At 62.9% G+C, this 115343-nt stretch carries 92 protein-coding genes, 6 tRNA genes and 6 rRNA genes (2 of these 104 running past the window's edge); 54 read left to right on the forward strand and 50 right to left on the reverse strand.

What is annotated here, in order from left to right:
* Both ACZ2GY_RS02000 and ACZ2GY_RS02005 read left to right on the forward strand, forming a co-directional pair.
* Window positions 1-81, forward strand: the 3' end of a protein-coding gene (locus ACZ2GY_RS02000) for a cytochrome P450 (RefSeq protein WP_471672835.1). The gene continues 1257 nt to the left of window position 1, outside the view; the window shows 81 of its 1338 coding nt (coding positions 1258-1338); its start codon lies off the left edge, out of view; it ends in the stop codon at window positions 79-81.
* 114 nt (window positions 82-195) lie between these two features.
* Entirely contained in the window at window positions 196-1119 is a 924-nt protein-coding gene (locus ACZ2GY_RS02005; RefSeq protein ID WP_471672836.1) for an NADP-dependent oxidoreductase, read from the forward strand.
* Here ACZ2GY_RS02005 and ACZ2GY_RS02010 read toward each other — a convergent pair.
* From ACZ2GY_RS02010 to ACZ2GY_RS02060, 11 genes are all read right to left on the reverse strand, one after another.
* Window positions 1116-2468, reverse strand: a complete 1353-nt coding sequence (locus tag ACZ2GY_RS02010) for a hypothetical protein (RefSeq protein ID WP_471672837.1) — start codon at window positions 2466-2468, stop codon at window positions 1116-1118. The two genes, ACZ2GY_RS02005 and ACZ2GY_RS02010, sit on opposite strands and share 4 nt — an antisense overlap.
* Entirely contained in the window at window positions 2359-3066 is a 708-nt protein-coding gene (locus ACZ2GY_RS02015) for a DedA family protein (protein WP_277359695.1), read from the reverse strand. The genes ACZ2GY_RS02010 and ACZ2GY_RS02015 overlap by 110 nt, the downstream gene beginning before the upstream one ends.
* 61 nt (window positions 3067-3127) lie before the next feature.
* On the reverse strand, window positions 3128-4036 hold the full coding sequence (locus ACZ2GY_RS02020) for an RluA family pseudouridine synthase (protein WP_346028054.1): 909 nt from the start codon (window positions 4034-4036) through the stop codon (window positions 3128-3130).
* A gap of 39 nt (window positions 4037-4075) precedes the next feature.
* Window positions 4076-5998, reverse strand: coding sequence for a DUF6541 family protein (locus ACZ2GY_RS02025; protein ID WP_471672838.1), 1923 nt, complete (start codon window positions 5996-5998; stop codon window positions 4076-4078).
* A 76-nt stretch (window positions 5999-6074) separates the two neighbouring features.
* Window positions 6075-6869 (reverse strand): Fpg/Nei family DNA glycosylase, encoded by a 795-nt coding sequence (locus tag ACZ2GY_RS02030; RefSeq protein WP_346027977.1) that lies wholly within the window; start codon window positions 6867-6869, stop codon window positions 6075-6077.
* Window positions 6862-11580 (reverse strand): ATP-dependent helicase, encoded by a 4719-nt coding sequence (locus tag ACZ2GY_RS02035; RefSeq protein ID WP_471672839.1) that lies wholly within the window; start codon window positions 11578-11580, stop codon window positions 6862-6864. Before ACZ2GY_RS02035 ends, ACZ2GY_RS02030 begins: the two co-directional genes overlap by 8 nt.
* A 72-nt stretch (window positions 11581-11652) precedes the next feature.
* Window positions 11653-12336: a DUF4232 domain-containing protein gene (locus ACZ2GY_RS02040; protein ID WP_471672840.1), complete on the reverse strand. Its 684-nt coding sequence runs from the start codon at window positions 12334-12336 to the stop codon at window positions 11653-11655.
* Between the two features lie 82 nt (window positions 12337-12418).
* Window positions 12419-13141, reverse strand: a complete 723-nt coding sequence (locus ACZ2GY_RS02045) for a YcnI family copper-binding membrane protein (protein ID WP_471672841.1) — start codon at window positions 13139-13141, stop codon at window positions 12419-12421.
* 76 nt (window positions 13142-13217) lie between these two features.
* Window positions 13218-13817 carry a hypothetical protein gene (locus ACZ2GY_RS02050; protein ID WP_471672842.1) on the reverse strand — a complete coding sequence of 200 codons (600 nt, stop codon included), beginning with the start codon at window positions 13815-13817 and terminating at the stop codon, window positions 13218-13220.
* A 117-nt stretch (window positions 13818-13934) separates the two neighbouring features.
* The gene (locus ACZ2GY_RS02055; protein WP_471672843.1) at window positions 13935-14402 is read right to left on the reverse strand and encodes a 23S rRNA (pseudouridine(1915)-N(3))-methyltransferase RlmH; all 468 of its coding nucleotides are present in this window, start codon (window positions 14400-14402) and stop codon (window positions 13935-13937) included.
* Between the two features lie 91 nt (window positions 14403-14493).
* On the reverse strand, window positions 14494-14901 hold the full coding sequence (locus ACZ2GY_RS02060; protein WP_471672844.1) for an ester cyclase: 408 nt from the start codon (window positions 14899-14901) through the stop codon (window positions 14494-14496).
* 138 nt (window positions 14902-15039) lie between these two features.
* Between ACZ2GY_RS02060 and ACZ2GY_RS02065 the strand changes: the two genes are divergently transcribed.
* Window positions 15040-15375, forward strand: a complete 336-nt coding sequence (locus tag ACZ2GY_RS02065; RefSeq protein WP_471672845.1) for a GNAT family N-acetyltransferase — start codon at window positions 15040-15042, stop codon at window positions 15373-15375.
* Between the two features lie 80 nt (window positions 15376-15455).
* On the opposite strand, the gene ACZ2GY_RS02070 is transcribed toward ACZ2GY_RS02065, so the two are convergent.
* The 3 genes from ACZ2GY_RS02070 to tadA all read right to left on the reverse strand — a co-directional run bounded on the left by ACZ2GY_RS02070 (window position 15456) and on the right by tadA (window position 16618).
* Window positions 15456-15545: transfer RNA gene (locus ACZ2GY_RS02070), tRNA-Ser, on the reverse strand.
* Window positions 15546-15595: 50 nt separating this feature from the next.
* Window positions 15596-16078, reverse strand: a complete 483-nt coding sequence (locus ACZ2GY_RS02075; protein WP_471672846.1) for a pyridoxamine 5'-phosphate oxidase family protein — start codon at window positions 16076-16078, stop codon at window positions 15596-15598.
* A 60-nt stretch (window positions 16079-16138) separates the two neighbouring features.
* The gene (gene tadA / locus ACZ2GY_RS02080; RefSeq protein ID WP_471672847.1) at window positions 16139-16618 is read right to left on the reverse strand and encodes a tRNA adenosine(34) deaminase TadA; all 480 of its coding nucleotides are present in this window, start codon (window positions 16616-16618) and stop codon (window positions 16139-16141) included.
* Between the two features lie 22 nt (window positions 16619-16640).
* Between tadA and upp the strand changes: the two genes are divergently transcribed.
* The 3 genes from upp (at window position 16641) to ACZ2GY_RS02095 (ending at window position 19124) form a co-directional block, all read left to right on the forward strand.
* A complete protein-coding gene (upp, locus tag ACZ2GY_RS02085) occupies window positions 16641-17276 on the forward strand; it encodes a uracil phosphoribosyltransferase (RefSeq protein WP_056546288.1) in 636 nt (211 codons plus the stop codon).
* 452 nt (window positions 17277-17728) lie between these two features.
* Window positions 17729-18571 (forward strand): winged helix-turn-helix domain-containing protein, encoded by an 843-nt coding sequence (locus ACZ2GY_RS02090; RefSeq protein ID WP_277358051.1) that lies wholly within the window; start codon window positions 17729-17731, stop codon window positions 18569-18571.
* 28 nt (window positions 18572-18599) lie between these two features.
* On the forward strand, window positions 18600-19124 hold the full coding sequence (locus tag ACZ2GY_RS02095; protein WP_471672848.1) for a SixA phosphatase family protein: 525 nt from the start codon (window positions 18600-18602) through the stop codon (window positions 19122-19124).
* On the opposite strand, the gene ACZ2GY_RS02100 is transcribed toward ACZ2GY_RS02095, so the two are convergent.
* Together ACZ2GY_RS02100 and ACZ2GY_RS02105 are read right to left on the reverse strand one after the other, a co-directional pair.
* Window positions 19121-20533, reverse strand: coding sequence for a dihydrolipoyl dehydrogenase family protein (locus ACZ2GY_RS02100; protein ID WP_471672849.1), 1413 nt, complete (start codon window positions 20531-20533; stop codon window positions 19121-19123). The two genes, ACZ2GY_RS02095 and ACZ2GY_RS02100, sit on opposite strands and share 4 nt — an antisense overlap.
* Before the next feature lie 98 nt (window positions 20534-20631).
* Window positions 20632-20707 (reverse strand) — tRNA-Arg (locus ACZ2GY_RS02105).
* Window positions 20708-20999: 292 nt separating this feature from the next.
* On the opposite strand from ACZ2GY_RS02105, the gene ACZ2GY_RS02110 reads away from it, so the two are divergent.
* Window positions 21000-22859, forward strand: coding sequence for a phosphoenolpyruvate carboxykinase (GTP) (locus ACZ2GY_RS02110; protein ID WP_471672850.1), 1860 nt, complete (start codon window positions 21000-21002; stop codon window positions 22857-22859).
* Window positions 22860-22948: 89 nt separating this feature from the next.
* Here ACZ2GY_RS02110 and ACZ2GY_RS02115 read toward each other — a convergent pair whose 3' ends face one another.
* Window positions 22949-24355 carry a phosphomannomutase/phosphoglucomutase gene (locus tag ACZ2GY_RS02115; protein ID WP_277358042.1) on the reverse strand — a complete coding sequence of 469 codons (1407 nt, stop codon included), beginning with the start codon at window positions 24353-24355 and terminating at the stop codon, window positions 22949-22951.
* 123 nt (window positions 24356-24478) lie between these two features.
* Here ACZ2GY_RS02115 and ACZ2GY_RS02120 point away from each other — a divergent pair, with 123 nt between their 5' ends.
* Window positions 24479-26593 carry a RecQ family ATP-dependent DNA helicase gene (locus ACZ2GY_RS02120; protein ID WP_471672851.1) on the forward strand — a complete coding sequence of 705 codons (2115 nt, stop codon included), beginning with the start codon at window positions 24479-24481 and terminating at the stop codon, window positions 26591-26593.
* Between the two features lie 70 nt (window positions 26594-26663).
* Here the strand turns inward: ACZ2GY_RS02120 and ACZ2GY_RS02125 are convergent.
* Both ACZ2GY_RS02125 and ACZ2GY_RS02130 read right to left on the reverse strand, forming a co-directional pair.
* Window positions 26664-26751: transfer RNA gene (locus tag ACZ2GY_RS02125), tRNA-Ser, on the reverse strand.
* 65 nt (window positions 26752-26816) lie between these two features.
* Complete coding sequence (locus ACZ2GY_RS02130) at window positions 26817-28907, reverse strand: prolyl oligopeptidase family serine peptidase (protein WP_471672852.1); 2091 nt, start codon at window positions 28905-28907, stop codon at window positions 26817-26819.
* Window positions 28908-28998: 91 nt separating this feature from the next.
* On the opposite strand from ACZ2GY_RS02130, the gene ACZ2GY_RS02135 reads away from it, so the two are divergent.
* Complete coding sequence (locus ACZ2GY_RS02135; RefSeq protein WP_471672853.1) at window positions 28999-31356, forward strand: ATP-binding cassette domain-containing protein; 2358 nt, start codon at window positions 28999-29001, stop codon at window positions 31354-31356.
* Between the two features lie 60 nt (window positions 31357-31416).
* Window positions 31417-33333 carry an FAD/NAD(P)-binding protein gene (locus tag ACZ2GY_RS02140; RefSeq protein ID WP_471672854.1) on the forward strand — a complete coding sequence of 639 codons (1917 nt, stop codon included), beginning with the start codon at window positions 31417-31419 and terminating at the stop codon, window positions 33331-33333.
* Window positions 33334-33454: 121 nt separating this feature from the next.
* Here the strand turns inward: ACZ2GY_RS02140 and ACZ2GY_RS02145 are convergent, their stop codons facing one another.
* The 3 genes from ACZ2GY_RS02145 to ACZ2GY_RS02155 form a co-directional block, all read right to left on the reverse strand.
* Window positions 33455-37930: an ExeM/NucH family extracellular endonuclease gene (locus ACZ2GY_RS02145; RefSeq protein WP_471672855.1), complete on the reverse strand. Its 4476-nt coding sequence runs from the start codon at window positions 37928-37930 to the stop codon at window positions 33455-33457.
* A gap of 318 nt (window positions 37931-38248) precedes the next feature.
* Window positions 38249-38767 carry a septum formation family protein gene (locus ACZ2GY_RS02150; RefSeq protein ID WP_471672856.1) on the reverse strand — a complete coding sequence of 173 codons (519 nt, stop codon included), beginning with the start codon at window positions 38765-38767 and terminating at the stop codon, window positions 38249-38251.
* Window positions 38768-38904: 137 nt separating this feature from the next.
* Window positions 38905-38992: transfer RNA gene (locus tag ACZ2GY_RS02155), tRNA-Ser, on the reverse strand.
* A gap of 77 nt (window positions 38993-39069) precedes the next feature.
* On the opposite strand from ACZ2GY_RS02155, the gene ACZ2GY_RS02160 reads away from it, so the two are divergent.
* From ACZ2GY_RS02160 to ACZ2GY_RS02205, 10 genes are all read left to right on the forward strand, one after another.
* The gene (locus tag ACZ2GY_RS02160) at window positions 39070-40041 is read left to right on the forward strand and encodes an NAD(P)H-quinone oxidoreductase (protein WP_471672857.1); all 972 of its coding nucleotides are present in this window, start codon (window positions 39070-39072) and stop codon (window positions 40039-40041) included.
* Window positions 40042-40162: 121 nt separating this feature from the next.
* Window positions 40163-40402, forward strand: coding sequence for a hypothetical protein (locus ACZ2GY_RS02165; protein WP_056546324.1), 240 nt, complete (start codon window positions 40163-40165; stop codon window positions 40400-40402).
* A gap of 105 nt (window positions 40403-40507) precedes the next feature.
* On the forward strand, window positions 40508-40762 hold the full coding sequence (locus ACZ2GY_RS02170; RefSeq protein WP_277358034.1) for a hypothetical protein: 255 nt from the start codon (window positions 40508-40510) through the stop codon (window positions 40760-40762).
* A 38-nt stretch (window positions 40763-40800) separates the two neighbouring features.
* The gene (locus ACZ2GY_RS02175; RefSeq protein ID WP_277358033.1) at window positions 40801-41439 is read left to right on the forward strand and encodes a bacterial proteasome activator family protein; all 639 of its coding nucleotides are present in this window, start codon (window positions 40801-40803) and stop codon (window positions 41437-41439) included.
* Between the two features lie 6 nt (window positions 41440-41445).
* Window positions 41446-41904, forward strand: a complete 459-nt coding sequence (locus tag ACZ2GY_RS02180) for a hypothetical protein (RefSeq protein WP_056546330.1) — start codon at window positions 41446-41448, stop codon at window positions 41902-41904.
* Between the two features lie 87 nt (window positions 41905-41991).
* Window positions 41992-42831 carry an aldo/keto reductase gene (locus ACZ2GY_RS02185; protein ID WP_471672858.1) on the forward strand — a complete coding sequence of 280 codons (840 nt, stop codon included), beginning with the start codon at window positions 41992-41994 and terminating at the stop codon, window positions 42829-42831.
* Window positions 42832-42961: 130 nt separating this feature from the next.
* Complete coding sequence (locus ACZ2GY_RS02190) at window positions 42962-44008, forward strand: lactonase family protein (protein ID WP_471672859.1); 1047 nt, start codon at window positions 42962-42964, stop codon at window positions 44006-44008.
* Between the two features lie 69 nt (window positions 44009-44077).
* Window positions 44078-44656, forward strand: a complete 579-nt coding sequence (locus ACZ2GY_RS02195) for a sugar O-acetyltransferase (protein WP_471672860.1) — start codon at window positions 44078-44080, stop codon at window positions 44654-44656.
* 4 nt (window positions 44657-44660) lie between these two features.
* Window positions 44661-45215 (forward strand): TetR/AcrR family transcriptional regulator, encoded by a 555-nt coding sequence (locus ACZ2GY_RS02200; protein WP_471672861.1) that lies wholly within the window; start codon window positions 44661-44663, stop codon window positions 45213-45215.
* A 40-nt stretch (window positions 45216-45255) separates the two neighbouring features.
* The gene (locus ACZ2GY_RS02205; protein ID WP_471672862.1) at window positions 45256-46485 is read left to right on the forward strand and encodes an MFS transporter; all 1230 of its coding nucleotides are present in this window, start codon (window positions 45256-45258) and stop codon (window positions 46483-46485) included.
* 58 nt (window positions 46486-46543) lie between these two features.
* Here ACZ2GY_RS02205 and ACZ2GY_RS02210 read toward each other — a convergent pair.
* From ACZ2GY_RS02210 to tmk, 4 genes are all read right to left on the reverse strand, one after another.
* Window positions 46544-46616: transfer RNA gene (locus tag ACZ2GY_RS02210), tRNA-Thr, on the reverse strand.
* Between the two features lie 80 nt (window positions 46617-46696).
* Complete coding sequence (locus ACZ2GY_RS02215) at window positions 46697-48244, reverse strand: alpha/beta hydrolase (RefSeq protein ID WP_471672863.1); 1548 nt, start codon at window positions 48242-48244, stop codon at window positions 46697-46699.
* Window positions 48241-49404, reverse strand: a complete 1164-nt coding sequence (locus ACZ2GY_RS02220) for a DNA polymerase III subunit delta' (RefSeq protein ID WP_056546350.1) — start codon at window positions 49402-49404, stop codon at window positions 48241-48243. Before ACZ2GY_RS02220 ends, ACZ2GY_RS02215 begins: the two co-directional genes overlap by 4 nt.
* On the reverse strand, window positions 49401-50015 hold the full coding sequence (tmk, locus tag ACZ2GY_RS02225) for a dTMP kinase (protein WP_471673527.1): 615 nt from the start codon (window positions 50013-50015) through the stop codon (window positions 49401-49403). The genes ACZ2GY_RS02220 and tmk overlap by 4 nt, the downstream gene beginning before the upstream one ends.
* 219 nt (window positions 50016-50234) lie before the next feature.
* Between tmk and ACZ2GY_RS02230 the strand changes: the two genes are divergently transcribed.
* A complete protein-coding gene (locus ACZ2GY_RS02230; protein ID WP_277358022.1) occupies window positions 50235-51380 on the forward strand; it encodes a trans-sulfuration enzyme family protein in 1146 nt (381 codons plus the stop codon).
* Between the two features lie 9 nt (window positions 51381-51389).
* Entirely contained in the window at window positions 51390-51710 is a 321-nt protein-coding gene (locus ACZ2GY_RS02235; RefSeq protein WP_056546359.1) for a DUF2516 family protein, read from the forward strand.
* Between the two features lie 14 nt (window positions 51711-51724).
* Here the strand turns inward: ACZ2GY_RS02235 and ACZ2GY_RS02240 are convergent, their stop codons facing one another.
* Window positions 51725-52447, reverse strand: coding sequence for a class I SAM-dependent methyltransferase (locus tag ACZ2GY_RS02240; protein ID WP_471673528.1), 723 nt, complete (start codon window positions 52445-52447; stop codon window positions 51725-51727).
* 155 nt (window positions 52448-52602) lie between these two features.
* Between ACZ2GY_RS02240 and ACZ2GY_RS02245 the strand changes: the two genes are divergently transcribed.
* Entirely contained in the window at window positions 52603-53358 is a 756-nt protein-coding gene (locus tag ACZ2GY_RS02245; protein ID WP_471672864.1) for a phosphoglyceromutase, read from the forward strand.
* Window positions 53359-53438: 80 nt separating this feature from the next.
* Here ACZ2GY_RS02245 and phoU read toward each other — a convergent pair whose 3' ends face one another.
* Window positions 53439-54098 (reverse strand): phosphate signaling complex protein PhoU, encoded by a 660-nt coding sequence (phoU, locus tag ACZ2GY_RS02250; protein WP_277358019.1) that lies wholly within the window; start codon window positions 54096-54098, stop codon window positions 53439-53441.
* A gap of 173 nt (window positions 54099-54271) precedes the next feature.
* Here phoU and ACZ2GY_RS02255 point away from each other — a divergent pair, with 173 nt between their 5' ends.
* Both ACZ2GY_RS02255 and ACZ2GY_RS02260 read left to right on the forward strand, forming a co-directional pair.
* The gene (locus ACZ2GY_RS02255; protein ID WP_277358018.1) at window positions 54272-55516 is read left to right on the forward strand and encodes a sensor histidine kinase; all 1245 of its coding nucleotides are present in this window, start codon (window positions 54272-54274) and stop codon (window positions 55514-55516) included.
* Complete coding sequence (locus ACZ2GY_RS02260) at window positions 55513-56193, forward strand: response regulator transcription factor (protein ID WP_056546368.1); 681 nt, start codon at window positions 55513-55515, stop codon at window positions 56191-56193. Before ACZ2GY_RS02255 ends, ACZ2GY_RS02260 begins: the two co-directional genes overlap by 4 nt.
* Here ACZ2GY_RS02260 and ACZ2GY_RS02265 read toward each other — a convergent pair.
* Window positions 56190-56720: a hypothetical protein gene (locus ACZ2GY_RS02265; protein WP_056546369.1), complete on the reverse strand. Its 531-nt coding sequence runs from the start codon at window positions 56718-56720 to the stop codon at window positions 56190-56192. The two genes, ACZ2GY_RS02260 and ACZ2GY_RS02265, sit on opposite strands and share 4 nt — an antisense overlap.
* 76 nt (window positions 56721-56796) lie before the next feature.
* Here ACZ2GY_RS02265 and ACZ2GY_RS02270 point away from each other — a divergent pair, with 76 nt between their 5' ends.
* From ACZ2GY_RS02270 to glgX, 7 genes are all read left to right on the forward strand, one after another.
* The gene (locus ACZ2GY_RS02270; protein WP_471672865.1) at window positions 56797-56955 is read left to right on the forward strand and encodes a hypothetical protein; all 159 of its coding nucleotides are present in this window, start codon (window positions 56797-56799) and stop codon (window positions 56953-56955) included.
* Between the two features lie 32 nt (window positions 56956-56987).
* Window positions 56988-57470, forward strand: coding sequence for a CarD family transcriptional regulator (locus ACZ2GY_RS02275; protein WP_167990786.1), 483 nt, complete (start codon window positions 56988-56990; stop codon window positions 57468-57470).
* A gap of 437 nt (window positions 57471-57907) precedes the next feature.
* Entirely contained in the window at window positions 57908-58552 is a 645-nt protein-coding gene (ispD, locus tag ACZ2GY_RS02280) for a 2-C-methyl-D-erythritol 4-phosphate cytidylyltransferase (protein ID WP_471673529.1), read from the forward strand.
* Window positions 58549-59037, forward strand: a complete 489-nt coding sequence (gene ispF, locus ACZ2GY_RS02285) for a 2-C-methyl-D-erythritol 2,4-cyclodiphosphate synthase (RefSeq protein ID WP_471672866.1) — start codon at window positions 58549-58551, stop codon at window positions 59035-59037. The genes ispD and ispF overlap by 4 nt, the downstream gene beginning before the upstream one ends.
* Window positions 59038-59089: 52 nt before the next feature.
* A complete protein-coding gene (gene cysS / locus ACZ2GY_RS02290) occupies window positions 59090-60553 on the forward strand; it encodes a cysteine--tRNA ligase (protein ID WP_471672867.1) in 1464 nt (487 codons plus the stop codon).
* Between the two features lie 87 nt (window positions 60554-60640).
* Complete coding sequence (gene rlmB, locus ACZ2GY_RS02295) at window positions 60641-61633, forward strand: 23S rRNA (guanosine(2251)-2'-O)-methyltransferase RlmB (protein ID WP_471672868.1); 993 nt, start codon at window positions 60641-60643, stop codon at window positions 61631-61633.
* A 16-nt stretch (window positions 61634-61649) separates the two neighbouring features.
* The gene (glgX, locus tag ACZ2GY_RS02300; RefSeq protein ID WP_277358014.1) at window positions 61650-63728 is read left to right on the forward strand and encodes a glycogen debranching protein GlgX; all 2079 of its coding nucleotides are present in this window, start codon (window positions 61650-61652) and stop codon (window positions 63726-63728) included.
* Here the strand turns inward: glgX and glgP are convergent.
* Window positions 63725-66337, reverse strand: coding sequence for an alpha-glucan family phosphorylase (gene glgP, locus ACZ2GY_RS02305; RefSeq protein WP_471672869.1), 2613 nt, complete (start codon window positions 66335-66337; stop codon window positions 63725-63727). The two genes, glgX and glgP, sit on opposite strands and share 4 nt — an antisense overlap.
* 189 nt (window positions 66338-66526) lie before the next feature.
* Between glgP and ACZ2GY_RS02310 the strand changes: the two genes are divergently transcribed.
* From ACZ2GY_RS02310 to glgB, 3 genes are read left to right on the forward strand one after another with little or no spacing between them, the layout of a single operon-like run.
* Complete coding sequence (locus ACZ2GY_RS02310; protein WP_471672870.1) at window positions 66527-68542, forward strand: alpha-1,4-glucan--maltose-1-phosphate maltosyltransferase; 2016 nt, start codon at window positions 66527-66529, stop codon at window positions 68540-68542.
* Window positions 68542-70308: a maltose alpha-D-glucosyltransferase gene (gene treS, locus ACZ2GY_RS02315; protein WP_346028011.1), complete on the forward strand. Its 1767-nt coding sequence runs from the start codon at window positions 68542-68544 to the stop codon at window positions 70306-70308. Before ACZ2GY_RS02310 ends, treS begins: the two co-directional genes overlap by 1 nt.
* Window positions 70308-73973 (forward strand): 1,4-alpha-glucan branching protein GlgB, encoded by a 3666-nt coding sequence (glgB, locus tag ACZ2GY_RS02320; RefSeq protein ID WP_471672871.1) that lies wholly within the window; start codon window positions 70308-70310, stop codon window positions 73971-73973. Before treS ends, glgB begins: the two co-directional genes overlap by 1 nt.
* Before the next feature lie 112 nt (window positions 73974-74085).
* On the opposite strand, the gene ACZ2GY_RS02325 is transcribed toward glgB, so the two are convergent.
* The gene (locus tag ACZ2GY_RS02325; RefSeq protein ID WP_471672872.1) at window positions 74086-74349 is read right to left on the reverse strand and encodes a hypothetical protein; all 264 of its coding nucleotides are present in this window, start codon (window positions 74347-74349) and stop codon (window positions 74086-74088) included.
* Between the two features lie 43 nt (window positions 74350-74392).
* Here ACZ2GY_RS02325 and ACZ2GY_RS02330 point away from each other — a divergent pair.
* From ACZ2GY_RS02330 to ACZ2GY_RS02375, 10 genes are all read left to right on the forward strand, one after another.
* A 16S ribosomal RNA gene (locus tag ACZ2GY_RS02330) occupies window positions 74393-75915 on the forward strand.
* Window positions 75916-76459: 544 nt separating this feature from the next.
* Window positions 76460-79611: ribosomal RNA gene (locus ACZ2GY_RS02335) — 23S ribosomal RNA — on the forward strand.
* Between the two features lie 172 nt (window positions 79612-79783).
* Window positions 79784-79900, forward strand: a 5S ribosomal RNA gene (gene rrf / locus ACZ2GY_RS02340).
* A gap of 157 nt (window positions 79901-80057) precedes the next feature.
* Entirely contained in the window at window positions 80058-80246 is a 189-nt protein-coding gene (locus tag ACZ2GY_RS02345; RefSeq protein WP_471672873.1) for a hypothetical protein, read from the forward strand.
* Window positions 80247-81093: 847 nt separating this feature from the next.
* Window positions 81094-82616: ribosomal RNA gene (locus ACZ2GY_RS02350) — 16S ribosomal RNA — on the forward strand.
* Between the two features lie 544 nt (window positions 82617-83160).
* Window positions 83161-86312: ribosomal RNA gene (locus tag ACZ2GY_RS02355) — 23S ribosomal RNA — on the forward strand.
* 172 nt (window positions 86313-86484) lie between these two features.
* A 5S ribosomal RNA gene (gene rrf, locus ACZ2GY_RS02360) occupies window positions 86485-86601 on the forward strand.
* The 16S, 23S and 5S rRNA genes sit together here, the layout of an rRNA operon.
* An 83-nt stretch (window positions 86602-86684) precedes the next feature.
* The gene (locus tag ACZ2GY_RS02365) at window positions 86685-87167 is read left to right on the forward strand and encodes an SRPBCC family protein (protein WP_277359104.1); all 483 of its coding nucleotides are present in this window, start codon (window positions 86685-86687) and stop codon (window positions 87165-87167) included.
* A gap of 20 nt (window positions 87168-87187) precedes the next feature.
* Window positions 87188-88564: an FAD-binding oxidoreductase gene (locus ACZ2GY_RS02370; RefSeq protein ID WP_471672874.1), complete on the forward strand. Its 1377-nt coding sequence runs from the start codon at window positions 87188-87190 to the stop codon at window positions 88562-88564.
* 124 nt (window positions 88565-88688) lie between these two features.
* Window positions 88689-89255: a hypothetical protein gene (locus ACZ2GY_RS02375; RefSeq protein WP_277359105.1), complete on the forward strand. Its 567-nt coding sequence runs from the start codon at window positions 88689-88691 to the stop codon at window positions 89253-89255.
* A 103-nt stretch (window positions 89256-89358) separates the two neighbouring features.
* Here ACZ2GY_RS02375 and ACZ2GY_RS02380 read toward each other — a convergent pair whose 3' ends face one another.
* From ACZ2GY_RS02380 to otsA, 4 genes are all read right to left on the reverse strand, one after another.
* A complete protein-coding gene (locus ACZ2GY_RS02380; RefSeq protein ID WP_277359106.1) occupies window positions 89359-90717 on the reverse strand; it encodes a DUF4032 domain-containing protein in 1359 nt (452 codons plus the stop codon).
* Window positions 90718-90843: 126 nt separating this feature from the next.
* Window positions 90844-91932 carry an ABC transporter ATP-binding protein gene (locus tag ACZ2GY_RS02385; RefSeq protein WP_277359107.1) on the reverse strand — a complete coding sequence of 363 codons (1089 nt, stop codon included), beginning with the start codon at window positions 91930-91932 and terminating at the stop codon, window positions 90844-90846.
* Between the two features lie 137 nt (window positions 91933-92069).
* Window positions 92070-92855 (reverse strand): trehalose-phosphatase, encoded by a 786-nt coding sequence (gene otsB, locus ACZ2GY_RS02390; protein ID WP_471672875.1) that lies wholly within the window; start codon window positions 92853-92855, stop codon window positions 92070-92072.
* On the reverse strand, window positions 92848-94293 hold the full coding sequence (gene otsA / locus ACZ2GY_RS02395; RefSeq protein ID WP_471672876.1) for an alpha,alpha-trehalose-phosphate synthase (UDP-forming): 1446 nt from the start codon (window positions 94291-94293) through the stop codon (window positions 92848-92850). Before otsA ends, otsB begins: the two co-directional genes overlap by 8 nt.
* Before the next feature lie 121 nt (window positions 94294-94414).
* Between otsA and ACZ2GY_RS02400 the strand changes: the two genes are divergently transcribed.
* Both ACZ2GY_RS02400 and ACZ2GY_RS02405 read left to right on the forward strand, forming a co-directional pair.
* Window positions 94415-95275: a DsbA family protein gene (locus tag ACZ2GY_RS02400; RefSeq protein ID WP_471672877.1), complete on the forward strand. Its 861-nt coding sequence runs from the start codon at window positions 94415-94417 to the stop codon at window positions 95273-95275.
* Window positions 95276-95384: 109 nt separating this feature from the next.
* Window positions 95385-95461, forward strand: a tRNA-Thr gene (locus tag ACZ2GY_RS02405).
* Between the two features lie 43 nt (window positions 95462-95504).
* On the opposite strand, the gene ACZ2GY_RS02410 is transcribed toward ACZ2GY_RS02405, so the two are convergent.
* A complete protein-coding gene (locus ACZ2GY_RS02410; protein ID WP_346028729.1) occupies window positions 95505-96446 on the reverse strand; it encodes an HNH endonuclease in 942 nt (313 codons plus the stop codon).
* Window positions 96447-96619: 173 nt separating this feature from the next.
* Here ACZ2GY_RS02410 and ACZ2GY_RS02415 point away from each other — a divergent pair, with 173 nt between their 5' ends.
* Entirely contained in the window at window positions 96620-96775 is a 156-nt protein-coding gene (locus ACZ2GY_RS02415; RefSeq protein ID WP_471672878.1) for a hypothetical protein, read from the forward strand.
* Between the two features lie 63 nt (window positions 96776-96838).
* On the opposite strand, the gene ACZ2GY_RS02420 is transcribed toward ACZ2GY_RS02415, so the two are convergent.
* The 8 genes from ACZ2GY_RS02420 to ACZ2GY_RS02455 all read right to left on the reverse strand — a co-directional run bounded on the left by ACZ2GY_RS02420 (window position 96839) and on the right by ACZ2GY_RS02455 (window position 101836).
* Window positions 96839-97465 (reverse strand): uracil-DNA glycosylase family protein, encoded by a 627-nt coding sequence (locus ACZ2GY_RS02420; protein ID WP_471672879.1) that lies wholly within the window; start codon window positions 97463-97465, stop codon window positions 96839-96841.
* Between the two features lie 93 nt (window positions 97466-97558).
* A complete protein-coding gene (locus ACZ2GY_RS02425) occupies window positions 97559-97870 on the reverse strand; it encodes a hypothetical protein (protein ID WP_277359112.1) in 312 nt (103 codons plus the stop codon).
* A 59-nt stretch (window positions 97871-97929) separates the two neighbouring features.
* Window positions 97930-98532 (reverse strand): hypothetical protein, encoded by a 603-nt coding sequence (locus ACZ2GY_RS02430; protein WP_346028727.1) that lies wholly within the window; start codon window positions 98530-98532, stop codon window positions 97930-97932.
* 5 nt (window positions 98533-98537) lie between these two features.
* Entirely contained in the window at window positions 98538-98984 is a 447-nt protein-coding gene (locus ACZ2GY_RS02435) for a hypothetical protein (RefSeq protein ID WP_056549972.1), read from the reverse strand.
* 76 nt (window positions 98985-99060) lie between these two features.
* On the reverse strand, window positions 99061-99402 hold the full coding sequence (locus ACZ2GY_RS02440; RefSeq protein ID WP_471672880.1) for a hypothetical protein: 342 nt from the start codon (window positions 99400-99402) through the stop codon (window positions 99061-99063).
* A 41-nt stretch (window positions 99403-99443) separates the two neighbouring features.
* A complete protein-coding gene (locus ACZ2GY_RS02445; protein WP_277359114.1) occupies window positions 99444-99863 on the reverse strand; it encodes a hypothetical protein in 420 nt (139 codons plus the stop codon).
* A gap of 123 nt (window positions 99864-99986) precedes the next feature.
* Window positions 99987-100835 carry an NAD-dependent epimerase/dehydratase family protein gene (locus ACZ2GY_RS02450; protein ID WP_471672881.1) on the reverse strand — a complete coding sequence of 283 codons (849 nt, stop codon included), beginning with the start codon at window positions 100833-100835 and terminating at the stop codon, window positions 99987-99989.
* Window positions 100832-101836 (reverse strand): aldo/keto reductase family protein, encoded by a 1005-nt coding sequence (locus ACZ2GY_RS02455; RefSeq protein WP_346028724.1) that lies wholly within the window; start codon window positions 101834-101836, stop codon window positions 100832-100834. Before ACZ2GY_RS02455 ends, ACZ2GY_RS02450 begins: the two co-directional genes overlap by 4 nt.
* Before the next feature lie 121 nt (window positions 101837-101957).
* Between ACZ2GY_RS02455 and ACZ2GY_RS02460 the strand changes: the two genes are divergently transcribed.
* Window positions 101958-103031 (forward strand): lipid II:glycine glycyltransferase FemX, encoded by a 1074-nt coding sequence (locus tag ACZ2GY_RS02460; RefSeq protein WP_471672882.1) that lies wholly within the window; start codon window positions 101958-101960, stop codon window positions 103029-103031.
* A gap of 28 nt (window positions 103032-103059) precedes the next feature.
* Window positions 103060-104685 carry a threonine/serine exporter family protein gene (locus ACZ2GY_RS02465; protein WP_471672883.1) on the forward strand — a complete coding sequence of 542 codons (1626 nt, stop codon included), beginning with the start codon at window positions 103060-103062 and terminating at the stop codon, window positions 104683-104685.
* A gap of 10 nt (window positions 104686-104695) precedes the next feature.
* On the opposite strand, the gene ACZ2GY_RS02470 is transcribed toward ACZ2GY_RS02465, so the two are convergent.
* Window positions 104696-105436, reverse strand: a complete 741-nt coding sequence (locus ACZ2GY_RS02470; RefSeq protein ID WP_346028721.1) for a uracil-DNA glycosylase — start codon at window positions 105434-105436, stop codon at window positions 104696-104698.
* A 125-nt stretch (window positions 105437-105561) separates the two neighbouring features.
* Here ACZ2GY_RS02470 and ACZ2GY_RS02475 point away from each other — a divergent pair, with 125 nt between their 5' ends.
* The 4 genes from ACZ2GY_RS02475 to groL all read left to right on the forward strand — a co-directional run bounded on the left by ACZ2GY_RS02475 (window position 105562) and on the right by groL (window position 108862).
* The gene (locus tag ACZ2GY_RS02475; protein WP_056550316.1) at window positions 105562-105867 is read left to right on the forward strand and encodes a DUF3263 domain-containing protein; all 306 of its coding nucleotides are present in this window, start codon (window positions 105562-105564) and stop codon (window positions 105865-105867) included.
* A 36-nt stretch (window positions 105868-105903) separates the two neighbouring features.
* The gene (locus ACZ2GY_RS02480; protein WP_471672884.1) at window positions 105904-106596 is read left to right on the forward strand and encodes a LytR C-terminal domain-containing protein; all 693 of its coding nucleotides are present in this window, start codon (window positions 105904-105906) and stop codon (window positions 106594-106596) included.
* Window positions 106597-106722: 126 nt separating this feature from the next.
* Window positions 106723-106929, forward strand: coding sequence for a cold-shock protein (locus ACZ2GY_RS02485; protein ID WP_056549990.1), 207 nt, complete (start codon window positions 106723-106725; stop codon window positions 106927-106929).
* A gap of 298 nt (window positions 106930-107227) precedes the next feature.
* Window positions 107228-108862 (forward strand): chaperonin GroEL, encoded by a 1635-nt coding sequence (groL, locus tag ACZ2GY_RS02490; RefSeq protein ID WP_204534288.1) that lies wholly within the window; start codon window positions 107228-107230, stop codon window positions 108860-108862.
* Window positions 108863-109030: 168 nt separating this feature from the next.
* Here groL and ACZ2GY_RS02495 read toward each other — a convergent pair whose 3' ends face one another.
* The 5 genes from ACZ2GY_RS02495 to ACZ2GY_RS02515 form a co-directional block, all read right to left on the reverse strand.
* Complete coding sequence (locus tag ACZ2GY_RS02495) at window positions 109031-109321, reverse strand: WXG100 family type VII secretion target (protein WP_471672885.1); 291 nt, start codon at window positions 109319-109321, stop codon at window positions 109031-109033.
* 147 nt (window positions 109322-109468) lie between these two features.
* Entirely contained in the window at window positions 109469-110914 is a 1446-nt protein-coding gene (locus tag ACZ2GY_RS02500; protein WP_471672886.1) for a sensor histidine kinase, read from the reverse strand.
* Window positions 110915-110934: 20 nt separating this feature from the next.
* Complete coding sequence (locus ACZ2GY_RS02505; RefSeq protein WP_056550000.1) at window positions 110935-111645, reverse strand: response regulator transcription factor; 711 nt, start codon at window positions 111643-111645, stop codon at window positions 110935-110937.
* Between the two features lie 63 nt (window positions 111646-111708).
* A complete protein-coding gene (locus tag ACZ2GY_RS02510; protein WP_056550003.1) occupies window positions 111709-113352 on the reverse strand; it encodes a DNA repair helicase XPB in 1644 nt (547 codons plus the stop codon).
* Window positions 113345-115343, reverse strand: partial view of a helicase-associated domain-containing protein gene (locus tag ACZ2GY_RS02515; protein ID WP_471672887.1) — the 3' portion only. The gene runs 386 nt beyond the window's last position; 1999 of the gene's 2385 nt are visible here — the last part of the coding sequence; its start codon lies off the right edge, out of view; it ends in the stop codon at window positions 113345-113347. Before ACZ2GY_RS02515 ends, ACZ2GY_RS02510 begins: the two co-directional genes overlap by 8 nt.

Raw genomic sequence — 115343 nt, forward strand, 5'->3', positions numbered from 1 at the left:
CGGCTGAATGTCGGAGGACCGTTGCCGGGCACCCTCGACAACTATTCACTGCGCTTCACGACGGCCCCTGCCAACCGTTGACGAAGCTTCCGCCGCACCTACTGTGACCCGATGCACGGTTCGATTCTGGAATGACGCGCGGGTGTCCGGGGTTCCACCGAGTGAGTCCTCAGTACCCGATGGAAGGAATCAGCAGTGAAAGCAGTGTTCTATTCAACGTACGGTGACCCGGGCGTCCTTGAGTATGGTGACCAGCCGGAACCGAAGGTAGGCCCGGACACCGTCCTCATCGAGGTCAAAGCGGCATCGGTCAACCCGGTGGACTGGAAGGTCATGGCGGGTTACCTCGACGGCGCCATCACGGCGCACTTCCCGGTAATCCCGGGGTGGGATGTTTCCGGCGTCGTTGTTCAGCCCGGCCCTGCAGTTCCTGAATTCTCCGCTGGTGACGAGGTCATGGGCTACGTCCGGATGGACACCGTTGGCCAGGGAACCTTCGCGGAGCGTGTCGCCGCGCCGGTGCGAACCCTCTCCCGCAAACCCGCGAACCTCTCGTGGGCAGAGGCGGCAACTGTCCCGCTGACCGGCCTCACCGCACTGCAGACGCTGGACGCGCTGGACGTTTCCAGCGGTGACACCGTGCTGATCCACAACGGTGCTGGCGGCGTGGGCACTTTCGCCATCCAGATTGCACGTGGCCGCGGAGCCCGCGTTATTGCCACCGCGTCCGAGCGGAACCACGACTTCCTGCGTGAACTCGGCGCTGAACCCGTCTCCTACGGCGAGGGTGTCGCTGATCGTGTCCGTGAGATTGCACCGGACGGTGTCAGCGCCGTCGTCGACTTCGTGGGCGGCGACGACTGGCAGGCATCACTGGACAACCTCACCCGGCAGGGGCGCGTTGCATCCATTGCCGACGCCGGTGTGAAGGAACACGGCGGGCGGTACGTCTTTGTGCGCCCGATAGCTGCTGACCTCGCCACGCTTGCTGACCTGATCGAAGCCGGCACGGTGAAGCCGGTGCTTGCCGAGACCTATCCGTTGGAGCGCGCGGCGGAAGCCTTTGCAGCCAACATGGAGGGTCACACGCGCGGGAAGATCGCGATCACGGTCGGCTAAGCACGCGCCGGGCCGCCGTGCACTTCCTCACCGTCGTGGTGGTCGTCGTCGTATTCGTACTCATCGTCGTCATCATCAGCGAGGTCAATCGGTGGGAGGTTGGCGGTCTGGTGACGGCGCAGGGCCCGGCGATAGGAGTGGTCCACGCGGTGACGGCGCGATCCGGCGGTGATGAGGACGAGGAAGACCGCCAGCGCCGTCGCCGCGGCCGTGGGCAGCGACTGCGGTTCCCCGATGAGCCTCTCCACGATAATCCAGCCCAGGCCCCACACCAGGGCAAGGGCAACCGCAATGCGGCCGCGGTCCATCGAGCAGACTGCACTTCCCATCATGACGACGACGCCGAGGCCCGCGAGTGCCCAGGCGAACTCGTTTTCCGTGAGCCAGGAAAACCCCTCAAGGGACAGGAACGCCGCGGTATGGCTGAGCGCCGTGAAGCCCGTCCAGCCCAGGAAAAGGCCGAGCGGTACGTCGACCAGCGTTCCTTCCAGCCGGGTGGCGGCCGACCACCGGTTCAGCCAGCGCAGCGACACCAGGAGCAGGACGAGCAGCACGCCGTGCACCATCAGGCTCGGTGCGTAGAGCTCCGCCTGGATGGTGAGGGCCAACGCAAGATTCAGTAACAGGGCGGCGATGACCACCCAGCCCAACCGGCGGTGCCGCGGGCTGTCTGCCTGGCCGGGCAGCCATTGGTGAACGGTGTAGGCGATCAGGCCGAGCCCGATCAAGGCCCAGATGTACAGCGAGTTGAGGCTGGGGGAGACGAGTGTGAGGTCGGGACGCAGCAGTTCACTGGTCCAGATTTCAGTTCCACCGAAGAACCCGGCCACGGACGCGGTTCCCACCAGTGCGCCGATCACCGTCAGGGTGACAAGATTGCGTCGTACCTGGTCAGCCCGCCACGACCGAACGTTTGCTGCAGCGCTCCGGGAGGTGGTCGCGGTCCAGGCGGCGGTCTGTCTCCCTGACTTGGCGGCCCATGCGGAGGCGGCGGCGGAGGCCGCTTTCAACTTCTCTGCACGCGCCGCCCTGAGTTCCGCAGCGCGGGCCTTCTCACGTGCTTGCGCCTGGTCGTCCTGCGTCTGGTTCGGGGTGCGGGTTGTGCTGGGAGCAGCACCGGCGGGCGCTGTGGGACCGGCGGTCGCAGCAGGACCAGCGGCCGGCGGTGCCGCCGTCGTCGTTCTTGGTTTTTCATCTCCGGCGGAAACCGGCGCCTTCGGTTGTGCGGCTTTCAGCCGCTCAAGGACGCTGCTCGTCTCGGTCCGCGGAGGGGACGCTTCGGTGTTCTCCCCGGGCGGTACGGGCGGAGCCTGGGGCAGCCGGTGGTTGGACGGAGTCGGCATGCTCATGTGTCTTTCGGACCTCCCGGCGCTGCTTCAGCGCGAAGAACGCTGCAATGATCAGTCCCACCAGAGTACCCACCCCCATTCCCAGAAGTGCACTGGCCCACATGGGGAAACCGGTTGTGACGTCCGAAATGTACCCAAGGCCCACCAGCCAAATGGACCACAGCACCCCGCCCACGGCGGCAAATCCCAGGAAAGGCCGCAGGGGCAGTTCGGCGATCCCGGCAGCGGCAATACCCGCGGTCCGACCGCCTGGAAGGAACCGGAGAGCAACCAGGCCGGCGTAGGTGGGGGACTTGCCCGCCTTCTCGACTGCGTTGCGGATGCCGCGGTGGACGGCGCGGCCCCAGCGGAAGCGGTCCAGCCAGTGTGTCAGCTTTTTTCGGAAGAGCAGGTACAGAGCGAGGTCCCCCAGCAGGCTGCCGGTTGCAGCGGTCAGGAGGGCGATGGAAAGGAGCACTGAGCCCTCGGATGCAAGCGAGCCTGATGCGATGACCAGGAATTCAGAGGGCATTATGGGCGCGAAAACGTCAGCGATGACCACCAGAAGCGTGACCGGATGGATCATGAGGGACCACTCGGCAATGGTTGACAGGTCCACCCGTACCAATTTACAGCGGGACGCCAAGGCGTGACCGGCTGCCGGCACAGATTCTGGGACCTCACCCGAGCGAAGACAGTTCCAACCCGCTCGTGAAGGACGCCGGCCGGGAGGACAGCGGGTCGACAAACTCGATGTGCCGGGCCAGGAGTTGCAGGGGTTTCGAGTAGTCGTCTTCCTGCTGCGGCTGCAGGACCGGGTAAAACGGATCGTTGACAATTCCGAGGCCCAGGCCGGCCATATGCAGCCGCAGCTGATGCGTCTTCCCGGTGTGCGGCTGCAGCCGGTAGCGGCCCACGCCGTGGTGCTCCCCGACAAGCTGCACCCTGGTTTCCGCGTTGGGGTCACCGGGGACCTCCTGCGCGAGGAGGTAGTCGCGGGATTTAACGATGCGGCTGTGGACGGTGCGCGGATGAGTGTCGAGCTCCAAAGACGGATCGATGGGAGCAGCGGCCTCATACTCTTTGCGGATGCGGCGATTCTCGAACAGGAGCTGGTACGCGCCGCGCGTTGCCGGGTTGATGGAGAACATGAGGATTCCGGCGGTCATCCGGTCGAGGCGGTGCATGGGAATCAGGTCCGGCAGGTCCAGCTGCACCCGCAGCCGCACCAGAGCCGACTCCGCCACATACATTCCGCCCGGCGTCGTCGGCAGGAAGTGCGGTTTATCCACGACCAGCAGGTTCTCGTCCTGGTGCAGGATGCTCAGCTCCACCGGCAGGCGCTTCTCCACCGGCAGTTCCCGGTAGTACCAAATGAACGTGTGCTCGTTGAGGGGAGTTGCCCGGGTAAGCCGCTCACCGCCCAGGGCAACCACTTCACCGCGGTCAAAGCGCTCGGCAATTCCGTCCGGGTCCACGTGGTTCCAGCGGTCCAGGATGTACTCCAGCGCGGTATCCCACGGCCCCTCCGAGGGAAGCCGCAGCCGCGTGGCGTTCACACCGTTGCGCACGGGAAGAGGGGATTGCATCACTTATCTAGGGTAGCGGGACTGGGAGCGGGCACGCTCTCAACAACCCACGATCCGGTAGAGGGCAGCTTCTCCCTCGCTGTCCACGCGTTCGAACCCGTTCTCCGGGGTCAGATCCTGCAGCCCCGGCACTACCTCCGTTTCTCCCGGATGCACGGAGCTGATGCCGAAATCGAGGACGTACTCCACCCCCATCTCCTGAGCCGCAGGGCAGACTTCCGGATTGGTGGTGAGCTCGTCCAGGGACTCGTAGATGATCTTGCCGGCGGCCGATGCAGGTAGGGTTCCGTACGGCAGCAGCGTGGGGATTCCCGTGTAGGAGTAGGACAACGACGCCCCCGTCAGCGGAACCCCCACAATGCCTGACCCCTCCTCCACAGTCTCCGGCACCCGCTCGATGAGCGCGAGCTCATCGACAGTCAGCAGTTGGGAATCCTCGGTGAACCGGTACTTCGCGGCCGCTTCCGCAACCCCGCGCTGTACCGCTCCCAGCGGTGCCAGCAGCACACCCACAACAACCAGCACGACGACGACGGCGGCTCCCCGCGCCCTGCTCCCCTCACGGAGGAGAGCACGCACCTTCGGCCGGCGTTTCGCGAGGTCGACGAGGGCCACCGCTCCGAGGGAGGCAATGCTGATCCCAGCCACCGGCAGCATGGCGCTGATCCGGAAGTAGTCGTTGTACCAGACGCCGGCCACGATCCACCGCAGGTCTGGGGCTTCCTTCCAGTTCGCGACCACAAACAGCATCGCCGCGAAGCCGTACAGGGCAAGCGTCCAGCGGTGCCGTTTGCGGCGGAGTACGACGGCGGCACCCACCAGTGTCAGCGCCGCCACCAAATAGGCTGGTGGCCGGAAAAGCGGGGAGTGCAGGACCACCTCGATCAGGGCGACGCCGGCGTTACCGAGTTCGTTCCAGTTGTCCGAGCTGCCGCGCGAGGGCCGGATCCGCATCCAGACAACTGCGAGGACCACCAGGAAAACCGCTGTGGGTACGAGGGTGCACCAGGCCGGCTCAGCGCTGCGGCGAAGTCTGCTGTACGCTGCCGCGAGCACCATGGGCAGGCTGAGGCCGAGTGCGCCGACCACCGACGATGGGTGCGCCAGAGCCAGCCCCGGCAGAACCCCCAACAGCAGCAGGAGGTTGGCCGCCGTCGTCGTACGCAACGGTGCGCCGACGCGCATCAGCTGCACCACCAGGCCGAGCACAGCCGGCAGCAGGGCGATGGACAGCATGAATGGATAGACCACGCCGAATTCATACAGGAGATAGGGGAAACTGCTGTAGGCACCGGACAGCACGGCGGCGCTAAGCAGGGCCGTGCGGCGCTCGCCGGTCACACGGGTCACCAGGAAAAGGCACCCGATACACCAGATCGCCAGGACTATGGCGAGGTTCACCACATTGATGGCTGCGGGTACGGACAGCCCGGAAGACAGGAGGACCACCGACACGATGGCGTGCCATCCCGCCGGGTAGAACGTGGCCGCCCGTGTTCCCAGGTATCCGAGGTCCGGGGAGGACGCGTTGCCGGTTTCCGCGATGTACCGGACAGCGTTGAGATGGAAAATGTTGTCGTGTGACTGCGCGATGTTTTCCGGGTCACCGAAGATCCACAGCGTGATCAGACCGACCGGGATCGCCGCAGCAGCCCACGCAGCAAGCGAGTGCCGCAGTGGCCCGCCGGGGTCCGTGGCGACCGCCTCCCCGAAGCGTCGCCGGATGAGCCAGAGCAGGAGTGCTACAGCGGCGGTGACTCCGAGCAGCGGCACAATCGACCAGCGGACGCCCGCCAGCGCGGCCGACTCGGAGGCGATGACCACCGCACTGACGCTCAGCGGACCGGCCAGTGCAAGCAGTGTGAGGCGACGCAGACCGAAGACGGCGCCCCACAGCAGCCCGGGGCCAAGGAGCACCAGCAGCGCAACGAAGAAGCCTGGAAGCGTGCTGAGCCAGCTCATGGTCTCCCTCGGTAGTCAGTGCGGATGGTACGGATGGTCAGGGTGCTGCGGATGGTCATGTGCGCGCGGATGATGCTCACGCCGTATCTCGCGCGGGCTGGCAGTGCGGGCAGTGATAGAGCACCCGCTGCTCCAACTCGTTGTCGCCGAGCTCGCTGCGCACAACGCGGGTTCCGCAACGCAGGCAGCCCCGGTCCGTCCGCCCGTACACCCACAGCGGGTCACGCAGCATGGACCCGGTGGTGACGCGCGTTGACCTGCCTTTGTTCACCTCGAGCAGCCGGTGAGCGAGTTCCACCATACGCGGAAGGTTTTTGACTTCGCCCACCGGGGTGAGCGGATGCTCCCCAGCGAGGAAACACAACTCGCATCGGTAAACGTTACCGATGCCGGCGAGGTTCCGCTGATCGAGCAGCGCCAGGCCCACGGGGCGAGCCGGGTCCGCGCGCAGCCGGCGCAGCGCTTCCTCGGCGTTCCAGTCGGGCCCGAGCAGGTCGGGTCCGAGGTAGCCGACGGCGTCGTCCTCCTCTGCCTGCGGGATGATGCGGAGGAATCCGAGTTCGAAACCCACGATTGTGGAGGTTTCCGTTTCCAGGATGCAGCGTGCCTTGAACGCTGGGCGGCGCCACTTCCCGCCTTTGGGATAGACGTGCCAGAGGCCCTCCATCTTCAGGTGGGAGTGGATGCTCCACTCTTCCTCCACACGAATGAGCAGATGCTTGCCGCGGGCGACGACGTCGCGCACCGTCCGGCCGGTGAAATCCACCGTCGCGAATTTCGGCACGCGGATGTCGCAGCGGGTGAGCTCCTTGCCGTGGAGTGCGCGGTTGAGGTCGCGGGCGGCGCGCCAGACGGTATCTCCCTCAGGCACGGATTCTCAGCCCCCGGGGCGTGCTGTAGAAGCCGGCATCGGCAAGGGCTCGTCCGGCTGCGGAGTCGAGGACGGATTCGCCGTTGATTTTCTCGACGGCCATCTTGTCCGCTGCCCCGTGCCGGATTGCGGCAACCAGCGCCTCCGCTGCGGCGGTGAGGGGTTCGGTGTCTGCGGTGTAGGTAAGCATGGTTTTACCGCCGCGCTCAACATAGAGCGCAAGCTGCCCGTCGACCAGTACCACCAGGGCGCCGGCTTTGCGGCCGGGCCGGTGTCCGCCGTCGTGCTGTGGCCAGCCCAGCGCCGCTCCGAAGGGGTTCGCCGGATCTGTAGCAGCAAGCGCGACGGCGGTGGGCTTCTTCGCGAGGGCGGCATCCGGGCGCGCGTCCGCGCTGAAGGACCGCAGCCGGTCCACCGTGGCCGGCACCGCGAACTGCGCGGCGCCGAGATGCTCGATGAAGTAGCCGCGGCGGCACCGCCCCATTTCCTCCAGGCGCGACAGCAACTTGTACATGAGACCGAATCCGCCCGGAATACCCTCACTCGCAACGGAACCGCGGGTGAGCACGCCGTAGCGGTCCATGAGCAGTTCCGCGGTGGCGTGTGCCCGGATGGTGGTGTCACCTTCGATGCCCGGCAGCAGCGACCACCGCCCGGCAACCTGTGGAGGAGTGCTGCGCTGGTAGCCGGTCCCGCCGTCGTTTCCGGTTGAGAACGCGCTGGTCCGCAGGCTGCCGCCGGTCATGGACGGCGCCCTGCCGAGCCGTCCCATCCGCGCGGTCCGCGCTCGTGGAGTGGGCGTACGCTGCTTGTGCGCGGTTTTTCCGCCGGCCAGCAGGGAACGTACCGGAGTGAACGTGTCATTGCCGATCCGCCCGGCCCAGACCAAATCCCACAGTGCGGCGGTCACCGCGGCGTCGGCGGGTTGGTTCCCGTTGGTCAGGCCCTGGACAAGCTGCCGGAAGAAGTAGGCGCCGCCGCCGGAAAGCAGGTCAAGGAGTTCCTGTTGCAGGGGGCTGGGCTCAAACTCCGGATCCGGGCGTAGGGTAAGCGGCGCGTTCTCCGCGAGGTGAAGGGAGATCCAGCCGTCGTTCCCGGGCAGCGACCCGGCACCGGACCACACCACTTCACCCGTCGCCGCCAGCTCATCCAGCATCGCCGCGCTGTAGTTCGATACCCGCGTGCGCAGGATCAGCGGCTCCCACGCCGAGGCTGGAATCGGCACTCCCGAGAGCTGGTCGATGACCGTGGCCACGCCGTCGAGACCGCGCAGGCCGGAACCGACATGCTGCCACGCGGGCAGGAACCGGCCATAGGCGGCAGGGTCCACCGGCTCCACTTCGTGGCGCAACGCAGCGAGCGACCGGCGGCGGAGCCGGCGAAGCACCTCGGCATCGCACCACTCGCTCGAGGCAGCCTCATGGCCCGGGGCTGAAGCCGTGGGGCGGAACTCGCCCTCCACCACGCGGCCATCCGCGACCAGCCGCTGCAGGGCGGTGACGACGACGGCGACACCCAGTCCCAGCCGCGCGGCGGCTTCCGCTGCCGTGAAGGGACCATGCGTGCGGGCGTAGCGGCCGACGAGGTCGCCCAGCGGGTCCGGGACCGGTTCGATGAACGCCAGCGGGACACCCATGGGCAGCGGCACTCCGAGGGCATCACGCAACCGCGCGGCGTCCTCGATGGCAGCAATGCGTTCTTCCCCGGCAACGTTGACGCGCAGTGCCCGGTTGGCCTTGACCAGCGCGTCCGCGGACGTGGCCGCTTCCCCGGGTTCCTCGGACCGCTCGGCGATTTCGGCGGGAGTCAGGGGGCCAAGCAGGCGCAGGAGGTCCGCGACGCCCTCGAGGCCGCGTGCTTTCCGGTCAGGAGCGAGGCGCTGAAGCTCCTGCTCGGTGTCAGCGATGACGCCAGCGTCGAGGAGTTCACGTAGTTCCGCCCGGCCCAGCAGTTCGTTGAGGAGCGTGGGGTCGAGCGAGAGCGCTGCGGCGCGGCGCTCGGCGAGCGGTGAGTCGCCCTCGTAGAGGAAGGACGCAACGTACCCGAACAGCATGGTGCGCGCGAACGGCGACGGTTGGGACGTGGTGGTCTCGACAATCCGGAGTTCACGGCGGTCGATCTGCGCGGCGATGTCCTTGAGCGCCGGAAGATCATAAACGTCCTGGAGGCACTCGCGGACTGTCTCGAGGATGATCGGGAAGGTGGGGAACTTGCGTGCCACGTCCAGCAGTTGTGCGGAGCGCTGCCGCTGCTGCCACAGCGGGCTGCGCTTGGACGGGTTGTTCCGTGGCAGCAGCAACGCCCGCGCTGCACATTCCCGGAACCGGGATGCGAAGAGCGCGGACCCGCCTACCTGCGCCGTGACAATGCCGTCCAGTTCCTCCGCATCGAAGAGGAACAGGTCGGCGCCGGGAGGCTCGTCTTCCATGAGCGGCACTCGCAGCACAATGCCGTCATCGGACGCCATGGCGGAGCCGTCCATCCCGTACCGCTGCTCAAGGCGGGCACCGACCGCGAGCGCCCACGGCGCATGCACGGGCATGCCGAACGGGCTGTGGAGGACTACCCGCCAGTCACCGAGCTCATCGTGGAAGCGCTCAACCACCAGCGTGCGGTCACTCGGCACCACTTCCGTGGACTGCTGCTGCTCACGGAGATACGCGAGCAGGTTGCCGGCCGCCCACTCGTCCAGGCCGCTCGCGCGGCACCGGGCAGCGGCGTCGTCCTCCGATGCATTCGAAAGTTCGCGGACGAACTTGCCGAGTGCCCGGCCCAGTTCCACCGGCCTGCCCAGGGAATCGCCCTTCCAGAAGGGAAGCTTGCCCGGCTGCCCGAAGGCAGGAGAAACCAGCACGCGGTCATGGGTGATGTCCTCGATGCGCCAACTGGTTGCACCGAGGGCGAAGACATCACCGACGCGCGATTCGTAGACCATCTCCTCGTCCAGCTCACCGACCCGCCGGCCGCCGCGGTTTGATCCGGCGTCCTCGGACCCCACGAGGTAGACGCCGAACAGCCCGCGGTCCGGGATGGTGCCGCCGGAGGTAACGGCCAGGCGCTGGGCGCCGGGCCTGCCGGTGATGGTCCCTTCCACCCGGTCCCAGACGATGCGCGGCCGCAGTTCGGCGAATTCATCCGACGGGTACCGGCCGGCCAGGAGATCGAGCGTCGCCTCAAAGGCGGAGCGGGGAAGCGTGGCGAAGGGCGCGGATGCGCGGACCACGTCGAACCATTCCTCCACATCGATGGTTTCGAGGGCGGTAGCCGCAACGGTTTGCTGGGCAAGGATATCCAGCGGGTTGGTGGGAATGTAGAGCGGTTCAATCTGGCCGGCCAGCATCCGCTCGACGGTGACGGCGGTGTTCACGAGGTCTCCGCGGTGCTTGGGAAACAGCACGCCCTCGGAGACCTCGCCCACTTGGTGCCCGGCCCGGCCCACGCGCTGGAGGCCGCTGGCCACGGAGTGCGGGGACTCGACCTGGATCACCAGGTCAACGGCGCCCATGTCGATGCCCAGTTCCAAGGACGACGTCGCCACAACACACCGCAGCCGGCCGGACTTCAGGTCATCCTCAATGAGCGCGCGCTGGTCTTTCGATACAGAGCCGTGGTGGGCGCGGGCGAGCAACGGCTCGGCGCCCTCGGTCTGCCCTGCCTGGGCCATCAGTTCGGCGGGCGTGCGCTTCAGTTCGGCTCTCTCGACAGCCGCCGGATCGGCGGGAGGATCCGGAGGAGAATCCGCAGGCGTAACCGAGGGCGCGTTCGCGGGTGGATCCCAGAAGGACGCGGCTTCCAGCCGTTCAGCATGAATCTCGTTCAGCCGGGCGGTGAGCCGCTCGGCCAGCCGGCGGGAGTTGGCGAAGACGATCGTTGACCGCTTGGTCTGAATCAGGTCGACGATCCGCTCCTCCACATGAGGCCAGATGCTCGGCGAGGCAGTGGGGCCGCCGTCGTCGTCGGTGGTGGGTGCGCCGCCCAGTTCGGTCATGTCTTCCACGGGCACGGTGACCGTGAGATCCCACGACTTCTTCGAGGGCGGAGCCACGATCTCCACCGGAGCGTTGCCCGCGAGGAAGCGGGCCACCGTCTCCTTTGGCTCCACCGTCGCTGAAAGTCCAATCCGCTGGACCGGCTTCTCAAGCATCGCATCGAGCCGTGCCAAGGAAACTGCGAGGTGCGCGCCCCGCTTGGTTCCGGCCACGGCATGGACCTCGTCGATGATGACGGTGTCCAGGTCCATCAGGGTTTCTCTCGCCCGGGAGGTGAGCATGAGGAAGAGTGACTCCGGCGTGGTGATGAGGATGTCCGGCGGCCGGGTGAGCAGGGCGCGGCGCTCAGCTTGAGGCGTGTCCCCGGAGCGCACGCCCACGGAGACGGACGGTGCCGGCAGGTCCAGTCGCTTGGCGGTCTGGGTGATGCCGATCAGCGGAGCGCGCAGGTTGCGCTCAACATCGACGCCGAGCGCCTTCAACGGAGAGATATACAGCACGCGGGTGGACCGCTTGCCCTCAACGGGACGCGCAATGAAACTGTCCAGCGCCCAGAGGAACGCGGCGAGGGTTTTCCCCGATCCGGTTGGAGCGACGACCAGCGCGTGCGAGCCCGCCGAGACGGCGTTCCACGCGCCCTCCTGGGCAGGGGTGGGTGCTGAGAAGGCGCCCTCGAACCACTGGCGTGTGGCGGGCGTGAATTTCTCAAGCACCGATGTCATCGATTCATCATCTCCTACCCCTCCGACATTCTGTCAGCTGCGGTGGGAGCACACGGTGCCGAGAGTTTGCTGTCAGGGTGACAGCGGTTTCGTGGGAGCTACCGTCATGAGCACGATGTCTTCGGCTGCGCACGCGGTGCCCGTCTGGTCGACGATCAGCGACTCGGTGTCATTCGGCGGGTACACGCGCAGGCCGGCAACGTCCGTCAGCTCGCAGTCAGCACCGTAGTTCTGTGCGTTTGTCTGCTTCACGGGTGCAACAGCGGATTCACCTGGAGCCAGGATCACCTCGGCGGATTCCGCGGGCTCGCGGTCTGCGGGTGCGCCCACCTGGTTGCCGGCGGCGTCCACATAGGACACCCCCGGGTAGCCGGTGATCTCGCACTCCTCGCTGGCCGTATTCGTGAAGATGATCTGCCGGTAGACGCTGCCCGCTGCGCCGCCGCCCATTTCGGTTTCGAGGACTGCGCTGAGCATGTCGGCGGTGCAGACGCCGTCCGCAGGCGACGCCGTCGGGCTCGCATCTGCGGTGGCGGATTGCGTGGGTTCGCTGCTCTCGGAGGGCTCTGCGGAGGCGGACTTCGAGGTCGATTGGGAAGGCGTCGGCTCCTCCGCGGTCGTCGGCTCCGCGCTAGCAGACGACGCGGGACTGGTCTCTTCCGCTGCCGGCTCGCCGGAGGCGCAACCCGTCAGGGCGAGCGTTCCAAGTGCGACGGCGGCGGCGAGTAGGCGGGAAACGTGTACACGGGTGGTCATGAAACCACCCTTATGGCGAACGTTCCCTGCGTCAAACAGCCGCGACGGCGCGTGGCCGATTGAGGCAGGGAACGTTAGACCCTTACGCCTTGGCGTTGCGCGTGCGCAGAAGGGCGATGACGCCGGCGATCAGCCCGAGCAAGCCGGCTCCAAGCCCCACGTAACCAACGGTGGAGGCGCCGGAGGAGTCATTGCTTGCGGACGCGCTTTCCAGATCAGCTTCTTCGGCGGTGGTTTCCGTTGCCGCTGCTTCCGCGTGGCCGTCTCCCTCGGCTCCGGTCAGCGTGATGGTGGGTGCGGGTGCCTCGAGGCTGTGCGGGTCCTCGCCCTCAGCGGGGATTTCTGCCCAGTCGGTCTCGCCCTCCACACAGCTTTGCAGAACGGGGAACGCAAGCGTTTCACCCTCGCGCTCCGGCAACTGAACCGCCATGTCGAACTGCTGCAGGTAGCCGTCCTCTACAGGGGTCTCGGCTGTGTACACGATCTGCCCGACGCGCTCGGTCACGCTGCTTCCGTTATCCAGTGTCAGCGGCTCATCAAGCGTCTCGGTTACCTTCTCCACCGTCCACCCGGGAACAATCTCCGGCTTGGCGTCCACCAGGGGTTCCGGGAGGGAAATGGTGAGCTTGTTGGTGGGCGAACCCTCGCAGTCGTGCGAGAACGACACAGTCAGCAGGGCGTGTGCGCCCGCCGCCGTGGTGTCGGGGGTGATGTTGACGTGTGCTGCGGCGCCGGTGAGGCCAAGGCCCATCAGGCCAGTGGTTGCGGCGGCTGCGGTCAGGGTACGGCGAACTGAAGATTTCATGGTGTTACCTCTCAAAGGTGCTTGTCCAGGAACAAGCTGAAGTGTGGAAAGGGCGCTGATGTGGCGCCGGTGTTGGCTAGTGAGAGGTGGACAGCGGCGGACCGCGTAGCGGCCTCATGCTCAGCAGCGGCGCGAGGTAGTCGTGGACGGGAGCTGCAGGGATGACCGGGAGATCGGCCAGCGGCGGAAAAGCCACCAGCCGCGGCAGCGCGGCAAGGGGCCGCAGCCACTTCGCCGCCAGTTCCAGCGCCGCTTCCCCGTAATGAAGCATCAGCGCGGTGACAATGACAGCACCGGCGTGCGCCGCGAGCATCAGCGGGTTGTCGAACATCGAGAAGGCATGCGCGTGCTCCATGCCGCCGGCGGGCGTGCAGTGAACCTGTTGCGGACCGAAGTGGACGCTGGAGGTAGGGATGCAGGCCGCCGTCGTCGTCAGTGTTGTGAACGCCTGGTGAAGCAGTACCTGACCGGCGCCGAGGGTACCCAGCACGGCGGGGAGCGGCAGTTTTTTCCGCGACAGGATGGTCACCGCGAGCAGCGTGGTGACCGCGAGCGTTCCGAGGATGAGCGGGCTGGGAAGCCCTGCTCCACCGGCAAGGTGAGCGCCTGCGGCAAGAAAGAAGATAACGACGGCGGTGGCAATCGCGCGTACGAGGCGCGCGTGCGTGCTGGCCATCAGTCTCCTCCTTCCGCGATGCCGTTCTACTTCCTGTAGAAGTAGTAGGTTCTTCCTACTCTATTCGCTGCCGCTGACGCTTTGGCTCGGTCCTACCGCTCGTGATGGTCAGGGCGGCTACTCGTGATGGTAGGGCCGGCGCCCTGCAATTTCCTGGGACCGGTAGAGCTGCTCGGCGAGGATGAGCCGGACCAGCTGGTGCGGGAAGACGAGCGGTGAGAGAGACCAGACAAAGTCGGCGCGTTGGTGCACTTCGGGATTGACGCCGTAGGCTCCGCCGATGATCAATGTGATGTTGCGGGAATTGTCGAGGAGCTGCTGGAGCCGGGCAGCGAGGGTGGGGGAGTCTATGGCTTTGCCCCGCTCATCGAGGAGGAAGACGTAATCGGCGGCGTTCTTCCCGCCCAGCCGTTCGAGGAGGCGTGCCGACTCCTCGTCCCGGGCGGCGTCGCCTTCGCGGGCGGAATGCGGGATGAGTTGCCAGGAAAGGTCAAAGGGCTTCTTCAGCCGCTTCTCGTAGCGGGCAATGCCGTCGGCAACCCAGGGTTCATGTTTCCGGCCGACGGCCAGCGCGCGTAATGCCATGGTTCAACGCTAATGCCGACGCGAAGCGGATCAGCAGTCATAGTGCCGCAAAGGGCACGATGGCTGCTGACCCGGTGTACTCAGATGCGACCTATGCAGCGCCGAGCTGCTTGAGGATACCTGCCTCGTCGGAGCAGCCCCAGCGTTCCACGATCAACCCGTTCTCGAAGCGGGCCACCTGGATTCCGCGGATACGGATGCTGCGTCCGGTCGGTTCAATACCCTGAAAAGGACCCTGGTGTGTCCCAGCGAGAGTGAGTACCACGGTGACCTTGTCTTCGTCTGCCACCAACACTTCACGATTAAGCTCGAGGTCCGGGAAGGCGTTCAGGAAGTCAACCCAGAAGTCGATGATGCCGCGGACACCCGGAGCGGCGTCCGGAGCGGGGTCATGGTCAACGACGTCCTGCGCAAACACTTCATTCAGCCGGTCCACCTCCCGGGCAGCGATGATGGAGCCGAGCTTTTCCTGTGCCTTGAGATTGATATCGCTGGACATGGATGAGTCCTCCTTGGATTGTCAGTAGCCTTACTACCCACCATTGCCGTAAAGGTTGCCGGGCGCAACCCGTGGGCTGTCCTCGGGCATCACTGTGCTCGACTCTGCCGGCTGCGCGTGCCGGGGTACCTTGGTGCCGTGAAAGATATTGTGATCCGCCGCGCCGTCGAAGCTGACGCTGCCGTGATCGACTCCCAGACCGTCGGCTGGATCACCATCGGTCGCGGGCGCGAGGGCACCCCACGGTCCACAGAACTCGAAGGACTCTACGTTCTGGCAAGCCATTACGGAACAGGGGCCGGGCAGCGGCTTGTGGAGGCGGGTCTCGGCGCTGAGCCTGCCTACCTATGGACGGCTGCCGACAATCCCCGCGCACACGCCTTCTACCGAAGGAACGGTTTCAGGCCCGATGGAGCTTCGGCGACGCATGCGATCGTTGGAACGCCGGTTCACATCGTTCGCCTCGTGCGCTGACGTCCTCACGCCGTGGTCGAAACTGAGGAAGCAAAAGGCCCTGTTTCCCGTTGTGACGAGGGAAACAGGGCCTTCTCAGGTGGCGGTGACGGTGGGATTTGAACCCACGTTGGCTTTTACGCCAAACAACATTTCGAGTGTTGCACCTTCGGCCGCTCGGACACGTCACCAACGCCAACACTTTACCGGCTGAGTGACTCTGTGCCCAAAACGGCGGACGCTAGAGGTCGACGACGTCGTTCTTCCCCGGATCAGGGCGCTCGCCGGTAACCATGCCCTTGGCAATCTCGAAAGCCGCAACCACTCGTGGTGTATCAAGCGACCAGTATTCGGCGGTGTCGGCGTCCACCTTGATCAGGGCAACGGACGGATCATCCTTGCCGTCGAACCACGGCTTGACCGAAGAACTCCACAGCTCATCAATCTTGGCGCGGTCCTTCGTCAGCGTCGCCGTCCCCGCTACGGACAGATAGCCCTTGCCGCTGCTGATGGACACGTTCACCTGTGGGTTGGCGCGGATTTCATCCGCCTTCGGGGAGGGGTCCTCCGTGAAGAACCACAGGTCGCCGTCGAACTCTGTCTCCTGCACCGCGAGCGGCCGGCTCACAAGCTGGCCCTGGGCGTTCACAGTGGTGAGGATCGCGATATCAGCGTCCTTCACAATCTTCCTGAGTTCCTTCATGCCGTCCTGTTGCGAATTCATTCCTGCTCCCTATCTGCCGCGATGGCGTGATTGGTAAGTGTACTTAGCAATCACCCTACGTCATCCCCTCCGGGCGGCGAAGAACTCCTTCAACAGGGCTGCGCACTCGTCCTCGCGGACCCCGGGGAAAACTTCGGTCCAGTGATTCAGCCGGCGTTCACGCAGCACGTCAAATACTGACCCGGCGGCGCCCGCTTTCTCATCCCAGGCGCCGAAAATCACGCGGGGAATCCGCGCAAGCACGCTTGCACCCGCGCACATCGAACACGGCTCGAGCGTCACCACCAGCGTGCAGCCTTCCAGCCGCCAGGCGCCCAGCGCGGCAGCCGCCCGCCGGATGGCCAGTACTTCCGCGTGGGCGGTGGGATCGCCGGTTGCCTCACGCTCATTCCAGCCGGTGCCCAGCACCGTTCCATCAGGACCGACGACGACGGCGCCAATCGGCACGTCCGCCGTCTCACCCGTGTGCCGGGCGGCGGCCAGCGCCAGCTGCATCCACGCGGCATGGTCCCGCTCTGCGGGGACGCGGTGGCTGGACATGTGCCAATGATACTTTTGAGCAATGCGCGTTCTGGTAGTGGACCATCCCCTGGTGTCCCATAAATTGACGGTCCTGAGGGACAAGAACACTCCGTCTCCGGTCTTCCGGTTACTCACGGAGGAACTGGTGACACTGCTCGCGTATGAGGCCACGCGGGATGTGCGCGTTGAGCCGGTGCAGATCGAGACTCCTGTCACCACAACGGTCGGAACCGGCCTGGTCAAGCCGACACCCCTCGTCGTTCCCATTCTCCGCGCAGGTCTGGGCATGCTCGAGGGAATGACCCGCCTCGTGCCCACCGCGGAAGTCGGTTTTTTGGGGATGGCCCGGAATGAGGAGACTCTCGAGGCCATCACTTACGCTGAACGGCTCCCTGATGACCTCACGGGCCGGCAGGTGTTCGTGCTCGATCCCATGCTGGCTACGGGAGGAACCCTCCGTGAGGCCATCAAGTTCCTGTTCCGCCGCGGTGCAGCTGATGTCACCTGCATCTGCCTCCTTGCCGCGCCCGAGGGACTCGAGGTCCTCAAGCAGGAACTGGAGGGCAAAAACGTCACCATCGTCCTTGCCTCCATCGACGAGAAACTGAATGAAAACGCCTACATCGTGCCTGGCCTCGGTGATGCAGGAGACCGCCTCTACGGCGTCGTCGGCTAGCTGGGTCGATTGTCCACTATCCGGGCGCTCACCCTTGAGCACTTCCGGACAACCAGAGGTTTTCTGGACAATTTGCCGCTCTGAGATGCGCTCGCTACCTTTTCGTCTTCAAACGCCACGCAACGATGCTGATGGTTTGACATTTTGTCTTCACTGGTAGGGCGTCCACCATGCGGACGCCCTACCATTGTTACTTGTGCGTAGCTGATTGTTACGTGTAATAATTCGGATTGTGAACACCAACTCAGCAGCATCTGCAGCCGCAGCTTATTCCCCGGGCATCATGTCCGCGCAGGAATCTCGCTGCTGTCGAATGTGCGCGTAACGGTTTACCCCACCCTCTTACGCATTCCCTAGCCCAACGGCGGGCTCCACAGAAGCTCCATCTCGACCGGGCACACCCCTGCATTCGAGCCGTGATGACGGCGATTCACCATGAGGTTGTTTAAAACATGACCGTTTCTTCCGGATACGTCCACATTTCCCTCCGCAACGCACAAAACCGCGCGAGTATTCAGCGCCAGACTTACGGGCAGCGCCCGGGGTTTCCGACCTACAGTCAACCGACCGCACCCTCGTATGCGCCGGCCTACGGACAGTTGAAGCCAGTGCCTACACCTGCTGACTCTGCTAACCCCATCACTGCGCCGGTCCCGGTGGTCACTCCCAACGGGATTCCTGGACCGCAGGCGGTAACGGCGGACACCACCGCCCGTGGATTTGTTCTCTACGTTGCACTGGACGAGGACACCGCTGCCGAGAATGACACCACGCTGAGCAAGCTGGCACAGGACGTGCGGGCCTACGTCCGCACACTCGTCCCCGGCGCACAGAGCCACGCCGCCGTCGCGCTTGCTCCGGCAGACGCCGTCGGCACCGATATTGATGTTGTCCGGCAGGCGCTGGGTGACCCTACGGTGAACCGCCGTCAGCGCACCGAACAGCAGCCCACACCTCCTCCGGCTCCACGTCCCACCGGAGTGCTGATTGACCTGTCCCGGCGCGAGGTGCACCTCGACGGTGACATTCTGAACCTGACCTTCAAGGAGTTCGAACTCCTTAACTACCTGGTCGAGAATGCCTCGCGGACAGTTGGCCGCGAGGAACTGCTCAGCGGGTTGTGGCGCAACGCCGATGAGGTTCCAAATGAGCGCACCATTGACGTGCACATCCGCCGCCTGCGCTCGAAGCTTGGCCGTCTGGCCAACACGGTGCGCACGGTTCGCGGGCAGGGTTACCGCTTCTATGAGCACCCTGAAGTTGTGGTGTGGGCTGCCCCGGAGTACTCCATCTAAGGTGCCGCTTTCCAAGTAGGGTGAGGGAATGTCTTCCCACCATCTGAAGCGCCTGATGCTCCTGCGGCACGCGAAGTCGGACTGGCATTCGGATGTGCCGGACCATGAGCGGCCCCTGAGCGGACGGGGACACCGGGACGCGCCACTGATTGGGCGGTGGATGGTGGAGCACGACGCCCTGCCGGACCTCATTCTGACGTCCAGCGCACTACGCGCGCGCCAGACCTGCATCTGGGTGTGCCAGGAGTTGGGGGAGAAGGCTCCGACTCCCCGGCTCGAGCCGAAACTGTATGCGGCAACCGCCACGGAGATACTCGCGGTGATCAACCAGGTGCCGGACACCGCAACAAGCGTCCTGGTGATCGGGCACCTGCCCGGCATCCAGAACCTCGCCATGCGGCTCGCGTCTGTGAACTCCGATGAGGACGCTGTGGTTGACCTTGCCAGCCACTATCCGACGGCGGGACTCACCGTCCTCAGTCATGCCTCGCAGTGGGGGGAACTGGACGGGCGTGACGCCGAGGTGAGCAACTTCGTGGTCCGCCGCGCTTAAAGCCCGTACTTCTCAAGCAGCCGGAGCCACACTTCGCTGATCGTTGGGTACGCGGGCACGGCGTGCCAGAGGCGGTGCAGCGGAACCTCACCGGCAATGGCGATGGTCGCAGCGTGCAGGAGTTCGGCTACGTCCGGTCCGGCGAAGGTCACGCCCACCAGAACCTTCCGTTCCTCGTCCACCACCATCTGCGCCCAACCCTGGTAGCCGTCGGCGTGGAGGGAAGATCCGGCAACCGACAGCTCCAGTGACGTCTCGCTGACGTTCAGCCCGTCCTTGCGTGCTGTCTCGAGTGTCCGGCCCGCCATGGCGATTTCCGGATCGGTGAAGACAACCTGGGGGACGGCGTACGAATCCGCGGTGGCTGCAAACGGCCCCCACCTTTCCGGCGGCCCCTGCAACTCGCCCTTCGCGCGGGCAACGATCGCATCCCCGGTCATCCGGGCCTCGTATTTTCCCTGATGTGTGAGGAGCACTTTCCCGGCGGCGTCGCCCACTGCGTAGAGCCAGGGATGGCCGCTGACCTGGCCGGAGTCATCAGTGTCCAGCCGCCGTGGTTCGAGCCCGAGTTTCTCCACACCGAGACCTGCCAGGGCAGGATGGCGGCCGGTGGAGACGAGGAGCTTCTCTGACTCCACAACGGTTCCGCCGGCGAGGCTCACGCGGAAGCGTTCGCCATCGTAAGCAACCGATTCGGTGCCGGTGTTCAGATGAAGGGTAACGCCGTCGTGCTCCAGGCCCTGCTGCACCAGCCGCGCCGCGGGTTCCGGGTAGCTGCCCAGCAGCGCGCTCCGGGCGATCAGGGTGACCGCTGAACCAAGCCGGGCGTAGGCCTGCGCCAGTTCTGCACCTGCAACTCCGCCGCCCAGCACTGTGAGCGATTCCGGCACTTCCTTGGCAGATGTCGCTTCCCGCGTACCCCAGAAGTTGAGGCCGTCAAGACCGTCGATAGGAGGAATGGTCGGCGCGGATCCCGTAGCGAGAGCGACGGCGTGGCGCGCAACCAGGGTGGTGGCGCCGTCGTCGGTGGTCACCTCGACCCGACGCTCGCCGGTGAGGCGGGCGCGGCCGCGGACCAGTGTGATTCCGGTCTTCTCCACCCATTCGACCTGCGAGGAATCATCCCAGTGCGAGGTGAATTCGTCGCGGCGGGCCAGTACCTGCTGGGCATCAAGGGTGCCGGTGACTGCTTCACGTGAGCCCGCGACCGCGCGCGCGGAGTGCAGGGCGGAACCCGGCCGCAGCAGTGCCTTCGACGGCATGCAGGCCCAGTAGGAACACTCGCCGCCCACCAGTTCCGATTCGACGAGGGTGGCGGAGAGCCCTCCCTGAATCACACGGGCGGCAGCATTCTCGCCCACCGCGCCGGCTCCGATAACAATGACGTCGGTGGTCTGCTCGGCACTCATGGTCCTGAGCTTGGCACCGGAGATGCGGTGGGGCAAGCTCCGAAGAACGGGAGAGGTTAAACCAAAACCGCCCCGGTTGCCCGGAGCGGTTTGTTTAGTGGTGCGCGCGAAGGGATTCGAACCCCCAACCTTCTGATCCGTAGTCAGATGCTCTATCCGTTGAGCTACGCACGCAGTTCAAAGCCGTTGTGAATGACTTCTCCATGGCCGTTTGGCCGTAGATAACTTTACAGCCATTCGGAACCTAATGCTAATTGGCGGAAGTGCTCGATTACAGCCGCAGAGCGGGCTAGACCGGTCTACGTGACGTTTATCACACTAAGCAGGGTGAGGAGTTAGGTAAAACCGCGTACTTGCGCGGATCACCGCGTTCGCAGGACCAACAGTACGCCTCCGACGGCGGAAATCCGCGCTGATACCGCCCCTAGCATCAATACACACCACCCACCCAACGAAGGGACGAGACATGGGCGATTCTGTGCGGCAGCCGTTGCTTGCTGACCGAGCGACTGAGCACGATGCAGTAATGGCTGCACCTACAACTCATCGGGAACTGCTGGCCTGGGTCGAGGAGACTGCCGCGCTGACGCAGCCGGACCGGGTGTATTGGGTCAACGGATCCGCTGAGGAGAACGCACAGCTCAGCGATGAGCTGGTCTCCGCCGGCACCTTCAAGCGCCTCAATCCCAAGCTCTTCCCCAACTCTTTCGCAGCGTTCTCCGACCCGGCCGATGTTGCCCGGGTCGAGGAGCAGACCTTCATCTGCTCGCAGAACGAGCGGGACGCCGGATTCACCAACAACTGGATGGACCCGGACAAGATGAAGGAGAAGCTGCGCGGCCTGTTCGCCGGCTCCATGCGCGGCAGGACCATGTATGTGATCCCCTTCGTCATGGGCCACCTCGATGCGCGGAGCCCGAAGTTCGGCGTCGAGATCACGGACAGCGCCTATGTAGTGACCTCCATGCGCATCATGGCGACCATCGGTACCGAGGTCCTGGACCGGCTGACCGAACTCAATGCCGAGTTTGTCCCGGCCCTTCATTCCGTAGGTGCGCCGCTGGAGCCGGGGCAGCAGGACGTCGCGTGGCCGTGCAACGAGGAAAAGTGGATTGTGCACTTCCCGGAGGAGCGCTCAATCTGGTCCTTCGGATCCGGTTACGGCGGAAACGCTTTGCTTGGCAAGAAGTGCTATGCCCTTCGCATTGCTTCGGTGATGGCCCGGGACGAGGGCTGGCTCGCTGAGCACATGCTCATCCTGAAGCTCACTTCTCCGGAGAACAAGACGTACTACGTTTCCGCAGCCTTCCCGTCCGCTTGCGGCAAGACCAACCTCGCCCTCCTCGACCCGACCATTGAGGGGTGGAAGGTCGAGACACTCGGAGACGACATCACATGGATGCGTTTCGGGAAAGAGGGCGAATTGCGGGCGGTCAACCCCGAAGCCGGCCTGTTCGGCGTGGCGCCCGGCACCGGGTGGGACACGAATCCCAACGCCATGCGTGCCATCGCCAAGGGCAATTCCGTGTTCACCAATGTTGCATTGACTGACGACGGCGGTGTCTGGTGGGAGGGCATGACCGAGGACGTGCCTGCACACCTGATGGACTGGCAGGGCAACGACTGGACGCCCTCCTCGGACAACCCGGCTGCCCATCCCAATGCCCGGTTCTGCACGCCGATCGACCAGATCGACATGCTTGCCGAAGAATTCAACGACCCTGAGGGCGTTGAACTGTCGGCGATCCTCTTCGGCGGCCGCCGAAAGACCACCGTCCCCCTCGTGACGCAGTCACGCGACTGGACCAACGGCATCTTCATGGGCTCCACCCTGTCCTCGGAGACCACGGCCGCCGCTGCCGGAGCGGTTGGCAGGGTGCGCCGCGATCCAATGGCGATGCTGCCCTTCATTGGTTACGATGCCGGTGATTACCTCAGCCACTGGCTGAAAGTCAGCGGCCAGGCAGACCAGACGCGGTTGCCGAAGATCTTCCTCGTGAACTGGTTCCGCCGCACCGCGGACGGCGGCTTTGCGTGGCCGGGCTTCGGTGACAACTCACGGGTGCTCAAGTGGATCATCGAACGGCTCGAGGGCCAGGCCGATGCCGTTGAGACCCCGATCGGGTACGTGCCGGCGCCGGACGCGATCGATCTCACCGGCCTGGACCTCACCGCCGCTGACGTTGAGCAGGCGGTCCGGGTGGATGCTGACGAGTGGGCTGCCGAGCTGGAGGGCATCGAGCAGTGGTACCAGCAGTTCGGGGAGTCACTGCCCGCGGAGCTATCCGGAGAACTGCAGCGGTTGAAGGAGCGTTTCGCGGTCTAGCGGCGGGTAAGCCCTAGCGGCGAGTAGTCCGTAACAGTGTGGCCGGTTCTTCCAACGGGGGGCCGGCCACACTGACTTAAGAAGGGCAGTTACTGCCGGATCTGCTCGAGAACCGCAGTGGTGAGGCTTTCGAGGGTCTCAGGCTTTTCGGCTTCCGCATTGAGCCTCAGGAACGGCTCCGTATTGGACGCCCGGAGGTTGAACCACCAGGAGCCGTCGTCGGCAGTAAAGGTGAGGCCATCAACCTCGTCCACTGTGACGCCGTCGTTCTCGAATTCCTGCCGGACGCGCGCGGTCGCGGCAGCGACGTCGTCGAGCCGGGTGTTGATCTCGCCGGAGGCGAAGTAGGGCTCGTATTCACGGCCGAGCTCGGACAGCGGCTGATCCTGTTCGCCGAGCGCGGCGAGCACATGCATGGCTGCGAGCATTCCGGTGTCTGCGTTCCAGAACTCACGGAAGTAATAGTGAGCCGAGTGTTCGCCGCCGAAGACCGCGCCCTCCTCTGCCATGACGGCCTTGATGAAGGAGTGGCCCACGCGCGTGCGCACCGGCCGGCCGCCCTCTGCGCGAACCAGTTCCGGCACGGCGCGTGAGGTGATCAGGTTGTGGATGATCACGGGTTCCTGCTCGCCGGCAGCCTGCGCACGGCGGATCTCCCTGCGCGCCACCATGCCCGTGATTGCGCTGGGCGAAACCGGGTTGCCCTGCTCATCGATGACAAAGCACCGGTCCGCGTCCCCGTCGAAAGCGAGCCCGATGTCCGCGCCGTTACTGACCACTGCCTGCTGCAGGTCGCGGAGGTTTTCCGGCTCGAGGGGATTGGCGGGATGGTTGGGGAAGGTGCCGTCCAGCTCGAAGTAGAGCGGAATGATCTCGAACGGCAAAGCGTCCAGGTACTCGGCCCCAAGCACTGCTGGCGTAGTGAGCCCTGCCATGCCGTTACCTGCATCCACAACAACCTTCATCGGGCGGCTGCCCGAGAGATCCACCAGCGAACGCAGATACTCGGCGTAATCCTTCAGTACATCCCGTGAGGAAGTGGAGCCACGCCGCTCGCCTGCCGGAATGGTGCCTTCGGCAAGGTACTTCTCCGCCAGCTCCCGGATCTCCGCAAGGCCCGTCTCGGAGGACACCGGGACTGCGCCGGGGCGGGACATCTTCATACCGTTGTACTGGGCGGGATTGTGACTGGCTGTGAAGGTGACGCCTGCGGCGTTGTACCTGCCGCTGGCGTAGTAGAGCTCATCAGTGGAGATCAGACCGAGGAACACCACATCTGCGCCGCGGGTGGTAGCGCCTTCCGCGAAGGCTTCGGAAAACTCCGGCGAGGAAGGGCGCATGTCGCCGCCAACCAGGACGGTTTCCCCGGACAGTTTCAGCACATCAACGAAGGCGGCGCCCACTGCCCGGACGGACTCCGTGGTGATGGTCTCACCGACGATCCCTCGTACGTCATAGGCTTTGAACGATGCGGACAGATCGATGGTTGTGTTCACGCTGGAAAGTCTAACCGCTTGGCTTCGGCCGTCCGGAGGCTGGGGAGTAATGGACGACGACGGTTGTCCACACTGCACCGAAGCCCGCCGAATGCGTCAGTACCAACTGCCATACTGGGGCGCATGGCTGAAACAACCACCCTCCACCAGCAGGCGCTCGCGATACTTCGAACACTCGTGGGGCGCGAGGACGCCGCATTTCATGAGGGCCAGTTCGAGGCTATCGAAGCGCTGGTCAGTGGTGGGCGCCGGGCCCTGGTGGTGCAGCGCACCGGGTGGGGGAAATCCGCCGTGTACTTCGTTGCGAGCCTGCTGCTGCGCGCCATGGGTGCGGGACCCACCCTCATCGTGTCTCCGCTGCTCGCGCTGATGCGGGACCAGGTGGCTGCCGCCGAGCGCGCAGGTGTCCGGGCCGCTGCCATCAATTCGGCAAACCAAACCGAGTGGCAAGAGATCACCACCACGCTCGACGCGGACCAACTGGACGTGCTCCTGGTGTCCCCGGAGCGGCTGAATAACCCGGCCTTCCGCGAGAACCAGCTGCCGGAACTCATCCGTCGCACCGGGCTGCTGGTGATTGACGAGGCCCACTGCATCTCTGATTGGGGTCATGATTTCCGGCCGGACTACCGGCGCCTCCGCGATCTCATCACCACGCTGCCGCAGGGCGTGCCCGTGCTTGCAACCACGGCCACCGCCAACTCCCGCGTGGTCAAGGACGTCGAAGATCAGCTCGGCACCGACGGAACCGCTGTCTACACGCTGCGCGGAGAACTTGCCCGCAAGTCGCTGCGGCTCGGCGTGCTGCGCCTTCCCAGCCCCCGCTCACGGCTCGCGTGGCTCCTGACCCGCCTGAATGATCTGCCTGGAAGCGGGATCATCTACACCCTCACCGTCTCTGCAGCTGAAGACACTGCACGCCTCCTGCGGGAGAGCGGCCATTCCGTGCTGGCCTACACCGGCCGAACAGACCCGGCGGATCGTGAAGCGGCGGAGAAGGCACTCAAGAACAACGAGGTGAAGGCGTTGATCGCCACGAGTGCCCTCGGCATGGGCTTCGACAAACCCGATCTCGGGTTCGTGGTGCACCTTGGCGCGCCGTCCTCTCCGGTCGCCTATTACCAGCAGGTGGGCCGCGCCGGCCGAGGAACCCCCAACGCGGATGTGCTGCTGCTTCCAGGAAATGAGGACCGCGAGATCTGGGAGTACTTCGCCACCTCGTCCATGCCCGCCGAGGACAAGGCGCAGCGGATCCTGGCGGAACTGGCAGGAGGAACGGTGCTCTCCACACCGGCCCTCGAAGCCCGGGTGGACGTGCGGCGATCGCCGCTCGAGCTTCTCCTGAAGGTGCTTGACGTGGACGGTGCGGTGCAGAAGGTGACCGGAGGCTGGCAGGCCACCGGGAGGCCCTGGGAGTATGACCGCGAGCGGTATTCGCGCATTTCCGCAGCCCGAGTGCAAGAGCAGAACTCAATGCTCGACTATGAAAATACCAGTGGCTGCCGGATGGAATTCCTCGCTGCCGCGCTCGATGATCCGCTGGCTGCGCCCTGCGGCCGCTGCGACAACTGTGCCGGGTCCTGGTTCTCGGATGAGGTGTCACACGATGCCTCGGAGAGTGCCGCCAGCGCGCTCGGCAGGGTCGGTGTCCTTCTGGAACCCAGGAGCCAATGGCCATCCGGGATGGACAAGCTCGGTGTCCCCGTCAAGGGACGCATCCCCGCGGACCAGCAGGTCTCCGCCGGACGTGCACTCGCACGCATGACTGACCTCGGCTGGGGGAACCGGGTACGGGAACTCCTTGCGGACTCATCCGAAGACGCCGCGCTGGACCCGGCAGCCGTGCAGGCCTGTGTGCGGGTGCTCGCAGAATGGCAGTGGGACACCAGACCGGTGGCGGTGGTCAGCATGCCCTCACGACGGCGCGCTCTGCTGGTCCGTTCGCTCGCCGAAAGCTTGGCCGGCGTGGGCCGAATCCCTCACCTGGGGGCACTTCAACTGCCGCAGGGCTGGCCGAGCGGCAGCTCCGGCGGCAACAGTGCGTTCCGTCTCGCAGCGGTGTGGGAGAGGTTTGCGGTACCGGACGAAGGCCGTGCCTGGTTCGCGGCGAATCCCGGCCCGGTGCTGCTGGTCGATGATCTGGCGGACAGCCGGTGGAGCCTCACAGTCGCCGGAAGGGCACTGAGGCAGGCAGGCGCCCAGGAAGTGCTTCCCTTTGTCCTCGCACTGAAGGCCTAACCGTTCAGCAGACACGTTCGTGTAAAGGAAAAGGCGCCCCGGTCCAGGACCGAGGCGCCTTTTCGAAACGCGGAGACGGGGGGATTTGAACCCCCGGTAGGCTTTAGGCCCACACTTCATTAGCAGTGAAGCCCATTCGGCCGCTCTGGCACGTCTCCAGCAGCTATTACTAGCCACCCAAGACTACCCAGAACCTCAGGGCAAGAGCAAAATAACGCGGGCCCTACAGCTTGCCCGTCAGCGCTTTCCACACAAACTCGTGGGACATGGCGTGCATGCGCGCCGCCTGGCGGTTATCGGAGGCTCCGGCATGCCCGCCCTCGAGCGCCTCGTGGAACCATACGTTCTTCACCCCGAGCGCCTTCATCCGGGCGGCCATCTTCCGTGCCTGCACCGGGCCCACCCGATCATCGCTCGTAGCGGTCCAGATCAGGGTCTTCGGGTACTCCGTCCCCTTCTGCAGCTGGTGATACGGCGAGAACGTCTGAACGTACTCCCACTGCTCCGGCTTGTCCGGATCGCCGTACTCGGCAATCCACGAGTAGCCCGCGGAGAGTTTGGTGTACCGCTTCATGTCCAGCAGGGGGACACCACACGAGATGGCGCCGAAGAGGTGCGGGTATTTGGTGAGCATGTTGCCCACCAGCAACCCGCCGTTGCTCCTGCCCGTGCAGCCGAGCAGCTCCGGCCGGGTCACTCCGCGGTCCACCAGATCCTGGGCGATCGCGGCGAAATCCTCGTAGGCCCGGTGCCGGTTGGCGTGCAGCGCCGCCTGGTGCCAGGCGGGCCCATACTCGCCGCCGCCCCGGATATTGGCCAGCACGTACACACCGGACCGGCCGTCCTCGGTCCGGCGTTCCAGCCAGCCGCGCCCGGTCACTCCGCTGTACGCGGGTGTCATGGCATGTTCGAATCCTCCGTAGCCGGAGAGCAGCGTAGGGTTGCCGCCGTCGAGCACCAGGTCCTTGGACGCCACCTGGAAGTAGGGAACCCGGGTGCCGTCACTCGATTGCGCGAAGTGCTGCGAGACGGTGAAGGAGGACTCATCAAAGTACGACGGCGACTCCTTCACTTCCGCGTGCGCTCCACCGATGGTGCCGCGCACCACCGTAGTGGGAGTGAGGAAGCCGGTGGCAACCAGCCAGTAGTCATTACCGGCGTCGTCGTCCTCGTCATCGACCGCATACGCATCCACCGAGTGCAGGGGCGGGCAGGCATCCAGCAGTTCGGCCGTCCACGAATCGGCAGGGTTGAGCACGCGGATTTCCGAAGAAACATCCCTGAGCAGGTTGAGCAGGAGGTAGTCCCTCGTCCAGCTCCAGGACTGCAGGGCAGTGTGCGCATCCGGCTCGAAGACGGTTGTCAGTCCGCGGCGCCCGGCGAGGAAGTCCTCCAGAAGGGCCGCCTGAAGCGAGCCTCCGCGGTACGTGACGCCGTCGAGTTCGAAATCGGTCCGTGGCCGCAGCAGCAGCCACTGGCGGTGCAGCGACACGTTGACGTCGTCGGGGACGTCGATGTGCACCCACTCCTCTTCGCCGCGCAGGTAGGTGCGGCTTGAGTAGAAGTCGATAATGTGGGCGGCGATATCGCGTTCGAAGCCCGGCGTCTGATCATGGGCCACTGCGGCCATCATCGAGTTCTCAGGGATCTCGAAGTAGAGCTGCGCAGCGTCCAGCGGTTCACCACGCCGAAGGGTGCGCACTGTGCGGGGGTAGGAGCTCGTGGTCATAGATCCCGGCCCGAAGTCCGTGCCGACATGCAGCGCATCCGGCCCAGCCCAGCTGATCCTGCTCTTTGCCACCGGGATATCGAAGCCGCCCTTCACGAAGGAGCGGTCGGCGAGGTCGTACTCGCGGTAGCGCTGCGCGTCCCCGCCGTCCGGTGAAAGGGCGATCAGGGCCCGCCGGTAGGGATCGCCGTCAGCCGGACGCAGGAACATCGCGCCGCCCCAAACCCACTCCTGACCCTCCACAGCCGCCAGCTCATCGACGTCGAGAAGCGTGTCCCACTCCGGGGCGTCGGTGAGGTAGCTGTCCCAGGTGGTCCGCCGCCAGAGCCCTTTCGGGTGTTCCTTGTCCCGCCAGAAGTTGTAGTAGTGCTCACCGCGCTTCACGACCATCGGAATCCGGTCGGTGGAGTCAAGAACCTCGAGAAGGCGCTGTTCGTCTGCGAGGAAGGCGTCGTTGACCAGAACATCCTCCGTCTCTGCATTCTGGCCGCGCACCCACCGGAGGGGTTCTTCGCCGTAGATATCCTCAAGCCAGAGGAATTCGTCGTCGCTGGTAGGGATGGGATCAGGCACGGTGGACGTCATACCGTTATCTTAGGCAACCTGCCTCGTGAGTGCTCATTGCCTGATCAATCAGGGTCTGCCCATTGCTTGCCCTACCTGATTGGATAGAGCCATGCACATTGCCGACACCCATGACCTGATCCGCGTGCAGGGTGCGCGGGAAAACAACCTGAAGGACATCAGCGTCGAGATCCCCAAACGGCGGCTGACCGTTTTCACGGGGGTCTCGGGATCCGGTAAAAGCTCACTGGTCTTCGCCACGATCGCCGCGGAGTCACAGCGGATGATCAACGAAACCTATAGCGCCTTCGTGCAGGGATTCATGCCCACGCTTGCGCGTCCCGACGTCGATCTGCTCGAGGGGGTAACCACCGCGATCATCGTTGATCAGGAGCGGATGGGCGCCAATCCGCGCTCAACCGTCGGTACGGCCACCGATGCCAACGCCATGCTGCGCATCCTCTTCAGCAGGCTCGGATCCCCATACGTCGGTCCGCCCACCGCCTACTCCTTCAACGTTCCTACCCGCAAGGCGAGCGGCGTCATGTCGACAGACAAGGGCGGCCGGGTGGAAAAGAGTGTTGTCAGCCAGGCCGTCTACCTGGGTGGGATGTGCCCGCGGTGCGAGGGGATGGGCAACGTCAATGACATCGATCGCACGGCCCTGTATGACGACGCGAAGACGCTCGCCGACGGCGCGCTGACAGTTCCCGGGTACTCGATGGACGGCTGGTACGGCAGGTTGTTCGAGGGCATGGGATTGCCGATGGACAAGCCGATCGCCAAATTCACAGCGAAACAGCTCGACACCATGCTCTACGCGGAGCCCACCAAGATCAAGGTCGAAGGAATCAACCTCACCTATGAGGGCATCATCCCGAAGATCCAGAAGTCGATGCTCTCCAAGGACCCTGAGGCGATGCAGCCGCACGTGCGCCGGTTCGTCGAACGCGCAGTGACGTTCCAGACCTGCCCGGAATGCAAAGGGACACGTCTCACCAAGGAGGCGCTCTCCTCGAAAATCAACGGCAAGAACATCGCCGAGCTCTGCGCGATGCAGATCAGCGACCTGGCCGACTGGCTGCGCGATCTCAAAGAACCCACCGTGGCGCCGCTCCTCAAGGGGCTGCAGCACCTTCTCGATTCTTTCGCCGACATCGGCCTGGGCTACCTCTCGCTCGACCGGCCCGCTGGCACGCTTTCCGGCGGCGAGGCGCAGCGGACCAAGATGATCCGCCACCTCGGTTCCTCACTCACCGACGTCACCTACGTTTTCGACGAGCCCAGCATCGGTCTCCATCCGCACGACATCGAACGGATGAACCGGCTCCTGCTTCAGCTGCGGGACAAAGGGAACACGGTGCTCGTCGTTGAACACAAGCCGGAGACCATCACGATCGGCGACCACGTCATCGACCTGGGACCCGGAGCAGGCACGAAGGGCGGGACCCTCTGCTTCGAGGGAACCGTTGAGGGACTGCGAAAATCCGACACCATCACCGGTCGCCACCTCGACGACCGGGCCAGGCTCAAAGACACTGTCCGTCCGGCGGCGAAGGCGCTGGAGGTCAGGGGAGCGTCGACGCACAACCTGCAGAACGTGGACGTCGACATTCCGCTCGGCGTGCTGTGTGTTGTCACCGGCGTGGCCGGATCAGGCAAAAGCTCACTGATCCACGGCTCGGTGGCCAAGCGGGACGGCGTCGTGGTCATCGACCAGGGAGCCATCCGCGGATCGCGGAGAAGCAATCCCGCCACGTACACCGGCCTGCTTGAGCCCATCCGCAAGGCGTTCGCCAAAGCGAACGGGGTCAAGCCCGCGCTGTTCAGCTCCAACTCGGAAGGCGCGTGCCCCACCTGCAACGGCGCCGGCGTTATCTACACCGAACTTGGGGTCATGGCCACCATGGAATCCACGTGCGAGGACTGTGAGGGCAAGCGGTTTCAGGCATCTGTGCTGGAGTACACCCTGGGTGGAATGAACATTGCCGAGGTCCTTGCGATGCCCGTGTCGGATGCCACCGCGTTCTTCGGTGAGGGTGATGCCCGCACCCCGGCGGCGCACAAGGTCCTCGACCGGTTGGCCGACGTCGGTCTTGGTTACCTCAGCCTCGGCCAACCTCTCACCACGCTCTCCGGCGGTGAGCGGCAACGCCTGAAGCTGGCCAGCCAGATGGGCGAAAAGGGAGACATCTACGTTCTCGATGAGCCGACCACCGGTCTGCACCTGGCCGACGTCGAGCAGCTGCTCGGTTTGCTGGACCGCCTCGTCGACTCCGGGAAGTCGGTTCTGGTCATCGAGCACCATCAGGCAGTGATGGCGCACGCTGACTGGATCATCGATCTTGGTCCCGGTGCCGGGCACGACGGCGGCAGGATCGTTTTCGAGGGAACGCCGGCAGAACTGGTGGCTGGCGGAGGTTCCACCCTCACGGGCCAGCACTTGGCCGCCTATGTGGGACGAAGCTGACCGGATGCGCCGGACATCCGGTTGAACCGGCGGATGCTGCGCGGCCGATAATCTAGACGGATGAAAACAACGCGGACGGTGACGGTAGCCATCATTGGCGCCGGTCCGCGTGGTACCTCCGTACTCGAACGTCTGGCAGCCAACTGGGCGGCCCTGCCCAAAGCCAACCGGACGCGCATCGCGGTCCACCTGATCGAGCCCTACGAGCCAGGGCCGGGCCATGTGTGGCGTACCGATCAGTCACGGCATTTCCTGATGAACACCCCGGCGCTGTTTCCCACGGTGGTGCCGGTGGGTGAGGCTGCTGCGGAACGGGCGCCATCGCTTGTTCCGCTGTCCTTCGACGACTGGCGCCAGCTGATGGCGGGCTCTCCGGACGATCGTCTCAGTGACGATGACCGGAAGGAACTCCAGTCGCTCACCTCCGCTGATTTCCCCAGCCGCGCCCTCTACGGCCGCTACCTGGAATGGATCTACAGCTCGCTGACCGCGGCCCTTGGGGACGGCTTTGAGGTAGTGGTTCACCGGTCAGAGGCGCAACACGTGAAGCCGCTGACTGCGGGTTTCCGGGTAAGGCTGAGTGAGGGCGGCACGGTAGTCAGTGATGCCGTCGTGCTTGCGTTGGGCCATCTACCCGCTCAACTCAATCCGGAACAGGAAGCGCTGCGCGACGGCGCGGCCCGGCTCGGCCTGCAGTACTGGCCGCCGAACGTACCCGCAGACGCGGATTGGAACCGGTTGCCGGCGCGCAAACCCGTGCTGGTGCGCGGGCTCGGCCTTAACTTTTTCGACATCATCACCCACCTCACCGAGGGCAGGGGTGGAAGCTTCGTATCCAGTGGTCTGCCGGCAGGGCGGGCGTTGGATTACCACCCTTCAGGCCGTGAGCCGCTGGTAGTCGCCGCGTCGCGTCGCGGCACCCCTTACCGTGCCAAGGCAAAGCTGGACAGCTATGTGCCGCGCAGCATCCAGCTCCGCTACTGCACACCTACCCGCGCATCCAGCTTCGCGGCTGAGGGAACCCAGCCCGGCTTCGATCACGACCTGTGGCCGCTGCTGCACCGGGACGCTGTCTGGGCTTACTACGGGACGCTGGCGCGCACAGCAGGTTTGCCAGATACTTTTCTTCCCTCGCTTCAGGAGGTGCTGGATGCCGCCGATCATGTCTGGCGCCGACGGCTGGAGGAGCTCCTCGATGGAACGGTGGCTCCGGCTGACCGGTTGAATCTGGAAGCGCTCGCCCGGCCCTTCTGGCGGCAACGGTTTGCCTCTGAGGAGGAGTACAACCGTGCCGTGCTCGACTATCTGGAAGAGGACGCCGCCGGTTCCGACCGCGGCGAGAATGACCCATTGAAAATGGCGATCGGAGCCATGAACGCCGGCCGGTCCGTCATCAAGGAGATCGTGGCCGACGGCGGTCTCACCGAGGCGTCATGGACTGCGGAACTGCGCGGATGGTTCGAGCCCCTCGTCGAGGGCCTTGCCAGCGGGCCGCCGGCCCTGCGTATCGAGCAACTGGCAGCGCTGGCTCGCGCGGGCATCGTCCGTTTTGCGGGCCCTGCGCCGCGGTTCGAGCTGGATGCCGCCCTTGGCCGGTTCACTGTTTCCTCACCCTGGGTGGAGGGCAGAAAGTACGACGCCGGTGTCCTCGTTGAGGCGATGATGCCGGCTAACCGTGTGGCGCAGAACCGGTCGGTCCTGCTTCGCCGGCTATTGGAGGACGGCCTGGTCCGGGCACGCACCATGATGTCGGAAGATGGCGTGCCTGAAGTGTCTCCCGGAATCGATGTCAGCAAGCCGCCGTACCGGGCAATCGGCGCCAATGGTCTGGCGCAGGAGAACCTCTATGTCCTCGGCCTGCAGCTGAGTTCCGTGCAGTGGGGGACGGCGATCGCCGCGGAAGCCGGCGCCTCCCTCGATGCCGGCAGCCGTACGCTGCGGGACGCCGACGACATCGCGCGCGCAATCCTTGCCTGACGGGTGCCGTTATTGACGTGAGCTTTCCGACAACATGGCGCTGAACGAAGAAGCGCTCCTCCGCTGCACGGAGGAGCGCTTCTTCATTAGTTCACCAAGGCCTTACCGGCCGCGACGAAATCTAGCCGCGACGGGCATCCGCAAGGCACTTGCGGTACTCGGCCATGGCCTTGCCGTAGCTGTTCGGGTGCCCGGCGCCAGGACCGCGCTCCGGCTTGACCGGGGCGACGCACTCTGCGCCGGCAACCGCTTCGATGGTGACCGGAAGGGTCACCGTCGTGCCGGATTCCTTGGCCACCAGAACGATGCTCCCCGCTCCCGGTGCTGCTGCCGGAACGGTAACCGTGACCTGTGCCGCGCCGTCCGTGACGGGCGTGGTGCCCAGCTGGGTGACCTTGCCGGCGGCGTCGACAAAGCTCGCCGACACGCTGGTGTTGATCGGGCTGCCTAGCGACGTAAGGTTCAGCTTTGCAACGTCGAAGGTGACAGTGTCATCAGCCGTGACGGTGGCCGGTGCATTCTTCACGATCACTGAGCGACGGTCGAAGCTCGGGGACAGTGGGCTGTTCTGCTCGATGTAGCTGATCCAGGCGTCGCGGTCTACAAGTCCCGAGTCACGGACGTCGGTTCCCTGCTGGAAGACGGTGAAGTTATCGCCGCCCTGCGCCAGGAAACTGAAGGTGCCGATCCGGTACTCTGCAGCCGGGTCTAGCGGTGCGCCGTCAATCGTGACCGACGTGATGCGGGAGCCGGCTGCAAGATCCGGGTTGTAGGTGTAGGACACGTTGTCCGACAGCCCGAGCGCCAGGAAGGACCGGGAGGAGCCTTCCGGCTGCCACTGCTGCTCCAGCATCGTGATGAACTGCTCACCGGTCAGGGTGACCGTCCACAGATTGTTGAGGAACGGCAGTACCGCATTCGCTTCGGCGTAGGTGATGACGCCGTCCTCACCGTAGTAGAGCTCGTTCCGCATGCCGCCGGGGTTGATGACACCGATCTCGGCTCCGCCGCGTTCAGCGGATGAGAGCGAGTCCCGCAGTGAGTCAGCGATCAGGTTGCCGAGCGTTGACTCGGACGTCCGGTCATCACGCTTGCCGTTGACGAAGGCTGTAGTGATGTCCGCTGTCACGGATCCAACGGGCTGGTTGCCGATGACTGCTGCTTCGGCGAGCGCCGCGTCAACAATCGTCTTGACCTCGGCGACCCTCGGATAGGTTGCTACCAGCGCAGCCGGGTCAGTGGCCGTGCGTGCAACATTCTGCGCCGTATACGACTTGACCTCGCCGGTGGCGTTATCCACGGTGAGGGTGATGTGGCCGATGAACTCGCCGTAGGAGCCGGTCTGGAGGATCGGACGAGTTTCGCCCTCCGCGCCGGGTACAGGTGCATCCCACGCGTACTGCTTGTGCGTGTGGCCGGTGTAGATGGCGTCGACGAGCGGCGAGGTGCCGGTGACGATGTCAGCGAACGCGCCCCCCGCGGCCACCTCTGCCTCGATGGTGGAACCCTCGACGGCGCCGTCTCCGGCTCCCTCGTGATACTCGGCAATGATGACGTCGGCCAGACCCTGGTCCTCGATCTGCTGCGCCACGCGGTTTACGGCCTCGACGGGATCGCCGAAGTCGAGATCGGCGATTCCGTCAGGGCTCACCAACGAAGGTGTTTCCTGGGTGACGGCACCGATGATGGCAACATCAATACCGCCCACGTTCACAATTTCGTACTCCTGCAGGGCAGGCGTGGTGGTTCCCTTCTGGTACACGTTGGCGCCCAGGTACGGGAACTCCGCGGCGTCGGCCACACGACCGGCCAGGTCCGCAAAACCGCCGTCGAACTCGTGGTTACCGACAGCCGAAGCGCGAAGATCCAGAGCGTTGAGGACGTCGATGGTTGGTTGGTCCTGTGCAACCGAGGAGGCGAAGAGTGATGCTCCGATGTTGTCTCCGGCGGAGAGGAACAGCGAGTTCTCCTCGCCGTACTGGGCGCGCAGTTCCTCGATGGTTCCAGCGAACTTCACGGTGTTCGAGTCGATACGCCCATGGAAGTCATTGATGCCCATGAGGTTGAGCTCGGTCGTGGTGTCCGCCGGTGCCAGGTTCAGACCGACTATCACCGGATCGTGGTCACTCGCCCGGAACTGGTTCGGCGCGTAGAAGTCGGTGGCGTTGTAGTTGTAGCGGCTGTACTCAAGCGCTACGGATTCCACCGCGTTGATGTTCCATACGTCCACGCCGGATACCGCCGCGTCTGCTGCGGGGGAGGCGAGGATGTGGTCAAGGGAACCAACGAGTCCGGAGAAGACGTAGGAGTATCCATCAGTCTTGGCGCCCTGGTTGATGTAGCCGGCCTCGTACAGGACCTGCATGGGATCCTCAGCCGAGTAGGAGTTGAAGTCACCGGCAAGGAAGACCTTGTCTGTGCCCGCTTCAGTCTTCAGCTGTTCAGCGAAGGCGACGAGAGCGGTTGCCTGCTCAACGCGGTCGGCATTGGATGCGCCCTGTCCGTCACCCTGGTCTGCGTTTTCGCCGCTGCCTGATCCCTTGGACTTGAAGTGGTTTGCGATGGCGAGGAACTTGGTGGAGTCATCACCGCCGACAATGTTGAAGGACTGCGCCAGGGGCTTGCGGGCATTTGAGAAGGCGACGTTGTCATCGAGGATGACGGACTGGCCAACGGGCTCCACAACCGCCTTCTTGTAGATGAACGCGGTCCTGATGACGTCCTCGTTCTCGATGGCGGGCAAAGCGTCCGGTGAACGGACGTAGTCCCACACACCGGGGGCAGCCTCATTGAGCGCGGCAGTCAGCGTGGCAAGGGCGGCGTCCCGGTCCTTGCCGAACTTGGCCGAGTTCTCAATCTCCTCGAGGGAGACCACGTCCGCGTCCAGCCCGTTGATCGCCGCAACGATCTTCGCTTCCTGGCGCTCCAGATTCTCTGCATTCGCGGCGCCGCGGGCATCACAGCCGCCGCGGACGGTGACGGGATTGCCGTCGCGGTCCTCGTAGTACGTGCACCCGCTGAGCTGGTCACCTGTGGTGGTGAAGTAGTTCAGCACGTTGAAGGACGCAATTTTGACGTTGCCGCCAACGTTCTCCGGTGCGTCAGGACGTGAGCCCTCGAACACGACGGGCTGAACTTCGGCGGAGTTCACTGCAGTGAGAGCGGTCAGCGGCTGGAACTTCCAGGAGCTGTTGCGGAAATCGAAGACCACTGGCGAGGTGAAAGTTGCCGATGAGTTGACCCGCACCGGCTGCTCCGGTGTGAGGTAGGGCAACGGCTGGTCCATGTTGGCGCTGCTGAGGAAATTGGTGGTGGCGCCGTCGTCGAGCTTGACCCGGCGGGCAGCGTTGTCAGCGGAGACAGCAGCATTCTCGGCCGTTCCCGGCGGAGCGATTTCCGTGGGCTGCACCAGGGGACTGTCCCCGACGGCAAGAGTGATTTCCCCATACTGGTTCAGTGAGTAGTTGTCCGAGACCGTGAAGTCGTTGGTCGGCTGCACGAGCATTCCCTCGAGTGCTTCGCGCGCGACGTCATCCGCGGGGTACGCGATAGAGGCGGTCTTCACAGCCTCCGCGGGCTCCCCGGGCTTGGTCATTCCGCCGGCCAGGACGGTGATCTGTGAGAGGCCGAAGTATTCTCCAGCGGTGCCGGTGACCTCCACGAGGTCACCAACAGCAACGTCAGCAACCGTGGCGGTCGAGTAGATGAAGATGCCGTCAGAGGCGGCATGATCCGCACCGAGGTCACCGCCGGTCCCGGGGGTCTGGATGTAGTAGCCATCAAATCCGCCGGTGGGGTAAGTGGCAGTTACTACGCCGCGGGTGGTGACAACCTGCCCTCCATACGGCGTTGCTCCACCCGTGCCCTGGATCTGATCGATGGGGATCACTTCGCCCGGCGTGGGCGGTTCCGGTTCTGGCTCGGGTTCGCTTCCGGCCGTCTCACCAGCGGCATTGGTGGGAGTGACGGTTTCGGAAACGGTGAAGTCTGTCAGATTGTTGTCGGTGTCAACTCCGCCTGCGCGGTTCATCGACAGCGGGTTGCGGGTGCCGCCGGGGCCTTCTTCGCCTGCGGCCTCGAAGGTGTTGGACTCTCCGTATCCCAACAGGTCAACGACGCCGGGCGCGGCCACAACAGAGCCGACAGGCAGGTTGCTGACAGCAGTAGCTTGATCGGACAGGACGATGGTCCCGCTGCTCCCGCTGATATTCAGCGAGCTGGTCACATCAGCCGCCGGAAGTGCTGCGCCAACAGAGCCGTTGCTGGACGCCTGGATGAGGAAGTTTCCGTTTGCCGGGATGCTTCCCTTCAGCGGCGCAACGCCGGTCGGAGCAACTACCCCCGTCGCTGAACGGTACTGGAGCGACCAGCCGTCCAGGCTCACCGGCGCATCGGTGGTGTTGATCAGTTCTACGAACTTGTGCGTGAACGGTGCGTTGGCACTGCCCCCGTTGACGTACGCCTCATTGATAACGACGCCGGCGCCCGCTTGGGCGTCGACGGTTTCCTCTGCGCTGGCTGGCGAGAACGCCATCGGTGAGGCAATGAGCCCGACCGAAAGCGCTGAGCACAGCGCGCCCCTCCACGAATTTTTCATTCGTCCTGTTTCTCCTTGCTTTTGGCCGGATTACGGCCGCGAGTGATGCCTGCTTCGGCAGTGAGCCTCGGCGGAACTGGCCACGAAAGTGACAATAGGATCTGCCGGTGACATTCCGGTCGCGGCAAGCCAAGCACGCCGCAATGAACGGGTGGTTACCTCGCGGAGAACAGAGCAGCCGGGTTGAGACCATCAACGCGTTTCCCATCGTCGGCCCGGTGGTGCCGGACGTCGGCGTCCTAATATTCACCACTTCGTAGTGATGTAGACCACATCAGGCGCCTTGCACATTCAAGCACGAGTACTTGCTGTTGGGAACTACTGGCTGGAGTCGCGGAGTGTTCCCGTTGAGGGCTCACCGCCGGCACTGCCGACGAGGCAAATCACCGAGCGGCCGCCTTCGTCAGTCCATTCCGACTCGACCGGGTAAAAGTACTGGAGTTCCAGGGCGGACGCGTCATACTCCACGCCGACGAACGCAGCGAATTCACCGCGGCAGAACTCCTGCGCCTGAGCGTCCGCTTCCCCGAGCCCGGGGTAAATGCCTTCATCCAGCTCGGTTGTCGCGAATACTTCGAACGCGTGAGGTTCGTCGCAGGGGATTACCTGAATGTCCGGCTCCGCTGCGGTGCCGGAATCGGTCACGCACTGACCCTCTTGCAGGTCGTTCGCCGTGACGCTCGAGGCCTTCTGCGCCTCCGCTGCTTCGCTACTCGCTGCCGAGGTGAGTTCGGAAGGTGAGGCGCCGTCGTCGTTCCCGGCGGTGCAGCCGGTCACTGCTGCTGCCGCTATCAGGGCAGCAGGCAGGAGAAATCGCCGGAGGGCGGCAATCGTCATTGAAAGGCTCCTTGGAGTGAGACTTGGCACTTCCGGAGCCTACCCGATGGGATTCGAAGCGCCCGGAAGGACCTTAAACCAGTTGCACCCCGTCCATCAGGACGGGGTGCAACTGGTGAGCACGGCTCAGCTCGATGCGGAAGGTAAGGGATTCGAACCCTTGAGACGGGGTTACCGTCCACTGGTTTTCAAGACCAGCTCCTTCGGCCGCTCGGACAACCTTCCATACGGGGAATAGTGTTTCATGCAGAGCAGGCTGCACAAAACTCCAGGCAGCAGGGTGAGGTCCGGAAAGGGAAATCATGAAAGCAGTAGTGCTTCGCGGGTTCGGTGAACCGGACGTTCTTCAGGTGGCCGATGTGGCGCCGCCCGGTCTCCAGGCCGGTGAGGTGCTCATCGACGTCGTCGCAGCCGGATTGAACCGCGCGGATGTGCAGCAGCGGTTGGGTGTGTACCCGCCGCCTCCCGGTGCCTCCGAGTATCCGGGCCTTGAGGTTTCCGGAAGGATCGCTGACCCGGGGGAGTCGGGGTTCCAGCCGGGCGACGCCGTCGTCGCGCTCCTTGCGGGCGGCGGTTATGCCGAACAGGTGGCAGTGTCCGCCGGGCAGGTATTGCCCGTGCCCGCAGGCGTGGATCTCGTGGCCGCCGCCGCGCTACCCGAAGTGGCTGCGACGGTCTACTCCAACCTTGTCCTGGTTGCGGGTCTGCGCAACGGCGAAACCCTTCTCATTCACGGTGCTTCCGGGGGTATCGGGACTATGGCTATCCAGCTTGCACGCGCCCTGGGTGCCCGTACGATCGTGACCGCCGGAACGGCCGGCAAGCTCGATTTCGCCCGGTCACTGGGTGCAGAGGTCTGCGTAAATTACCGGGAGCAGGATTTCGTTGCCGAGGTGGACGCAGCTACCGATGGGCGCGGTGCTGACGTGATTCTCGATGTTGTTGGCGCAAAATACCTCGGCCGCAACGTTGAGGCCCTGGCGATAGGAGGCCGCCTTGTGGTCATCGGACTGCAGGGCGGCGCAAAAGCCGAGATCAACCTCGGCTCGCTCATGGGAAAGCGCGCGTCCGTGACGGGAACCACGCTGCGTTCACGGCCGGGGGAGGAGAAGGCGGCCATTATGGCCGGGATACGCGAGAACGTCTGGCCGCTGATCTCTAACGGGTCCATTTCCGTGCCCGTTGACCGCACCTTTCCGCTCGCAGAAGTGGTTCAGGCGCATGAGTATTTCGACTCCGGGCAGCACACTGGAAAAGTACTTCTGACGCTTTAGTACCGCTCATTTGGCGTGAGCGGCGAATTCGATGCCGAGCGCAGACGGGGGCACTAAGGCTGCTTTGTGGATTCCGGGCGGTGTGACAAGCTTGCTTTCACCTGAACTCCAAGGAGGAACCATGGCCAAGCACAGGGCAGACGGCAAGCCGGACGGCGCAACGCACGGCAAGGACGAGGAGTCCGGTCTGGAGCGTGCCGCCGAGAGTTGGGCAGAGAACCTCGCCGACCAGGTGAACGACGGCGTGAAGAATAATCCGCACGACACCGCCAATGACGGGCCTGACCCACGGACGGACACGCACTCCAGCCTCAGCGAGGGATCCAACTCCCGTGACGGCCGGGACGACCCGACACACTGAACGCCGAAATATAGTGCAGATCAGGCGGGTTTGACCGGGGGCGAACACGCCTGATCTGCGCAAAACTCCCTAGCGCCCGCGAACTGCGCGTGGTTTGCTGGGGTGATGACTGAGAACCTTCCTGAACACCTTCGTGAAGACATCGGCGCGTCCGGACCCGGCGCTGAATCCGAGGACGAGCACTTGCGTGAAGATGTCAACACTCCCTCCGATGAAAATGACGGCGGCCCCGAATTCTCCGAAAGTCACTTCACCTCCGGGCAGCTCAACGCAGGCCAGCGTGTTCCAGGGGTGAGCCCCGGGGGCGAGTACAAGGAGGGCCGCGAGGAGGAGCTTGCGCACCGGGACGAGGCCGACTGACACGCTTCGGCATACGCGCCGCATGAGAGCATGTTGCTATGACCGAACAGCAGCCCGAGCACCACAACGGCACTCCCGAGCATGCGTCGAAAGAGAGCCCGGTCCTGTCCGGAGAACTGGACGCGGGGCGTGGTCTTCCGGAACAGAACGACGACGGCGGCTCCCGCAGTGAGAAGGCGCAGGGCACCAAACTGACTGAACTGGTGGACGAGCCCGCCAAGGTCATGCGCATCGGTACCATGCTCAAGCAGTTGCTCGAGGAGGTGCGCAGCGCTCCCCTGGATGACGCCGGGCGCAGCCGACTGGCCGAAATCCATGAGCGGTCCGTGCGTGAGCTTGAGGACGGACTCGCACCGGAACTGGTCGAGGAACTGCAGCGGATCAACCTTCCGTTCACGGAAGACTCTGTTCCGACCGATGCCGAACTGCGCGTTGCACAGGCACAGCTGGTCGGATGGCTGGAGGGTCTCTTCCACGGTATCCAAACCGCGCTTGCCGCTCAGCAGATGGCCAATCAGCAGCTGGCCGCGCAACTGCAGTTGAAGCAACTGCCGCCCGGCACCGTTCTTGCTCCGGGCGTGGTGGTCGGCGATGACGGTGAACCGAAACGCGCTCCCGGAGTGCGGCCCGGTTCCCCCCAGATGCCGGACACTCACGGTCCGGGCCAGTACCTCTAGACGCGCGTGGCACTTTTTGCGGCGGCCCGACAGGGCCGCAAGGATGACGCGGAGCTCGGTACGGGAGTGTGGCGGCGCGCGCATGACCGCTTTCGGCGCGGGCTTGACCGGTATCACCAGATTCTTGAGGGCGTTGAGGATGACGCCGTCTATAACGAGTTGGCGGGTTTCGCCAATCAGCTTGCCCAATTGCTGCCGCGCGTGCGCGAGTGCTGCGTCACCGCGCAGGCTCAGCATCCGAGCGAGGGGCTGGACATCCCCGGGGCCCTTCTCCAGGTACACCGTGCGCTGTCCCGCGCGGGCAACGCCCTCGCAACCACAGCGGAGGCGGCCGCGATGGCCCGCCTGGACGGCGAACGGTGGGGTATCGCCTCAGCCGGACTGGAGAACGTCCGGCGCCGGGCGGAAGTAGTCGCTGAGGATGTCATCGAAGCTGAACGCTTGCTGTCAGTTCCCGGTCAATAGCTACGTCAAGAGCAACCTGTCGGAATACTTGCCGTCGGGTGGAGGTTGCCACCATTCGACAAGAGCAACAGTCTTCGAAAGGGATATATGAGTACCTCACCAAACCTGACGTTCAACGACGGCCGCACCATTCCCCAGTTGGGTTACGGCGTGTGGCAGGTCGATGACGCAACGGCAGAGGACGTCGTCGGACGAGCTTTCAAGGCCGGCTACCGGCACATCGACACCGCGAAGATCTACGGCAATGAAGCAGGCGTGGGCCGCGCGATTGAAGCCTCGGGTCTCAGCCCCGCGGAACTGTTCATCACCACCAAGCTGTGGAACGCCGATCAGGGGTATGAGAGCACCCTCCAGGCATTCGAGGAGTCCATGCAGCGGCTGGGCCTCGAAACACTCGACCTCTACCTGATCCATTGGCTCCAGCCAAAGCAGGGCAAGTATGTGGACACATGGAAGGCGCTCGTTGAATTGCAGAAGCGCGGCCGCGTCCATTCAATCGGTGTCTCCAACTTCACGGTCGAAGCACTGCAGGAAATCATTGACGCAACCGGCGTCGTGCCGGCAATCAACCAGGTCGAGACCCACCCGTACCTGAACCAGGCCGAACTGCGCGCCTTCGAGGCGGACAAGGGAATCCTCCACGAGTCCTGGTCCCCGCTCGGTTCCGGCAAGGGCCTGCTTGAGGATCCGGTGCTCGCCGGTATCGCAGAAAAGTTGGGCGCCACTCCGGCGCAGGTTGTGATTGCGTGGCACCTCGCACTCGGGCTCGTTGTCATCCCGAAGTCGGTGACGGAGTCGCGCATCATCGAAAACTGGGGTGCGCTCGAGGTCTCGCTGAGCGAAGAGGACATTGAGGCAATTAACGGCCTCGACAAGGGTGAGAGCGGCCGTATCGGCGCCAATCCCGCAACGGCTGACTTCGCCTGATCGTTTCCCCCCGGTTGACCCGAATGACTCGATCGCCGCGGCGGTAGGTCATTCAAACTAGTGCAGGCACTGCATGCGTTGCTTTCAACGCATGCAGTGCCTGCACCGTTTTGTGGGAACAATAGTGCCCATGGACAGCGACATTGTGAACCTTCTGATCGGGACCTACGCGAGCGACGACGCCGAGCCGGGATCCGGTGAAGGCATCTGGCGTGTAACCCTGGACCGGCGCAGCGGCGCACTGAGCGGCGATCACCTCATTACGACGACGACGGCGCCATCTTTCCTCGCACTCCACCCTTCCGGAAACATGCTTTATGCAGTCCAGGAGACAGAGCAGGGCCAAGTGAGCGCGTTCAGCGTGCAGGGCGAAAACCTGTTACTTCTAGCCACAGTGCCGACCGGTGGCTCGTTCCCGTGTCACCTCCTCGCCTTCAACGACGCACTGTGGGTTGCCAACTACGGTGATGGCGTGGTCAGCCGCCTGGACCTGAACGACGACGGCGAGCCGACGGGAATGCCTGCCGTGTACCGGAACTCCGGTTCGGGACCCAACAGTGAACGGCAGGAAGGGCCGCACGCCCACTTTGTTCATGACACCGGCAACGGGTCCGTCTGGGTAAGTGACCTCGGAACTGATGAGATCCGTCGATTCACTGTGTCCGGGCCGGACGGCCTTGCGGCCGTGCTGCCGCCGGCCACAGGCCCACGGCACCAGGCAGCGCTGCCGGGCGGCGCCGTCGTCGTTGTCGGTGAACTGGACTCCCGCCTGCATGTCCTGGCCTCTGACGGGAGTGGATCGATCCTCTCGAGCGTGGCCGCGCTCGCAACGCCGGTGCCATCCGGGCAGCCGAGCCAGCCCTCGCATATCGATGTCGGAGTTTCCCCGGCCACACGGAACCTGCTGTATGCCGCAACCAGAGGGCCCGATGTCCTGGCCGTGTTTGCGGTGGAGGACGGGCAGACGCTCAGGCATCTGTCGGACTCACCGATCGGCGGCGCATGGCCGCGGCATTTCGCGGTGGTACCCGACAGTGATGATGGCGCGGACCTCATTGTGGCGGCGAACCAGTACTCGTCAACGCTCGATGTGCTGCGCGTGGACGGCGTTGGTCACGTTGAGCAGGTGTATTCCCTTGCGTTGCCGGTGCCGGCTTGCGTTATTCCCGCCGATTGAGCGCTTGCTTGGACCCGCGGCCGACGCCCGATGTGTACGAGCGTCCAGATAGTATGTACGCTTGTACACATGCAGAACTATTTCGAGGGTGATTCCAGAACGAACAAGGAGCGGATGCTCGCCGGTGACCTGTACATCGCCGACGATCCCGACCTCGCTGCCGGCCACCAAAGGGCAGTCAAGCTGGCCCACGACTACAACGAGGCGTACGCCCAGGATGTGGACTCCGCCCGGCCGATCCTTGAATCCCTTATTGGTCAGCTTGGCGAAGGTGCCCACATCCGGCCGCCGCTCGCCGTGGACTATGGCACGTACATCACCATCGGCGCCGGTACCTTCATCAACTGCAACTTCACCGCACTTGACGTCGCTCCCATTGCCATCGGCCGGGACTGCCAGATCGGCCCGAGCGTTCAGCTGTTGACTCCCACGCATCCGGTCGAGGCGCAGCCGCGTCGCGACAAGCTCGAAGCGGCCCTTCCCATCACTATCGGGGACAATGTATGGCTCGGTGGCGGGGCTATTGTGCTGCCGGGAGTGACGATTGGTGAGAACAGCGTCATTGGTGCCGGCGCCGTCGTCACGAAGGATGTTCCGGCGAATGTCGTCGCCGTGGGGAATCCTGCCCGCGTGATTCGGGAGATCTGACCGCATGAGCCAGCGAAGGCATGATCCGGAGCGGCGGGACCGGATCATCGACAGCGCATTGGCAACCATCGCCGAACATGGCGTAGCGGGCACCACGCACCGCAAGGTGGCGAAGCATGCCGATGTACCGCTCGGGTCCATGACGTACCACTTCGCAGACATGGATGAGCTGCTCCGCGAGGCGTTCACGCGCTACGCCAGGCGCATCGCCCGGCGTTTTGCTGACCGTTTGGCTTCTGTGTCCGGCACCGACCAGCTGGTGGCTGCGATCGCCGATCTTGTGCATCACGACCTCAGTGAGAGTCCCGAGGATGTGGTCCTCACCCTCGAGCTGTACACGCTGGCTGCGCGAAAGCCGGACTTCCGGCGGATCACCCACGACTGGATGGGGCAGAGCCGCGCCGTCCTTGAGCGGCACATGGATGCAACCGCGGCGTTCGAGGTGGATGCGCTGATTGAAGGGTTGTTCATTCACGTGAGTCTCGACCAGCAGCCTCGCTCCCGGGCAGGCACCGAACGGGCAATTCGCCGCTTCCTCACTGACGCGCCCGTGCGCTGAACGTGCCCCGATCACCAGAACCATTTCGAGAAAGACGCTCATGAGTTCAATGACCACCGAGCAGCGCGTAGCCGTTCCGCGGGAGGCGCGAAACGCACGGATCGCAGTGGCTGTGCTGTTCTTCACCAACGGCGCCATCTTCGCCAACCTCCTGCCGCGCTATCCGGAGATCAAGCGGGACCTTGGCCTCAGTAACGCGGAGTACGGGCTGGCGATCGCATCGTTTCCGCTGGGCGCCCTGATCGCCGGGTTGGCCGCGGCAACCCTGATCCGCCGATTCCGTTCCTCCAGGGTGGCAGTGGCCGGGACGCTCTTCGTTGCGGTTGGTGTGTTGATCGCGGGTGTTTCACCGACCTGGATTGCCCTGGCGGGCGCGCTGTTCTTCGCCGGTGCAATGGATGCGGTGACCGACGTGGCTCAAAACTCACATGGTTTGCGGGTCCAGCGGTTGTACGGCCGGTCCATCCTCAACTCCTTCCATGCCGTCTGGTCGATCGGAGCCGTTACCGGTGGGCTGATGGGCGGGTTGGCGGTTGCACTCGATGTACCGCGCGGAATCCATCTCTCAGTCACCGGCGCACTCTGCGTTGCCGCCGTGTTCATTGCCTACCGGTTCCTTCTGGCCGGTCCGGAACCTGTCGAGCGGACGGTGGTGTCTCCGGGACCCGATGTCCACGGGGGCGCGCCTAAGACGCGGCGGACCGGCACATACCTCACACTTGCTGCGCTGGTGCTCATCGCGGTTGGCGGGACGCTGGTCGAGGATGCCGGCAGTACATGGGCGGCGGTCTACCTCTCGGGGCAGTTGGACGCCAGTGTCAGCATCGCTGCCCTCGGTTTTGTTGCGATGGTGGGCGCACAGTTCATCGGGCGACTGCTGGGCGACGGGCTCGTGGACCGCTTCGGGCAACGCGCTGTCGCCCGGGCGGGCGGCGTGATCGTTTTCCTCGGTATGGGAGCGGCCCTCGCCTTCCCATCCGTCACCGGAACGATCATCGGGTTCGGCCTCGCGGGCTTTGGTGTTGCCACGCTGGTTCCCGCCGCTATGCACGGCGCCGACGAACTGCGCGGGCTGCGGCCCGGAACCGGTCTGACCGTGATCAGCTGGCTCATGCGGGTGGGCTTCCTGGTCTCACCGCCCGTCGTCGGCCTGATCGCCGACTCGCTGAGCCTGCGCGTAGGACTCCTGGTGGTGCCGTTCGCAGGGCTGCTGGTCATCCTGCTGGCCGGGGTTCTGTCCTCCGAGCGCGCGAAGCGGCACCGGTCCTGACTCGGGCGGGCAGCCCCAGTCATTCACGGTGGCTGCCGCAGAAAGAGGGCACAAAAAGAGCCTCCTGCCAGAGTCGAACTGGCGACCTTCTCATTACGAGTGAGACGCTCTACCGACTGAGCTAAGGAGGCTGATGCGGGTGAACTTCGCTAGCGCAAAGGCTCATTCCACAAGGAATAACTGTATAAGAGCATAAGCTCACCGGTCAAAATCAGCAGCGAACGCCGTCCTCGGGAACGGTGCCGTCGATCAGGAAATCATCCACGAGAGACTCGATGCATTCGCCGGACCGGCCGTAGGCGGTATGCCCCTGCCCCTCCCAGGTCACATGCACGGCGGACTCCAGCTGGTCCGCGAGGGCCAGTGACCACTCGTAGGGTGTCGCCGGATCTCCCGTGGTTCCGATTACGAGCATCGGCGGCGCATCCGGCGCGCTGGCGGGGGAGGGCTCGAGCACCGGTTCGTGCGCCCACTCCTTGCAGGCGAGCGCGCCGTAGCTCAGGTATTCACCGAAGACCGCAGACGACGCTTCGAGCGCTTCCGCCTGTTGCTCCATGACCGCTGGGTCGGCCGGCATTGGGTAGTCGAGGCACGTCACCGCGGTGAAGGCCGCGGACGCGTTGGTGAGGTAATCGCCGTCGGGCTCGCGCTCCGCGCCGAGGTCAGCGAAGCGGAGGAACTCCGTGGGGTCACCCTGCAGCGCCTGATCGATCGCGGCGGTCAGGGCCGGCCAGCTGGCACTGTCATAGAGCGGAAGCACGAAGCCCTGGAAAAACGTCCCGATGGTGACGAGCCGCCCGTCGGCAGCTGTCATGGGGCTCTCCTCAACGGACTCGAACAGCGCATCCACAACAGCCACACCCTCGTCAACATCACCGGGAAGCGGGCACTCGCCCTGCGACTGGCAGTCTGCGACGTAACTGCGCAGCGCCTCATCGAACGCCGCGACCTGCCCGGCAGTGATCTCCGCCGAGCTCAGGGAAGGATCTACAGCGCCATCAAGCACAAAGCGCCCGACGTTGTCGGGGAACAGCTCTGCGTACGCAGCGCCCAGCTGGGTGCCGTAGGAAAACCCGAGATAGTCGAGCTGTTCCTCACCGACAAGGGCGCGCAGGATGTCCATGTCCTTCGCGGCGCTCACGGTGTCGATGTAGCCCAGCAACTCACCGGTGCGCTCGGCGCACAGTTCGGCGTACTCCGCTGAGTCCGCTTCGAGAATCTCGAGGGCCTCCGCATCGGTGGCATCCGCCGGTATCGTCTCGGTCCGGGCCTCGTCGCGTTCCTCATCCTTCAGGCACTTCACCGCAGAAGACCGGTTGACCCCGCGGGGGTCAAACCCAATCACGTCGTAGGACTGGCGCAGCCGATCGCTGAGGATGAACTCAGCGGAGTCGCGGACCAGGTTATAGCCGGAAGCTCCCGGTCCGCCCGGGTTGACCAGGAGAGAGCCCTGCGAATCCCCTGACGCATCCAGCCGGATGGCCGCGATCTCGATCGATTCCCGTCCCGGATCGCTGTAATCAAGAGGAACCTCGACTGTGGCACAGGCGAGATCCTCCTCGCACTCCTCCCAGACAACCTCCTGCGAGTAGAACTCCCGGAGGTCTTCCGGAACTTCACCGATCACCTCGGCCGGTGCCGTCGTCGCGCCGGTCTCGGGGCCCGCAGTGCACCCGGAAAGCACCAGAGCAACGACGACGGCGGCAGCACCTGCCAGCGCACGCAGCGGTGAGCGGCGCGCGGGTTGGGAGTGGGTCACGCGGAAAGTTCCTTCTCTGGGAGCAGGCTGACGGCCATCGCTTCGATGGCCAGCAGGGGGGCAACATTTGTTCCAACGATCCGCGTGCGCACTTTGTTGATGGCCTCAATGCGCCCCAGGGTCTCCTCCGGCGTGCCGTGTTCGGCGTAGCGCTCAAGCTCAGGCCGCAACGGCTCGTTCACCAGGTATCCGGAGGTGCCGAGCTGCAGCATGAGGACGTCACGGTAGAACGAGGTGAGATCGGTCAGCGCGCGGTCGAAGTAGTCGTTCTTGGAGCGCTTGGCCCGCCGGTTCTGATCGTCCTCCAGTCGCTTGACCTGCGCACGGATGGCAGGCGGGAGAGTGCCGGACTCGGGCGCACCGAGGGAGACCAGCAGCGCGGCTTTCTCCTCGGCGTCGCGTTGCTCGAAGGAGCTCTGCGCCTCGGCTTCAGCGAGCTTCACGAGATCCGCAGCTGCCCTCATGGCACCGGCAATGTTGCGCAGGTTGAGGGGTAGCCGCACTATCTGGTTGCGCCGCTCGCGGGCATCGCTGTCCGTAGCAAGGCGCTTCGCCACGCCAATGTGGCTCTGGGCGGCGCGGGCCGCAGCTTCGGCGATGATCGGGTCGATACCGTCACGCCGCACCAGCAGGTCCGTGACAGCGTCAACGGGCGGAACGCGCAGGCTGACCGAGCGGCAGCGAGAGCGAATGGTCACCAGCACGTCTCCGGGACTTGGTGCGCACAAAAGCCAGATCGTGCGCGGGGGCGGTTCCTCGATGGCCTTCAAAAGGACGTTTGTGCTGCGCTCCTGCATGCGGTCCGCATCCTCGACGATGATGACGCGCCAGCGGCCCGTTGACGGCTTGTCCTGCGCCTTCCGCACCAGCTCGCGGGCTTCATCGATGCTGATGGTGACTTTCTCGGTGGTCACATTGGTGACGTCGGCATGCGAGCCGGCCAACGCCGTCGTGCAGGCCTTGCACTCCCCGCAACCGCGTTCCTCCAGCAGCGGGCGGTCGCAGAGCAGAGCGGCGGCGAAAGCCCGTGCGGCGTTGGAGCGTCCGGAGCCGGGTGGTCCGGTGAACAACCACGCGTGGTTGGGCTGCTCAGCGGCCGCGGCGCGGCGCAGTTGTTCAACGGCGGCAGCCTGACCGGTCAGGAACGTCCAGACGCTCATGCCAGACGCTCCCGTACGGAGCTCGCGATCGTTGCTGCCAGCACATCAACGGGATCCGACGCGTTCAGTGCCAGATACGCCTCCGGATTCAACGCCGCCTGGTCCCGGAAAGCCGCCCGGATCTGCTCGTGAAATGAGTCCGGCTCCGATTCCATGCGGTCTTCCTGTGCCGCTGTGGAGGTCCGGCGGCTGCGGCCTTCCACGTGGTCAACATCGAGCAATACCGTCAAATCCGGCCGGAGCCCCTCCACCGCCCATAAATTGATCTCCAGCACGCTGTCCGCCCCGAGGCCCCGTCCCACGCCCTGGTAGGCAACGGAGGAGTCGATGTATCTGTCACAGATGACGACGTCGCCGCGCTCCAGAGCGGGCAGGATCACCTGATGCACGTGGGCGGCACGCGAAGCGGCGAAGATCAGTGCTTCCGTCCGCGCGTCGATGTGCCCGTGCCCGTGATCAAGCACCAGGGAACGCAGCTTCTCACCGATTTCAGTACCACCGGGCTCGCGGGTGCGCACCACCGTTTGGCCGTCGGCCTGAAGAGACTCCGCCAGGCGCGCGGCCTGCGTGGACTTGCCGGCGCTGTCTCCGCCCTCGAAGGCAATGAACATGCCGCGGGTAGGGCGGGAAGTCTGGGATGTCACTGGATCAGCCTACCGACTCAGCCCTACAGCCCGCGCAGCCTGTGGAGAACACATAGAATCGATCCACCGGCCGTGCCGGGCAACTGCCAACTCAGAGTTGATAGTTTCAACCGGCTATCTTCAGCGCGCGCGTCATCCGCGGCGCTGGATTACCGCCCGCATCATTCGGCAACTTAACCTGATCCAATGACCCAGCACGCGGACCTTGCCCCGGATACCCTCACTGTGGCCGCAGGCCGCCCGCCCCGTGAGCACGATTCACCGGTCAACCCGCCCATTGTGCTGTCATCGACCTTCCACGAAACCGCACCGCCCACCGGGTCCGACCGCATCTACGCGCGCATGTCGAACCCCACCTGGGATCCCTTCGAGGAAGCCCTCGGGCAGCTGGAAGGCGCCGCGCTTCCGGCGCTCGCCTTCGCCTCCGGACTCGGTGCCGCAGCCGCAGCGCTCTCGCTCGTGCCCACCGGGGGAGTAGTGGTCATTCCCCGCCACGCGTATGGTGGATCGGTTTCGCTCGCGCTCGCAGAGGAAGCGCGCGGCCGCCTCTCGGTCAGGCAGGTCGACATTGCTGACACCGAGCAGGTCCTGTCACAGCTCGACGGCGCTGACATGCTGTGGCTCGAAAGTCCCACCAACCCGATGCTCGAGGTCGCTGAAACCGCGGTGCTGACGGACGCTGCCCACGCAGCCGGTGCCGCCGTCGTCGTTGACAACACCTTCAACACACCGCTGGTGTGCCGGCCGCTGGACTACGGTGCGGACGTCGTCCTTCACTCCGTCACCAAGTATCTGGCCGGCCATTCCGACGTCGTCCTCGGCGCGCTGGTCACCTCCGATCCTGAGCTGCGCTCCCAGCTGACCTCCTACCGGACACTTCACGGTGCCATCGCGGGGCCGTTCGAGGTGTGGCTGGCCCTCCGCGGTCTACGCACACTCGCGCTCCGGATGGAACGCAGCCAGGCCAATGCGCTGGAACTGGCCGTCAGACTCGAGCAGCATGCCGCCGTCCAACGGGTTCGCTACCCGGGGCTGCCCAACGATCCCGGCCACGAGCGCGCCACAGCACAGCTCAAGGGCTACGGCGGCATCATCAGTATCGAACTGGGCAGCAGAGAAGCCGCTGACGCGCTGGTCGAAGCGGTCCGCTTGTGGCTGCCCGCCACCTCGCTGGGCGGCGTTGAATCGCTGGTTGAACGACGACGGCGCCAGCCCGGTGAGCCCAAAACGGTGCCTGAGGCGCTGGTCCGGCTGTCCGTTGGCATTGAGAACGTTGAGGATCTCTGGGCGGACCTGAATGCGGCACTCTCCTCAGCGGCGAATACCCGGTAGGCTGAATCCGTGGAAATTGTGCTGCTGACCGAGTTGTGGCTCTTTCGTGTTCTCGGCTACCTCGCGCTCGCCATTGAACTGTGGGCCCTGGTCGATTGTGCCCGGCGCAAGCCAGCCTCCTTCGAGGCCACATTCAAGCGCACCAAGAGTTTCTGGCTCGGCCTGACTGCGGGCTCTGCAGCGATCGGGGCGCTCACCGCGTACTTCGGCGGTTTCGGCCTGTTCGGACTTCTGCAGCTTGTTGCGATTATTGCCGCCTGCGTGTACCTCGCTGACGTGAAGCCTGCGGTGAGCGAGGTTCAGGGAAGCGGGCCGTACGGCCCCTGGTAGGCCCTGCCCTCATTTCACCGAGGAGCAACCGCGTCCCAGGCAACAGTAATCTCGCCCAGACGCCACCGTGACGGGCCGTCGAGAAGCGGCCATCCGGCGTCGGACATCGCCGAGCACATCCCCAGCCAGCGCTGCCGGTTTCCGAAGGAGCCTAGGGGTGCCGCGTCGAGCCACGCGCGGTCGAGCGCCTGCAGGTAGTCGAACACGCGTTCACCGGGAACGTTCCGGTGGATCAGCGCCTTTGGCAGACGCTCGGCCACATCGGAGGGCACCGCGAATCCGCCGAACCGCAGCGAGATGCTCAGCGACGACGGGCCGTCCACGCTGATCGCCGCCCAGGTGGACCGGCGCCCAATTTCATCGCAGGTCCCGTCAATGAAGAGCCCGTTCTCCGACAGCCGGCTCCGTACCCGGTCCCAATGCGCCAGGTACTCATCCTCGCCGTACTGGCGCAACACGTTGAACGCTCGGACAACCACGGGACGCCGGCCCTGCAACGGCAACTCGAACCCGCCCTGGACAAAGCTCAAACCCGGCCGCTCAAGCGGAAGCGCAGCGCGGACGCGCCCGGGATCGATCTCCACACCGACCACCTGAACGTCATCCCTCACCGTACGCAGGCGGGTGAAGAGTTCAACAGCCGTGACCGGCGTCGCGCCGTAACCGAGGTCAACCACGAGCGGATCCTCCGCTGTCCGGATGCGCCACGCCTGCGGGCCCGCCAGCCAGCGGTCCATGCGCCGAAGGCGGTTCGGGTTGGTTGTGCCGCGTGTGATCGCCCCAACGGGCTTCGCGGGCTGTCGTATCGGCACCGTTCAAGGTTACGGGTAATGAAACCGCTTGCCGCAGCACATCATGTGCCCCAGCTGGCCAAATACGGCAGACTGGATCCATGACTTCTTACAAACTGATCCTGCTGCGCCATGGCCAGAGCGAGTGGAATGAAAAGAACCTTTTCACGGGCTGGGTGGACGTGGCGCTGACGGAACTGGGCCGCAAGGAGGCCGTCCGCGGCGGCGAGCTCCTGGTGGAGCATGACCTCCTGCCGGACATCGTGTACACCTCGCGCCAGAAGCGGGCCACCATCACCGCCAACCTCGCGCTGGAGGCGGCTGACCGCACCTGGATCGACGTCAAGCGCAACTGGCGCCTCAATGAGCGCCACTACGGTGCCCTGCAGGGCAAGGACAAGGCCCAGACCCTCGCCGAGTTCGGTGAGGAGCAGTTCATGGAGTGGCGCCGCTCCTATGACACGCCACCGCCGCCGCTCGACGATTCGAGCGAGTACTCCCAGGCCGATGACCCCCGTTACGCGGACCTCGGCGATGATCTTCCGCGCACCGAGTGCCTAAAGGACGTCCTCGAGCGGTTCCTGCCGTACTGGGAATCGGACATCAGCGTTGACATCAAGGCCGGCAAGACCGTCCTTATCGCCGCCCACGGCAATTCCCTCCGTGCCCTCGTCAAGCACCTCGACGGCATCAGTGATGAGGACATCGCCTCCCTCAACATCCCCACCGGCATCCCGCTGGTCTATGAACTGGATGAGGACCTCAAGCCCGTCAAGGCCGGTGGTACCTACCTCGACGCCGACGCCGCCGCTGCCGCAATTGAAGCTGTCGCCAACCAGGGCAAGGCCAAGCACTAGCAGCCGAGCGACGCCCAGCACCCACCCACGACGGCGGCCCGCCTCCCAAAGGAAGCGGGCCGCCGTCGTCGGTGGTTGCATCAGTTCAGCGGAGCGCTGGGCTGCCACTCACCGGTGACCAGGTAGGTGACCTTACGCGCAACGGAGATGCCGTGGTCGGCGAAACGCTCGAAGTACCGGCTGGCAAGGGTGACATCCACGGTGGTAGGAGCGGACGCATTCCAGTCAGCAGCGGCAACCGCCTTGAAGACGCCCGCGTGCAGCTCGTTGATCCGCGCGTTGTGGGTGTTGATCTCGAGGCTCAGCTCGAGGTTGCGCGTTTCGAGCAACTCGGTGACCTTGTTGGCAATCGCAATGTCGAGCTGCGCCAGCTCAACGAAGGTGGGCCGGATGCTCTCTGGAATCACATTCTCCGGGAAGCGCAGGCGGGCCAATTGCGCGATGTGCCGGGCGAGATCGCCCATCCGCTCAAGCGACGCACTCATTCGCAGGGCGCCCACAATCATGCGCAGGTCACTTGCAACCGGTCCCTGGAGGGCGAGTACGTCAATCGCGCGTTCGTCGAGGTCGTTCTGCAGGAAGTCGATGCGTGCATCCGCGGCGATGACTTCCTGTGCAAGCTCTGTATCCGCTGCCTCGAACGCTGTGGTGGCCTTCTGCATGGCCTCCGAAACCAGCTTCGAGATCTCGATGAGTTCTTCGCCGATTTGGTGAAGCTCCGCCTGAAAAACCTTACGCACGTGGGCGTCCTTTCCCTTTGAGGTGCTGAACGGGCGCAGATGCGCAGTCCTGTTCAGCACGTTTTCAGCTGCCCCTTAACTGTTACGCATCTTTAGGTGAACGTTAGTTGAACCACCGGTCCAAAGCCACCGGATCAGCAGGGGTGGGTGCATTCACGGCCTAAGCTGGATCCGTGGATCCTGTACTGCTGATGCTCGTGGCCGGGCTGGTCGGTCTCGCCATCGGTGTGGCCGGCATGCTGGCGTTCCGGGCCAGCGAGGCGCAACGCCGTGCCCGCCTTGATAGTGATGAGCCGGTGCTCCCCAAAGGGGCTGCTGATGTCCTTTCCGTCGTGGGCCGCGCGTATGTCATCGTCGACGGGATCGACGGCGTTGTCCGCGCCAGTCCTGCGGCGTACGCTTTCGGTCTGGTCCGCGGCCACACCATCGTGCACAGCGAACTCCTTGACCTCACCGCACGGGTGCGCCGGGACGGAGTCATCGAGGAGCGCCAGCTGGAACTGCCGCGCGGCCCGCTGGGGCAGGGCACCATCATTGTGCATGCCCGCATCGCGGCCCTCGGCGAGGAATACATCCTCATCCTCGCGGACGACCGCACCGAGATCACCCGCACCGAGGAGATCCGCAATGACTTCGTCGCGAACGTATCCCATGAACTGAAGACACCCGTCGGTGCTATCTCCCTCCTCGCCGAAGCCCTTGATGATGCAGCCTCCGACGAGGTGGCCGTCCGCCGGTTCGCCCAACGGATGCATAAGGAATCAGGCAGGCTCTCAGCCCTGGTCCAGGACATCATCGAGCTGTCACGGCTCCAGGGAACCGACGTCGTCCGCCGCGGCAAGGCCGTCAATATCAATGCGGTGATTGCCGAAGCAGTGGACCGCAACAAGCTTCCCGCCGAGAGCAAGCAGATCGACATCGTGGTCGGCGGAAAGATCGACGCACCGGTCTACGGAGACCCGGACCTCCTCATGACCGCCTTCCGGAATCTGATCGACAATGCCATCCGCTATTCGCCGGATGGAACCAGGGTGGGTGTTGGGCTGCGCTCACGCGACGGCCTGGCGCAGATTTCCGTTACGGACCAGGGCCTGGGCATCACTCCCGAGGAGCAGGAGCGGATCTTCGAGCGCTTCTACCGCATCGACGCGGCGCGTTCACGGCAGACCGGCGGCACGGGCCTCGGGCTGAGCATCGTGAAGCATGTGGTGTCGAATCACGGCGGTGAAGTGACGGTGTGGTCGCAGCAGGGCCAGGGCAGCACGTTCACCGTCCGTCTGCCGGAGATGGAAACAGCCGACGACGACGGCGCCGGGCCGGCGGCGAGTGTCACCTCGGGCGCGGTGCAGGAGAGCAGGCACGAAAGTGCCGGCAATGACAAGGGCAGCAGTGTCCAGAATCAAGGAGTGAAAGCGTGAGCCGCATCCTGATCGTTGAAGACGAAGAATCCTTCAGCGACCCCCTGTCCTACCTGCTGGGCAAGGAGGGCTTTGACGCCGTCGTCGTGGACAACGGGCTTGATGCGCTGACCGAGTTCGACCGCGGGGGCGCGGACCTGGTCCTCCTCGACCTCCAGCTGCCAGGCCTTTCCGGTACGGAAGTATGCCGCCAGCTGCGGCAGCGCTCAAGCGTCCCGGTCATCATGCTGACCGCCAAGGATTCAGAGATTGACAAGGTCGTGGGACTGGAACTGGGTGCCGATGATTACGTCACCAAGCCCTACTCATCACGGGAGCTGGTGGCCAGGGTGCGCGCTGTGCTGCGCAGGCAGGGTGAGCCGGAAGAGTTGGTCTCAAGCACTGTCGCGGCTGGGCCGGTCCGCATGGATGTGGAGCGCCACGTTGTGAGTGTCAGCGGGGAGCAGGTTTCGCTGCCGTTGAAGGAGTTCGAGCTGCTCGAGATGCTGCTGCGTAATTCCGGGCGTGTGCTGACCCGCGGGCAGCTCATTGACAGGGTGTGGGGCTCGGACTATGTGGGGGACACCAAGACCCTCGATGTCCATGTGAAGCGTCTGCGCGGAAAAATTGAACCGGATCCTTCAAGCCCCCGGCACCTTGTGACGGTGCGGGGGCTGGGCTACAAGTACGAGCCCTAAAGCTCTTCCTCTTCTTCAACAACTTCTTCGATGGGGGTGGGCGGCGGGGTGTAACCGCCGGGAACAAACTCGCGGTACTCCTCGAGCGTTCCGTCGAGGACCGGCACCCGGATACTCTCGCTCTCGGAGTTCACGGTGAATTCGAGGTCAACCAGCGCTCCAGGAATCTCGCTGATGCCTTCCAGAATGCCGTCGTCGCCCACTTCGTCTTCGAAGACATACTTGCCGTTTGCGTCGATGGTGACCTGCGAGTTTTCATTCTCGCCGTCAATCGTTACCTGGACAGGGGAGTCTGACTCGTTGAAGAGAGTACCCAGCAGGGTTCCCGGCTCGCCCTCATCCGACGTGATGATGAGGATGTTGCGCAGAAGCACGGGGCCCACGCGGTCCACGATTCCGTCCGAGGCGGAATACTCGATGGTGGTGGCCTGCTCATTCACTGCGGAACAGCCGGTTGCTCCAAGGAGAGCCAGTACAGCGGTTCCGGCAGCTGCCAGCTGTACTCGTTTCTTCGGGGCACTGTTCACGGCACTAACTCCTGTGGGTATGGTCGCGCGGACCGACGGACAACACTGGTGAACAGCCTATCGGCAAAGAGGGTGATTGTTGGATTTCAACGAAGTTCATCAGCCGCCGGTGACCGGTGGTAGCACCCTCGCAAGCACCAATTTTGCTCTGCGTCAAGAGCGGAATGATAGCCAATTGGTCGCTCTTCTCCCCGCTGACCTGCGTAAACGCGTCATCGGCGTGTCGTTTCCGTGATAAACTGATCTGCGGGAAAGGGGTTTATCCACATGGTTTTTGAGGTCGGCGAAACAGTTGTTTACCCTCACCACGGCGCAGCGAAGATCGAAGAGATCAAGATGCGCACCATCAAGGGCGAAGAGAAGATGTATCTCAAGCTCAAGGTGGCACAGGGTGATCTGACCATTGAAGTTCCAGCAGAGAACGTTGACCTTGTCGGCGTACGTGATGTTGTGGGCAAGGAAGGTCTTGAGCACGTCTTCGACGTACTCCGGGCTGAATTCACGGAGGAGCCTACCAACTGGTCACGCCGGTACAAGGCAAACCTGGAGAAGCTCGCATCGGGAGACGTCATCAAGGTTGCCGAAGTAGTTCGGGACCTCTGGCGCCGCGATCACGATCGCGGTCTGTCTGCCGGTGAGAAACGGATGCTGGCGAAGGCTCGCCAGATCCTGATCTCCGAGCTGGCCCTGGCGGAGAAAACAGACGAAGAGAAGGCAGCAACGGTACTCGACGAGGTACTGGCTTCCTAGCAGGAAAGAAAAGGACCGCATAGCTGCGGTCCTTTTCTTATGGCCGGGCTGCTGCTCGCAAGGGGCCTTCGCACACAATCCTGAGCGAGGATCCTTGCGAGCAGCAGTGCTTATTTTCTCAAGTTCGCGCTCGTCGAGATAGCTTGCGGTGCCACTCCCAACCTGACACTCCCCTAGCCGCGCAAGCGGCGATAATCCAAGGCGTGGTAGCGGAGACCAAGGCAGCGAAGATGGCAATAACCGCTAGGAACAACCGCACGCCCGCGCCGGCGAAGCAAATCACTATGGCAGGACCAGAGGTTCCGACCTATGGTCCTGCGAGCACACAAGCACTACGCTCTGCGTGCTTGGCAAACTATTGGCGTATCGTCTGGTTAGTGGTGAATCCTAAGCAAGCCATTGTTCTTGTTGCGGCTGGTTCCGGTAGCCGCCTCGGAATGGGCGTTCCCAAAGCGCAAGTGCGTATCGGCGACGCCACCATCTTGGAGCACGCCCTCCGAGCATGTCTGGCATCTCGAATTGATGCCCACGTGTGCGTTGTTCTCCCGCCTGGCGACGATACTTTGCGGGCAGTAGTTGATCACTCCGGCGGGCCATCGGTGACCGTAGTTGAGGGGGGCGTGACACGTCAGGCATCAGTGCGAGCGGGCTTATCCACCCTCCCTTCAACGGTCCGGTACGTGCTAGTTCATGACGCGGCTCGCGCACTGACGCCACCAGAAGTATTCCGGCGTGTGTTGCAGACGCTCATGGACGGCGCAGAAGCGGTCACTCCGGGTGTCGCGGTAGCTGACACCATCAAGAGCGTGAGTGACGGCTGGGTTGCGGCTACCCCAGCTCGCGCCGGACTGCGGGCGATCCAAACGCCGCAGGGATTTACTCTGCAGCTCCTGCGGCGTGTGCATTCGGAAACGAGCGATGCCGACATCACCGACGACGCGATGCTAGTCGAGTCACTCGGGGTGCCTGTTCGTGTAGTTGAGGGCCACCCCGAGGCCTTCAAGGTCACTACGCCCCTTGATCTGATGCTCGCCGAAGCGCTTGTGCGCCGGGCTCGCGAACACGCAGGGGAGCAGCAGTGAGCGCTAATCTTCCACGCACCGGTATCGGCATCGACGTCCATGCCTTTGCGCCCGATGACCAGCCGCGCACGCTGTGGCTGGCCGGGCTTCAATGGCCGGGCGAGCGCGGGCTGGCCGGCCATTCCGACGGCGACGCCGTTGCGCACGCAGCAGCCGATGCCCTGTTCTCTGCCTCAGGAACAGGCGACCTCGGCACCAACTTCGGCACCGACCGTCCCGAATATGCCGGTGCGTCCGGCGTCCTACTCCTAACGGAAGCCGCCCGGATTGTTCGCGCCGCTGGCTTTGAAATTGGCAATGTCGCCGTCCAGCTGGTTGGGAACCGTCCGCGGTTCACGCCCCGCCGCCCGGAAGCGGAAGCGCTCCTCTCTGCGGCGATCGGAGCATCGGTCAGCGTCTCGGCAACCACCAGCGACGGACTGGGTTTCACTGGCCGTGGTGATGGAATAGCGGCGATCGCCACCGCCGTCGTCGTTCAGCTCTGACACTTCGCCGGCGGCTGCCGGCCGGTGCAGCCCGATTCGGTAGTCTGGATCGGTGAGCCTGAGATTCTATGACACCGCAACGGCAGTAATCCGAGAGTTCACACCGGTACATCCCGGGGAAGCGCGGGTCTACTATTGCGGGGCCACCGTCCAGGGGATGCCGCATGTGGGGCACGTCCGTTCCGCAATCGCCTTCGACCAGCTCACCCGCTGGCTGCGTATCCGCGGTTACGCGGTGACCGTGGTCCGAAACGTCACGGACATTGATGACAAAATCCTTGCCAAGTCCAAAGCCTCCTTCGAGGAAGTGCCCACAGATCCGGACGCTGTGCCCAACGAAGAGTGGTGGGCATTGGCCTACCGCTACGAGCAGGAGTTCCTTAAGGCGTATGACACCCTCGGCGTGCAGCGGCCCACCTATGAACCCCGCGCCACCGGGCACATCCTGGAAATGCACCAGCTCATCGGGCAACTCATCGACCGCGGCCATGCGTATCCGGCTGCGGACGGCTCAGGTGACGTCTACTTCGATGTGCGGTCCTGGCCTGCTTACGGCAGCCTCACCAACCAGGACGTTGATGACATGCAGGCCGCGCCGGATGTCGAAGCGCAGTTCAGCAACCGCAAGAAAGACCCACGTGACTTCGCTCTCTGGAAGGGTTGGAAAGAGGGCGAACCGGAGACGGCGGCGTGGCCCAGTCCGTGGGGCCCGGGCCGTCCCGGCTGGCACCTTGAGTGCTCTGCGATGGTGACCAAGTACCTTGGCGCCGAGTTCGACATCCACGGCGGCGGCCTGGACCTGCGCTTTCCCCATCACGAGAACGAGATGGCGCAGTCGCAGGCCGCCGGGCATGCCTTCGCCCGGTTCTGGATGCACAACGGGATGGTGACCTACGAGGGCGAGAAAATGTCCAAGTCGGTGGGTAACACCATCAGCCCGGATGAGATGCTGCAGCTCGCCGACGCCAGGGTAGTCCGCTACTACCTGGGCCAGGCGCATTACCGCTCCGTTCTCGACTACCGGCCCACGTCGCTCCAGGAGGCTGCTGCCGCCGTCGAACGCATTGACGGGTTCCTTGCGAAGGCGGGTACAGCAAAGTCGAGTGACGGGGGGAGCGCGCCGCAGTGGCAGGACCTACCGGAGGCCTTCGCCGAGGCCATGGACGAGGATCTGAATGTTCCCCGCGCACTCGCTGTCCTCCACGAGACGGTGCGTGCCGGCAATTCGGCGCTGGCAAACAAGGACGACGACGGCGCCGCCCGGGCAGCAGCCGCAGTCACCGCCATGACCGCTGCGCTGGGGCTTGATGATGCGAGGTCGGCCGAAGGGAACCGGGAGAGCCCGGAACACGGAGCCCTCGACGCCCTGATCCGATCGCAGCTCAGCGAACGCGCCTCGGCCCGCGCAGCCAGGGATTGGGCCCGGGCGGATGCCATCCGGGACGCACTGGCGGGAGCCGGCGTCGTGGTCGAGGACTCTCCGGACGGTGCGCGCTGGAGCCTCTCCCGCGACTGACGGTCCCGAAAATCGGCAGGGGAGGGACCAGGCATCCGCCCGCGTAAACTGGACTGACGCAAGTCCCCTATCTGAAGGTGTTTCCCCATGGCCAACCCCCACGGACGTCCTGGTGCTATCCGCAAGACCAAGAAGGGTCCCACCATCGGCACGGGCGGCCACGGACGGAAGTCGCTTGAGGGCAAGGGGCCCACGCCCAAGGCTGAAGACCGCCCGTACCACAAGTCGCACAAGAGCAAGCAGTTGGCTGAGCGCTCCGCCGCAAAGCGGCTTGCCGGCAGGGTAGCTCCCGGCCGGTCCAAGGCAAAGCCGGGGGAAGAGTACGTCACCGGGCGGAACGCCGTCGTGGAAGCGCTACGGGCCGGCATCCCTGCCAAGGCACTGTATGTCGCCATCCGGATCGACGTGGATGACCGCGTCCGTGAGTCGCTCAAGCTAGCAACAGAGCGCGGCATTCCCCTCATGGAAACGGGTAAGCCTGAGCTGGACCGTCTCGCGGACGGCTCCGTTCACCAGGGCATGATGCTGCAGATTCCGCCGTATGAATACGCAGACGGCCTCGACCTCGCCAGCGAGACCATCGCCAAATGGAAGAAGGGGCACATCAGCCAGGCGCCGCTGTTCGTCGCGCTGGACGGCATCACTGACCCCCGTAACCTCGGCGCCATCATCCGGTCGCTGTCCGCGTTCAGCGGCCACGGCGTTCTTGTGCCGGAACGGCGCTCGGTCGGTGTGACGGCTTCCGCCTGGAAAACGAGTGCCGGAGCGGCTGTGCGGGTACCGGTGGCCCGTGTGGGCAACCTGAACTCCTCCCTGAAATCCTTCAAGGACATGGGCATTTTTGTTTTGGGGCTGGACGGGGACGGCGACGTCTCGTTGCCGGAGATCACCCTCGGCGTCGAGCCTGTATGTCTGGTGGTGGGTTCAGAGGGCAAGGGCCTGTCACGGCTGGTGCGGGAGAACTGCGACCAAATCGTGTCCATTCCGATTGACTCCGCCATGGAATCTCTGAACGCTTCTATGGCTGTGGGCATCAGTCTCTATGAAATCTCGCGTCAGCGGGCGGCCGAAGCCCGTTAGGAAACGAATTCCCCCTATGAGCCTGACCACCGAGATCACCCAACGTTCCCAAGCTTTCCCGCTGGGGGTCCGCCGGTGCGCCGGAAACCAGTCGAACCTGTTCGACGTGGCCGTGTACGCACCTGACCTGGATACAGTGGCGGTTCATTATCAGGACTCTCAGGGCAGCTGGAACGCCGTTGTGCTTCCGGAACTCACGGACGGGGTTCACCACGGTTTGGTGGAGGGGATGGGCGAATCCTCCAGGTACGCGTTCTGGCCTGACGATGCGCCGCTGCAGGGTGAGCCCGGCACATCGCAGCTGTTGCTGGACCCGTACGGCCGCGCCATCGACACCGTCCGGGTGGATGAAAACCCGGTCTACTTCTCCGTAGTGGTCGATCAGGCGTTCAACTGGGGCTCATCCCGCCGTCCGGGTACCCGCTGGAGGGACAGCGTTATTTACGAGGCGCACGTCAAAGGTCTCACGCAGCTGCACCCGGATGTGCCTGAGGAGCTCCGCGGCACTTACGCGGGCCTGGCTCATCCGGCAATGATCCGGCACCTGTTGGAGCTTGGAGTTACAGCCGTTGAGCTCCTGCCGATCCACTTCCACATTGATGAGCCCCACCTGGAACCGCTCGGGCTGAGCAACTACTGGGGCTACAACACGCTCGGGTTTTTCGCGCCTCACCCGGAGTACGCCACTGAGGCCGCACGCGAGGCTGGACCAAAAGCGGTGCAGGACGAGCTGAAGGGCATGGTCCGGCTCCTCCACGAGGCCGGGATCGAGGTCATCCTCGATGTCGTCTACAACCACACCGCCGAGGGCCCGCAGGGCGGTCCCGCACTCTGCTGGCGCGGGCTGAGTGAGATGAAGTACTACCGCCACCACGACGACGGCCGTTACCTGGACACCACCGGTTGCGGAAACACGGTCAATTTCACCGAACCGCGCGTAATTCAGTTCGCGCTGGACTCTCTGCGGTACTGGGTCGACGAGTTCGGGATCGATGGCTTCCGCTTTGACCTCGCCGTCGCCCTCTGCCGGGATGAAAGCCACCAGTTCACGCCGCGGCACCCCCTGCTGATCGCCATCGCCGCAGACACCGTGCTCAGCGGTGTCAAGCTGATTGCTGAACCGTGGGACGTCGGCTACAACGGCTGGCAGACGGGAAACTTTCCCCAGGGCTGGGCGGACTGGAACGACCGCTTCCGGGACACCGCCCGCGACTTCTGGCTGTCGGACCAGGCGGCCCTGGCCGAGGGACGGCGCGGCGGCACCGTGGCACGCCTGGCCAGTTGTCTGGCCGGCTCAGCCGAGGTGTTCGGCCGGTCCGGTCGGACGGCGGTGTCTTCAATCAACTTCGTCACCGCCCACGACGGCTTCACTCTGGCGGACCTGACGGCCTACAACCGGAAGCACAACGAGGCCAACGGCGAGGCCAACCGCGACGGACACAACGACAACCGCAGCTACAACCACGGTGTCGAGGGACCAACGGAGCAGGAGGCCATTCTTGCCGCCCGTTCCCTCACAGCCCGGAACCTGATGGCTACGCAGCTGCTCGCGCTCGGGGTCCCGATGATCACGGCCGGCGATGAGTTCGGCCGCACCCAGCATGGGAACAACAACGCTTACTGCCAGGACAATGAACTGGCGTGGGTCCACTGGAACCACAACGAGGACGCTCGCGGCATGCTCACGGCAACACGCGAACTGCTTCGTATCCGCCGGGAGTTCCTCACCGAGCAGCCCGCCGGATACCCCGCGCGGGAAGATACCTCGTACCTGCTCTGGTTCAACGCGGACGGCGAGCCGATGCGCCAGGAGCAATGGTCGGATCCTGAGTGCCGGACCGTCCAGCTGCTGCTTGGATCGCCCGGCGGGGACCTCGACGGTCTGATTGTGGTCAATGGACATCTGGAGGACCGCAGCCTGGTTCTTCCCACGGCAGCAGCACTGCATGGGCTGGGTTTCCCCGAGAGTCAGAACCAGATGTTCGAGCTGCGGTTCACCACAGCGGATGCCAACGCAAAACGCCGCGGTGCCCGTCTCTGTGGAGGAGAAACGGACACCGCGGCGGCGAACTCAGTAACTGTCTATCGCGTTTAGGCGTTCACCACGAGTCCAAGTTCAGCCCGGGAAGCAAGGCTCTCGTGTTGGGGCAGCACGCGGACGGTGTACCCGAACGAGCCGGAGTGGTCAATGACAATCTCTCCACTGAACAGGAACCGTCCGCGGCCCAGATCCTCGCCAACCTGAAGATCCGCTACGGCTACCTCGCTCAGGTCGTCACTATCGGAGGCGCGGCCGTAGACCACTTCCACCGACACGTCTTCGGGCCCTACGCTACCCAGCGAGACGTAGGCGTTGACGGTGAGCGTGTCTCCGATCTGTGGTTCCTCGGACACACCAAGCGAGTCAACGTGCTCGACCTGCACGGCAGACCAGCCGTCCTTGATCTTCGAACGCCAGGAGGCCATCTGCTTCGCCGAGCTGTAGCCGTCGCGGACTGCCAGTCGTCCTGCACGGCAGGCGGGCTGGTACAGCTGGCCTACATAGTCCTGGAGCATGCGCTCGGCGGAAACCGCAGGGCCCAGCTTCGCCATGGTGTGCTTGATCATCGACACCCACTGATGCGGGACGCCGTCGCTGGAGGGTGACGAGGGACCGGCAGCGCTTACGCCCGGTGCGCGGACCGTGCTGTAGAAGCGGGGAGCCACCTGCTCTTCGATGAGGTCATACAGGGCTGCTGCCTCGATGTCGTCACGCTCGTCGGCGGAGGCACCGTTGTTGGCGGTCGGGATTGCCCAGCCGTTGTCGCCGTCGTACATTTCATCCCACCAGCCGTCCAGCACCGACAGGTTGAGCCCACCGTTGATGGCTGACTTCATCCCGGACGTCCCGCACGCCTCGAGCGGGCGGAGGGGGTTGTTGAGCCACACATCGCAACCCGGGAACAGTGTGCGTGCCATGGCGATGTCGTAGTTCGGCAGGAACACAATCCGGTGGCGCACCTCGGGGTCGTCAGTGAACCGGACGAGGTCCTGGATCATGCGCTTGCCCTGCTCATCGGCGGGGTGCGACTTTCCTGCGATGACGAGCTGGATGGGATTGGTGGGGTGCAGCAGAAGCGCCTTGAGGCGGTCGGCATCGCGCAGCATCAGGGTGAGCCGCTTGTAGGTGGGTACGCGGCGCGCGAATCCGATGGTGAGCACGTCCGGGTCCAGGACACTATCCGTCCAGGCCAGCTCGGCGTCGGCTGCGCCGCGCTTCTTCCAGGAAGACCGCAACCGGGAGCGGACATCATCGATGAGGTTGGAGCGCATGATCCGCCTCAGCCGCCAGATGTCGGCGTCCTCAACGTCATACACGCGTGCCCACTGCGGGTCCAGCACGGATTCCGCGCCGAAGTTCTCCCGGGCGAAGTCGGCGATGAGGGGGTCCACCCAGGTGGGTACGTGGACGCCGTTCGTCACCGAGGTGATGGGAACTTCCCGGGAGTCGAAGCCCGGCCATAGTCCCGAGAACATTTCGCGTGACACCTCGCCGTGCAGCTTGGCAACACCGTTGGCGCGCTGCGCCAGCCGCAGGCCCATGACCGCCATATTGAACTTCGACCCGTCACCGCCGTCGTAATTTTCTGCTCCCAGTTCGAGGACACGCTCGGTGGGAACGGAAGGCGCCAGCCCGGCATCGAAGAAATGCTGGATCTGTGCCCGTTCAAATCGGTCAATACCGGCCGGAACCGGGGTATGTGTGGTGAAGACCGTGGATGCGCGGCCGGCTGTCAGAGCTTCCTCCCAGGACATCGGCTGCTCATTGGAGGAGTCCATGAGCTCGCGGATGCGCTCAATGCCGAGGAACCCGGCGTGTCCCTCGTTGGTGTGGAAGACCTCGGGGGCGGGAAGCCCGGTCAGCCGCTCGAAGATGCGCAGTGCCTTCACTCCGCCCATACCCAGCAGCAGCTCCTGCTGCAGACGCTGGTCGCCGCCGCCGCCGTACAGGCGGTCGGTGACGTTGCGCGCCGCTTCGTCATTGCCTGGAACATTGGAATCTAGGAGCAGCAACGGAACGCGCCCGACGTCGGCCCTCCAGATGTGGGCGCGCAGCTCACGCCCGTTGGGAAGCGGGAGCACTACCGTTGCAGCGGCGCCGTCCTCCTCACAGAGGAGCGTAAGGGGGAGTCCGTCCGGGTCGAGGACGGGATAGGTTTCCTGCTGCCATGCGTCGCGGGAGAGGGACTGTTTGAAGTAGCCCGCTTGGTAAAGAAGCCCGACACCGACCAGCGGCACGCCCAGGTCGGATGCCGCCTTGAGGTGGTCACCGGCCAGAATGCCGAGGCCGCCGGAATACTGGGGAAGCACAGCGCTGATGCCGTACTCGGGGGAGAAGTAGGCGATGGACTTGGGTGCGTCCTCACCGAGCGATTGGTACCACCGTGGCTCTGACAGGTACTGCTCCAGGTCAGCTCCGAGATCCTGAATCCGCGACACCAGTTCCTGGTTCACGGCAATACGCTTCAGCTGCTCCCGGGTGATGGATCCGAGGAACTGGACGGGATCGTGGCCGCTGGATTCCCACGCCTCGGGATTGATGTCATGGAACAGTCTCGCAGTAGGCAAATGCCAGGACCAGCGCAGATTGCCAGCCAGCTTACCTAGGGGAGCGATGCTCGGCGGAAGAACGGTACGGACAGTAAACCTACGGATTGCCTTCACGTTGGGTAGGTTAGCGTACATTTCCGAGCCGGAGTACGTCTTGGCCCCTCATGTGCGTAAACGCTTGCAATGTGAAGTGCAACACTTGTCCCCTTTAGAAAGTCGCCTTAGCAATCTGACGCGATAATGGATAACGTCTAGTCTGTGACCACTTCGAGCGAGGCGACACGAAAAAGGGCAGGCGCATCCATGAGCGAAGATTTACGGTTCGGACGGATTCCCATCACCAAGGTGTCTCCGGTGGTCGAGGGCGGCTTGTTCCCCTCGAAGGCCGTACCGGGATCCGACATTGTGGTGGGAGCAACGGTTTTCCGGGAGGGCCACGACCAACTCGGTGTATCGGCAGTACTGCTCGACCCACAGGGCGCGGAAGTGCAGCGGGTACGGCTGGCGCCGCTCGGGATGGGAACGGATCACTATGAAGGCCGGCTCCGGCCAGCCGCCGTCGGGCTTCATTCCTTCCTGATCGAGGGCTGGAGTGATCTGTATGAAACCTGGCACCATAACGCCACCGTAAAAATTGAAGTGGGCGTCGACGTCGAGCTGATGCTCGAAGAGGGGGCGGTGCTCTTCACCTCCCAGTCTTCCTCCCGGCCCGCGCCGGAGAAGGACCTGTTCCTCGCCACCGCGGAGCGGCTCCGGAACCGGGAGTTGCCCATTGATGAGCGTCTCGCCGCCGGGCACGCCCCGGACATTCGCGCAGCGGTCGAGCGTGAGCCGTTGCGGGCTCTGGTGACGCCGTCCCGCGCGTACCCGATCCTCGTGGAGCGCGAGGCTGCCGGCCGGGGCGCCTGGTACGAGTTCTTCCCGCGCTCAGAAGGCGCCAGTTATGACCCCGGCGCCGCAGAGTGGACCTCGGGAAACTTCGTCACCGCAGCCCAAAGGCTCCCCGCTGTTGCACAGATGGGTTTCGACGTCGTCTACCTCCCTCCGATCCACCCGATCGGTAAAACGCACCGCAAAGGCCCGAACAACACCTTGAACGCAGGGCCGGGGGATCCCGGTTCCCCGTGGGCAATCGGCGGTCCGGAGGGTGGTCATGACGCCATCCACCCGGATCTGGGAACTTTCGAGGACTTCGACGCCTTTGTCCAGCGGGCTCATGACCTGAACCTCGAAGTGGCCCTGGACCTTGCGCTGCAGGCTTCGCCTGACCATCCCTGGGTCACGGAACACCCCGAGTGGTTCACCACACGCGTGGACGGGTCTATCGCCTACGCCGAGAACCCGCCGAAGAAGTACCAGGACATCTATCCGATCAATTTCGACAATGATCCGGACGGCATCTACAACGAGGTGCTGCGCATAGTTCTGCTGTGGGTGAGCCACGGCGTCCGTATTTTCCGCGTGGACAACCCCCATACCAAGCCGGTGCAGTTCTGGGAATGGCTCATCGCGCAGGTGAACAGGAAACATCCCGATGTCGTGTTCCTGGCCGAGGCGTTCACGCGGCCGGCCATGATGCATGCCCTCGGACGGGCAGGCTTCCAGCAGTCCTACACCTACTTCACCTGGCGCAACACCAAGGAGGAGTTGGAGCAGTACTTCACCGAGGTCAGCCGGGACACTGCGGCGTTCTTCCGCCCCAACTTCTTTGTGAACACACCGGACATCCTCACCGAGTACCTCCAGTACGGTGGGCCGGCAGCGTTCAAGGTGAGGGCCGTGCTTGCCTCCATGGCAAGCCCGCTCTGGGGTGTGTACGCCGGCTATGAGCTATACGAACACGTTGCCCGGCCGGGTGCGGAGGAGTACATCGACAATGAAAAGTTCGAGTACCGTCCCCGTGACTACGAAGCCGCCGAAGCTCAGGGGCGAAGCCTCGCACCCTTCCTTACCCGGTTGAATGAGATCCGCCGCTCCCATCCGGCACTCGGTGATCTCGAGAACCTCACGGTCCACAGCAGCACGGACGAGGCCACCCTGGTTTTCTCCAAGCACAAGGAAGGCCTGGGGGAGGATGGCCAGGAAAAGGACACACTCATCGTTGTCGTCAATGTTGATCCGCACAGCGCACGGGAGTCCACCGTGTCCCTCAACCTCGGTGCCCTCGGTCTTGCGGACGGCGACTGGAATGAGGATGGCACCTTCTGGGTGGATGACCTCATCACCGGCCAAAGCTGGCAGTGGGGAGCACACAACTATGTCAGGCTGGATGCTCACGTGGAACCGGCTCACATCCTTTCCGTCAGGAGGACTCGTTAGTGGCGAATCCGTTTCAGCTGCATGCCCCAGGCCTTGCACATGACCCGCACTGGTACCGCAAGGCCGTGTTCTATGAAGTGTTGGTTCGAGGTTTCGCCGACGCGAACGGCGATGGCTCCGGGGATTTCACCGGCCTGATCGACAAACTCGACTATCTGCAGTGGCTCGGAGTCGACTGCCTCTGGCTTCCACCGTTCTTCAAGTCCCCGCTGCGTGATGGCGGCTATGACATCGCGGATTACTATGATGTGCTCGACGAGTTTGGCAGCCTGAGCGACTTCAAGCGGCTGGTGGCCGAAGCGCACGCACGTGGCGTTCGTGTCATCATCGACCTCCCGCTGAACCACACTTCCGACAAACACCAGTGGTTCGAGGAGTCGCGCACAGACCCGGACGGGCCGTACGGCGACTTCTACGTGTGGAGCGACACCGACGAGAAGTACCAGGACGCCCGGATCATATTCGTTGACACGGAGGAGTCCAACTGGACTTTCGATCCAGTCCGCCGGCAGTTCTTCTGGCACAGGTTCTTCAGCCACCAGCCTGACCTCAACTTCGAGAACCCGAAGGTGACGGAGGCACTGTTCGACGTCGTGCGGTTCTGGCTGGACCAGGGGATTGACGGCTTCCGGGCAGATGCCATTCCCTACCTCTTCGAAGAGGAGGGAACCAACTGCGAGAACCTTCCCGCCACTCACACCTTCCTCAAGGAACTACGGGCCATGGTGGACGAGAACTATCCCGGACGCGTCATCATCGCTGAAGCAAACCAGATGCCCGACGAGGTTGTGGAGTACTTCGGTGACGAAGAAGGCGCAGAGTGCCACATGTGCTTTCACTTTCCGATCATGCCGCGGCTCTTTTACGCCCTGCGGGACCAGAAAGCAGCCCCGATCATCGAGACGATGGCCGAGACGCCTGACATCCCGGCCGGTGCCCAGTGGGGAACCTTCCTGCGGAACCATGATGAACTCACGCTGGAGATGGTGACTAACGAGGAACGCGAAGCGATGCTTGGCTGGTACGCACCTGATTCCCGGATGCGCGCCAATATCGGTATCCGGCGTCGTCTTTCGCCGCTGCTGGACAACTCGCGGGCGGAAGTGGAACTCATCCATGCACTGCTGCTCTCCCTGCCAGGCAGCCCGTTCCTGTACTACGGCGATGAGATCGGCATGGGAGACAACATCTGGCTTGAGGACCGCGATGCCTCCCGAACGCCCATGCAATGGAACCCGGACAGGAACGCGGGCTTCTCGACCGCCGATCCCGGCAAGCTTTACCTTCCGGTGGTTCAATCGCTCGTTTATCACTACAACCATGTGAACGTCGAAGCGCAGCTCGCAAGCTCGAGTTCGTTGCTCCACTGGATGCGGCAGATGCTCGCGGTGCGGCGATCCCACCCCGCGTTCGGTCTTGGCTCTTATCGCAACGTACCCACTGAGGCCGAGCCGGTGCTCGCGTTCATCCGTGAAGTTCCGGCCGACAACCCTGAAGGGGAGCAGCCGGAGGTGATCCTGTGCGTGTTCAACCTGTCGCAGCATCCGGTAGCAGCACGGCTGCACCTGCCGGAGTACTCGGGCAGGGGACTGCGTGATCTCTTCGGCGGTACCCCGTTCCCGGCGTTCGGCGATGACGGCGATCTCACCCTGACGCTGGGCAGCCATGACTTCTACTGGCTGCGGTTGCGTTCGGCCAGTTCCAATGTGGCCTCTCCGCATACCGAAGCGATGCCCGTAATTCCTATCTCGAAGGCAGTACAGTAATGGCCGTATCGACGTCATCCGTTCCCGAACTGCTCACGGCCTGGATGCCCACCCAGCGCTGGTTCCCTTCGAAAGGCAGGGAGATATCCCTGAGCCGCGCCGGTGGTGTCCGGTTGGAGGACCCGGCGGATGAAGTGGGGTTGGAGGTGCATCTCGTTGCGGTTGAGTCCGGAAGACGGCTGGACGTCGTCAATGTGCCGCTTACTTTTCGGTCGGAGCCCCTCAAGGGGGCGGAGTCGGCGCTGCTCGGAGAGACCGACCACGCCGAACTGGGACGCAGGTACGTCTACGACGGCACCCATGATCCCGTATTCATTGCCGCGTGGCTCGAGCTCATCCGGACTCAGGGCGGCACGGATGACGGCCGAACCAGGGCAACCTCACTCGGCGACTTCGGTTCCTCTCCCAGCGTCCCTGCGTCGGCTGATATCTCGGTGCTCGGCGGCGAACAGTCGAACACCTCCGTGGTCATTTCCTCCGGTGGGACGCCGACCATCCTGAAATTCTTCCGGGTCCTCGCAGCCGGGGAGAGCCCTGATGTCCTGGTGAGCGCAAAACTCACCGATGCCGGATCAACCGACGTACCGCAGACTTTCGGTTGGGTGATGGGCAGTTGGCAGGACACCAGGTCCGCTGATGAATGGGTCACCGGGCATCTCAGCGTGCTTCGGGAATTCATTCCGGGCAGCAAGGATGCCTGGCGGCAGGCCGTCACCGCCTTGGAAGCGGGACAACCGTTCACCACGGAGGCGGGTGAGCTCGGACGGGTCATCGCACGCATCCACAATCAGCTCGCACAGGCCTTCGGGAGCCGCGCCGCAACCGAACAGGAGTCGGCTGAGTTTCGGCAGTCCCTGGCCAGCCGTATCGAGTGGGCGTGGCGTGAGGCTGGGGCCACCGTAGGACCATACGACGAGCAGATCCAGGCAGTCATCGGCGAAGTGCAGGGATTGAAAGAACTTCCCGAACTTCAACGCATCCATGCGGATCTGCACCTGGGGCAGATTCTTGCAACGCGCGGGAGTAAATGGCTCGTCCTCGACTTTGAAGGTGAACCGCTGCGGCCGGCATCCGAACGAAGCGTGCCGGATGTTCCTGTGCGCGACGTCGTCGGGCTCGTGCGTTCTTTGGAGTACGCGGCAGGAGTGGGCGTACACGAAGCGGTAGTCTCGCCATCGGCCGCTGAGGCCTGGGCAATGGATTCAGTGACTGCCTTCCTCGACGGCTATTCCAGTGAGGCTGGAACAACGGTCGATCGCGCCGGCTCCCTTTTCCGTGCGCTATGGCTTGACAAGGCACTCTACGAGGTGGTGTACGAATTGAGAAACCGACCAGATTGGGTGGACGTACCCGTGTCAGCAGTTCGACGAATGCTCAAGGGCGGCGGGTCCGCCAAAGAAGAAGCATCGAATCAGGATTCCCCTGAGGATGCGGGCGCGACGGCGGCGGCGCAGGACCAGCCTGTCGCCACCGCACTTTCCGGTGATCCTATCCAGGTGGATCCGGATGTCCTTCAGCAGGTGTCCGAAGGGCGGTACTACCAGCCGCATGCAGTACTCGGAGCCCACCTGGACCAACACGGGCACGTAACCATCCGCACCCTTCGCCGGCTCGCGGAGAGCGTCACTGTGGTGACCGGCAGTGGCCGGACCGAGCTGAGCCATGAACACAACGGCATCTGGGTTGGCACTGTTGAACCTGAGCTGCCCGGACACGTCCCGGACTACCGCTTGGAAGTGGTGTATGACGGCGCTCCCCAAATGGTCGACGATGCCTACCGCTTCCTGCCCACTCTGGGCGAAATCGATATGCACCTACTTGCGGAAGGAAGGCACGAGACTCTGTGGACGGCTCTGGGTGCTCATGTACGCCGCTACGCTTCCGCGCTCGGTGACATCGCTGGGGTCAGCTTTGCTGTATGGGCTCCGAATGCCCAGTCGGTCCGGGTCAAGGCCGACTTCAACGGCTGGGACGGCTCGGTCCACGCTATGAGGTCGCTCGGTAGCTCCGGAATTTGGGAGCTCTTCGTTCCGGGAGCAGAGGCGGGCGCCCGCTACAAGTTCGAAATCCTTGGTCGTGACGGGCAATGGCGTGAGAAAGCCGATCCCATGGCACGAGGCACGGAAATTCCGCCGCTTACCGGGTCCCGGGTGGTGGAGTCCCGCTACGTATTCGGAGATGACGAGTGGATCAAGGATCGCGCTTCCAAGGATCCACACAACGGTCCGATGAGCGTCTACGAAGTGCACCTTGGGTCCTGGCGGCTGGGGCTGGACTACAAGCAGCTCGCCGAACAACTGGTTGAGTACCTGCAGTGGCAGGGATTCACCCACGTCGAGCTGATGCCGGTCGCTGAGCACCCGTTCGGCGGGTCATGGGGCTACCAGGTGACGTCCTACTTCGCGCCGACCGCCCGTTTCGGGCACCCGGACGACTTCAAATACCTTGTGGACAAGCTGCACCAGGCGGGTATCGGCGTCATCATGGACTGGGTGCCGGCCCACTTCCCGAAGGACGAATGGGCTCTCGCCCGGTTCGACGGCGACACTCTCTACGAGCACGGCAACCCTCAGCTGGGCGAGCATCCGGACTGGGGCACGCTGATCTTTGATTACGGTCGACGGGAAGTGCGTAATTTCCTGGTGGCCAATGCCTTGTACTGGCTGGAAGAATTCCACATCGACGGGTTGAGAGTCGATGCAGTCGCCTCAATGCTGTATCTGGACTATTCACGCGAGGACGGTCAATGGCAGCCGAACAGGTTTGGCGGCCGTGAAAACCTTGAGGCAATCTCTTTCCTCCAGGAAGTCAATGCGACCGCCTACAAGCGTGTGCCGGGCATCGTGATGATCGCCGAGGAATCAACGGCCTTCGATGGCGTTACCCGTCCAACCTCACAGGGCGGGCTGGGCTTCGGAATCAAATGGAACATGGGGTGGATGCATGATTCCTTGCAGTACATCGCCGAGGATCCGATCAACCGTGTGCACCATCACGGCAAAGCTACCTTCTCCATGGTGTACGCCTACACCGAAAACTTCATTCTTCCGATCAGCCACGACGAGGTCGTGCACGGGAAGGGCTCACTGCTTCGAAAAATGCCCGGCGACCGGTGGCAGCAGCTGGCCAACGTCCGCGCATATCTAGCTTTCCAGTGGGCGCATCCGGGCAAGCAGCTGATCTTCATGGGTACCGAGTTTGCCCAGGAGTCGGAGTGGTCCGAGCAGTACGGACTGGATTGGTGGCTGTCGGACACAATCCCGCATAAGGGCGTGCAAGAGATGGTCAGGTCTCTCAACTCCATCTACCGGCAGACGCCGGCACTGTATGCGCGTGATAACGATCCTTCAGGATTCCAATGGATCGACGAGAATGACGGCGCCCACAACACCTTGTCCTTCATCCGGTGGGACACGCAGGGAAATCCTCTTGTCTGCGTTGCGAACTTCTCCGGTTCGCCGCACGAGGGCTACCGGGTTGGAATGCCGTGGTCGGGGCAGTGGACCGAGCTGCTCAACACTGATGCCGAGGAGTTCGGCGGTTCTGGAGTACGGAACGTCGGCCCGGTTGAGGCGGTAGAAGGAGCGCATAACGGGCTGCCCGCGTACGCGGATCTGCGGGTTCCGCCGCTGGGAGTTCTCTATCTGACCCCAGCCCACATCTAGCCCGAACCGCTACCCCGGAAGCTGGATTTACAACTGCGCTTCCGGGGTGCTAGAGTTTATATCCGCGCCGACGATCACTTCGGGTCAGGCCGACATCCACAATTCGCAAGAATCAGATTCGTTTCTGATCGCAGCGGACTGTGAATGAAGGCAGGATTTGACGGGGTGGGGTTTGGCGGGTAAGTTTGAAAAGTTGCTCCGGAGCGATGATGCGGCCTTGAGGGTTGTGTTTGGTGCCGGGTGTTTCTGTTGTTTGAGAACTCAATAGTGTGCCATGTTTGTTGATACCGATTGTTTTTTGATTGGTTGATTTGCTGGTCATCTCGCCCTGGTGGGGTGGCTGGTTTTTTGGCTGGTTTCGAATTTTGTGCAGCATGGGCTTCTCTTTTTCCGGGGGGTTTGTGTTGTGTTCGTAGTTTTTTACGGAGAGTTTGATCCTGGCTCAGGATGAACGCTGGCGGCGTGCTTAACACATGCAAGTCGAACGATGATCCCTAGCTTGCTGGGGGGATTAGTGGCGAACGGGTGAGTAACACGTGAGTAACCTGCCCTTGACTCTGGGATAAGCCTGGGAAACTGGGTCTAATACTGGATATGACTGACTATCGCATGGTGGTTGGTGGAAAGCTTTTGTGGTTTTGGATGGACTCGCGGCCTATCAGCTTGTTGGTGGGGTAATGGCCTACCAAGGCGACGACGGGTAGCCGGCCTGAGAGGGTGGACGGCCACACTGGGACTGAGACACGGCCCAGACTCCTACGGGAGGCAGCAGTGGGGAATATTGCACAATGGGCGCAAGCCTGATGCAGCGACGCCGCGTGAGGGATGAAGGCCTTCGGGTTGTAAACCTCTTTCAGTAGGGAAGAAGCGAAAGTGACGGTACCTGCAGAAGAAGCGCCGGCTAACTACGTGCCAGCAGCCGCGGTAATACGTAGGGCGCAAGCGTTATCCGGAATTATTGGGCGTAAAGAGCTCGTAGGCGGTTTGTCGCGTCTGCCGTGAAAGTCCGGGGCTTAACTCCGGATCTGCGGTGGGTACGGGCAGACTTGAGTGATGTAGGGGAGACTGGAATTCCTGGTGTAGCGGTGAAATGCGCAGATATCAGGAGGAACACCGATGGCGAAGGCAGGTCTCTGGGCATTAACTGACGCTGAGGAGCGAAAGCATGGGGAGCGAACAGGATTAGATACCCTGGTAGTCCATGCCGTAAACGTTGGGCACTAGGTGTGGGGGACATTCCACGTTTTCCGCGCCGTAGCTAACGCATTAAGTGCCCCGCCTGGGGAGTACGGCCGCAAGGCTAAAACTCAAAGGAATTGACGGGGGCCCGCACAAGCGGCGGAGCATGCGGATTAATTCGATGCAACGCGAAGAACCTTACCAAGGCTTGACATGAACCGGAACGGCGCAGAGATGTGTCGGCCACTTGTGGCCGGTTTACAGGTGGTGCATGGTTGTCGTCAGCTCGTGTCGTGAGATGTTGGGTTAAGTCCCGCAACGAGCGCAACCCTCGTTCCATGTTGCCAGCGGGTTATGCCGGGGACTCATGGGAGACTGCCGGGGTCAACTCGGAGGAAGGTGGGGACGACGTCAAATCATCATGCCCCTTATGTCTTGGGCTTCACGCATGCTACAATGGCCGGTACAAAGGGTTGCGATGCTGTGAGGTGGAGCTAATCCCAAAAAGCCGGTCTCAGTTCGGATTGAGGTCTGCAACTCGACCTCATGAAGTCGGAGTCGCTAGTAATCGCAGATCAGCAACGCTGCGGTGAATACGTTCCCGGGCCTTGTACACACCGCCCGTCAAGTCACGAAAGTTGGTAACACCCGAAGCCGGTGGCCTAACCCTTTTGGGGGGGAGCCGTCGAAGGTGGGACCGGCGATTGGGACTAAGTCGTAACAAGGTAGCCGTACCGGAAGGTGCGGCTGGATCACCTCCTTTCTAAGGAGCGCCTACAACTGTTTGCATCCTGCGTTGTGTGGGGTGTGGGGGTTGTCAGGAGTATGCCCATTGCGCAGGCGTTTGTTCTGCGGTGGGTGCTCATGGGTGGAATATCAATGAATAGGTGCCGGGTTGGTGCTGGTTGGTTTGAGTACGGGTCGCATGTTTTCTGTTCTGTCGGGTTTGTCCTGGTGGGGTGGGGTGTGTGGTTTGGGAAAGGGCTGGTTGGTTGCTGGTTCGGTAGTGTGTGGCACACTGTTGGGTCCTGAGGCAACAGGGGCTGGGTTTCTGCTGGGGATGAGTCGCACGGTTGTGTGGTTTGTTTCGGGTGGGGGTTTGGTTGGCTGGTGTTTCTGGTTTTCCTGGGCATTACCGCTCATGTCTTGATCCTGTTTGTTTGGGGTTGTGGGGTGTGGGTGGTGTGTTGACTGGGGTTGTTGTTTGAGAACTGCATAGTGGACGCGAGCATCTTAAATTTTGTGTATGCACGCAATCGTTTGGCATGGCCGGCTCTTTGGGGTTGGTTGTGTTGGTTGTGTGTGATCGTCAAGTTTTTAAGGGCACACGGTGGATGCCTTGGCATCAGGAGCCGAAGAAGGACGTGGGAATCTGCGATAAGCCTGGGGGAGTTGATAACCGAACTTTGATCCCAGGATGTCCGAATGGGGAAACCCCGCTCAGCGCGCGAGTGACTGGGTGACCCGTACCTGAACACATAGGGTGCGTGGGGGGAACGTGGGGAAGTGAAACATCTCAGTACCCACAGGAAGAGAAAACAATAGTGATTCCGTTAGTAGTGGCGAGCGAACGCGGATGAGGCTAAACCAGTGGTGTGTGATAGCCGGCGGGCGTTGCATCTCTGGGGTTGCGGGACTTTCCGTATCAGTTCTGCCGGGCTGGTGAAGTGAGTGCAGGCGTATAGGTGAACGGGTTTGAAGGCCCGACCGGAGTGGGTGAGAGTCCCGTAGCTGTAATGCGTGCTGCCGCTTGGAGAGTATCCCAAGTAGTACGGGGCCCGAGAAATCCCGTGCGAATCTGCCAGGACCACCTGGTAAGCCTAAATACTCCCTGATGACCGATAGCGGACCAGTACCGTGAGGGAAAGGTGAAAAGTACCCCGGGAGGGGAGTGAAATAGTACCTGAAACCGTGTGCCTACAATCCGTCAGAGCGGGATTTTGTCCTGTGATGGCGTGCCTTTTGAAGAATGAGCCTGCGAGTTAGTGTTACGTCGCGAGGTTAACCCGTGTGGGGTAGCCGTAGCGAAAGCGAGTCTGAATAGGGCGAGTGAGTGGCGTGATCTAGACCCGAAGCGAAGTGATCTACCCATGGCCAGGTTGAAGCGACGGTAAGACGTCGTGGAGGACCGAACCCACTTCAGTTGAAAATGGAGGGGATGAGCTGTGGGTAGGGGTGAAAGGCCAATCAAACTTCGTGATAGCTGGTTCTCCCCGAAATGCATTTAGGTGCAGCGTTGCGTGTTTCTTGCCGGAGGTAGAGCTACTGGATGGCCGATGGGCCCTACAAGGTTACTGACGTCAGCCAAACTCCGAATGCCGGTAAGTGAGAGCGCAGCAGTGAGACTGTGGGGGATAAGCTTCATAGTCGAGAGGGAAACAGCCCAGACCACCAACTAAGGCCCCTAAGCGTGTGCTAAGTGGGAAAGGATGTGGAGTTGCTCAGACAACCAGGAGGTTGGCTTAGAAGCAGCCATCCTTGAAAGAGTGCGTAATAGCTCACTGGTCAAGTGATTCCGCGCCGACAATGTAGCGGGGCTCAAGTACACCGCCGAAGTTGTGGATTTCAAATGTTAGCCAAGCCGGAGACTTGTTCTCCTGAGTTCAGGCGTTTGGAGTGGTAGGGGAGCGTCGTGTGGGCAGTGAAGTCGCGGTGTAAACCAGCGGTGGAGCCTACACGAGTGAGAATGCAGGCATGAGTAGCGAAAGACGGGTGAGAAACCCGTCCGCCGAATGATCAAGGGTTCCAGGGTCAAGCTAATCTGCCCTGGGTAAGTCGGGACCTAAGGCGAGGCCGACAGGCGTAGTCGATGGACAACGGGTTGATATTCCCGTACCGGTGAAGAACCGCCCATACTGAACAAGGGATACTAACCGCCCAAACCATTTTCCAGTGCCCTTCGGGGTCCGTGTTGATGGGGAGCGTGGGACCTGATCTTGGGAGGTAAGCGTATTAACAGGTGTGACGCAGGAAGGTAGTCGGGCCGGGCGATGGTTGTCCCGGTCTAAGGATGTAGGAGGGACCATAGGCAAATCCGTGGTCCTGGTTTTGATACCGTCTCTGAGGCCCGATGGGCCCCGCTTTTTGGTGGGGATCCGATGATCCTATGCTGCCTAGAAAAGCATCGGCGTGAGGTTCCAACTGCCCGTACCCCAAACCGACACAGGTGATCAGGTAGAGAATACTAAGGCGATCGAGAGAATTATGGTTAAGGAACTCGGCAAAATGCCCCCGTAACTTCGGGAGAAGGGGGGCCCCAACCGTGAACCACACTTGCTGTGGGGAGGCGGATCGGGGCCGCAGAGACCAGGGGGAAGCGACTGTTTACTAAAAACACAGGTCCGTGCGAAGTCGCAAGACGATGTATACGGACTGACTCCTGCCCGGTGCTGGAAGGTTAAGAGGACCGGTTAGCTCACTTGTGGGCGAAGCTGGGAATTCAAGCCCCAGTAAACGGCGGTGGTAACTATAACCATCCTAAGGTAGCGAAATTCCTTGTCGGGTAAGTTCCGACCTGCACGAATGGAGTAACGACTTCCCCGCTGTCTCAACCATAAACTCGGCGAAATTGCACTACGAGTAAAGATGCTCGTTACGCGCAGCAGGACGGAAAGACCCCGAGACCTTCACTATAGTTTGGTATTGGTGTTCGGTGTGGCTTGTGTAGGATAGGTGGGAGACTGTGAAGCTTGGACGCTAGTTCAGGTGGAGTCATCGTTGAAATACCACTCTGGTCACTCTGGATATCTAACTTCGGCCCGTAATCCGGGTCAGGGACAGTGCCTGATGGGTAGTTTAACTGGGGCGGTTGCCTCCTAAAAAGTAACGGAGGCGCCCAAAGGTTCCCTCAGCCTGGTTGGCAATCAGGTGTCGAGTGTAAGTGCACAAGGGAGCTTGACTGTGAGAGAGACATCTCAAGCAGGGACGAAAGTCGGGACTAGTGATCCGGCGGTACATTGTGGAATGGCCGTCGCTCAACGGATAAAAGGTACCTCGGGGATAACAGGCTGATCTTGCCCAAGAGTCCATATCGACGGCATGGTTTGGCACCTCGATGTCGGCTCGTCGCATCCTGGGGCTGGAGTAGGTCCCAAGGGTTGGGCTGTTCGCCCATTAAAGCGGTACGCGAGCTGGGTTTAGAACGTCGTGAGACAGTTCGGTCCCTATCCGCTGCGCGCGTAGGAAATTTGAGAAGGGCTGTCCTTAGTACGAGAGGACCGGGACGGACGAACCTCTGGTGTGTCAGTTGTACTGCCAAGTGCACCGCTGATTAGCTACGTTCGGATGGGATAACCGCTGAAAGCATCTAAGCGGGAAGCCTGCTTCAAGATGAGATTTCCATACACCATTTGGTGTGAGAGGCCCCCAGCCAGACCACTGGGTTGATAGGCCGGATGTGGAAGCGAGGACTAACGACTCGTGAAGCTGACCGGTACTAATACGCCGATAACTTGACACCACACAAAACACGAATGCTACGCGTCCACTATGCGGTTCCCAACCAATAACACCGGTTACCAGGGAACACACAACACAATATTGACAATTACGTACAACTACACTGAACAGTTGTAACCACATACTTCCCACCCCACCACCGCTCACACCGGTACGGGGTCGGGTACAAGGGTTACGGCGGTCATAGCGTGGGGGAAACGCCCGGTCCCATTCCGAACCCGGAAGCTAAGACCCACAGCGCCGATGGTACTGCACCCGAGAGAGTGTGGGAGAGTAGGACACCGCCGGACAACACTTACGGAAAGGCCTCACCTTCACGGTGAGGCCTTTCCTGCTTTAAACCCACACCAACAACACATCGCATGACCGAATTTGCTCTGGCCGGCGTGGTGGAGGAGCGGAACTTGTTCCCCGGCATCAGGGTGTAGGGGCCGCCAGGAGCATCCCATGAGGCTTGCGGCGCTTCCGTGGTGGCCGGCCCCCGCCGTGCCGATCCCCTACTCGCTGAGGGCCCAGCTGTCGAACCACGGGCAACCGGAGGTGGAGCGCCTGCTGGCGGTGGCCGGCGAACGAGATATTCAGCACACAGCCCGACCGGCTGGGATGCTCAGCTCGCTGCTGCTTGCCGCACTCTAGTTGTGTGCTCGGCGTTTCAGGAGGGGTAACTCGATGCTGATCGAGGAGACCACAGCGGCGCGGAAGTAACGCGACACCCCCTGCAGGATTCTGTTCTCTTTATGCCGAGGATGTCCTGGCGTCATCAGTGCCGCGGGTTCGGAGCAGCTGTTCTGATGCGTGTTCCTGGCCGGGTGTTCCTGACTCCTGTGCCAACATCTGCAGCAGCGATGGGATAGCCACCCTGCCGAGACTACTTGGCTTCACGCGCGGGGCGGGCAAGACCATCGGGCATGCGCCACTCACTGAAAGGTGCGCGTGATTGTGGTTGACGTCACGTCACCGTGCCGGCGTCAACCGTAGTGCATTTGCGCATTGTGGTGCCCTGCATCCGCATGCCCGCGCGGTTTTTGGTCTCTCGACGGCTGATTTGCCGCACCCCGGATCCTTGTGTAATGTTTTCTGAGTCGCGGCGGCCGGGACAGTGAAATTTACCGGCAAGAGCGACAAAATCCCAACACAATCTGGATGTATTCCGTCATGGAGTGCGCCCTGTTTGGGAGCCGGCACAGCACCACAGCCGGTCAGATAGCCCGACAGGGCGGATTTGACGGGGTGGGGTTTGGCGGGTAAGTTTGAAAAGTTGCTCCGGAGCGATGATGCGGCCTTGAGGGTTGTGTTTGGTGCCGGGTGTTTCTGTTGTTTGAGAACTCAATAGTGTGCCATGTTTGTTGATACCGATTGTTTTTGATTGGTTGATTTGCTGGTCATCTCGCCCTGGTGGGGTGGCTGGTTTTTTGGCTGGTTTCGAATTTTGTGCAGCATGGGCTTCTCTTTTTCCGGGGGGTTTGTGTTGTGTTCGTAGTTTTTTACGGAGAGTTTGATCCTGGCTCAGGATGAACGCTGGCGGCGTGCTTAACACATGCAAGTCGAACGATGATCCCTAGCTTGCTGGGGGGATTAGTGGCGAACGGGTGAGTAACACGTGAGTAACCTGCCCTTGACTCTGGGATAAGCCTGGGAAACTGGGTCTAATACTGGATATGACTGACTATCGCATGGTGGTTGGTGGAAAGCTTTTGTGGTTTTGGATGGACTCGCGGCCTATCAGCTTGTTGGTGGGGTAATGGCCTACCAAGGCGACGACGGGTAGCCGGCCTGAGAGGGTGGACGGCCACACTGGGACTGAGACACGGCCCAGACTCCTACGGGAGGCAGCAGTGGGGAATATTGCACAATGGGCGCAAGCCTGATGCAGCGACGCCGCGTGAGGGATGAAGGCCTTCGGGTTGTAAACCTCTTTCAGTAGGGAAGAAGCGAAAGTGACGGTACCTGCAGAAGAAGCGCCGGCTAACTACGTGCCAGCAGCCGCGGTAATACGTAGGGCGCAAGCGTTATCCGGAATTATTGGGCGTAAAGAGCTCGTAGGCGGTTTGTCGCGTCTGCCGTGAAAGTCCGGGGCTTAACTCCGGATCTGCGGTGGGTACGGGCAGACTTGAGTGATGTAGGGGAGACTGGAATTCCTGGTGTAGCGGTGAAATGCGCAGATATCAGGAGGAACACCGATGGCGAAGGCAGGTCTCTGGGCATTAACTGACGCTGAGGAGCGAAAGCATGGGGAGCGAACAGGATTAGATACCCTGGTAGTCCATGCCGTAAACGTTGGGCACTAGGTGTGGGGGACATTCCACGTTTTCCGCGCCGTAGCTAACGCATTAAGTGCCCCGCCTGGGGAGTACGGCCGCAAGGCTAAAACTCAAAGGAATTGACGGGGGCCCGCACAAGCGGCGGAGCATGCGGATTAATTCGATGCAACGCGAAGAACCTTACCAAGGCTTGACATGAACCGGAACGGCGCAGAGATGTGTCGGCCACTTGTGGCCGGTTTACAGGTGGTGCATGGTTGTCGTCAGCTCGTGTCGTGAGATGTTGGGTTAAGTCCCGCAACGAGCGCAACCCTCGTTCCATGTTGCCAGCGGGTTATGCCGGGGACTCATGGGAGACTGCCGGGGTCAACTCGGAGGAAGGTGGGGACGACGTCAAATCATCATGCCCCTTATGTCTTGGGCTTCACGCATGCTACAATGGCCGGTACAAAGGGTTGCGATGCTGTGAGGTGGAGCTAATCCCAAAAAGCCGGTCTCAGTTCGGATTGAGGTCTGCAACTCGACCTCATGAAGTCGGAGTCGCTAGTAATCGCAGATCAGCAACGCTGCGGTGAATACGTTCCCGGGCCTTGTACACACCGCCCGTCAAGTCACGAAAGTTGGTAACACCCGAAGCCGGTGGCCTAACCCTTTTGGGGGGGAGCCGTCGAAGGTGGGACCGGCGATTGGGACTAAGTCGTAACAAGGTAGCCGTACCGGAAGGTGCGGCTGGATCACCTCCTTTCTAAGGAGCGCCTACAACTGTTTGCATCCTGCGTTGTGTGGGGTGTGGGGGTTGTCAGGAGTATGCCCATTGCGCAGGCGTTTGTTCTGCGGTGGGTGCTCATGGGTGGAATATCAATGAATAGGTGCCGGGTTGGTGCTGGTTGGTTTGAGTACGGGTCGCATGTTTTCTGTTCTGTCGGGTTTGTCCTGGCGGGGTGGGGTGTGTGGTTTGGGAAAGGGCTGGTTGGTTGCTGGTTCGGTAGTGTGTGGCACACTGTTGGGTCCTGAGGCAACAGGGGCTGGGTTTCTGCTGGGGATGAGTCGCACGGTTGTGTGGTTTGTTTCGGGTGGGGGTTTGGTTGGCTGGTGTTTCTGGTTTTCCTGGGCATTACCGCTCATGTCTTGATCCTGTTTGTTTGGGGTTGTGGGGTGTGGGTGGTGTGTTGACTGGGGTTGTTGTTTGAGAACTGCATAGTGGACGCGAGCATCTTAAATTTTGTGTATGCACGCAATCGTTTGGCATGGCCGGCTCTTTGGGGTTGGTTGTGTTGGTTGTGTGTGATCGTCAAGTTTTTAAGGGCACACGGTGGATGCCTTGGCATCAGGAGCCGAAGAAGGACGTGGGAATCTGCGATAAGCCTGGGGGAGTTGATAACCGAACTTTGATCCCAGGATGTCCGAATGGGGAAACCCCGCTCAGCGCGCGAGTGACTGGGTGACCCGTACCTGAACACATAGGGTGCGTGGGGGGAACGTGGGGAAGTGAAACATCTCAGTACCCACAGGAAGAGAAAACAATAGTGATTCCGTTAGTAGTGGCGAGCGAACGCGGATGAGGCTAAACCAGTGGTGTGTGATAGCCGGCGGGCGTTGCATCTCTGGGGTTGCGGGACTTTCCGTATCAGTTCTGCCGGGCTGGTGAAGTGAGTGCAGGCGTATAGGTGAACGGGTTTGAAGGCCCGACCGGAGTGGGTGAGAGTCCCGTAGCTGTAATGCGTGCTGCCGCTTGGAGAGTATCCCAAGTAGTACGGGGCCCGAGAAATCCCGTGCGAATCTGCCAGGACCACCTGGTAAGCCTAAATACTCCCTGATGACCGATAGCGGACCAGTACCGTGAGGGAAAGGTGAAAAGTACCCCGGGAGGGGAGTGAAATAGTACCTGAAACCGTGTGCCTACAATCCGTCAGAGCGGGATTTTGTCCTGTGATGGCGTGCCTTTTGAAGAATGAGCCTGCGAGTTAGTGTTACGTCGCGAGGTTAACCCGTGTGGGGTAGCCGTAGCGAAAGCGAGTCTGAATAGGGCGAGTGAGTGGCGTGATCTAGACCCGAAGCGAAGTGATCTACCCATGGCCAGGTTGAAGCGACGGTAAGACGTCGTGGAGGACCGAACCCACTTCAGTTGAAAATGGAGGGGATGAGCTGTGGGTAGGGGTGAAAGGCCAATCAAACTTCGTGATAGCTGGTTCTCCCCGAAATGCATTTAGGTGCAGCGTTGCGTGTTTCTTGCCGGAGGTAGAGCTACTGGATGGCCGATGGGCCCTACAAGGTTACTGACGTCAGCCAAACTCCGAATGCCGGTAAGTGAGAGCGCAGCAGTGAGACTGTGGGGGATAAGCTTCATAGTCGAGAGGGAAACAGCCCAGACCACCAACTAAGGCCCCTAAGCGTGTGCTAAGTGGGAAAGGATGTGGAGTTGCTCAGACAACCAGGAGGTTGGCTTAGAAGCAGCCATCCTTGAAAGAGTGCGTAATAGCTCACTGGTCAAGTGATTCCGCGCCGACAATGTAGCGGGGCTCAAGTACACCGCCGAAGTTGTGGATTTCAAATGTTAGCCAAGCCGGAGACTTGTTCTCCTGAGTTCAGGCGTTTGGAGTGGTAGGGGAGCGTCGTGTGGGCAGTGAAGTCGCGGTGTAAACCAGCGGTGGAGCCTACACGAGTGAGAATGCAGGCATGAGTAGCGAAAGACGGGTGAGAAACCCGTCCGCCGAATGATCAAGGGTTCCAGGGTCAAGCTAATCTGCCCTGGGTAAGTCGGGACCTAAGGCGAGGCCGACAGGCGTAGTCGATGGACAACGGGTTGATATTCCCGTACCGGTGAAGAACCGCCCATACTGAACAAGGGATACTAACCACCCAAACCATTTTCCAGTGCCCTTCGGGGTCCGTGTTGATGGGGAGCGTGGGACCTGATCTTGGGAGGTAAGCGTATTAACAGGTGTGACGCAGGAAGGTAGTCGGGCCGGGCGATGGTTGTCCCGGTCTAAGGATGTAGGAGGGACCATAGGCAAATCCGTGGTCCTGGTTTTGATACCGTCTCTGAGACCCGATGGGCCCCGCCTTTTGGTGGGGATCCGATGATCCTATGCTGCCTAGAAAAGCATCGGCGTGAGGTTCCAACTGCCCGTACCCCAAACCGACACAGGTGATCAGGTAGAGAATACTAAGGCGATCGAGAGAATTATGGTTAAGGAACTCGGCAAAATGCCCCCGTAACTTCGGGAGAAGGGGGGCCCCAACCGTGAACCACACTTGCTGTGGGGAGGCGGATCGGGGCCGCAGAGACCAGGGGGAAGCGACTGTTTACTAAAAACACAGGTCCGTGCGAAGTCGCAAGACGATGTATACGGACTGACTCCTGCCCGGTGCTGGAAGGTTAAGAGGACCGGTTAGCTCACTTGTGGGCGAAGCTGGGAATTCAAGCCCCAGTAAACGGCGGTGGTAACTATAACCATCCTAAGGTAGCGAAATTCCTTGTCGGGTAAGTTCCGACCTGCACGAATGGAGTAACGACTTCCCCGCTGTCTCAACCATAAACTCGGCGAAATTGCACTACGAGTAAAGATGCTCGTTACGCGCAGCAGGACGGAAAGACCCCGAGACCTTCACTATAGTTTGGTATTGGTGTTCGGTGTGGCTTGTGTAGGATAGGTGGGAGACTGTGAAGCTTGGACGCTAGTTCAGGTGGAGTCATCGTTGAAATACCACTCTGGTCACTCTGGATATCTAACTTCGGCCCGTAATCCGGGTCAGGGACAGTGCCTGATGGGTAGTTTAACTGGGGCGGTTGCCTCCTAAAAAGTAACGGAGGCGCCCAAAGGTTCCCTCAGCCTGGTTGGCAATCAGGTGTCGAGTGTAAGTGCACAAGGGAGCTTGACTGTGAGAGAGACATCTCAAGCAGGGACGAAAGTCGGGACTAGTGATCCGGCGGTACATTGTGGAATGGCCGTCGCTCAACGGATAAAAGGTACCTCGGGGATAACAGGCTGATCTTGCCCAAGAGTCCATATCGACGGCATGGTTTGGCACCTCGATGTCGGCTCGTCGCATCCTGGGGCTGGAGTAGGTCCCAAGGGTTGGGCTGTTCGCCCATTAAAGCGGTACGCGAGCTGGGTTTAGAACGTCGTGAGACAGTTCGGTCCCTATCCGCTGCGCGCGTAGGAAATTTGAGAAGGGCTGTCCTTAGTACGAGAGGACCGGGACGGACGAACCTCTGGTGTGTCAGTTGTACTGCCAAGTGCACCGCTGATTAGCTACGTTCGGATGGGATAACCGCTGAAAGCATCTAAGCGGGAAGCCTGCTTCAAGATGAGATTTCCATACACCATTTGGTGTGAGAGGCCCCCAGCCAGACCACTGGGTTGATAGGCCGGATGTGGAAGCGAGGACTAACGACTCGTGAAGCTGACCGGTACTAATACGCCGATAACTTGACACCACACAAAACACGAATGCTACGCGTCCACTATGCGGTTCCCAACCAATAACACCGGTTACCAGGGAACACACAACACAATATTGACAATTACGTACAACTACACTGAACAGTTGTAACCACATACTTCCCACCCCACCACCGCTCACACCGGTACGGGGTCGGGTACAAGGGTTACGGCGGTCATAGCGTGGGGGAAACGCCCGGTCCCATTCCGAACCCGGAAGCTAAGACCCACAGCGCCGATGGTACTGCACCCGAGAGAGTGTGGGAGAGTAGGACACCGCCGGACAACACTTACGGAAAGGCCTCACCTTCACGGTGAGGCCTTTCCTGCTTTAAACCCACACCAACAACACCAACTAGAGTTCCACTATGGACAGTCTCTTCTCCCATCGTGATGCCGGCTCCACAGATCGCGAACCAGGTACTAAGCCGGGACCACTCACTGCAGAGGTGACCGTCCCTCGGACCCGCGACGAGTCATTCGCAGGGTTCACCGACGGTATCCATCTGTGGTGGCCCGTTGATCAGACCCGATTCGGCGATGGTACCCATCCGGAATTCACCAGCGGGGAGCTCTTTGAGGAGGATGCCGCGGGCAACTCGGCGTCATGGGCAACCGTGGCAGGAGAGACATCTGGCGGAGAGCTGGAGCTCAGGTGGCACTACCTTGGCAACCCGAATTTATCGAGTCGTGTCGTGGTCACCTTCACCGCGGGTCGCGGAAGCACGCAGGTGAGCCTGGTTCATGACGGGTGGACCGACGGCGAGCTGGGTCACGAGCAGCGTGCTGCTGCGCCCAATTGGGCAGCCGTGATGGCTTCCTATCGACGATTCATGGGTGGCGCTTCGTGACGAATGCGGCTGCGCGCGAAATGTCCGATCAAACCTCCTCCCTCGTGAGGGAGTTGCACCTCGGCGTGCACAGCTCCCGCATTCTGATGAGCAGCGGGGTGCTTGAGGAGTATTCGCGGGATCAGGGCCCGGTCACGCAACCGGCGATGCCCGCCGTCGTCGTACTGGCGGAGAGCGTTGAGGAAGTGCAGCACGTTATGCGGTGTGCGCATCTCTTCAAGGTGGCGGTCGTAGCACGCGGAACCGGGACCAGCCTTTCGGGCGGCGCCCATGCGGTGTCCGGGTGCATTGTCCTCAGCCTTGAGCGGATGAATCGCATCCTCGAGGTGCGTCCGCAGGATGAGCTTGCCATTGTGGAGCCGGGGGTCATCAACGCGGACCTGAATCTCGCGGTTGCACCGCACGGCTTGATGTATGCACCCGATCCGGCGAGTCACACAATATCCACACTGGGCGGCAACGTCGCCACCAACGCGGGCGGGCTGCGGTGTGCCAAGTATGGTGTAACCCGGGATTCGGTTCTGGCCCTCGACGTGGTGCTTGCAGACGGCACGCTCATCCATACGGGGCACACCACGTTCAAGGGCGTTGCCGGGTATGACCTGACCGCGCTATTCGTGGGATCTGAAGGTACGCTCGGCATTGTTGTGGGAATCACCGTGCGCCTGAAGTACCTTCCGATCCAAACCCGAACTCTGGCCGCCTTCTTCCCGGACTTTCCAGCAGCGGCCGCAGGCGTTCTCGCCATTGGTGCTGCCCGCGTTCAGCCGGCCATTCTTGAACTTCTTGACGGTAATACCCTGGGCGTCCTGGACGCCGCCTTCCAATCGAACCTTGCAGCCAGGGGCGGAGCCCTGCTGCTCATCCAGACTGACGGCTTTGGCGCTGAAGCGGAATCCGCCGTCGTGCGCAAAGTCCTGACCCAGGCAGGCGCGACCGTCGAAGCGGAGGACGGCTCGGAAGCCGCTATGCTCCTCGACTTGCGGCGCAACGCGAGAGGCGACGGCGTCGACGACGATTTCCGCGTTGGGGAGGATGTCGCAGTTCCGCGATCCCAGTTGGTGCACTATGCGGGTGAGCTTGAACGGATGGCCGCGGAACACGGCGTGAGGCTTCGCCTCGTTGCGCACGCGGGAGACGGCAACCTCCACCCCACGTTCTGGGTTAATCGAGACGAAGGGCAGGCGGGAATGCTCAGGCTGCAGGCAGCGCTCGACGAGTCGGTGCGGGTTGCCCTGGGGCTGGGGGGAACCATCACCGGCGAGCATGGGGTGGGGCAGTACAAGTTACGTTGGCTGGCGTGGGAACAGAGTGCTGAGGTGCTGAGCCTGCAACGACGGGTCAAGGAAGCGTTTGATCCACTCGGGATACTCAATCCGGGCAAGGCGATCACCTGAGAACACGCCGCTGAAACCATCGGTATCCCGCTACCGTTGCCGAACCTTCCAGACGGATAGACTGGATTGAGCCAGCGCCCTGGAAGAGGCCAGTGGCATCGCACTGAAGAATGGGGACAACACCGTGTCAGACAACACCACCGGTCAACCGGGCAACGATGACGGCCAGGACGACTCCCGCCGATACCCGGCGGGGCAGCAGTGGCAGCAGCCCACGTCGTCCGACCAGCGTTCGGGACAGCAGCCGTCCGGTTACGGTCAGTCTTATGGCCAGCAGTCCGGTCAGTCCTACGGCCAGCAGCCAGTTCAGGGCTATGGCCAAGCGCCGGCTTCACCGTATGGCACACCCGGCGGCTACGGCGGCGGTTACGGTCAACCGACGGAGAACCCTGGAAAGACGCTCGGCATTGTCGGTCTGGTCTGCTCTATCATCTGGCCCATTTCGATTGTGGGTCTGATCATCTCTATCGTCGCGATGGTGAAGTCGAGGAAGGCCGGGATGGGCAATGGCTTCGCACTTGCCGGCATTATCATCGGAGCGATCGGCGTCATTACGGGCATCATCGCGGTAATCGGCTTGATTGCGCTCATTCCGTTCTCGCAGGAGGTCGTCGAATTCTGCCAGAGTGCAGGGCCCGGCATTCAGGAGTTCCAGGGCCAGCAAATTGACTGCAGTCAGCTGACCCCGTAAGCAAGGCGGGAAGCGCGGAAACTTCCAATCAGAGAGCGTCTGCGGTCCCGGCTCAAGCCGGGACCGCAGACGCTCTCTAGGTATTGCTTGCTCACAGGACGGCTCAGCTGCCCTCTTGCGCCCCACCGCTGATGATGTCCAACGTCTTGGTGTCAGCAGTCAGCATGATCGCGGCTTCGTCGCGGCGATGCCGCAGCACCGAATCCAGGTATGACTGCACGGCTTCGGCAAGCGGAACGTTTCTGTCTTGCTTTTCAGACATGTACCATCGGTGCTCCAGCACCTCATGGACCACTTCCGCCGGCTCCAGCTTTCCGCCGAGCTCCCGCGGAACTGCCCGAACGATCGGCTCGAAGACATCATTGAACCACTGGTGTGCGCTGATCTCTTCGTCGAGGCCCGGACTGTTGTCTGCCCGATAGGCGTCCATGTCATTGAGCAGCCGGCGGGCCTGGTTCTCCTGGGCATCTATGCCGGTAAGCCGGATAAGACGACGGCTGTGATGCCCGGCGTCGACCACTTTGGGCTGCAGCTGGATCTGGGAAGTCTCGGAAACTGTCCGTATGGCGTACTCCTCGACGTCGAAGCCGAGTTCGTTCAGGCGCCGAATCCTTGCGTTCACCCGCCAGCGCTCACCGAGCTCGAACGACTCCTTGTCGGTGAGTTCGGCCCACAGGCGTCGGTAGCTGTCCATGATGAGCTCGCTGGTAGCCAGTGGGTCCACCTTTTCCTCAATGAGACCGCCCTCTGCCAGGTCCATCAGTTCACCGGCGATGTTCACCCGGGCAATCTCGAGATCATACTCGCGCTGCCCGGTAGACAATTCCGGATACAGTTCACCGGTCTCAGCGTCCACGAGGTAAGCAGCGAACGCCCCGGCATCTCGCCTGAACAGGGTATTGGAGAGTGATACGTCTCCCCAATAGAAACCGATGAGGTGGAGACGGACAAGGAGCAGCGCCTGGGCATCGATGAGGCGGGTCAGAGTGTCCTTGCGCAGCATCTGTGAGAACAGCGCCCGGTACGGCATGGAGAACTTCAGGTGGCGGGTGACCAGCACCGGGTTCAGGTCCTCGCCGTCACGCGTCTTCCGGCCTGCGATGACGGCAACCGGCTCCACGCACGGAACGTCCAGGCGCTGCAGCTTGCGGAGCATGTGATACTCGTGGCGTGCAATATGTTCGCTGGTTTCCTTCACAGCGATCACGGATCCGCCGAGGTGGGCGAATCGGACAATATGGCGGGAGATTCCACGGGGCAGAGCAGCGAGATACTCGGCCGGCCACTCCTCCAGTCCCAGATGCCATGGGAGGTCGAGGAGCTCCGGGTCGGTGGCCGCTGCCGTGATGTTGAGCGATCCCAGCGAGCCTTCCCCGAACGCACTCCGGGTCCTGGGCAGTTTGCCGGCCTGGTCATAGTCCGTTGGCTCGTGATGCCAGTTGGCTTCGGTCGAATCAGTCATGGTGATTGGGTGTCCTCACGGCGACCTGTATGTCCTAACAACGACGATGGCCCCCGCTGGTTGAGTTTACCGTCAACCAACAGGGGCCACCGCGGAATGTGCATCTAACCGCTAGCGGTCAAATTGCTACACGTGGTCGGCCAGGCGAAGGCCGTCCTTGGTGTCGAACAGGTGCACGTGGCCCTTTACCGGCCGTACATATACCGTGTCACCCTTCATTGGAGGGCGGCGTCCGTCTACGCGTGCCACGATGTCGTGGTCCTGGCCGTTGAGCGTGGTGTGGCCGTAGAGGTAAGCGTCAGCGCCAAGTTCCTCCACGACATCCACCTCAACCTGCAGGCCTTCGCCGGCACCGACGAGGCCAAGATCTTCGGGACGAACACCCAGCGTGACTGTACCGCCGTGTGCGGAGCTCAGGACCTCGCGCGCCACCGGGTACGTGGTGTCGCCAAACTTCACGCCGTCCTCCGAGGTCGGCAGCTCCAGCAGGTTCATGGCGGGGGAGCCGATGAAGCCGGCAACGAAGACGTTCTTCGGGCGCTCGTAGAGGTTGCGGGGGGTATCCACCTGCTGAAGGATGCCGTCCTTCAGCACTGCGACGCGATCGCCCATGGTCATGGCCTCGACCTGGTCGTGGGTCACGTACACGGTGGTGACACCGAGGCGACGGGTGAGCGAGGCGATCTGGGTACGGGTCTGCACGCGGAGCTTCGCATCGAGGTTGGACAGCGGCTCATCCATGAGGAAGACCTGCGGGTTGCGGACGATTGCACGACCCATGGCAACACGCTGGCGCTGACCACCGGAAAGAGCCTTCGGCTTGCGGTCGAGGTAGTCCTCGAGATCGAGGAGCTTTGCGGCTTCCCGGACACGCTGGGCGCGCTCTTCCTTGGAGATGCCCGCGATCTTCAGTGCGAAGCCCATGTTGTCGGCAACGGACATGTGCGGGTACAGCGCGTAGTTCTGGAAGACCATCGCGATATCTCGGTCTTTCGGCGGAACGTCGGTGACATCGCGGTCACCGATGAGGATGCGGCCGGAGTTCACATCCTCGAGGCCGGCCAGCATGCGGAGGGAGGTGGACTTTCCGCAACCGGAGGGCCCGACGAGAACGAGGAATTCGCCGTCTGCGATCTCGATGTTGAGGCCGTCTACTGCGGGCTTGTCAGTGCCCGGGTACAGGCGCGTAGCCTGGTCAAACGTTACCGTTGCCATTTTTTTCTTATCCTTTTCACGGGCAGGTACGTGCCCGACGATCCGTTGTGAATGGAAATATTCAGTTGGCGTGATCAGGACGGAGGCCGAAGTTGACCCACCGTGAACTGCGTCACAAGGAAAAGTATGGCACGAAGTCAGGTAGAGACGCCAGCACGACGTAACCTCACCAACTCCTGAAGGACCTCAACGAGCTGCTCCGGGGAGGTGATGCGGTACGTCGCAGCGCTCTCTCCGTCTCCGACCTTGATCCCGACGTCGGGTGCCTGGAGGGTCTTCAGCGCGTGTTCGTCGGTGACGTCGTCACCGGCAAACACTACTGCGGTTGCCGCGGTGAGTTCACGAAGGGACTGCAGACCCCTTCCCTTGTCCGCCTGCACCACGGAGAGTTCCAGGACGTTCTTGCCGTTGCTCAGGTGGACGCCGTCCAGCGATGACAGTGCGGCACGCGCCGCAGTTGCGGCCGACTGGGCTGTCTCTGCGTCTGCCGTCCGCATATGCAGCACGACGCCGGCTGGTTTCAGTTCCAGCAGCGTACCGGGATGGGCATCGACCACCTGTTGGACGGCGCCGGTCGCATGGCGCAGGATTTCCACCTGCGAGGGCGTCAGTTCAAGGGGTGCACCACCGGGGCCGGTCCACGCCTCAGCTCCGTGACTGCCGATGAGGAGCGTTTCCGGCTCTGGAGAGGCGACCCGGCGCAGACTGTCCAGAGCGCGTCCGGAGATGAGCGCCGTCGTCGTCCTTGGCAGTTGCGCCAGATCGCGCAATGCTGCCGCCGATCCGGGCAGCGCACGGGCGTCTTCCGCGCGGTCAACCAGCGGGGACATGGTGCCGTCGAAATCGAGCGCAACCAGCAGCGTCTTCGTCGCGGCCGCCGTCGCGAGAGCGGCAAGCAATTCCGGGCTGAGTGAATCAGACAAGGAGATCCTCCCGTGCGCCTTTCTGCAGTTCTGAGAGGAAGGCCTTCGACCAGCGCCCCACGTCATTCTGCAGTACTTGACGGCGCATGGTGCGCATCCGGCGGGTTGCCTCGGAGGCGCTCATATCGAGGGCACCGCGGATGGCGCTCTTGAGACCGTCGATGTCATGCGGATTGACCAGGATTGCCTGCCGGAGCGTGTCAGCTGCTCCGGCGAACTCGCTCAGGACCAGCGCTCCGCGGTTTCCCGTACGGGCTGCGACATACTCCTTCGCCACGAGGTTCATACCGTCGCGGAGCGCTGTCACGAGCATGACGTCGGCAGCCAGGTAGAGAGCCACCATTTCCTCCACCGGATAGCTGTGGTGGAGGTAGCGGATAGCAGTGTTCTTGATGGTGTCGTACGTGCCGTTGATACGCCCGACGGCGCCCTCCACCTCTTCACGCAGGAGCCTGTATTGCTCCACCCGTTCACGGCTGGGGCTGGCGACCTGGATGAGGGCGGCGTCCTCGACCTGGATCAGGCCGTCGGCGAGTAGTTCCTCGTAGGCCTTCAGGCGGTGGCCGATGCCCTTGGTGTAGTCCAGCCGGTCAACTCCGAGCAGGATGTGCCGGGGATTACCGAGCTCACGACGGATCTCCTGAGACCGCTCGATGATGTCGGGGCGGTTGGCGAGGTCGACGATGCGCTGGACATCGATGGAAATGGGGAACGCCTCTGCCCGTGAAACGTAGTCAGGGGATCCGTCTGCGCCCTTCACCTGTACCTGCTGCTGACGGACCGCGAGCCCCAGGAATCTGCGTACGCAGCGCAGGAAGTTGCTGGCGTCGCTCGGTCGCTGGAACCCGATCAGGTCAGCGCCGAGCAGGCCCTCGATCACCTGGCGCCGCCATGGGAGCTGGGCATAGATTTCGAGCGGAGGGAACGGAATGTGGTTGAAGAAGCCGATCTTCAGATCGGGACGGGCCTCGCGCAACAGCTTGGGAACGAGCTGAAGCTGGTAGTCCTGGACCCAGACGGTGGCGCCTTCGGCTGCGACGGCCGCAGTCTCCGCTGCGAAGCGCTCGTTGACCTTCCGGTAGGAATCCCACCAGTGGCGGTGAAACTCAGGCGGGGCGATGACGTCGTGGTAGAGCGGCCACAGGGTCGCGTTGGAGAAGCCCTCATAGTAGAACTCGACTTCCTCAGCGCTCAGCGGAACGGGAACCAGCCGGATCTCACTGTGGTCGAAGGATTCAAGTGCCTCGTCCGCGGCGCCGTGCCATCCTACCCATGCGCCGTCGGCCTTCTCCATCACAGGAGCCAGTGCGGTGACCAGACCGCCGGGTGAGCGCCGCCAGGAGCCGTTGCCGTCGTCGTCGTTCACGCGGTCAACCGGAAGTCGGTTGGACACCACAATGAATTCGAACTCACCGTACGGTGTGTCCCCTGATTGCATACTGTCTCCTCTGACGATCGTAGGCCTACTGACGACTTTAGCCGGTTGGGTGGGTAGGGGGAGCGGGCAGCAGCATCACCTAAAATGGTAGGACGCGTAACCGAGTGAGCAATGAGGACTGATGACTTCCAGCAACCCCAGACCGAGCAAGGCACAACGGAAGTCAGAGTCGCGGGAGCAGGCACGGCGGGTGGTGGAGGAGCGGGAGCGCCGTGAGAAGCGTGCATCGTTCCTCATCAAGTGGGGCGTTGTTGCCGCTATCGTTGCAATCCTTGTGATCGTTGGGTTGATCTTTGCCGGAAACCTTCGGAGTCAGGTTCCCGATGCCGGCCCGGCTCCTGCGCATGGCAATGAGTACGGCGGTATCACTCTGACCTCCACAACGGAGCTGGCAACAACGTCCCTTGAAACGGTCGACGTCGCGTCCCTCCCTGATGAAGCCCCGAACGCAGCGGATCCTCCGCCCGGCGTCGAGGCGTCTGCTACTGACCAGCCTGTACAGGTTGTGGCATACGTCGACGTGAACTGCGTGCACTGCGCCAACTTCGAGCAGACGCATGCCGAGCAAATTCAGACCTGGCTGGATGAGGGCGCCATCACGTTCGAGTACCGGAATGTGGCATACCTGGATCCCAATTCGCAGACGGAGTATTCGTCCCGCGGTGCTGCGGCGCTTGCCTGTGTGGCGGACACCTCGCCGCGGGCCTACTGGGACTTCTCTGCAGCCTTGTTCGGCAACTTCGAGAACGGCGAGCTCTCCGATGGGGAACTCGCCGAGATGGCAGCAACCGCCGGGGCCGGCGACATCTCCGCCTGCCTGGAGGAAGATACCTTCCGACCATGGGTGAAGTTCGGCACCCAGGCAGCAGAGACCTATGGCGTCAGCGGGACTCCAACGGTTTTCGTGGACGGCGAAGAAGTGCCGGATGCGGTATCCGACTTCGCCACGGTCACCCAGGAGCAGATTGAAGCGAAGAACTGAGGATCTCTGAGACCCGGTTGATTTCCCGCTGGCGGCGGCGCTGGGCTAACCTTGTCTAGCGCTGTTGAAGTTGGATAACGACGACGGCGCCCGCTGGCTCAGCCAGTCCGCCTCCTTAGCTCAGTTGGCCAGAGCACCGCTCTTGTAAAGCGGGGGTCGTCGGTTCGAATCCGACAGGGGGCTCCACCAGCTCAGCCGGAACTCAGAGCAACCTGGACAAAACGGTGCATTATTCCGCTCTATTGTGTCCGGACTGCTCGACATACTGTCCGGTTTGCTCCCCAGAGATCGAGATACTTCCGCTAATCGCTCGTGCATCGTTCTGTGCTTGCTCCTGTTCCGCGGTGACTATGATTCCCGGCAGATGGCCGGCCGCTGCAACCATTGCGCGCAGTTCAGCGACGGTATACGGGGTGGGGACCCTGCGGTGCGCCATGTAGTGGCAGTTCGGGCAAAGGGGTACGAGGTCGATGATCGGGTCGATCTCATAATCTGGCCGAAGACCTGCAGCAGGCACTGTGTGATGGACATGGCTGAAACCTGCGCCCGGCGGCCCATACGTAGCCTCGAAGTCAAAGCCGCACGCGTGACAGCTGGACCCGAGATGAGCAATCGCTACCGCTTTTGCCTCGGGATCGCGTTCATGCCGGTTGACGGGTATCCGCTGCAGCGCGTGCTCCGGGTAGGAGCCGGGGACTGGATCCACGGTGTCTGCGTGTTGACATACGCTGTCCACCACATGGCCGGACCAGGCGTCTCTCACTGCCGACTCGGTGTCCGGCGGGATGTGCCAGAACGAATCAGCAGCGGCGTCCCAGTCAATTTCCGGGGCACGAACCGCGAGCTCATCGGTGTGCAACTGTTCCCCTTCCGGCAGCAGGAGGTCGAATTGAACTGTGACAGACAGCCGACTGCCCGAGGCCTCCGGATCGAGGTACGTGACCGCAATCGGTTCACCCACCGTGACGCCATGCCCAATCAGACCCCGCCTGTTGGGCCCCGTTCCCTGTACGAGCAACCAGACCTCAGTTCCGGTGGGAAGCATCATTCCGTCATTGAGAAACCACTGTTCCAGATGCCCGCCGGAGTTCCGCACCTCGGCGACAGCTGATGCATAAGGTCCGCTCCAGTGACTCGTGTCCGGGTTCCACCCCAAAAGTACCGCTGCCATGGGATCAGTGTGTCACTACGGACTCGCACGGGTACGGGTGCCGATGGTTACTGAAAGGTAATCTCAAGACCCGTGCAAGTTACTCTCATGACTTGATGGAAGCCCTTGACGCTTGAAGTGTCTGCGGCAGATGCTGAGATTACGCAGTGCAAAAGGACTCATCGGGGGCGGATATGGGAACCATCAAGTGCAAGACGTGTCCAGGAACGTGGACCGTAACAACAACCAAGGCTGAAACCGTGATCGCGCAGAATCACGTTTATCTGAATCCAGGCCACCGGACAGCTACCGTGTGGAAGGACCAGCACGAAGAGGTCAAGCCTTCCTAGCGCTTCCCAGCGGGCTACGTACGGTTGAGCGCGTGCCCTATTCCGTTGGAACCAGAGCGCCAGTCAGCCCACGAGGCGCTTGGCGCGCTCGACGGCCTTACGCAGCTCATCCTGTTTGGTCTTGCGGGACAGGGACTGGGGACCTACGCCGGGAGCTTTGATGACGGTGACGCGGGGGACGCGATCCTGCAGGTGCTTGTCCCAGGTCTGCTGCACGGCATCGCTGCAGAGCAGCACCACCTCGAGTCGCGGCAGGAGGCGCAGGACCGAACCCAACGCCTTGGCGCCGGCCGTGCGGTTGTCGGCATTGGGATTCGACACGAGGAACGGGACCATGTTCCACATCAGGACGCCTTCATGCAGGCCGGCTGAATCGCGTTCTATCCAGCAGCGCTCAGCGGCGCTGTCCGGGTTGTCGACGGATACAAAACCGGTGCCGCTTTCGGAGAGCACTTCCTCCTGTGGGCGGTCCAGCACGAAAAGCACGCGGGCCTGATCTCCCGCGTCTGCCGGGTCAAAGTGCGGTACAGGGGTTGACCTGGTGGCCGTGTAGCTGGCTCGCCACTGCTCCAGGCTTTGAATGTGCGGGGCGGTTGCCAGCATGGATCGGCGGTTCTCGAGAACCGCATCGTCGGCCAGGGCTTGCGGATGATCGAGGTACATATCTCCACTGTATCCGCGCTCAGCCACTTCGTATGCGTCGGGTTCTCCAGATCCATCCGCTCGACCGGATCTGCCCGGAGTGGGTGTCCGGAAGATGGATGCAGTCCGCGAACGGGAAAATCAGGCGGCGCGGAGCCGGCTGACTGCGTGTCCCCAATCGCCGTGGTCTACGTCGATCGGCTCTCCGTCCTGGCCGAAGCACACGTCCACGGGTTCACCGAAGCCTTCACAGCTGTGGTCCGTGCACTGCTCCGTCAGGGTTCCCGCGTATTCGTTGGCGAACTCGCGCTCCCACTGATCGACCTGGCAGAGTGCCCACGCATCACCCTGATCGGCAAGCTCGCGGAGTTCGTCAATGGTGTATCTCCGCCCCCTCTCGGGGTGGCGAAGGTTACCTGTGAAAGTACTCGAAGGAGACGTTGAGATGTTCATGCGATCAAAATACGTCGTGCCTCTGACAATTTCGCGGGACCCGCTCGGCGAGTTACGGATCAATCAGGGTTCACCGGCTGCAGGGCCGATTGAACCGCCACCATGTTCTCCCCGTAGCTGGCGTCATAGGAATCCTGCAGCGTGCCGTCGTCATACACGACCGTGACAAACACGTAACCGTTCTCGATCCACGAGGTGAGTATCCTCTCGCCCGCCGTCTCGAGGAGGTCCTGTTGCACTGCTTCCAGCTCCGCGTGGTTTCCTGCGCCCGAATTCGCAGGTTCGGTACGCGGATCGATATTTGCGGGAGGGTCATAAAGCGCCAGCGGGGTCGGCGGACGTGTGAGAGTGAAGGTCTCGCCGTTCCAGGTTCCGTGCACGGCGTAGGTCCCCCAGGTCACACCCCCTGCTCTCTCCCACAGCTTCACCGCTTCCCAGTCCCAGCCGATGACTTCGGGGCCGGAACACTGCGGGGGATAGGACTCCATCACGGGTCCGAGGCACAGCATCGCGGGACCGTCTTCGTCCGAAATCACCATGCCCTGCCCAATCAGCTCCTGGGAAGCGGGGGGAAGCGGCACTTCGCCGGGGCTCGCGCCGGGCGTTGCCACCGCGCCACAGCCGGTGAGCAAGAGCAGGCAGGCTGCCAGAATGATCGCCAAACCCCTCACCACACGGTCTCCAGATCCGCATGGACCGCTGCGAGGAGGCGCTCCCTGTCATCGAGAAGATCCACGGGCCGATCCCCGTGAAGCGAGCCGTTCGGTGCAACGAACCATTGCAGGATGTGGCGATCCTTCCAGCCTGCGTCGAGCCCGATCTGGGCTACTTCGGCGAGGATCGGACGCACTGTGTGCGCCGTTGAGTCGAACTGGAATCCGGGGTACAGGACACGACCGGCCTTCGTCGCGACGCCGAGGATCCTGCGTTCGGCTGCGAGGCACCCGGCGGGTGGCCAGTGTGGCCCCAGCAGCGCGTCAACGTCGGCGCCGCTCAGCAGCCCGAACTCCAACTCGATGGCAACCCACTTGGCGCAGGCCGCCCTCACGGAACGCGATACCGCGTCCTGGTAAGCAGTCGCCTCACGTACGACCCTGGCTGAGCCGCCTCTCATAGGGCAAAGTTACTGCTAGCGGGCAGTCAATAGAACAGTTGATGGACAATTGACACCTAAACGCGACATCACCGGCTTACGACGACGGCGCACACGCCTCATTCAGCGCTTCCACCGACTCTGCCGGAACCTGATCGCCGGCTGCAGCGATGTCGCGAAGCGGGCCGGTGATCTCGGCAGGAACACCCGCGGTCTCTGCGGCGTCAACCAATCCGCCGAGCAGTTCGCGATCTCCAGCGCTGACGTTTCCGTCGCTGACGAGTGAACACACCTGTGACTGGACTTCTTCCGCGGCGGCGCCGGCCACCTGCGATGCCGCATCACTGGCTATCTCACCGGCAGTTTCCTCAATTTGATTGCAGCCCACCAACAGGGCGCCCAGAGGGATGAGCAGGGACAGTGCAGCGATTTTTTTCACGGTTCCAGTCTACGGGCACTGGCCCTGCAGCCCCTGGGTAACTATCGGTCCAGGTCCTCAGGCTCGAACTGGCTCAAGGGGGACCCTCCGAAGTTCGCCTCGTCATCACTCGCGTCGACTTCCTCGCTGCTCATGGGATCACCGAAATCGACGTCGGATGCGGCTTCGCCGATGGTAGGTTCTTCCGGCGGCACCTGCTCTTCACCGTCACGGAAGCGCGCTTCCTCGGTATCATCGCGAAGGCTCTGATCGCTTTCCTCGGCAATCGTGCCGGCTCCGGGCTCATCCTGCAGCAGTGGATCCTGCTGCCAGTTATCCGGATCATTCTCGGCAGCTGTGGGATAGCCGTCCGGTTGGCCGTCCTGCACGGGATCGAGCGCCTCGGGCGCGATCGACTCGTTCACGGCGTCAGGCTCCTCGCCGACAACGTGCAATTCCTCATCGGGAAGATTCTCAGTCATGACCGGTCCTTTCGACGATTGCATTCCGGGAGGTGCTCCCGTGAATGTAAGCCTACTGATCATTCAAGGTCGAGGCCAGCCGGATGGGAAGCTCCCAATACCGGAGGCCTCCCATCCGAGCCGTCAGCCTGCGTGATCCCGCCAGCTGTGCTGCGGGTCGAATCCCAGTAGGCGCCGTGCCTTCTCGATCGAGAGCAGCGTTTCATGTTCGCCGACTTCCCTGACCAGCTCTACGCCGGGAAATACCTCCGCGGCCAGCGAGGCGCTCGATCGGCTCATCACGGTATCGGCGGCCGCGATGATGAACCGGTCAAAGCCGTTCCGCGCGTTCTCCAGAGCCTGCAGCACAGCCTGGGCTCCGTCCCGGCCGTCAATGTATCCCCATAGATTCCACTTCCTCAGCAGCGGATCCGAATCGAATGTCGGAAACTCGGCGTAGTCCGACGGATCCATCACATTGGAGAACCGCAGCGCCGTGATGCTCAGCGAGGGATCCCAGCGGGTCAGCTGGATGGCCATCTGTTCTTCGAGGTGCTTTACCAGGGAATAGGTACTCTCCGGCCGCGCGTCATATTCCTCATCGACCGGAATGTACGGCGGGTCCTCGTCGAACGGAAGCCCGAGGACTGTCTCGCTGGAGGCGTAGACAATCCGCTGGATCCCCGCCCGCCGGCAGGCCTGGAACACGTTGTAGGTCGCCAGCATGTTGTTGTGGAAAGTGGCGGAATCAGGCTGCAGCCCCGGTGCGGGGATCGCAGCGAGATGGACGACGGCGTCGAAACCTGAGTGCCGGTCATCCACTCCCAGCAGCGCATCGACGACGTGACCATAGTTGGTCAGGTCGATTGAGAGGAAGCCAGGCCCGCGCTCGCCGTGCAGGTCGAATCCATGGACCTCGTGTCCGGCCTCCGTCAAACCCGCAACAACACTGCGTCCCAGTTTGCCGCTGGATCCCGTGACCGCGAGCCTCACGCAGGCCGCTTGTCAGGGGAAGTTGTCTTGGCCGCGTCAGTTTCGGCCAGGTGCCCGATCGCTTCATCGATTTTCTTCATGAGGGCGGGCTCCAGCGTGACGCCGGCGGCCGCAACGTTGGACTCGACCTGCTCAGGGCGGGACGCGCCGATGATTGCTGAGGCAACGTTGGGGTTCTGGAGCACCCACGCGATAGAGAGCTGCGCCATGCTCAGCCCGGCCTCGTCTGCGAGCGGTTCCAGCTTCTGCACTCCGGTGAGGACCTCATCAGACATCCAGCGCTTGATCATGTCCGCGCCGCCCTTGTCATCGGCAGCTCGCGAACCCTGTTCCGGTGCCTGACCCGGCTTGTACTTGCCGGTGAGGACGCCCTGCGCGACAGGGGACCACACGATCTGGGAGATGCCGAGTTCCTCCGACGCCGGCACTACCTTCTCCTCGATGACCCGCCAGAGCATGGAGTACTGCGGTTGGTTGGAGATGAGCTGGAAACCCAACTCCTTCGCAAGCCCGTGCCCGGCGCGCAACTGCTCCGCAGTCCACTCACTGACCCCGATGTAGAGGGCCTTGCCCTGCCTGACGACGTCGGCGAACGCCTGCATGGTCTCTTCGAGGGGAGTCTCGTGGTCATACCGGTGGGCCTGGTAAAGGTCCACATAGTCTGTTTGAAGGCGCGTCAGCGAGCCGTCGATCGACTCCATGATGTGCTTCCGGGAGAGACCGGCGTCGTTATGACCCTTGGGGCCGGTCGGACCCCAGACCTTGGTGAAGATTTCAAGGGACTGCCTGCGCTCACCCTTGAGGGCTTCCCCGAGGACCGTCTCGGCTGCGGTGTTGGCGTACACGTCCGCGGTGTCGAAGGTGCTGATGCCGGCGTCGAGGGCTGCACGCACACACTGCGTGGCCACGTCATTCTCCACCTGGGAGCCGTGCGTGAGCCAGTTTCCGTAAGTGATCTCCGAGATCTTGAGTCCGCTGTTTCCGAGGTATCTGAATTCCATGGTTTCGATGCTATCCATCCCCGGGTCCAGCGGTACAGTGCACCTGCGGGCGACGCCGGATCCGGCCAGTGCCAACGGCTACACTGAATCGACGCCTTCCGACCAATTGTGATTGAGGACCATGGGTACGTTTACTGCGCGATTTGCCACTGCGGAAGAACGCGGAAACTGGGATTCCCTGGTCACCGCCAATCCGAACGGCGGCAACCTCCTGCAGTCGGCGGCGTTTGCAGAGGTCAAGTCCCACCATGGCTGGAAGCCCCTGTTTCTCGTGTTCGCATCCGCCGGATACACCACCTACAACCTCGTCCTCGAGAAAAAGGTCCCGTTCCTCGGGAGCCTCTGGTACCTGATCAAGGGCCCGGATGTGGCAGCCCCCGAGGATGTTCCTGCGGTCCTGGACGCGTGCAAGTCCTTCATCCGGGAGTCAAAGCTCGCAGTCTTTGCAGTCAAGATCGAGCCGGACATTGAGGACGACGACGGCGTCCGCACCCTCTTCCGGCGCGCCGGTCTGGTGAAGGCCTTCAACCTCCAGCCCAACGATCACACGGCCATCCTCGACACCACCCCGGAACCGAACCAGCTGCTGCGCAACCTGCACTCGCGTGGGCGCAACGCCGTCCGGCGGGCAGAGCGGGAGGGCGTCACCGTGCAGCAGATGGAACCCACGGATGAGAATTTCCGCACGATGTACCGCCTCATGGCGCACATTGAGGACCGCTCAGCGGCACGTCTCCGCTCGTTCGAGTACTATCGGCGATTCTGGACGAACTTCGTTTCCGCCGGTCAGGGTCGGCTCTACTTTGTGCACGAGGACGGCGAGCCTTCCGTTGGCGCCTTCGTCATCAACTACGGCCGCAAGGGCACCTACAAAGACGGTGGATCCAAGCCGGGCCGCTCGCAATACGGTGATTCGCATCTCCTTCAGTGGAGGGCGATCAATGATCTCAAGGCCGAGCACAATATTGTTGAGTACGACTTCTGCGGGACCCCTCCTAGCGATCAGCTGAAGGACAAGAGCCATCAGCACCACGGTCTCGGCCTGTTCAAGACGAGCTTCACCAAGACGGTCACCGACTTCGTGGGTTGTTATGACCAGGTGCTCAGTCCCATGAAGTACCGTGCGTGGCAGAAGCTGGGCGAACGCATCACGCGTCAGGTGTACTGGCGGCGCACAAATCAACCGTTCTACTAAACAGCAGGCCCGGGCACGACGAGCGATCATGAGCCAGGAAAGGGGCATAAGAGTGGCAGACAAGACCGGTGCGGGCAAGCGCCGGAGCCCGGATACCAACCCCTCTCCGGTGGCTGAACAGCTTCCCGTAGTGAAGTCGCCCGCATCACCGGGCAAGGCCAAGTCGAAAATCGCGCGGAAAGCAGCCGCCCGGCCGCAGTCCAACCCGACCGATGCCCTGCCGATCACCCCCCAATCCGCCCGCCCTGACCGTTCACAGCTGGCCGCCCGCAAGATGCTTCGGCGCCTTGTCCAGGGAGAATCTCCGCCCACCCAGGCGATGAACCTGGTGGAGCGGCTCGCCGGCAGTCCCTATGCCAACCCCACTATCCAGGTGGGAGGCCCCGACGTCGGCGCCCGCCGTACGCTCGATTTCGCGCTCAGTCTCGCTGAGACGATGTTCCGATACGGTGCCGGAGCGCTGGAAGTCGAGACGAGCATCATTGCCGTGACCGCAGCCTTCGGGCTCGACAACATCGAGGTGGACATCACCAACCAGTCGGTGGTGCTCAACTACTCAGCGAAGGACCAGACCCCCACAACCGTTCTGCGCGTGGTGCGGTCCTGGACCAACAATTATGCGGGACTGACACGGGTCCACCAGCTGGTGACCGACGTCGTCGACGGCGGGGTGGACCGTTCCGAAGCCATCCGGCGCCTTGACGGGATAACCCACCGGCCCAAGCCTTTCCCGCGTTGGATGGTCACGGCCGCGTTCGGTGTCTTCGCTGCGGCCATCGTGGCGTTCATCGGCGGCGGACCGCTTGGCTCCCTGATCTCGTTTGCAAGCTGTATCGGTGTTGACCTGCTCTCGCGTCAGCTGGGGCGTTGGCGGGTGCCTGAATTTTTTGCGACGGCCACCTCGGCCGCCCTCGTCACGTTGACCGCAGTGCTGTTGTGGTCGCTGAACGTACCGATCGCGCCCGCCCTGGTTGTGGTCGGCGGGATTCTGCTGCTGCTGCCTACCGGCAGGCTCGTATCTGCAACCCAGGACGCGATCAACGGATTCCCGGTGACTGCAGCAGGGAGGTTCCTGTCTGCCTTCCTCGTCTTCGCAGGAATTGTGTCCGGCATCGCCGTTGCGCTGGTGCTCGGCAACCTCCTCGGGGTTCCTGAGCTTGACGTGACGTCGTCGGTCGGCTCCCTGTACCCGCTGCCGGTGGTTGCGGTGCTCATCTTCATCGCGGTTGCAATGATCTGCATTGCCGAGCAGACGGACATGGCCCTGGTTGTGCCGACCTCCCTCATCGGAACTGCCGGGTTCCTGCTCTATTCGCTCGTTGTGAACCTCGGCGTCGGCTATCGGCTTGCGCCCGCCATTGCGGCTGTCCTGATCGGCATGCTCGCGCGGGTGGTTGCCCTCCGGATGGGCGCACCGCAGCTGGTGGTCGCCGTGCCTGCGGTGATGTTCCTCTACCCCGGGCTCACGATTTTCCGGTCGATGTATGACCTCACAATCGAGACGGACGTGACCGGCGCTGGCGCCATCGGCCTGTTCAACGCTCTCACCATCATTTTGGCCATCGCCGGCGGCGTGGTCCTGGGTGACAATCTGGCACGGCCGTTCACCAAGAAGCTCAGCAGCAACGAACGACGCCGTAATCGACGCAGATGATCCGGAGACTCTAGCCGCGAAGCCAGTTCACCGGCTCGGCGCCCTGTTCGGCGAGGAGCGCATTGGCCCGGCTGAAGGGCCGGGAGCCGAAGAATCCGCGGGAGGCTGATAAGGGACTCGGGTGAGCGGACTCGACGAGCGGCGTAGAGCCCAACAGTGGCTTGAGCTGCTGTGCCTCCCGGCCCCACAGGATGGCAACCAACGGCTGGTCACGGGCAACCAGAGCCCGGACGGCGGCATCAGTGACTGCGTTCCAGCCAAGCTTCCGGTGTGAACCCGTTTCCCCCGCTCGGACTGTGAGGACCCGGTTGAGCAGCAAGACCCCCTCGTCAGCCCAGCCCGAAAGGTCACCGTGGCTGGGTGCCGGTGCCCCAAGATCCGTAGACAGCTCCCTGTAAATGTTGACCAGGCTGCGCGGCAGTTTGGTTTGCCGGGTAACGGAGAACGCCAGGCCGACGGAGTGCCCGGGAGTGGGGTAGGGGTCCTGGCCGACGATGATGACCTTCACGTGATTGAGTGGGTAGGTGAAGGTCCGCATTATGTGGTCCGGGCGCGGCAGCACGTGGGCGCCGGCCGCTTGCTCGAGAGCCAGGCGCCGCGCCAGCTGGTGAATCTGTGGTTGAACGGGCTGAAGCGCAGCCGCCCAGTCGGAAGCCATGATTTCCTCGAGCGTCGCCGGAGCGGCGAACGGCAGCGTTGCGCCCGGGCTGGAAGGAATGGGCAGGGTGGTGCCGCCGTCGTCGTCGTTCATGGTTCTATCTTTGCCCGGATGGGCACTCAAGCTCCACTGCGGGTAAATGACAACGGTGTGATTCGCCACTACCATGGGGAAAGTAAATTGGGCGGAAACGGTGGATTGGACGGTGTGTCGTGAGCATGCAGGGACCGGCGCAGACAGACCAGAACGGCCACGCAGCGGGCGTGCGGGAGTCAGGCCTGGGTGAGCGGGAAGAGCGGATACTTGAGCTCGAGAGACAGTGGTGGAAATACTCGGGGGCCAAAGAGCAGGCCATTCGTGAGCTGTTTGATCTCTCTGCCACGCACTATTACCAGATCCTCAATGCGCTTATCGATACAGAAGCCGCGCTTGCCCATGACCCGATGCTCGTGAAGAGACTGCGTAGACTACGTACAACCCGCCAACGCGCCCGATCAGCGCGCCGTCTTGGCGTCGATGTCTAGCACCCACGTCCACCCAATCCAAGGATTCCCCGCACCATGACCCAATACCCCCGCGACGAATTCGACCAGGTTCCCGAATCCGCCGCCCGGCAGGGAGTTCACCGCGAGCGCATTGTGCCTCCGCGATCTAGCGGTCTGGCATTGAAGGTTGTTGCGGGAGTCCTGGTCCTCGCGGTTGGCCTGGCCGCATACTTCCTCTTTCCGCGCCTTGGGCTTGGGCAGGCCAGCGATGTCACTCCGGGGAGCACCAGTTCTGCGCCGACGCCGTCCATCACGGCCGAGGGGGCGGCGGGCGAACCCAGCGAAGACGCCAGTGAATCTGCGGAGTCCACGGAATCTGTGTCGCCCAGTGCCGCACCCACTCCCGGGGAAGAGTCGACTGCCGGCTCGGAACCGACAACCGAAGAGGAACCGACAGCCGAGGCAACCGATTCGCCGTCAGAAGCGGCAGCAGTCGTCGACATCACCCAGCCGGTTGCCGTGCTGAACGCCACCGCGGTCAGCGGGCTGGCAAGCACAGCGGCGGGCAGGCTGCAGGCGGATGGCTGGAACGTGACCCAGATCGGCAACTGGTCCGGCCAGCAGCTGCAGGGGTCCATCGTGCTCTACAACGCAGAGGAGCAGCGCCCCACGGCTGAGGCGCTCGCCGGTGCCCTTGGTATCGGCGCTGTCCAGGGCAATGCGGGTTTCGGCGATATCACCGTGGTGGTTGGCCCCGGCTTCCAGTGAGCCGCCCGGTTAAGGATCAATAACATTCACTGTGTTCCGCATCACTGCTTTCGAGTTCTGGGATTAGATGTATCTCAGCCCCGCCGTCAATAGTTAAGCGGGGGATCTACATAGTGGGAGAACAACATGGCGCAGGGAACCGTGAAATGGTTCAACGCTGAAAAGGGCTACGGCTTCATCACTGTCGATGAGGGCGGGGCGGATGTCTTTGTGCACTGGTCCGCAATAGACATGGAGGGCTACCGTGCACTCGATGAGGGCCAGCGGGTCCAATTCGAAATCGGAGAAGGCCAGAAGGGCCCGCAGGCGGAGGCCGTGCGGCTCGCATCCTGAGCAACCCAAGCAACACCAAACAACGACGGCGCGCTTCCCCTGTCAGGGCTGGTGCGCCGTCGTCGTTGTTTTCCCCAAGGCGAAACAGCTTGCACTCGCAGTGTGTGAGTGCTAATTATTGACTTAGCACTCTGGTGTGACGACTGCTAAGACGCCACAATGGGAGTGAACCAGGCAACCTCTGTGGTGAGGGCTGGTTGGGGAGGTACAGAGATCCTCCCGGATCAGTCCGTCCGTCGCGGGCATCACAGGCCGGTAGCAGCATACGCATGACCGTCCCGAAAGGACCTACGCCGTTATGGCCAAGATCATTTCTTTTGATGAAGAGGCACGCCGCGGCCTCGAGCGCGGATTGAACATCCTCGCTGACGCAGTCAAGGTTACGCTGGGCCCCCGCGGTCGCAACGTTGTCCTTGAGAAGAAGTGGGGCGCTCCCACGATCACCAACGATGGCGTTTCCATCGCCAAGGAGATCGAACTCGACGATCCGTTCGAGAAGATCGGCGCCGAGCTGGTCAAGGAAGTTGCAAAGAAGACCGACGACGTCGCCGGTGACGGAACCACCACCGCCACCGTCCTCGCCCAGGCGCTCGTCAAGGAAGGCCTGCGCAACGTAGCCGCCGGTGCTGATCCGTTGAGCCTCAAGCGCGGAATCGAGAAGGCAGTTGACGCCGTCACCGCCGAGCTCCTCGCCTCCGCCAAGGAGATCGAGACCAAGGAGGAGATCGCAGCTACGGCTTCGATCTCCGCCGGTGACCAGCAGATCGGTGACCTCATCGCTGAAGCCCTCGACAAGGTGGGCAAGGAAGGCGTCATCACCGTCGAGGAGTCCAACACCTTTGGCCTCGAGCTTGAGCTCACAGAGGGTATGCGCTTCGACAAGGGTTACATTTCCGGCTACTTCGTCACCGACGCAGAGCGCCAGGAGACGGTCCTTGAAGACCCCTACATCCTGATCGTCAACTCGAAGATCTCCAACGTCAAGGATCTCGTCGCTGTTCTTGAGAAGGTCATGCAGTCCGGCAAGCCGCTGCTGATCATCGCCGAAGACATCGAGGGCGAAGCCCTGGCTACCCTCGTGGTCAACAAGATTCGCGGCACCTTCAAGTCCGTTGCCGTCAAGGCACCGGGCTTCGGCGACCGCCGCAAGGCTCAGCTGGCTGACATCGCCATCCTCACCGGTGGTCAGGTCATCGCTGAGGAAGTTGGCCTCAAGCTGGAGAACGCAACCCTGGACCTTCTGGGCCAGGCACGCAAGGTTGTCGTCACCAAGGACGAGACCACCATCGTTGAGGGTGCAGGCAACGCCGAGGAGATCGCCGGCCGGGTTGCACAGATCCGCGCCGAGATCGAGAACTCCGACTCGGACTACGACCGCGAGAAGCTGCAGGAACGTCTGGCCAAGCTGGCAGGCGGCGTTGCAGTCATCAAGGCCGGAGCCGCAACCGAGGTTGAGCTCAAGGAGCGCAAGCACCGCATTGAGGACGCCGTCCGCAACGCAAAAGCTGCTGTTGAAGAAGGCATTGTTGCCGGTGGCGGCGTGGCCCTGATTCAGGCCGGCGCCAAGGCATTCGCCAACCTCAACCTTGAGGGCGACGAGGCAACCGGTGCAAACATCGTTCGCATCGCCATCGACGCTCCCCTCAAGCAGATCGCTTTCAACGCTGGCCTCGAGCCCGGCGTTGTGATCGAGAAGGTTCGCGGCCTGCCCGCCGGCCATGGCCTCAACGCCGCGACCGGCGATTACGAGGACCTCCTGGCTGCCGGCGTGAACGACCCCGTGAAGGTTACCCGCTCTGCACTGCAGAACGCTGCCTCCATTGCGGGCCTGTTCCTCACCACCGAAGCTGTTGTCGCGGACAAGCCTGAGAAGGCTGCTCCCGCAGGCGGCGGCGACGAAATGGGCGGCATGGGCGGGATGGGCGGCTTCTAAGCTTCCCAGCCTCACCAGCAGGAATACCTGCGAAGAGAGTTACACCAAAGGCCGGTCCCTCACGGGGCCGGCCTTTGGGCTGTGCTGGAAGATTTGTGCAGCTATGGCGGGTTCTCCGGCCTGGAAGCCGCCGCAGCTGCACAAAACTTCGGGGGTGGGCCGGTTCGGCTAGTGCATGAACATGCGGGCGTTGCTCAGCTCTGCCTGACTGTACTGCTCGGTTGCAACGCCGAGAGCCTGGTTGATGCTGGTCAGCGATTCCTCGACCTTGAGCTGGGTTGCACGCCAGTCCGTCACCAGCTGCTGGAAGTTCTGCGAGGCCTGACCCTGCCACTCGGACTCAAGGGACCTCAGCCCTGACTGCATGGCATTGACCTCTGCCTGGAGCCGGGCGATGGTATTTTGCACGTCTGTGCTCTTGGCGGCGAGCGAGTCCGTATTGACGTTGAAGTAGGTCATGGTTCCTCCTGGGCTTCTGCTGTGTATGCACTGCGCCTTCGACGTTAGAGTGCACCGGTAGCAGCGCATGCCCTCGGCCGCGGAATGTGGGTAATTTGCCTGCACCCAAGGGGCTGGGGAGGAGGGGTCCCCTGCAAGAATCGCGCGTCAGTCGTCTGCCGGCGGCGTGCTTTCCGTGTCATGCGGCAGCCGAATGGATAAGGTGGCGCCGCCGCCGGGGGTGTCCTCGAGCCGAACGCTTCCATCATGCTGCGCAACCAGCGCCGCGACAATGGCCAGGCCAAGGCCGGTACCGCCGGTTTCCCGGTAGCGTGAGGAGTCTGCCCGGTAAAAGCGCTCGAAGACCCTCGCGGCGTCTTCCTCGGAGATGCCGGGACCGTGGTCGCGCACCTCGATCACCGAATCGCTTCGGCCGTGGATCACGGGGGCAACGCCCACGGCAACCTCGATCGGCGACCCTTCGGGCGTATACCGCAGGGCGTTGGTCATCAGGTTTGCGACGACCTGGCGGAGGCGGGCCTCGTCACCGACTGTCGGGGCGTGACGCGCCGGTCCACCGTCGAGGCCGATCACACGGATAGTGCGTTCCGGCGCGATGGCCCGGGCGTCCATGGCGGCATCGTTTCCCAGCACCAGCAGGTCGAGAGGTTGCGACTCGAGGGGTCGCTGCTCGTCGATGCGCGCCAGGGTGAGCAGATCTTCGACCAATTGGCCCATCCGCTTGGCTTCGCTCTCGATACGGCCCATGGCGGCCTTGACGTCGTCGTCGTTCTGGAGGGCACCGTGACGGTACAGCTCGGAAAATCCGCGAATGGTGACCAGGGGTGTACGAAGTTCATGCGAAGCGTCCGCGACGAAGCGGCGCATTTTCCGTTCTGAATCCATCCGGGCTGCAAACGCAGACTCGATGTGCGCAAGCATGGCGTTCAGGGAGCGGGAGAGCCTGCCCACCTCGGTGGCGGGACGCTCAACCTCGACGCGGCGTGAGAGGTCGCCGGCGGCGATCGCCGCCGCTGTCCGCTCGACGCGGCTCAACGGACGGAACTGCCGAGTAACCGCAAGGTAGGCGACGATCGAGGCCGCGGCAATTGAAAAGAGTCCGACTGTGAAGATGATGCGCCCGGCTTCGGACACCGTCTGGTTCAGGGTAGACATGGGGCTGGCAACAGCCACCGACGTGTTGTCCGCCTGCAGCGGGAACACCATGACGCGCCACTCGCTCTCACCCCTGCTCCCGGGAACCGTGAAGCCCTCCACGTCTCGTTCCTCAACTTCTTCGTGATCGAGTAGAGGAAGTTTTGGAACCTCGTAGAGCGCAGACGAGTGGGTTGCGCGGATAGCGTTTCCGTCGGAGTCGAGCCAGACGCCATAGAAGCGGGAAAGGTCCTGACTGGTGTCACTGCCGATGGTGCCGATGGTGTTGGTCACCAGCTGCGCGTTGGCATCGATGTCCTGGTCCATCTGGACTATGAGACTGTTGCGGAGCAGGGAGATGGTCACGATCCCCGTGATGGCAACCGTGAACACCATGAGCAGGGTCATGATGGCGATGAGTTGCGTGCGGAGGGAGGCAGACTTCCAGCGACGTATCACGGCGGGTACAAAGATGCTTGTTACCGCTTGTCAGCGGTGCGCAGCAGGTAACCGACCCCGCGCTTGGTCTGAATCAGCGCCGCGGCATCCGGGTTCTTGTCGATCTTGCGCCGCAGGTAGGAGATGTAGGACTCCACGATAGAGGCGTCTCCGTTGAAGTCGTACTCCCAGACGTGATCGAGGATCTGCGCTTTGGACAGGACGCGGTTCGGGTTCATCATGAGGTAGCGGAGGAGCTTGAATTCGGTCGGGGACAGGTCGATGACCTCCCCGCCGCGGCGCACCTCGTGGGCGTCGTCGTCCAGTTCGAGGTCATCGACACGAATGACGGCGCCGTCGTCATCGTGTGGCTGGGTGCGGCGCAGGACGGCGCGGATACGGGCAACCACCTCGTCGAGGCTGAAGGGCTTCGTCACGTAATCGTCACCACCCACGGTGAGGCCGGTGACCTTGTCATCGGTGTCATCGCGTGCCGTCAGGAAGACCACGGGGAAGTGGCGGCCAGCGGCGCGGAGCCGGCGGGTGACGGTGAAGCCGTCCATATCCGGCAGCATCACGTCGAGGACGGCGAGGTCTGGATTGTGTGTTTCCGCTGCGGCGAGGGCGTCGCGTCCGTTGGCGGCGGCGACAACATCGAATCCCGCGAACCGCAGGGAAGTGGAGAGCAGTTCCCGGATATTCGGCTCGTCATCGACTACAAGCAGTTTGGCTTCAGGTACTGATTTATTCACGATTCCCAGTATGCTCCCAGCAGCTGGGAGTTGTCTGGATGCTTGCTGTATGCGCGTCGGGTGTCAGGTCTGCGGGATGTCTGCGGCATCCATGATGGTGTAGGCGTAGCCCTGTTCAGCGAGGAACCGCTGACGCTTGGCTGCAAAATCCTGGTCGATGGTGTCACGCGCGACGACGGTATAGAACCGCGCTGCCCTACCGTCACCCTTCGGCCGCAGCAGCCGGCCCAGCCGCTGCGCCTCCTCCTGCCGGGAGCCGAAGGACCCTGACACCTGTATTGCCACTGACGCTTCCGGAAGGTCGATCGAGAAATTAGCGACCTTGGAAACCACGAGGGTGTGCAGCTCCCCGGAGCGAAAGGCATTGAACAGGCGCTGGCGTTCCTTGACGGACGTCTCACCTTTGATGACGGGAGCATCGAGCCGCTCACCCAGCTCATCCAGTTGATCGATGTACTGCCCGATCACGAGGAGCTGTTCGCCCTTGTGCGAGGCGACCAGCTTCTCCACGACTGTTGTCTTCGTCTCGGAGGTTGCGCACAGACGGTATTTGTCGCCGTCGTCCGCCATTGCGTAGGCGACCCTCTCATCGCGCGGGAGGTCGACCCGCACCTCAACGCAGTCCGCAGGCGCAATGTAGCCCTGCGCTTCGATGTCCTTCCACGGTGCGTCATAGCGCTTCGGTCCAATGAGGGAGAACACCTCGCCTTCGCGGCCGTCCTCACGAACCAGGGTGGCGGTCAGGCCAAGCCGCCGACGGGCCTGCAGGTCAGCGGTCATGCGGAAGATCGGGGCGGGCAGCAGGTGAACCTCGTCATACACAATGAGGCCCCAGTCATTGGCGTCCAGCAGTTCGAGGTGCGGGTAGAGCCCGCCGCGGCGCAGGGTCAGCACCTGGTAGGTCGCGATGGTGACCGGCCGGACCTCCTTGACGGATCCGGAGTACTCGCCGATCTCTTCCTCGGTCAGCGAGGTCCGCTTGAGCAGTTCGTCCTTCCACTGCCGGGCGGAGACGGTGTTCGTCACGAGGATGAGGGTGGTCGTGGAGCTCGTCGCCATGGCCGCGGCGCCCACCAGGGTTTTACCTGCCCCGCAGGGAAGCACAACGACGCCGGACCCGCCCGCCCAGAAGTTCTCCGTGGCCACCTTCTGATAGGGACGCAGCGCCCAGCCGTCTTCGTTGAGCATGATGGGGTGCGGGGTGCCGTCAACATAGCCGGCGAGATCCTCAGCCGGCCACCCGAGTTTGAGCAGGAGCTGCTTCAGCTGCCCGCGCTGGGACGAGTGCACCACCACCGTCTCGCCGTCAATGCGCGGGCCCAGAAGCGGCTCGATCTTCTTCGCGTGCAGGACTTCCTCGAGCACGGGGTAGTCGTTGGTGCGCAGCACGAGGCCGTGCTGGTCATCCTTTTCCAACCGCAGCCGGCCGTAGCGGGACATTGTTTCCTCGACGTCGACGAGGAGCGCGTGCGGCACCGGGAAACGGGAGTACTTCAGCAGCGTATCCAGCACCTGTTCGGCGTCGAGCCCTGCCGCGCGGGCGTTCCACAACCCAAGGGGAGTGAGGCGGTAGCTGTGCACATGCTCCGGCGCGCGCTCCAGTTCGGCGAAAGCGGCAATGGCATGCCGGGCTTCGGTGGCCTGCTCGTGATCCACCTCCAGCAGGATGGTCTTGTCGCTCTGGACGATCAGCGGCCCGTTAGGCATCCGTTGAAGCCCCTTCCACAGTTTCCACATCCATGATCCGATGCACGGAAATTACGCGCTCGGTTTCCTTCTCCGGGTCGAAGACCCGTACACGGCCGGCATGGACCGACAGTGGAACAAACTCCTGACGGGTGGAATTCCCTGCGCTGTCCGCAAAGCCCATCCGGACGGCCTGCTTTGTTCGGATCGCAGTCCGCAGCGTTTCAAGGCCGATCATCGCCTCGCTTTCGGCTCCTCCGCCCGTGCCGGGCCGGCCGTTGCCCCGCAGCACCGTCATCTGCGCTTCAAGATCTGTCTCCGTAAGTACCCAGGGGTTGGTCCGTACCGCGGACGACGACGGCGCGGAGCCGGCTGCCGCCCGTAAGGTAACCCGCGGTGCCGCGCCGCCCTCCAAGGCGGGCGAATAGCCGAGCTCACGCAGGGAAGCGGCCAATTCAGCCGGCGTGGCCCGGGCCGTCACGACCGTCGGAGCGAGCCGGGCGAGCCCGAGCGAGGCAGCGGCAGGATCAGAGAGCAGGGCCGTTAGAGCGGCGTCGTCGTCGCTTCGAACGTAGCTGGATGCGGGACCAACGCGCAGGGAGCCGTAACGGGCTGCGGTGTCTTCCACCAGATAGCGCAGCGGTTGCGGGACGTTTGTCGCGGAGTGCTTCTCAAGGAAGGTCAGGATTGCCACGGCGTCCTGCCCGTCGTCGAGCGCCCGGCGCACTGACTGTGCGGAGAACCTGTATACGGTTGCCGGGCCCTGCCCCTCCGCGGATGCCAGCAGCGCCAGCTCGCGCGCCACACCCGGCTCAAGGTAGCCCGGCGCTACCGCGGTCAGGTCCGCCTGCAGCACGAAGTGCGTGAGCGGCTCGGGGAGCGCGTTGCGAAGTGTGGCCGCGGCGTCGTCGAACCGGTCCTGGGCGATCGCCGCGCCCAGCCCGGTCAGCGCACCGGATCCCAGCAGGCCGAGGTGGCCCAGCTCCTCGACCATGCCCGGCACCAGCCGCGAAAACCGCCGGCGCAGGCGGGGCTGGTGCCACGTGAGGCGTTCGACGAGGGATGGTGCGTCAAGGACCGGGGCGCGGCCGTCATCGTGCTCTGTCTCGGCCGAGAGCGCGTCCGCGGCTGACAACAGACGACGGCGGACCGCCGGCGCGTCAGTGCGCGTTGCCTCCGAAGACAGCACATTGACCGTACTACCGGTGGGCAGCTGCCCGCCCACCAGGGAAGGAGCGCGCTCAGCGTCGAGCCACGCTTGCACCAGCCGGAGCCACTGCTCGTGGCGTTCGGCGAGGTGCCAGGATCCACCAGGGGCGGCCATCCAGCGTGAGCTGTCCGGATCCAGCACTATCAAGCGGCCCAGTGCTGCCAGCTCAAGCAGCCAGGCCACCTGGACACGGTCCACCCGCAGGGCATCGGCGAGCCGTCGAATCTCCCGAACGCCCACACCTCCGGTGCGGAGGGTCGCGATTGGCTCCGCCTGCACGCTGATAAGGAGTTCGGTGACGAGCCTGAGCGTTTCAGCGATGGCCCCGAAGGCGGCGTTGTCCCGAAGGCCGGCGCGGACCGCAGCGAGCTGCGGAACCGGTGGCGAGGCCGGCAGCGAGGGAATAATCATGCCACCACGTGCCGCAATTCCCACTTCCCGCGGAAGCTCGACATGATTGGCGTCGAGACGGATGAGGAGTCCGCGCTCAAGAAGCCACTCAAGGGGCGTCGCCGTGCTTGATGCGCCTGCCTTTGCCGAGCCCACCGGAGAGGCCGCGAGTTTTTCCAGCAGGTCACCCGTTGCGCTGGGAGCCGCCTCCAGCACAGCGTCCCAGGATGTGTCGAGGATCGCCGCGAGGGTAGTTGCGGGATCGGATGCGGACGGACCCGCTGCACCAGGAATCCCGGAAGCGGACAGCAGTTCCAGTCCGGCCGCCATCCGCGCGGCGTACTCCGGGTACTGCTGGGCCAGCAAGGCCAGCGGACGTCCAAGGCCTGCAGGGTAGGGACCAAGCGCATCG

Source organism: Arthrobacter sp. KKT183, assembly GCF_055657625.1.

Bases quoted from the DNA above. Each gene is read 5' to 3' on its own strand.
- ACZ2GY_RS02010 (WP_471672837.1), bottom strand. From the start codon at position 2,468: ATGAGCATGCCGACTCCGTCCAACCACCGGCTGCCCCAGGCTCCGCCC.
- ACZ2GY_RS02020 (WP_346028054.1), bottom strand. From the start codon at position 4,036: ATGCAATCCCCTCTTCCCGTGCGCAACGGTGTGAACGCCACGCGGCTG.
- ACZ2GY_RS02025 (WP_471672838.1), bottom strand. From the start codon at position 5,998: ATGAGCTGGCTCAGCACGCTTCCAGGCTTCTTCGTTGCGCTGCTGGTG.
- ACZ2GY_RS02035 (WP_471672839.1), bottom strand. From the start codon at position 11,580: ATGACATCGGTGCTTGAGAAATTCACGCCCGCCACACGCCAGTGGTTC.
- ACZ2GY_RS02040 (WP_471672840.1), bottom strand. From the start codon at position 12,336: ATGACCACCCGTGTACACGTTTCCCGCCTACTCGCCGCCGCCGTCGCA.
- ACZ2GY_RS02045 (WP_471672841.1), bottom strand. From the start codon at position 13,141: ATGAAATCTTCAGTTCGCCGTACCCTGACCGCAGCCGCCGCAACCACT.
- ACZ2GY_RS02050 (WP_471672842.1), bottom strand. From the start codon at position 13,817: ATGGCCAGCACGCACGCGCGCCTCGTACGCGCGATTGCCACCGCCGTC.
- ACZ2GY_RS02055 (WP_471672843.1), bottom strand. From the start codon at position 14,402: ATGGCATTACGCGCGCTGGCCGTCGGCCGGAAACATGAACCCTGGGTT.
- ACZ2GY_RS02060 (WP_471672844.1), bottom strand. From the start codon at position 14,901: ATGTCCAGCGATATCAATCTCAAGGCACAGGAAAAGCTCGGCTCCATC.
- ACZ2GY_RS02075 (WP_471672846.1), bottom strand. From the start codon at position 16,078: ATGAATTCGCAACAGGACGGCATGAAGGAACTCAGGAAGATTGTGAAG.
- tadA (WP_471672847.1), bottom strand. From the start codon at position 16,618: ATGTCCAGCCACCGCGTCCCCGCAGAGCGGGACCATGCCGCGTGGATG.
- upp (WP_056546288.1), top strand. From the start codon at position 16,641: ATGCGCGTTCTGGTAGTGGACCATCCCCTGGTGTCCCATAAATTGACG.
- ACZ2GY_RS02090 (WP_277358051.1), top strand. From the start codon at position 17,729: ATGACCGTTTCTTCCGGATACGTCCACATTTCCCTCCGCAACGCACAA.
- ACZ2GY_RS02095 (WP_471672848.1), top strand. From the start codon at position 18,600: ATGTCTTCCCACCATCTGAAGCGCCTGATGCTCCTGCGGCACGCGAAG.
- ACZ2GY_RS02100 (WP_471672849.1), bottom strand. From the start codon at position 20,533: ATGAGTGCCGAGCAGACCACCGACGTCATTGTTATCGGAGCCGGCGCG.
- ACZ2GY_RS02110 (WP_471672850.1), top strand. From the start codon at position 21,000: ATGGGCGATTCTGTGCGGCAGCCGTTGCTTGCTGACCGAGCGACTGAG.
- ACZ2GY_RS02120 (WP_471672851.1), top strand. From the start codon at position 24,479: ATGGCTGAAACAACCACCCTCCACCAGCAGGCGCTCGCGATACTTCGA.
- ACZ2GY_RS02130 (WP_471672852.1), bottom strand. From the start codon at position 28,907: ATGACGTCCACCGTGCCTGATCCCATCCCTACCAGCGACGACGAATTC.
- ACZ2GY_RS02135 (WP_471672853.1), top strand. From the start codon at position 28,999: ATGCACATTGCCGACACCCATGACCTGATCCGCGTGCAGGGTGCGCGG.
- ACZ2GY_RS02140 (WP_471672854.1), top strand. From the start codon at position 31,417: ATGAAAACAACGCGGACGGTGACGGTAGCCATCATTGGCGCCGGTCCG.
- ACZ2GY_RS02145 (WP_471672855.1), bottom strand. From the start codon at position 37,930: ATGAAAAATTCGTGGAGGGGCGCGCTGTGCTCAGCGCTTTCGGTCGGG.
- ACZ2GY_RS02150 (WP_471672856.1), bottom strand. From the start codon at position 38,767: ATGACGATTGCCGCCCTCCGGCGATTTCTCCTGCCTGCTGCCCTGATA.
- ACZ2GY_RS02160 (WP_471672857.1), top strand. From the start codon at position 39,070: ATGAAAGCAGTAGTGCTTCGCGGGTTCGGTGAACCGGACGTTCTTCAG.
- ACZ2GY_RS02165 (WP_056546324.1), top strand. From the start codon at position 40,163: ATGGCCAAGCACAGGGCAGACGGCAAGCCGGACGGCGCAACGCACGGC.
- ACZ2GY_RS02170 (WP_277358034.1), top strand. From the start codon at position 40,508: ATGACTGAGAACCTTCCTGAACACCTTCGTGAAGACATCGGCGCGTCC.
- ACZ2GY_RS02175 (WP_277358033.1), top strand. From the start codon at position 40,801: ATGACCGAACAGCAGCCCGAGCACCACAACGGCACTCCCGAGCATGCG.
- ACZ2GY_RS02185 (WP_471672858.1), top strand. From the start codon at position 41,992: ATGAGTACCTCACCAAACCTGACGTTCAACGACGGCCGCACCATTCCC.
- ACZ2GY_RS02190 (WP_471672859.1), top strand. From the start codon at position 42,962: ATGGACAGCGACATTGTGAACCTTCTGATCGGGACCTACGCGAGCGAC.
- ACZ2GY_RS02195 (WP_471672860.1), top strand. From the start codon at position 44,078: ATGCAGAACTATTTCGAGGGTGATTCCAGAACGAACAAGGAGCGGATG.
- ACZ2GY_RS02200 (WP_471672861.1), top strand. From the start codon at position 44,661: ATGAGCCAGCGAAGGCATGATCCGGAGCGGCGGGACCGGATCATCGAC.
- ACZ2GY_RS02205 (WP_471672862.1), top strand. From the start codon at position 45,256: ATGAGTTCAATGACCACCGAGCAGCGCGTAGCCGTTCCGCGGGAGGCG.
- ACZ2GY_RS02220 (WP_056546350.1), bottom strand. From the start codon at position 49,404: ATGAGCGTCTGGACGTTCCTGACCGGTCAGGCTGCCGCCGTTGAACAA.
- tmk (WP_471673527.1), bottom strand. From the start codon at position 50,015: ATGTTCATTGCCTTCGAGGGCGGAGACAGCGCCGGCAAGTCCACGCAG.
- ACZ2GY_RS02230 (WP_277358022.1), top strand. From the start codon at position 50,235: ATGACCCAGCACGCGGACCTTGCCCCGGATACCCTCACTGTGGCCGCA.
- ACZ2GY_RS02240 (WP_471673528.1), bottom strand. From the start codon at position 52,447: ATGGACCGCTGGCTGGCGGGCCCGCAGGCGTGGCGCATCCGGACAGCG.
- ACZ2GY_RS02245 (WP_471672864.1), top strand. From the start codon at position 52,603: ATGACTTCTTACAAACTGATCCTGCTGCGCCATGGCCAGAGCGAGTGG.
- ACZ2GY_RS02275 (WP_167990786.1), top strand. From the start codon at position 56,988: ATGGTTTTTGAGGTCGGCGAAACAGTTGTTTACCCTCACCACGGCGCA.
- ispD (WP_471673529.1), top strand. From the start codon at position 57,908: ATGGGCGTTCCCAAAGCGCAAGTGCGTATCGGCGACGCCACCATCTTG.
- rlmB (WP_471672868.1), top strand. From the start codon at position 60,641: ATGGCCAACCCCCACGGACGTCCTGGTGCTATCCGCAAGACCAAGAAG.
- glgX (WP_277358014.1), top strand. From the start codon at position 61,650: ATGAGCCTGACCACCGAGATCACCCAACGTTCCCAAGCTTTCCCGCTG.
- ACZ2GY_RS02310 (WP_471672870.1), top strand. From the start codon at position 66,527: ATGAGCGAAGATTTACGGTTCGGACGGATTCCCATCACCAAGGTGTCT.
- glgB (WP_471672871.1), top strand. From the start codon at position 70,308: ATGGCCGTATCGACGTCATCCGTTCCCGAACTGCTCACGGCCTGGATG.
- ACZ2GY_RS02325 (WP_471672872.1), bottom strand. From the start codon at position 74,349: ATGCTGCACAAAATTCGAAACCAGCCAAAAAACCAGCCACCCCACCAG.
- ACZ2GY_RS02345 (WP_471672873.1), top strand. From the start codon at position 80,058: ATGAGGCTTGCGGCGCTTCCGTGGTGGCCGGCCCCCGCCGTGCCGATC.
- ACZ2GY_RS02365 (WP_277359104.1), top strand. From the start codon at position 86,685: ATGGACAGTCTCTTCTCCCATCGTGATGCCGGCTCCACAGATCGCGAA.
- ACZ2GY_RS02370 (WP_471672874.1), top strand. From the start codon at position 87,188: ATGTCCGATCAAACCTCCTCCCTCGTGAGGGAGTTGCACCTCGGCGTG.
- ACZ2GY_RS02380 (WP_277359106.1), bottom strand. From the start codon at position 90,717: ATGACTGATTCGACCGAAGCCAACTGGCATCACGAGCCAACGGACTAT.
- ACZ2GY_RS02385 (WP_277359107.1), bottom strand. From the start codon at position 91,932: ATGGCAACGGTAACGTTTGACCAGGCTACGCGCCTGTACCCGGGCACT.
- otsA (WP_471672876.1), bottom strand. From the start codon at position 94,293: ATGCAATCAGGGGACACACCGTACGGTGAGTTCGAATTCATTGTGGTG.
- ACZ2GY_RS02400 (WP_471672877.1), top strand. From the start codon at position 94,415: ATGACTTCCAGCAACCCCAGACCGAGCAAGGCACAACGGAAGTCAGAG.
- ACZ2GY_RS02410 (WP_346028729.1), bottom strand. From the start codon at position 96,446: ATGGCAGCGGTACTTTTGGGGTGGAACCCGGACACGAGTCACTGGAGC.
- ACZ2GY_RS02415 (WP_471672878.1), top strand. From the start codon at position 96,620: ATGGGAACCATCAAGTGCAAGACGTGTCCAGGAACGTGGACCGTAACA.
- ACZ2GY_RS02425 (WP_277359112.1), bottom strand. From the start codon at position 97,870: ATGAACATCTCAACGTCTCCTTCGAGTACTTTCACAGGTAACCTTCGC.
- ACZ2GY_RS02435 (WP_056549972.1), bottom strand. From the start codon at position 98,984: ATGAGAGGCGGCTCAGCCAGGGTCGTACGTGAGGCGACTGCTTACCAG.
- ACZ2GY_RS02445 (WP_277359114.1), bottom strand. From the start codon at position 99,863: ATGACTGAGAATCTTCCCGATGAGGAATTGCACGTTGTCGGCGAGGAG.
- ACZ2GY_RS02455 (WP_346028724.1), bottom strand. From the start codon at position 101,836: ATGGAATTCAGATACCTCGGAAACAGCGGACTCAAGATCTCGGAGATC.
- ACZ2GY_RS02460 (WP_471672882.1), top strand. From the start codon at position 101,958: ATGGGTACGTTTACTGCGCGATTTGCCACTGCGGAAGAACGCGGAAAC.
- ACZ2GY_RS02465 (WP_471672883.1), top strand. From the start codon at position 103,060: ATGAGCCAGGAAAGGGGCATAAGAGTGGCAGACAAGACCGGTGCGGGC.
- ACZ2GY_RS02470 (WP_346028721.1), bottom strand. From the start codon at position 105,436: ATGAACGACGACGACGGCGGCACCACCCTGCCCATTCCTTCCAGCCCG.
- ACZ2GY_RS02475 (WP_056550316.1), top strand. From the start codon at position 105,562: ATGCAGGGACCGGCGCAGACAGACCAGAACGGCCACGCAGCGGGCGTG.
- ACZ2GY_RS02480 (WP_471672884.1), top strand. From the start codon at position 105,904: ATGACCCAATACCCCCGCGACGAATTCGACCAGGTTCCCGAATCCGCC.
- ACZ2GY_RS02485 (WP_056549990.1), top strand. From the start codon at position 106,723: ATGGCGCAGGGAACCGTGAAATGGTTCAACGCTGAAAAGGGCTACGGC.
- groL (WP_204534288.1), top strand. From the start codon at position 107,228: ATGGCCAAGATCATTTCTTTTGATGAAGAGGCACGCCGCGGCCTCGAG.
- ACZ2GY_RS02495 (WP_471672885.1), bottom strand. From the start codon at position 109,321: ATGACCTACTTCAACGTCAATACGGACTCGCTCGCCGCCAAGAGCACA.
- ACZ2GY_RS02510 (WP_056550003.1), bottom strand. From the start codon at position 113,352: ATGCCTAACGGGCCGCTGATCGTCCAGAGCGACAAGACCATCCTGCTG.